Source organism: Streptomyces sp. LaBMicrA B280 (genome assembly GCF_049222185.1).
Taxonomy (GTDB): Bacteria; Actinomycetota; Actinomycetes; order Streptomycetales; family Streptomycetaceae; genus Streptomyces; species Streptomyces murinus.
The window spans coordinates 54,808-167,164 of sequence record NZ_JBMJCT010000012.1; the positions used below are offsets into that span (position 1 = coordinate 54,808).

107 protein-coding genes, 1 pseudogene and 1 riboswitch (2 of these 109 running past the window's edge) are annotated in these 112,357 nt (G+C 71.3%); of the genes and pseudogenes, 71 read left to right on the forward strand and 37 right to left on the reverse strand.

Translation table 11 applies throughout. The features are described from left to right. Positions 1 to 115 carry the 5' portion of a hypothetical protein gene (locus tag ACLF5H_RS13085; protein ID WP_421676337.1) on the reverse strand. 50 nt of this gene lie to the left of the window's left edge, so only the first 115 of its 165 coding nucleotides appear in the window; the start codon lies at positions 113 to 115; its stop codon lies beyond the left edge, outside the window. 85 nt (positions 116 to 200) lie between these two features. On the opposite strand from ACLF5H_RS13085, the gene ACLF5H_RS13090 reads away from it, so the two are divergent. Then, a complete protein-coding gene (locus ACLF5H_RS13090; RefSeq protein WP_421676338.1) occupies positions 201 to 428 on the forward strand; it encodes a hypothetical protein in 228 nt (75 codons plus the stop codon). Positions 429 to 572: 144 nt separating this feature from the next. On the opposite strand, the pseudogene ACLF5H_RS13095 reads toward ACLF5H_RS13090, so the two are convergent. The 3 genes and pseudogenes from ACLF5H_RS13095 to ACLF5H_RS13105 all read right to left on the reverse strand — a co-directional run. Then, positions 573 to 1,391 (reverse strand): annotated as a pseudogene (locus tag ACLF5H_RS13095) (DUF2637 domain-containing protein); the annotation flags it as partial. Between the two features lie 119 nt (positions 1,392 to 1,510). Next, positions 1,511 to 2,374, reverse strand: a complete 864-nt coding sequence (locus tag ACLF5H_RS13100; protein ID WP_421676234.1) for a DUF3558 domain-containing protein — start codon at positions 2,372 to 2,374, stop codon at positions 1,511 to 1,513. Positions 2,375 to 2,500: 126 nt separating this feature from the next. Then, positions 2,501 to 3,334, reverse strand: a complete 834-nt coding sequence (locus ACLF5H_RS13105; RefSeq protein WP_421676235.1) for a DUF3558 domain-containing protein — start codon at positions 3,332 to 3,334, stop codon at positions 2,501 to 2,503. Between the two features lie 242 nt (positions 3,335 to 3,576). Between ACLF5H_RS13105 and ACLF5H_RS13110 the strand changes: the two genes are divergently transcribed. From ACLF5H_RS13110 to ACLF5H_RS13120, 3 genes are all read left to right on the forward strand, one after another. Beyond that, positions 3,577 to 4,770, forward strand: coding sequence for an RtcB family protein (locus tag ACLF5H_RS13110; RefSeq protein WP_421676236.1), 1,194 nt, complete (start codon positions 3,577 to 3,579; stop codon positions 4,768 to 4,770). 114 nt (positions 4,771 to 4,884) lie between these two features. Further along, the gene (locus ACLF5H_RS13115; RefSeq protein ID WP_421676237.1) at positions 4,885 to 5,175 is read left to right on the forward strand and encodes a hypothetical protein; all 291 of its coding nucleotides are present in this window, start codon (positions 4,885 to 4,887) and stop codon (positions 5,173 to 5,175) included. After that, positions 5,163 to 5,477 carry a hypothetical protein gene (locus ACLF5H_RS13120; RefSeq protein WP_421676238.1) on the forward strand — a complete coding sequence of 105 codons (315 nt, stop codon included), beginning with the start codon at positions 5,163 to 5,165 and terminating at the stop codon, positions 5,475 to 5,477. Before ACLF5H_RS13115 ends, ACLF5H_RS13120 begins: the two co-directional genes overlap by 13 nt. Positions 5,478 to 5,487: 10 nt before the next feature. Here ACLF5H_RS13120 and ACLF5H_RS13125 read toward each other — a convergent pair whose 3' ends face one another. From ACLF5H_RS13125 to ACLF5H_RS13135, 3 genes are read right to left on the reverse strand one after another with little or no spacing between them, the layout of a single operon-like run. Then, positions 5,488 to 5,667: a hypothetical protein gene (locus ACLF5H_RS13125; RefSeq protein ID WP_421676239.1), complete on the reverse strand. Its 180-nt coding sequence runs from the start codon at positions 5,665 to 5,667 to the stop codon at positions 5,488 to 5,490. Next, entirely contained in the window at positions 5,667 to 6,443 is a 777-nt protein-coding gene (locus ACLF5H_RS13130; protein ID WP_421676240.1) for an SDR family NAD(P)-dependent oxidoreductase, read from the reverse strand. The genes ACLF5H_RS13125 and ACLF5H_RS13130 overlap by 1 nt, the downstream gene beginning before the upstream one ends. A gap of 48 nt (positions 6,444 to 6,491) precedes the next feature. Next, the gene (locus ACLF5H_RS13135; protein WP_086805900.1) at positions 6,492 to 6,830 is read right to left on the reverse strand and encodes a YnfA family protein; all 339 of its coding nucleotides are present in this window, start codon (positions 6,828 to 6,830) and stop codon (positions 6,492 to 6,494) included. A gap of 98 nt (positions 6,831 to 6,928) precedes the next feature. Between ACLF5H_RS13135 and ACLF5H_RS13140 the strand changes: the two genes are divergently transcribed. From ACLF5H_RS13140 to ACLF5H_RS13155, 4 genes are all read left to right on the forward strand, one after another. Then, complete coding sequence (locus ACLF5H_RS13140) at positions 6,929 to 8,083, forward strand: LLM class flavin-dependent oxidoreductase (protein WP_421676241.1); 1,155 nt, start codon at positions 6,929 to 6,931, stop codon at positions 8,081 to 8,083. Further along, positions 8,080 to 8,655, forward strand: a complete 576-nt coding sequence (locus tag ACLF5H_RS13145) for an FMN reductase (protein WP_421676242.1) — start codon at positions 8,080 to 8,082, stop codon at positions 8,653 to 8,655. Before ACLF5H_RS13140 ends, ACLF5H_RS13145 begins: the two co-directional genes overlap by 4 nt. Before the next feature lie 159 nt (positions 8,656 to 8,814). Beyond that, positions 8,815 to 9,531 (forward strand): response regulator transcription factor, encoded by a 717-nt coding sequence (locus ACLF5H_RS13150; RefSeq protein WP_421676331.1) that lies wholly within the window; start codon positions 8,815 to 8,817, stop codon positions 9,529 to 9,531. 18 nt (positions 9,532 to 9,549) lie between these two features. After that, positions 9,550 to 10,944, forward strand: coding sequence for a HAMP domain-containing sensor histidine kinase (locus tag ACLF5H_RS13155; protein ID WP_421676332.1), 1,395 nt, complete (start codon positions 9,550 to 9,552; stop codon positions 10,942 to 10,944). Positions 10,945 to 11,013: 69 nt separating this feature from the next. On the opposite strand, the gene ACLF5H_RS13160 is transcribed toward ACLF5H_RS13155, so the two are convergent. Beyond that, positions 11,014 to 11,184, reverse strand: a complete 171-nt coding sequence (locus tag ACLF5H_RS13160) for a hypothetical protein (protein WP_421676243.1) — start codon at positions 11,182 to 11,184, stop codon at positions 11,014 to 11,016. 181 nt (positions 11,185 to 11,365) lie between these two features. Here ACLF5H_RS13160 and ACLF5H_RS13165 point away from each other — a divergent pair, with 181 nt between their 5' ends. After that, entirely contained in the window at positions 11,366 to 15,841 is a 4,476-nt protein-coding gene (locus ACLF5H_RS13165) for an HD domain-containing protein (RefSeq protein WP_421676244.1), read from the forward strand. On the opposite strand, the gene ACLF5H_RS13170 is transcribed toward ACLF5H_RS13165, so the two are convergent. Beyond that, entirely contained in the window at positions 15,801 to 17,627 is a 1,827-nt protein-coding gene (locus ACLF5H_RS13170) for a phosphatidylglycerol lysyltransferase domain-containing protein (protein ID WP_421676245.1), read from the reverse strand. The two genes, ACLF5H_RS13165 and ACLF5H_RS13170, sit on opposite strands and share 41 nt — an antisense overlap. A gap of 113 nt (positions 17,628 to 17,740) precedes the next feature. Beyond that, a complete protein-coding gene (locus ACLF5H_RS13175; RefSeq protein WP_421676246.1) occupies positions 17,741 to 18,016 on the reverse strand; it encodes a hypothetical protein in 276 nt (91 codons plus the stop codon). Between the two features lie 98 nt (positions 18,017 to 18,114). Between ACLF5H_RS13175 and ACLF5H_RS13180 the strand changes: the two genes are divergently transcribed. Then, the gene (locus ACLF5H_RS13180) at positions 18,115 to 18,945 is read left to right on the forward strand and encodes a M55 family metallopeptidase (RefSeq protein ID WP_421676247.1); all 831 of its coding nucleotides are present in this window, start codon (positions 18,115 to 18,117) and stop codon (positions 18,943 to 18,945) included. A 582-nt stretch (positions 18,946 to 19,527) separates the two neighbouring features. Continuing rightward, positions 19,528 to 20,205, forward strand: coding sequence for a GAP family protein (locus ACLF5H_RS13185; protein WP_421676248.1), 678 nt, complete (start codon positions 19,528 to 19,530; stop codon positions 20,203 to 20,205). 59 nt (positions 20,206 to 20,264) lie between these two features. Here the strand turns inward: ACLF5H_RS13185 and ACLF5H_RS13190 are convergent, their stop codons facing one another. Continuing rightward, complete coding sequence (locus tag ACLF5H_RS13190) at positions 20,265 to 21,356, reverse strand: serine/threonine-protein kinase (RefSeq protein ID WP_421676249.1); 1,092 nt, start codon at positions 21,354 to 21,356, stop codon at positions 20,265 to 20,267. A gap of 256 nt (positions 21,357 to 21,612) precedes the next feature. Then, on the reverse strand, positions 21,613 to 22,050 hold the full coding sequence (locus tag ACLF5H_RS13195) for a hypothetical protein (RefSeq protein ID WP_046417215.1): 438 nt from the start codon (positions 22,048 to 22,050) through the stop codon (positions 21,613 to 21,615). 1,116 nt (positions 22,051 to 23,166) lie between these two features. On the opposite strand from ACLF5H_RS13195, the gene hemL reads away from it, so the two are divergent. The 8 genes from hemL (at position 23,167) to ACLF5H_RS13235 (ending at position 31,321) form a co-directional block, all read left to right on the forward strand. Next, positions 23,167 to 24,483, forward strand: coding sequence for a glutamate-1-semialdehyde 2,1-aminomutase (gene hemL / locus ACLF5H_RS13200; protein ID WP_421676250.1), 1,317 nt, complete (start codon positions 23,167 to 23,169; stop codon positions 24,481 to 24,483). A 53-nt stretch (positions 24,484 to 24,536) separates the two neighbouring features. Further along, positions 24,537 to 25,190, forward strand: a complete 654-nt coding sequence (locus ACLF5H_RS13205; RefSeq protein ID WP_421676333.1) for a histidine phosphatase family protein — start codon at positions 24,537 to 24,539, stop codon at positions 25,188 to 25,190. Between the two features lie 137 nt (positions 25,191 to 25,327). Then, positions 25,328 to 26,578, forward strand: coding sequence for a hypothetical protein (locus ACLF5H_RS13210; RefSeq protein ID WP_421676251.1), 1,251 nt, complete (start codon positions 25,328 to 25,330; stop codon positions 26,576 to 26,578). A gap of 128 nt (positions 26,579 to 26,706) precedes the next feature. Beyond that, the gene (locus ACLF5H_RS13215; RefSeq protein WP_421676252.1) at positions 26,707 to 27,297 is read left to right on the forward strand and encodes a TlpA family protein disulfide reductase; all 591 of its coding nucleotides are present in this window, start codon (positions 26,707 to 26,709) and stop codon (positions 27,295 to 27,297) included. A 1-nt stretch (position 27,298) separates the two neighbouring features. Continuing rightward, positions 27,299 to 28,069: a cytochrome c biogenesis CcdA family protein gene (locus ACLF5H_RS13220; protein ID WP_374193146.1), complete on the forward strand. Its 771-nt coding sequence runs from the start codon at positions 27,299 to 27,301 to the stop codon at positions 28,067 to 28,069. 3 nt (positions 28,070 to 28,072) lie between these two features. After that, positions 28,073 to 29,785 carry a cytochrome c biogenesis protein ResB gene (gene resB / locus ACLF5H_RS13225; protein WP_421676253.1) on the forward strand — a complete coding sequence of 571 codons (1,713 nt, stop codon included), beginning with the start codon at positions 28,073 to 28,075 and terminating at the stop codon, positions 29,783 to 29,785. Then, a complete protein-coding gene (gene ccsB, locus ACLF5H_RS13230) occupies positions 29,782 to 30,879 on the forward strand; it encodes a c-type cytochrome biogenesis protein CcsB (protein WP_421676254.1) in 1,098 nt (365 codons plus the stop codon). Before resB ends, ccsB begins: the two co-directional genes overlap by 4 nt. A gap of 25 nt (positions 30,880 to 30,904) precedes the next feature. Then, on the forward strand, positions 30,905 to 31,321 hold the full coding sequence (locus ACLF5H_RS13235; RefSeq protein ID WP_421676255.1) for a hypothetical protein: 417 nt from the start codon (positions 30,905 to 30,907) through the stop codon (positions 31,319 to 31,321). Positions 31,322 to 31,342: 21 nt separating this feature from the next. Here ACLF5H_RS13235 and ACLF5H_RS13240 read toward each other — a convergent pair whose 3' ends face one another. From ACLF5H_RS13240 to ACLF5H_RS13270, 7 genes are all read right to left on the reverse strand, one after another. Continuing rightward, positions 31,343 to 32,905 (reverse strand): hypothetical protein, encoded by a 1,563-nt coding sequence (locus tag ACLF5H_RS13240; RefSeq protein ID WP_421676256.1) that lies wholly within the window; start codon positions 32,903 to 32,905, stop codon positions 31,343 to 31,345. Positions 32,906 to 32,916: 11 nt separating this feature from the next. Beyond that, positions 32,917 to 35,001 (reverse strand): hypothetical protein, encoded by a 2,085-nt coding sequence (locus ACLF5H_RS13245; RefSeq protein WP_421676257.1) that lies wholly within the window; start codon positions 34,999 to 35,001, stop codon positions 32,917 to 32,919. A 105-nt stretch (positions 35,002 to 35,106) separates the two neighbouring features. Further along, on the reverse strand, positions 35,107 to 36,513 hold the full coding sequence (locus ACLF5H_RS13250; protein WP_421676258.1) for a condensation domain-containing protein: 1,407 nt from the start codon (positions 36,511 to 36,513) through the stop codon (positions 35,107 to 35,109). A 187-nt stretch (positions 36,514 to 36,700) separates the two neighbouring features. After that, positions 36,701 to 37,051: a hypothetical protein gene (locus ACLF5H_RS13255; RefSeq protein ID WP_086812658.1), complete on the reverse strand. Its 351-nt coding sequence runs from the start codon at positions 37,049 to 37,051 to the stop codon at positions 36,701 to 36,703. Beyond that, on the reverse strand, positions 37,048 to 37,632 hold the full coding sequence (locus ACLF5H_RS13260; protein ID WP_421676259.1) for a DUF6232 family protein: 585 nt from the start codon (positions 37,630 to 37,632) through the stop codon (positions 37,048 to 37,050). Before ACLF5H_RS13260 ends, ACLF5H_RS13255 begins: the two co-directional genes overlap by 4 nt. Positions 37,633 to 37,905: 273 nt before the next feature. Beyond that, entirely contained in the window at positions 37,906 to 38,457 is a 552-nt protein-coding gene (locus ACLF5H_RS13265; protein WP_421676260.1) for a hypothetical protein, read from the reverse strand. A gap of 30 nt (positions 38,458 to 38,487) precedes the next feature. After that, complete coding sequence (locus tag ACLF5H_RS13270) at positions 38,488 to 40,128, reverse strand: FG-GAP-like repeat-containing protein (protein ID WP_421676261.1); 1,641 nt, start codon at positions 40,126 to 40,128, stop codon at positions 38,488 to 38,490. A 519-nt stretch (positions 40,129 to 40,647) separates the two neighbouring features. Between ACLF5H_RS13270 and ACLF5H_RS13275 the strand changes: the two genes are divergently transcribed. The 10 genes from ACLF5H_RS13275 (at position 40,648) to ACLF5H_RS13320 (ending at position 48,933) form a co-directional block, all read left to right on the forward strand. Beyond that, complete coding sequence (locus ACLF5H_RS13275) at positions 40,648 to 42,099, forward strand: menaquinone biosynthesis decarboxylase (RefSeq protein ID WP_085566022.1); 1,452 nt, start codon at positions 40,648 to 40,650, stop codon at positions 42,097 to 42,099. An 11-nt stretch (positions 42,100 to 42,110) separates the two neighbouring features. Further along, on the forward strand, positions 42,111 to 43,022 hold the full coding sequence (mqnP, locus tag ACLF5H_RS13280) for a menaquinone biosynthesis prenyltransferase MqnP (protein ID WP_421676334.1): 912 nt from the start codon (positions 42,111 to 42,113) through the stop codon (positions 43,020 to 43,022). 96 nt (positions 43,023 to 43,118) lie between these two features. Then, entirely contained in the window at positions 43,119 to 43,769 is a 651-nt protein-coding gene (locus ACLF5H_RS13285; RefSeq protein WP_421676262.1) for a UbiX family flavin prenyltransferase, read from the forward strand. A gap of 76 nt (positions 43,770 to 43,845) precedes the next feature. Then, on the forward strand, positions 43,846 to 44,301 hold the full coding sequence (locus ACLF5H_RS13290) for an Lrp/AsnC family transcriptional regulator (RefSeq protein WP_037658649.1): 456 nt from the start codon (positions 43,846 to 43,848) through the stop codon (positions 44,299 to 44,301). Between the two features lie 38 nt (positions 44,302 to 44,339). Continuing rightward, complete coding sequence (gene mqnE / locus ACLF5H_RS13295) at positions 44,340 to 45,503, forward strand: aminofutalosine synthase MqnE (RefSeq protein WP_421676263.1); 1,164 nt, start codon at positions 44,340 to 44,342, stop codon at positions 45,501 to 45,503. Between the two features lie 475 nt (positions 45,504 to 45,978). Further along, a complete protein-coding gene (locus tag ACLF5H_RS13300; protein WP_421676264.1) occupies positions 45,979 to 46,560 on the forward strand; it encodes a hypothetical protein in 582 nt (193 codons plus the stop codon). A gap of 32 nt (positions 46,561 to 46,592) precedes the next feature. Then, positions 46,593 to 47,237, forward strand: coding sequence for a UdgX family uracil-DNA binding protein (locus tag ACLF5H_RS13305; protein ID WP_421676265.1), 645 nt, complete (start codon positions 46,593 to 46,595; stop codon positions 47,235 to 47,237). 16 nt (positions 47,238 to 47,253) lie between these two features. Next, positions 47,254 to 47,778 (forward strand): GNAT family N-acetyltransferase, encoded by a 525-nt coding sequence (locus ACLF5H_RS13310; RefSeq protein ID WP_421676266.1) that lies wholly within the window; start codon positions 47,254 to 47,256, stop codon positions 47,776 to 47,778. Between the two features lie 92 nt (positions 47,779 to 47,870). Further along, a complete protein-coding gene (locus tag ACLF5H_RS13315) occupies positions 47,871 to 48,170 on the forward strand; it encodes a DUF4229 domain-containing protein (protein WP_421676267.1) in 300 nt (99 codons plus the stop codon). 103 nt (positions 48,171 to 48,273) lie between these two features. After that, on the forward strand, positions 48,274 to 48,933 hold the full coding sequence (locus ACLF5H_RS13320) for a TetR/AcrR family transcriptional regulator (RefSeq protein WP_421676268.1): 660 nt from the start codon (positions 48,274 to 48,276) through the stop codon (positions 48,931 to 48,933). Here the strand turns inward: ACLF5H_RS13320 and lgt are convergent. Then, positions 48,927 to 49,778, reverse strand: coding sequence for a prolipoprotein diacylglyceryl transferase (gene lgt / locus ACLF5H_RS13325; protein WP_421676269.1), 852 nt, complete (start codon positions 49,776 to 49,778; stop codon positions 48,927 to 48,929). The two genes, ACLF5H_RS13320 and lgt, sit on opposite strands and share 7 nt — an antisense overlap. A gap of 41 nt (positions 49,779 to 49,819) precedes the next feature. After that, on the reverse strand, positions 49,820 to 50,671 hold the full coding sequence (locus ACLF5H_RS13330; RefSeq protein WP_421676270.1) for a MaoC family dehydratase: 852 nt from the start codon (positions 50,669 to 50,671) through the stop codon (positions 49,820 to 49,822). A 297-nt stretch (positions 50,672 to 50,968) separates the two neighbouring features. Between ACLF5H_RS13330 and ACLF5H_RS13335 the strand changes: the two genes are divergently transcribed. Next, positions 50,969 to 52,891, forward strand: a complete 1,923-nt coding sequence (locus tag ACLF5H_RS13335; protein ID WP_421676271.1) for an AMP-dependent synthetase/ligase — start codon at positions 50,969 to 50,971, stop codon at positions 52,889 to 52,891. Positions 52,892 to 53,100: 209 nt separating this feature from the next. After that, a complete protein-coding gene (locus tag ACLF5H_RS13340) occupies positions 53,101 to 53,862 on the forward strand; it encodes a G1 family glutamic endopeptidase (protein ID WP_421676272.1) in 762 nt (253 codons plus the stop codon). 131 nt (positions 53,863 to 53,993) lie between these two features. Here the strand turns inward: ACLF5H_RS13340 and ACLF5H_RS13345 are convergent, their stop codons facing one another. The 3 genes from ACLF5H_RS13345 to ACLF5H_RS13355 form a co-directional block, all read right to left on the reverse strand. Next, the gene (locus tag ACLF5H_RS13345; RefSeq protein WP_421676273.1) at positions 53,994 to 54,311 is read right to left on the reverse strand and encodes a hypothetical protein; all 318 of its coding nucleotides are present in this window, start codon (positions 54,309 to 54,311) and stop codon (positions 53,994 to 53,996) included. Further along, positions 54,308 to 54,715, reverse strand: coding sequence for a hypothetical protein (locus ACLF5H_RS13350; RefSeq protein ID WP_421676274.1), 408 nt, complete (start codon positions 54,713 to 54,715; stop codon positions 54,308 to 54,310). The genes ACLF5H_RS13345 and ACLF5H_RS13350 overlap by 4 nt, the downstream gene beginning before the upstream one ends. A gap of 82 nt (positions 54,716 to 54,797) precedes the next feature. Further along, positions 54,798 to 56,111 (reverse strand): helix-turn-helix transcriptional regulator, encoded by a 1,314-nt coding sequence (locus tag ACLF5H_RS13355; protein WP_421676275.1) that lies wholly within the window; start codon positions 56,109 to 56,111, stop codon positions 54,798 to 54,800. 155 nt (positions 56,112 to 56,266) lie between these two features. Between ACLF5H_RS13355 and ACLF5H_RS13360 the strand changes: the two genes are divergently transcribed. The 3 genes from ACLF5H_RS13360 to ACLF5H_RS13370 are packed head-to-tail and all read left to right on the forward strand — an operon-like array spanning position 56,267 to position 58,943. Then, positions 56,267 to 57,259, forward strand: coding sequence for a Gfo/Idh/MocA family protein (locus tag ACLF5H_RS13360; protein ID WP_421676276.1), 993 nt, complete (start codon positions 56,267 to 56,269; stop codon positions 57,257 to 57,259). After that, positions 57,256 to 58,512: a DegT/DnrJ/EryC1/StrS family aminotransferase gene (locus ACLF5H_RS13365; RefSeq protein ID WP_421676277.1), complete on the forward strand. Its 1,257-nt coding sequence runs from the start codon at positions 57,256 to 57,258 to the stop codon at positions 58,510 to 58,512. Before ACLF5H_RS13360 ends, ACLF5H_RS13365 begins: the two co-directional genes overlap by 4 nt. Continuing rightward, entirely contained in the window at positions 58,509 to 58,943 is a 435-nt protein-coding gene (locus tag ACLF5H_RS13370) for an NUDIX domain-containing protein (protein WP_421676278.1), read from the forward strand. The genes ACLF5H_RS13365 and ACLF5H_RS13370 overlap by 4 nt, the downstream gene beginning before the upstream one ends. Positions 58,944 to 59,046: 103 nt before the next feature. Here the strand turns inward: ACLF5H_RS13370 and ACLF5H_RS13375 are convergent, their stop codons facing one another. Continuing rightward, positions 59,047 to 59,349 carry a DUF6879 family protein gene (locus ACLF5H_RS13375; RefSeq protein WP_421676279.1) on the reverse strand — a complete coding sequence of 101 codons (303 nt, stop codon included), beginning with the start codon at positions 59,347 to 59,349 and terminating at the stop codon, positions 59,047 to 59,049. Positions 59,350 to 59,504: 155 nt separating this feature from the next. Here ACLF5H_RS13375 and ACLF5H_RS13380 point away from each other — a divergent pair, with 155 nt between their 5' ends. Beyond that, positions 59,505 to 59,759, forward strand: a complete 255-nt coding sequence (locus ACLF5H_RS13380; protein WP_421676280.1) for an NUDIX domain-containing protein — start codon at positions 59,505 to 59,507, stop codon at positions 59,757 to 59,759. Positions 59,760 to 59,847: 88 nt separating this feature from the next. Continuing rightward, positions 59,848 to 61,110 (forward strand): hypothetical protein, encoded by a 1,263-nt coding sequence (locus tag ACLF5H_RS13385; protein ID WP_421676281.1) that lies wholly within the window; start codon positions 59,848 to 59,850, stop codon positions 61,108 to 61,110. A 206-nt stretch (positions 61,111 to 61,316) separates the two neighbouring features. Here ACLF5H_RS13385 and ACLF5H_RS13390 read toward each other — a convergent pair whose 3' ends face one another. After that, a complete protein-coding gene (locus tag ACLF5H_RS13390; protein WP_421676282.1) occupies positions 61,317 to 61,739 on the reverse strand; it encodes an ATP-binding protein in 423 nt (140 codons plus the stop codon). 177 nt (positions 61,740 to 61,916) lie between these two features. Between ACLF5H_RS13390 and ACLF5H_RS13395 the strand changes: the two genes are divergently transcribed. From ACLF5H_RS13395 to ACLF5H_RS13420, 6 genes are all read left to right on the forward strand, one after another. Continuing rightward, positions 61,917 to 62,711, forward strand: a complete 795-nt coding sequence (locus ACLF5H_RS13395; protein ID WP_421676283.1) for a helix-turn-helix domain-containing protein — start codon at positions 61,917 to 61,919, stop codon at positions 62,709 to 62,711. Further along, the gene (locus ACLF5H_RS13400) at positions 62,708 to 62,959 is read left to right on the forward strand and encodes a DUF397 domain-containing protein (protein WP_421676284.1); all 252 of its coding nucleotides are present in this window, start codon (positions 62,708 to 62,710) and stop codon (positions 62,957 to 62,959) included. The genes ACLF5H_RS13395 and ACLF5H_RS13400 overlap by 4 nt, the downstream gene beginning before the upstream one ends. Next, positions 62,956 to 63,204, forward strand: a complete 249-nt coding sequence (locus ACLF5H_RS13405) for a DUF397 domain-containing protein (RefSeq protein WP_421676285.1) — start codon at positions 62,956 to 62,958, stop codon at positions 63,202 to 63,204. The genes ACLF5H_RS13400 and ACLF5H_RS13405 overlap by 4 nt, the downstream gene beginning before the upstream one ends. A gap of 152 nt (positions 63,205 to 63,356) precedes the next feature. Beyond that, on the forward strand, positions 63,357 to 64,160 hold the full coding sequence (locus ACLF5H_RS13410; protein WP_421676286.1) for a hypothetical protein: 804 nt from the start codon (positions 63,357 to 63,359) through the stop codon (positions 64,158 to 64,160). A gap of 115 nt (positions 64,161 to 64,275) precedes the next feature. After that, positions 64,276 to 65,070, forward strand: a complete 795-nt coding sequence (locus ACLF5H_RS13415) for an AfsR/SARP family transcriptional regulator (RefSeq protein WP_421676287.1) — start codon at positions 64,276 to 64,278, stop codon at positions 65,068 to 65,070. A gap of 141 nt (positions 65,071 to 65,211) precedes the next feature. Next, positions 65,212 to 68,262 carry an AfsR/SARP family transcriptional regulator gene (locus tag ACLF5H_RS13420; RefSeq protein WP_421676288.1) on the forward strand — a complete coding sequence of 1,017 codons (3,051 nt, stop codon included), beginning with the start codon at positions 65,212 to 65,214 and terminating at the stop codon, positions 68,260 to 68,262. Positions 68,263 to 70,186: 1,924 nt separating this feature from the next. Here the strand turns inward: ACLF5H_RS13420 and ACLF5H_RS13425 are convergent. The 3 genes from ACLF5H_RS13425 to ACLF5H_RS13435 all read right to left on the reverse strand — a co-directional run bounded on the left by ACLF5H_RS13425 (position 70,187) and on the right by ACLF5H_RS13435 (position 71,586). Further along, a complete protein-coding gene (locus tag ACLF5H_RS13425; protein ID WP_421676289.1) occupies positions 70,187 to 70,366 on the reverse strand; it encodes a hypothetical protein in 180 nt (59 codons plus the stop codon). Positions 70,367 to 70,538: 172 nt separating this feature from the next. Continuing rightward, complete coding sequence (locus ACLF5H_RS13430; protein ID WP_421676290.1) at positions 70,539 to 71,207, reverse strand: class I SAM-dependent methyltransferase; 669 nt, start codon at positions 71,205 to 71,207, stop codon at positions 70,539 to 70,541. 175 nt (positions 71,208 to 71,382) lie between these two features. After that, the gene (locus tag ACLF5H_RS13435) at positions 71,383 to 71,586 is read right to left on the reverse strand and encodes a cold-shock protein (protein ID WP_003992177.1); all 204 of its coding nucleotides are present in this window, start codon (positions 71,584 to 71,586) and stop codon (positions 71,383 to 71,385) included. Positions 71,587 to 71,873: 287 nt separating this feature from the next. Between ACLF5H_RS13435 and ACLF5H_RS13440 the strand changes: the two genes are divergently transcribed. The 7 genes from ACLF5H_RS13440 to ACLF5H_RS13470 all read left to right on the forward strand — a co-directional run bounded on the left by ACLF5H_RS13440 (position 71,874) and on the right by ACLF5H_RS13470 (position 78,483). Next, a complete protein-coding gene (locus ACLF5H_RS13440) occupies positions 71,874 to 72,722 on the forward strand; it encodes a menaquinone biosynthetic enzyme MqnA/MqnD family protein (protein WP_421676291.1) in 849 nt (282 codons plus the stop codon). Between the two features lie 42 nt (positions 72,723 to 72,764). After that, entirely contained in the window at positions 72,765 to 74,474 is a 1,710-nt protein-coding gene (locus ACLF5H_RS13445) for a serine/threonine-protein kinase (RefSeq protein ID WP_421676292.1), read from the forward strand. A gap of 87 nt (positions 74,475 to 74,561) precedes the next feature. Continuing rightward, positions 74,562 to 75,065 carry a nuclear transport factor 2 family protein gene (locus ACLF5H_RS13450; protein WP_421676293.1) on the forward strand — a complete coding sequence of 168 codons (504 nt, stop codon included), beginning with the start codon at positions 74,562 to 74,564 and terminating at the stop codon, positions 75,063 to 75,065. Then, the gene (locus ACLF5H_RS13455; protein ID WP_421676294.1) at positions 75,062 to 75,784 is read left to right on the forward strand and encodes a prepilin peptidase; all 723 of its coding nucleotides are present in this window, start codon (positions 75,062 to 75,064) and stop codon (positions 75,782 to 75,784) included. Before ACLF5H_RS13450 ends, ACLF5H_RS13455 begins: the two co-directional genes overlap by 4 nt. A 42-nt stretch (positions 75,785 to 75,826) precedes the next feature. Then, positions 75,827 to 77,026 carry a cyclic dehypoxanthinyl futalosine synthase gene (mqnC, locus tag ACLF5H_RS13460; protein ID WP_421676295.1) on the forward strand — a complete coding sequence of 400 codons (1,200 nt, stop codon included), beginning with the start codon at positions 75,827 to 75,829 and terminating at the stop codon, positions 77,024 to 77,026. Between the two features lie 7 nt (positions 77,027 to 77,033). After that, positions 77,034 to 77,636, forward strand: coding sequence for a hypothetical protein (locus tag ACLF5H_RS13465; protein WP_421676296.1), 603 nt, complete (start codon positions 77,034 to 77,036; stop codon positions 77,634 to 77,636). A 154-nt stretch (positions 77,637 to 77,790) separates the two neighbouring features. Next, positions 77,791 to 78,483, forward strand: coding sequence for a demethylmenaquinone methyltransferase (locus tag ACLF5H_RS13470; protein WP_421676297.1), 693 nt, complete (start codon positions 77,791 to 77,793; stop codon positions 78,481 to 78,483). A gap of 33 nt (positions 78,484 to 78,516) precedes the next feature. Here the strand turns inward: ACLF5H_RS13470 and ACLF5H_RS13475 are convergent, their stop codons facing one another. Both ACLF5H_RS13475 and ACLF5H_RS13480 read right to left on the reverse strand, forming a co-directional pair. Further along, the gene (locus ACLF5H_RS13475) at positions 78,517 to 78,819 is read right to left on the reverse strand and encodes a PASTA domain-containing protein (protein ID WP_421676298.1); all 303 of its coding nucleotides are present in this window, start codon (positions 78,817 to 78,819) and stop codon (positions 78,517 to 78,519) included. Positions 78,820 to 78,934: 115 nt separating this feature from the next. Further along, a complete protein-coding gene (locus ACLF5H_RS13480) occupies positions 78,935 to 79,465 on the reverse strand; it encodes a GNAT family N-acetyltransferase (protein WP_421676299.1) in 531 nt (176 codons plus the stop codon). 97 nt (positions 79,466 to 79,562) lie between these two features. Between ACLF5H_RS13480 and ACLF5H_RS13485 the strand changes: the two genes are divergently transcribed. Further along, positions 79,563 to 80,846, forward strand: coding sequence for a geranylgeranyl reductase family protein (locus ACLF5H_RS13485; protein ID WP_421676300.1), 1,284 nt, complete (start codon positions 79,563 to 79,565; stop codon positions 80,844 to 80,846). Here ACLF5H_RS13485 and def read toward each other — a convergent pair whose 3' ends face one another. Together def and ACLF5H_RS13495 are read right to left on the reverse strand one after the other, a co-directional pair. Then, positions 80,847 to 81,470, reverse strand: a complete 624-nt coding sequence (gene def, locus ACLF5H_RS13490; RefSeq protein WP_421676301.1) for a peptide deformylase — start codon at positions 81,468 to 81,470, stop codon at positions 80,847 to 80,849. Positions 81,471 to 81,622: 152 nt separating this feature from the next. Continuing rightward, positions 81,623 to 82,459, reverse strand: a complete 837-nt coding sequence (locus ACLF5H_RS13495; protein WP_421676302.1) for a C40 family peptidase — start codon at positions 82,457 to 82,459, stop codon at positions 81,623 to 81,625. 668 nt (positions 82,460 to 83,127) lie between these two features. Between ACLF5H_RS13495 and ACLF5H_RS13500 the strand changes: the two genes are divergently transcribed. Genes ACLF5H_RS13500 through nuoN form a run of 14 tightly spaced genes read left to right on the forward strand, consistent with a single transcriptional unit; the run spans position 83,128 to position 99,174 of the window. Next, positions 83,128 to 83,487: an NADH-quinone oxidoreductase subunit A gene (locus tag ACLF5H_RS13500; RefSeq protein WP_030494815.1), complete on the forward strand. Its 360-nt coding sequence runs from the start codon at positions 83,128 to 83,130 to the stop codon at positions 83,485 to 83,487. Positions 83,488 to 83,502: 15 nt separating this feature from the next. After that, on the forward strand, positions 83,503 to 84,057 hold the full coding sequence (locus ACLF5H_RS13505) for a NuoB/complex I 20 kDa subunit family protein (protein WP_009190037.1): 555 nt from the start codon (positions 83,503 to 83,505) through the stop codon (positions 84,055 to 84,057). Continuing rightward, complete coding sequence (locus ACLF5H_RS13510) at positions 84,054 to 84,812, forward strand: NADH-quinone oxidoreductase subunit C (RefSeq protein ID WP_421676303.1); 759 nt, start codon at positions 84,054 to 84,056, stop codon at positions 84,810 to 84,812. The genes ACLF5H_RS13505 and ACLF5H_RS13510 overlap by 4 nt, the downstream gene beginning before the upstream one ends. Then, positions 84,809 to 86,131: an NADH-quinone oxidoreductase subunit D gene (locus ACLF5H_RS13515; RefSeq protein ID WP_421676304.1), complete on the forward strand. Its 1,323-nt coding sequence runs from the start codon at positions 84,809 to 84,811 to the stop codon at positions 86,129 to 86,131. Before ACLF5H_RS13510 ends, ACLF5H_RS13515 begins: the two co-directional genes overlap by 4 nt. Further along, a complete protein-coding gene (gene nuoE, locus ACLF5H_RS13520) occupies positions 86,128 to 86,994 on the forward strand; it encodes an NADH-quinone oxidoreductase subunit NuoE (protein ID WP_421676305.1) in 867 nt (288 codons plus the stop codon). Before ACLF5H_RS13515 ends, nuoE begins: the two co-directional genes overlap by 4 nt. Beyond that, complete coding sequence (gene nuoF, locus ACLF5H_RS13525; RefSeq protein WP_421676306.1) at positions 86,991 to 88,340, forward strand: NADH-quinone oxidoreductase subunit NuoF; 1,350 nt, start codon at positions 86,991 to 86,993, stop codon at positions 88,338 to 88,340. The genes nuoE and nuoF overlap by 4 nt, the downstream gene beginning before the upstream one ends. Then, the gene (locus tag ACLF5H_RS13530) at positions 88,337 to 90,883 is read left to right on the forward strand and encodes an NADH-quinone oxidoreductase subunit G (RefSeq protein WP_421676307.1); all 2,547 of its coding nucleotides are present in this window, start codon (positions 88,337 to 88,339) and stop codon (positions 90,881 to 90,883) included. Before nuoF ends, ACLF5H_RS13530 begins: the two co-directional genes overlap by 4 nt. After that, entirely contained in the window at positions 90,880 to 92,256 is a 1,377-nt protein-coding gene (gene nuoH, locus ACLF5H_RS13535) for an NADH-quinone oxidoreductase subunit NuoH (RefSeq protein ID WP_421676308.1), read from the forward strand. The genes ACLF5H_RS13530 and nuoH overlap by 4 nt, the downstream gene beginning before the upstream one ends. Then, positions 92,249 to 92,905: an NADH-quinone oxidoreductase subunit NuoI gene (nuoI, locus tag ACLF5H_RS13540; protein WP_421676309.1), complete on the forward strand. Its 657-nt coding sequence runs from the start codon at positions 92,249 to 92,251 to the stop codon at positions 92,903 to 92,905. Before nuoH ends, nuoI begins: the two co-directional genes overlap by 8 nt. Beyond that, entirely contained in the window at positions 92,902 to 93,744 is an 843-nt protein-coding gene (locus ACLF5H_RS13545) for an NADH-quinone oxidoreductase subunit J (RefSeq protein ID WP_421676310.1), read from the forward strand. The genes nuoI and ACLF5H_RS13545 overlap by 4 nt, the downstream gene beginning before the upstream one ends. Then, entirely contained in the window at positions 93,741 to 94,040 is a 300-nt protein-coding gene (gene nuoK / locus ACLF5H_RS13550) for an NADH-quinone oxidoreductase subunit NuoK (protein ID WP_421676311.1), read from the forward strand. The genes ACLF5H_RS13545 and nuoK overlap by 4 nt, the downstream gene beginning before the upstream one ends. A gap of 15 nt (positions 94,041 to 94,055) precedes the next feature. Beyond that, the gene (gene nuoL / locus ACLF5H_RS13555) at positions 94,056 to 95,951 is read left to right on the forward strand and encodes an NADH-quinone oxidoreductase subunit L (protein WP_421676312.1); all 1,896 of its coding nucleotides are present in this window, start codon (positions 94,056 to 94,058) and stop codon (positions 95,949 to 95,951) included. Between the two features lie 5 nt (positions 95,952 to 95,956). After that, positions 95,957 to 97,528, forward strand: coding sequence for an NADH-quinone oxidoreductase subunit M (locus ACLF5H_RS13560; RefSeq protein WP_182776403.1), 1,572 nt, complete (start codon positions 95,957 to 95,959; stop codon positions 97,526 to 97,528). After that, positions 97,525 to 99,174 carry an NADH-quinone oxidoreductase subunit NuoN gene (gene nuoN, locus ACLF5H_RS13565; RefSeq protein ID WP_421676313.1) on the forward strand — a complete coding sequence of 550 codons (1,650 nt, stop codon included), beginning with the start codon at positions 97,525 to 97,527 and terminating at the stop codon, positions 99,172 to 99,174. Before ACLF5H_RS13560 ends, nuoN begins: the two co-directional genes overlap by 4 nt. A gap of 108 nt (positions 99,175 to 99,282) precedes the next feature. Here the strand turns inward: nuoN and ACLF5H_RS13570 are convergent, their stop codons facing one another. Beyond that, a complete protein-coding gene (locus tag ACLF5H_RS13570) occupies positions 99,283 to 99,828 on the reverse strand; it encodes a hypothetical protein (RefSeq protein ID WP_421676314.1) in 546 nt (181 codons plus the stop codon). Positions 99,829 to 100,108: 280 nt separating this feature from the next. On the opposite strand from ACLF5H_RS13570, the gene recQ reads away from it, so the two are divergent. After that, a complete protein-coding gene (gene recQ / locus ACLF5H_RS13575; RefSeq protein WP_421676315.1) occupies positions 100,109 to 102,124 on the forward strand; it encodes a DNA helicase RecQ in 2,016 nt (671 codons plus the stop codon). Between the two features lie 39 nt (positions 102,125 to 102,163). Here recQ and ACLF5H_RS13580 read toward each other — a convergent pair whose 3' ends face one another. Both ACLF5H_RS13580 and fahA read right to left on the reverse strand, forming a co-directional pair. Further along, on the reverse strand, positions 102,164 to 103,102 hold the full coding sequence (locus ACLF5H_RS13580) for a M56 family metallopeptidase (RefSeq protein ID WP_421676316.1): 939 nt from the start codon (positions 103,100 to 103,102) through the stop codon (positions 102,164 to 102,166). A gap of 176 nt (positions 103,103 to 103,278) precedes the next feature. After that, positions 103,279 to 104,499: a fumarylacetoacetase gene (gene fahA / locus ACLF5H_RS13585; protein WP_421676317.1), complete on the reverse strand. Its 1,221-nt coding sequence runs from the start codon at positions 104,497 to 104,499 to the stop codon at positions 103,279 to 103,281. 238 nt (positions 104,500 to 104,737) lie between these two features. Here fahA and ACLF5H_RS13590 point away from each other — a divergent pair, with 238 nt between their 5' ends. The 3 genes from ACLF5H_RS13590 to ACLF5H_RS13600 all read left to right on the forward strand — a co-directional run bounded on the left by ACLF5H_RS13590 (position 104,738) and on the right by ACLF5H_RS13600 (position 108,215). Continuing rightward, positions 104,738 to 106,000, forward strand: a complete 1,263-nt coding sequence (locus tag ACLF5H_RS13590) for an ATP-grasp domain-containing protein (RefSeq protein WP_421676318.1) — start codon at positions 104,738 to 104,740, stop codon at positions 105,998 to 106,000. Between the two features lie 33 nt (positions 106,001 to 106,033). After that, the gene (locus tag ACLF5H_RS13595; protein WP_421676319.1) at positions 106,034 to 107,245 is read left to right on the forward strand and encodes an NAD(P)-binding domain-containing protein; all 1,212 of its coding nucleotides are present in this window, start codon (positions 106,034 to 106,036) and stop codon (positions 107,243 to 107,245) included. 157 nt (positions 107,246 to 107,402) lie between these two features. Continuing rightward, positions 107,403 to 108,215 carry an HAD family hydrolase gene (locus ACLF5H_RS13600; protein ID WP_421676320.1) on the forward strand — a complete coding sequence of 271 codons (813 nt, stop codon included), beginning with the start codon at positions 107,403 to 107,405 and terminating at the stop codon, positions 108,213 to 108,215. 45 nt (positions 108,216 to 108,260) lie between these two features. On the opposite strand, the gene ACLF5H_RS13605 is transcribed toward ACLF5H_RS13600, so the two are convergent. Next, positions 108,261 to 108,746: a transglycosylase SLT domain-containing protein gene (locus ACLF5H_RS13605; protein ID WP_421676321.1), complete on the reverse strand. Its 486-nt coding sequence runs from the start codon at positions 108,744 to 108,746 to the stop codon at positions 108,261 to 108,263. Positions 108,747 to 108,749: 3 nt separating this feature from the next. Then, positions 108,750 to 108,967: riboswitch (cyclic di-AMP (ydaO/yuaA leader) on the reverse strand. A gap of 532 nt (positions 108,968 to 109,499) precedes the next feature. Here ACLF5H_RS13605 and ACLF5H_RS13610 point away from each other — a divergent pair. The 3 genes from ACLF5H_RS13610 to ACLF5H_RS13620 form a co-directional block, all read left to right on the forward strand. Then, positions 109,500 to 110,510: a polyprenyl synthetase family protein gene (locus ACLF5H_RS13610; protein ID WP_421676322.1), complete on the forward strand. Its 1,011-nt coding sequence runs from the start codon at positions 109,500 to 109,502 to the stop codon at positions 110,508 to 110,510. A gap of 293 nt (positions 110,511 to 110,803) precedes the next feature. Beyond that, positions 110,804 to 112,045 (forward strand): LolA family protein, encoded by a 1,242-nt coding sequence (locus tag ACLF5H_RS13615; protein WP_421676323.1) that lies wholly within the window; start codon positions 110,804 to 110,806, stop codon positions 112,043 to 112,045. Between the two features lie 106 nt (positions 112,046 to 112,151). Beyond that, positions 112,152 to 112,357, forward strand: the 5' end (the start) of a protein-coding gene (locus ACLF5H_RS13620) for an ABC transporter ATP-binding protein (RefSeq protein ID WP_421676324.1). It continues 751 nt past the right edge of the window; only the first 206 of its 957 coding nucleotides appear in the window; the start codon lies at positions 112,152 to 112,154; the stop codon falls past the right edge of the window.

Sequence of the window (112,357 nt, forward strand, 5' to 3'; positions counted from 1 at the left end):
GGGCGGCGAGGGACTTCAGCTCGGCGGGGCTGAGCTGGGTGCCGTACGTCGCCTGGATGTTCTCGCCCAGGATGTGGGCGGTGGGGTAACTGCCGTCTATCGACTGCCGGAACACCTGGTAGAAGGCGTCCTCGTCCGGTTCGGTGCCGGGGATGCCGCCGCCCTCGCCCAGTTCCCGGGTGCGGGTGGGGCCGACCGGGATGGGGAAGCTGCCGGTCTCCTCGGGGGAGGGCTGCTGGAACCGCTCCGGGGGCTGGCCCTCGTACCAGTCCTCGTACTGCTCCTCCGGGTCGTACTGGGGGTCCGGCGGCGGCTCGAAGGAGGGGTCGTACCCGCCGTGGTACTCGACCTCCCGCGGCGACTGGAACCAGGGGCTCTGCTCGTCCTGCGGGGGGTTCTGGGGGGTCTGGGCGACCTGGGGGTGCTGAGGGGCCTGGGGGTGCTGGGCGGGGTGGGGTGCGGGCGCGGGTGCTTGTACGGGGGCGGTGGCGCCCGGGGCGGGGGTGGGGGCCTGCGCGACGGGGGCCGTGGCGGCGGTCGCGACCGGAGCGGCGCGCGACCGGAGCGGCGGCCGGGGCGGTGGCGGTGGCCGGGTCCGCAGGAGTGGCGGTGGCGGTGGCGGTGGCAGGCGCCGCGGTGCCCGGGTCCGTGCCCGCCGCCGGTATCGCGTCCGCTCCCGCGGTGAGTTCGGGCGTCGCCGAGAGGGTCACCGGCGGCAGCAGCACCGGCTCGATGCCCGCCGCCAGCAGGCCCGAGGGTGCCGTCTTCGCGAGCGGGACGCCGTAGCGCGCCAGGCGCAGCGGCATCAGGGACTCCACCGGGGCCTTGCGGCGCCAGGCGCGGCCGAAGCGGGAGCGCAGCCGGGCCTGGTAGACGAGGCGCTCCTGCTCCAGCTTGATGACCTGCTCGTAGGAGCGCAGCTCCCAGAGCTTCATCCGGCGCCACAGCAGGAACGTGGGCAGCGGGGAGAGCAGCCAGCGGGTGAGCCGGACGCCCTCCATGTGCTTGTCGGCCGTGATGTCCGCGATCCGGCCGACGGCGTGCCGGGCCGCCTCGACGGCGACGACGAACAGGATCGGGATCACCGCGTGCATGCCGACGCCGAGCGGATCGGGCCAGGCGGTCGCGCCGTTGAAGGCGATCGTCGCCGCCGTCAGCAGCCAGGCGGTCTGGCGCAGCAGCGGGAAGGGGATGCGGATCCAGGTCAGCAGCAGATCCAGGGACAGCAGGACGCAGATACCCGCGTCGATGCCGACCGGGAACACATAGGCGAAGTTCCCGAAGCCCTTCTTCAGGGCCAGCTCACGGACGGCCGCGTAGGAACCGGCGAAGCCGATCCCCGCGATGATCAGGGCGCCGCCCACGACCATGCCGATGAGTATCCGGTGCATCCGAGTCAGCTGCGGTGGCGCGGCCACTCGTACTCCCCTCCCGTTGCCTGTTGTTGCGCGCAACAGGGTGGCACATGTGTGCGGCGCACATGGTGCCGGTCGGGCGTAAGCCCGTTCGATCAGCTCTTCTTGGAGCCCGCGGAGGCCGAGGCGCTGCCGGAGGGCTTCGCGGACGAACCGGAGGTCGAACCGGAGGAGGAACCGCCGGATCCGGAGCCGCTGTTGGCCGAGGAGACCGAGGCCACCGCCTCCTTGAGGGCCTTCGCCGCGGACTTGGCGAGGTCGTCGGGGTCGGGGGTCTTGTCGCCCGCGAGACCCGCGCCGTTGTAGTCGAGGGTGACCACGACGTTCTCGACCCGCGCCACCAGGGTCTCCTGCTTGAAGAGGCCCTCCTTCTTGCTCAGGTCGTAGCGCACGGACGTCGCCTCGTCGCCGGTGCCGGACACCGGGGCGACCTTGGCGTTCTTGGCGCCGCCCACCGACTGGGCGTCCTTGACCTGGTTGGTGAAGTACGTGTGGGCCTGGGCGTCGCCCGAGCCGCGGGCGGTGTCGGAGTCGAAGCGCAGCAGGGAGACGTTCAGCCAGCGGAACTGGGAGCCCTTGACGCCGTTGTTGCTCAGGCTGCTCCAGGAGCAGGAGGCACGGGAGGACGGTTCGTCCGAACTGCCCTTCTTGCCCGAGGAGTCGGCCTTCGGCACCATGTCGCCCAGGGTCTTCTTCGACAGGGCCTTGCAGGCGTCCGGCAGCGTCTTGTACGCCGCAGGTGCCACCGTCGGGGAGGAGCTGGCGGACGGTGACGCGCTGCCGCTCGCCGGCGTGGAGGCGCTCGTGCCGTCGCTCTTGGGCTTGGAATCGCCGGAGTCCGAGGAGCAGGCCGCGGTGATCAGTACCGCGGGGACCGCCGCCGCGCAGACAAGGGCACGGCGCAGCCGCCCCTTTCGCTGTTCCAGCCGGTCACGGTCGTCTCGCTTGGCTCGCTGCATGGTTCCTTCACTCATGACGCTCGGTGTTCGTGCGGGTTCCTGCGGGGCCACCGTACGCGGTGAAGGAGCTGTGCGGTTTCCGTTCGGGGCCTTTGCGGGCGGGGGCGCGAGGGGCCGGGAAGTGGATCAGCTGCCCAGCGCGTCGTCCAGCTTGGCGGCCAGATTCCGGGCTCTGTCCTGCATTTCCTTGCTGTCGGGCGCGGCGCCCGCGGCCATCGGCTGCTCCTCGTACTGGATGGTGACGACGACATTGGACGTGCGGAACACCACAGTCACCGTCCGCTGTGCGGCCGCCCCGCCGGACGAGCCGAGCTTGTCGTCCAGATACGCCTCGTCGCCGAGGTCGGAGAGGGTACGCGGCTGGAGTTCGGGGGCCGTGGCGCCCGAGGGGGAGTTCGAGGCGGCGGGGGCCGAGGGGGTGCCGCTCGGGGAGCCGCCGGGCGACGGGGAGCCCGAGGGAGAGGCACCGGCGCTGTCACTCCCCGTGCTCGCCGAGGGGGTGTCGTTCGGCACGGGGAGATCGGCGGCCGTCTCCTTCTGCTCGAACAGCTCCCGCGCCTGGTCGTCGTCGCTGACCGTGTTGTCGTACGACACCACGCGCTCCATGTCGACCGAGAGGCGGTCGGTGGAGTCGGCGGACGGGACCTTCCAGCGGCAGCCGACCTTGCGGTCGGTGTCGTAGGTCAGCTCGGCCTCGCCCTGGTACGCCTTGTCCCGCTGATCGGGGTCGGCGATCTGCTTGATGCCGGGCAGCAGCGCGTCGAGGGTGCCGTGGCTCACCGCGCCGCAGGGCTCGGGGAGGGTGCGGTAGCGGCCGGGCTGGGCCGCGACGGTGGCGGTCCCGGCGTCGCCCGGGTTGGCGTCGTCCGCCGCGCCGCCGCCGCCCGAGCCGCCGGAGCAGCCCGCGAGCAGCGCCGCGAGCAGGGCGGCGGTGCCGGTTACGTACGCCTTCCGCTGCACGGGCGGGCTCCTTCCGACGGCTGCGCTCCCGATGGACGCGCGCGATGGTCGCCTCAGTGTCCCCGCTGGTTATTCGCTTGCCGCGGCGGGGGCTGGCCTGGAGACAATGTGTATCGCACGCACCGCCGTGGATGCCGGTCCGCAGTCCTCTTTCGACGCGCTTGGTGCTGCTTTTCCTTTTTGATGCTTTTAAGCACTTTGTTGTCGTTTCTTGTTGTCGAGTCCGGGGGGACGAAGAAGTCATGTCGTACGTGGAGATGCCGGGCGCGCGGACGCCGATCCGGATGTGGGCGGACCCGGCGACGGTCGAGGAGGGCGCCCTGCGCCAGCTCCAGAACGTCGCGACGCTGCCGTGGATCAAGGGCCTCGCCGTGATGCCGGACGTGCACTACGGCAAGGGCGCCACCGTCGGCTCGGTGATCGCGATGCGCGGCGCGGTGTGCCCGGCCGCGGTCGGGGTGGACATCGGCTGCGGGATGTCCGCGGTGAAGACCTCGCTGACCGCGAATGATCTGCCGGGCGACCTGTCCCGGCTGCGCTCGAAGATCGAGCAGGCGATCCCGGTGGGCCGCGGCATGCATGACGACCCGATCGCGCCGGGCGGCTTCCACGGCCTGGCGACCAGCGGCTGGGACGAGTTCTGGGGCCGGTTCGACGGCGTCGCCGAGGCGGTCCACTTCCGCCAGGGGCGGGCCACCAAGCAGATGGGCACGCTCGGCAGCGGCAACCACTTCGTGGAGGTCTGCACCGACACCACCGGCGCCGTCTGGCTGATGCTCCACTCCGGCTCCCGCAACATCGGCAAGGAGCTGGCCGAGCACCACATCGGCGTGGCCCAGAAGCTCCCGCACAACCAGGGCCTGGTCGACCGCGACCTCGCGGTCTTCGTCGCGGACACCCCGCAGATGGCGGCGTACCGCAATGACCTGTTCTGGGCGCAGGAGTACGCCAAGTACAACCGCACCCTGATGATGGCGCTCCTGAAGGACGTCGTCCGCAAGGAGTTCAAGAAGGCCAGGCCGCTCTTCGAACCGGAGATCTCCTGCCACCACAACTACGTGGCGGAGGAGCGGTACGACGGGATGGACCTGCTCGTCACCCGCAAGGGAGCGATCCGGGCCGGCTCCGGCGACCTCGGCATCATCCCGGGCTCCATGGGCACGGGCTCGTACATCGTCAAGGGCCTCGGCAACGACAGCTCCTTCAACTCCGCCTCGCACGGCGCGGGCCGGCGCATGAGCCGCAACGCGGCCAAGCGGCGCTACACCGCCCAGGACCTGGAGGAGCAGACGCGGGGCGTGGAGTGCCGTAAGGACTCCGGTGTGGTGGACGAGATCCCGGGCGCCTACAAGTCCATCGACCAGGTCATCGACCAGCAGCGGGACCTGGTGGCGGTCGTCGCGAAGCTCAAGCAGGTCGTCTGCGTGAAGGGCTGAGCCCGCGAGCGCTCGCCGGGGGCCGGAACCGTACCGGCCCCCGGCGCTGTCCTCAGAATGCGGGTGCCGGCCGTGCGGCGGCCGCGTGGGGAACTCTCCGGGGAGGGACGGCCGATGAACCGAGGGCGCAGAAGCGGGGCGATCCGGGCCTCGGGTCTGGTGGTGATCGTGGCGGCCCTGCTCGTGGGCTGCTCGCAGAAGTACGACGACCAGCGCGGCAAGGGCGACGCGCCCGTGCGGGGGAAGGCGGGGGACAACACGCCCGCCGAGGTCTACAACATGCCCGACGGCTTCGGGAACCTGGCCACCAAATGCGTGGGGCACGGGTTTCGCGCGTATGTGACGACCAACGCGAGCGGGCCGTCGAACGTGCAGATCGTGGAGGACAAGGCGTGCGCCGGCTGAGCGCGTCCCTCGCCGTGGCGGGGGTCTGCGCCGCGCTGCTGCTCAGCGGCTGCTCCCGGCAGCACTACGAGGAGCGCGGCAAGGCGGACGCCCCGGTGGCGGGCCGCGCGGGCGAGGACTCGCCCGCCGAGGTCTACAACTTCCCCGACGGGTTCGGGAACCTCGCCACCAAGTGCGTCGGCGCGGGCAAACGGGCCTACGCCACCACCAAGTTCGTCCAGCAGAAGGACGACGACGACGTCGAGATCGTCCCGGCGAACGCGGTGATCGTGGACGACCCGGCCTGCCGGGCGCCCCGCTGACGGGGTGCGCCTACTGGCCGTGCCGCACGGCGTAGATCATGACGAACGCCACGAGGTGGATGCCGAAGAGGAAGTAGGCGAGGTAGTACCAGACCTTGCGCTCGTCCTTCTTCTCCCGGTCGAGGCGGCGTTTGTCGAGCTCCTCGTCGGAGGTGAGCGGCGAGGGGGTCCCGGCGGTGTCTTCGGCCATCACAGCTCCCGGTGGACCTTCGTATTGGACGCCTGGGCGCGCGGGCGGACGACCAGGAGGTCGATGTTGACGTGGCTGGGCCGGGTCACCGCCCAGGTGATGGTCTCCGCCACGTCGTCCGCGGTCAGCGGCTCGGCCACGCCCGCGTAGACCTTCGCGGCCTTCTCCTCGTCGCCGCCGAAGCGGTTCAGCGCGAACCCCTCGGTCCTGACCATGCCGGGCGCGATCTCCACGACGCGCACCGGGCTGCCGACGATCTCCAGGCGGAGGGTCTCGGCGAGCACATGGGCGCCGTGCTTGGCGGCGACGTAGCCCGCGCCGCCCTCGTAGGTCGCGTGTCCCGCGGTGGAGGAGACCACGACCACGACGCCGTCGCCGCTCGCCTCCAGCTTGGGCAGCAGGGCCTGGGTGAGGTTCAGGGTGCCGATGACGTTCGTCTCGTACATCGTGCGCCAGTCGGCCGGGTCGCCGGTGGCCACCGGGTCGGCGCCGAGCGCGCCGCCCGCATTGTTCACCAGGACGCCGATGGTCTGGAAGGCCGTCGCGAACTCGTCCACGGCCGCGCGGTCCGTCACGTCCAGCGGGTACGCCGTCGCCGCGTGACCGGCCGCGTTGATCTCCTCCGCCAGGGCCTCGATACGGTCCTTGCGGCGGGCGGTGAGCACCACGCGGTACCCGGCGGCGGCGAGCTGCCGGGCCGTCGAGGCGCCGATGCCGCCGCTCGCACCGGTGACGACGGCGATGCGGGAGGCGGCGGACGGGGCGGACGTGGCCATGAGCTGCTCCTCAGGTGTTCGGTCGGCTCCGTCCAATGTAGGCGAGGCTCAGCCGCCGTTCCTCGGGGCCCACATGATCAGCGCCATTCCGCCGAGGCAGACGAGCGCCCCGGCGATGTCCCAGCGGTCCGGCCGGTAACCGTCCGCGACCACGCCCCACAGGATCGACCCGGCCACGAAGATCCCGCCGTACGCCGCGAGGATGCGCCCGAAGTGCGCGTCCGGCTGGAAGGTCGCGACGAACCCGTACGCCCCGAGCGCGATCACCCCGCCGGCCGCCCACAGCCACCCCCGGTGCTCCCGCACCCCCTGCCAGACCAGCCAGGCCCCACCGATCTCGAAGATCGCGGCGACGACGAAGAGGGCGGCGGAACGGAGGATCGGCATGGGGGCAGCTTGGCACGGCGGGGCCCGGAATAACCCGGCGAGGGGGACTGTTGGGCGAGGTGTAGTTGAATGGTAAACCAATTGGAGGGTGAGCGGCCATGCAGTTCGGGATCTTCACGGTCGGTGATGTGACGACGGACCCCACCACGGGGCGTACGCCGACCGAGCGCGAGCGGATCAAGGCCATGGTCGCCATCGCGCTGAAGGCCGAGGAGGTCGGCCTGGACGTCTTCGCGACCGGGGAGCACCACAACCCGCCGTTCGTGCCGTCGTCCCCCACCACGATGCTCGGCTACATCGCCGCGCGGACCGAGAACCTGATCCTCTCCACGTCCACCACGCTGATCACCACCAACGACCCGGTGAAGATCGCGGAGGACTTCGCGATGCTCCAGCACCTGGCCGACGGCCGCGTCGACCTGATGACGGGCCGCGGCAACACCGGCCCGGTCTATCCCTGGTTCGGCAAGGACATCCGCCGGGGCATCGACCTCGCCATCGAGAACTACGCCCTGCTGCGCCGCCTGTGGCACGAGGACGTCGTCGACTGGGAGGGCAAGTTCCGCACCCCGCTCCAGGGCTTCACCGCCACCCCGCGACCCCTGGACGGCGTGGCGCCGTTCGTCTGGCACGGCTCCATCCGCTCCCCGGAGATCGCCGAGCAGGCCGCCTACTACGGCGACGGCTTCTTCCACAACAACATCTTCTGGCCGGCCGAACACACCAAGCGGATGGTCGACCTGTACCGGGCGCGCTACGCCCACTACGGGCACGGCACCCCCGAGCAGGCGATCGTCGGCCTCGGCGGCCAGGCGTTCATGCGGAGGAACTCGCAGGACGCGGTGCGCGAGTTCCGGCCGTACTTCGACAACGCCCCGGTGTACGGCCACGGTCCCTCGCTGGAGGACTTCACCGAGCAGACCCCGCTGACCGTGGGCTCCCCGCAGCAGGTCATCGAGCGGACCCTGGCCTTCCGCGAGACCGTCGGCGACTACCAGCGCCAGCTGTTCCTGATGGACCACGCCGGGCTGCCGCTGAAGACCGTCCTGGAGCAGCTGGACCTGCTGGGCGAGGAGGTCGTACCGGTGCTCCGCGAGGAGTTCGCGAAGGGGCGCCCGGCGGACGTGCCGGACGCGCCGACGCACGGGTCGCTGCTGGCCGCGAAGGAAGAGAACGAGAAGCAGAAGGAGCAGCAGAAGCACGAGAAGCAGCAGACACAGGAGAAGCACGAGAAGCAGGAGAGTGCCGTATGAAGCTCGTCGTCGTATCGGCGGGACTGAGCGTCCCCTCGTCCACCCGGCTGCTGGCCGACCGGCTCGCCGCCGCGGTGGCGGACCGGACGCCCGTGGACACCGAGGTGATCGAGCTGCGCGACCTCGCTGTCGAGATCGCGCACCAGTTCACCAGCGGCTTCCCGGGCAAGGCGCTCGCCGCCGCGCAGGACGCGGTGACGGGGGCGGACGGGCTGATCGTCGTCACACCGGTGTTCAGCGCGTCGTACAGCGGGCTGTTCAAGTCGTTCTTCGACGTCCTCGACAAGGACGCGCTGACCGGCAAGCCGGTGCTGATCGCCGCGACCGGGGGCACCGCACGGCACTCCCTGGTCCTCGATCACGCCCTGCGCCCTCTCTTCTCCTACCTGCGGGCCGTCGTCGTGCCGACCGGCGTCTACGCCGCCTCGGAGGACTGGGGCGCGGAGGGCCTGCCGGAGCGGATCGAACGCGCGGCACAGGAACTGGCCGCGCTGCTGCCGAAGACGGAGCGGCGGGAGCAGCGGGCAGTGGTGCCCTTCGCCGAGCAGCTGGCGGCACTGCGCGCGACCTAGAGGCCCCGGCTTCGCCACCCCGTTCGGTGAGAAGACGGTAGGCGACCGGCGGCGGTTGCCCGTGTGACGGTGAGAGCGCGGTAAAAAGGGTGATCGTAGGCCCAACCTCCCCCGCCGAACCCCCGGAGGCCTTGGCAGACTGGTTCCGTGCCCCAGACTGTGCTCCTCGCCGAAGACGACCGCGCCATCCGCCACGCCCTCGAACGTGCCCTGACCCTGGAAGGGTACGAGGTGACGGCGGTGGCCGACGGCGTCGAGGCGCTCGCACAGGCCCACAAGACACCGCCGGACGTCCTCCTGCTCGACGTGATGATGCCGGGCATCGACGGCCTCCAGGTCTGCCGCGTGCTGCGCGCCGAGGGCGACAGCACCCCGATCCTCATGCTCACCGCCCTGGTGGAGACCGCCGACCGGATCGCGGGGCTGGACGCCGGCGCCGACGACTACGTGGTCAAGCCCTTCGACGTCGAGGAGGTCTTCGCCCGGCTGCGCGCCCTGCTGCGCCGCACCAGCCCGGCCCCCGCGGGCCCGGCGGTCGGCGACGGCGGCGGCCGGGGCGAGCCCCAGCTCTCCGACCGGCAGGTCGAGGCCGCCGGCATCCGCATGGACCTCCAGGCCCGCCGGGCCTGGCGCGGCAAGCGGGAGCTGGAGCTGACCCGCACCGAGTTCGAGCTGCTCGAACTGCTGGTGCGCAACGCCGGTATCGTGCTCGACCACTCCACGATCTACGACCGCATCTGGGGCTACGACTTCGGCCCCGGATCCAAGAACCTCGCCGTCTACGTCGGCTATCTGCGCCGCAAGCTGGACGAGCCCGGCGCCCCGCAGCTGATCCACACGGTGCGGGGCGTGGGTTACGTGCTGCGGGAGGACTGAGTGCGCCGCCTGCGCCGGATGCTCGCTCGGCGCCGGCCCAAGCTGGTCTCCCTGCGCACCACCTTCGCCATCTCCTTCGCCGCCGTCACCGCGGCCGTCGCGATCCTCGTCGGCATCGTGTCCTACGGCTCCGCCGCCCGGCTGGTCCGCGTCGACCAGCAGTCGGTGTTCAGCCAGGTCGTGCAGGACGTACGGGACGAGGTACGGCAGCACAAGATGGAGCCCGACGACTTCTCCTCCTCCCGGCCGGGACACGATCTGGTGCGGCCCGCCCGTACCGATGTGCAGGTGCTCGGCGCGCGGGGCGAGATCGTCGACCACGGCGACCCGTCGCTGCCCGTCACCTCCCACGACAGGTCGATGGCGCTCGCGCGGACGGCCGGCAAGGCGGTCGAGCACAAGGACGTCCAGGTCGGCGACGACCTCTACCGCATCGCCACCGTCTCGCTCGGCGACGGGCGGGGCGCGGTGCAGGTGGCGCAGGAGTTCAGCGACACCGAGGACCTGCTGCGCACGCTCCAGCAGCGGACGCTGATCCTGATGGCGGCCGTGGTGGTGGCGGCGGGGCTGTTCGGCTGGTGGCTGGCCCGCCGGATCACCCGGCGCCTGGTGGTGCTCACCAGCGCCGCCGAGGACGTCGCCCGCACCCGGCGCCTCGGCATCGAGGTCCCGGTGGCCGGACTCGACGAGGTGGGGCGGCTCGGGCGGGCCTTCGACCGGATGCTGGGGCGGCTCGCGCAGTCGGAGGAGGACCAGCGGCGGCTGGTCCAGGACGCGGGCCACGAGCTGCGGACGCCGCTCACCTCGCTGCGCACGAACATCTCCCTGCTGCGCCGCATCGACGAGCTGCCCCCGGACACCCGGGACGACCTGGTCGCCGACCTCACCCAGGAGGCGCGCGAACTCACCGACCTGGTCAATGAGTTGGTGGACCTCGCCGCCGGGCAGTCGGACACCGAGCCACCGCAGCGGGTGGACCTCGCCGACATCGCGGAGGACGTGGTGGGGCTGGCGTCGCGGCGTACCGGACGGCAGATCGCGCTGCGCGTCAGCGGCGACACGACGACCGACGGGCGGCCGGGGATGCTCCAGCGGGCCATGTCCAACCTGGTCGAGAACGCGGCCAAGTTCGACCGCGCGGGCCGGGCGCCGATCGAGGTCCACGTCATGGGCCCGGCCCGACCGGGAACCGTCCGCGTCGAGGTCCTGGACCGGGGGCCCGGCATCGCCGAGGGCGACCTGATCCGCATCTTCGACCGCTTCTACCGGGCCGCCGACGCGCGCTCCCTGCCGGGCTCGGGGCTCGGCCTCTCCATCGTCCGGGAGGTGGCGATGGCCCACGGCGGAGCGCCGTTCGCGTATCGCCGGGAGGGCGGGGGCGCGGTGATCGGATTCACGGTGGGCGGGGGGTAGGGGCGGTCCGGCCGCCTCGGCGGGGCCGTACTCAAGAATCCGGTCCTCCCGCACAGCCGCCCCCTCGACTCACCGCCTCCCCCGCAGCGCCCTCACCACCTCCGCCACGGCCCCCAGGATCCGTGCCCGGTCCTTGGAGTCAGTGTCGGTGAGGGCGCAGCGCACGATCAGGACGGCGGCGGCGGTGAGGATCAGCAGGGTGCAGAGGGCGGAGGCGGCGGTGAGGAGGAGCGTGTCCATCGCGGGGTCCTTTCGGGGCCGGTCGGTGGCGACGCGGTCGAGGTTGCCCGCCCGGCTTCGCCCAGGGGCGGCCGGATTGCCGCTTGGCCGGGCCGGGCCGCAGGTCAGCCGGTAATCTGCGACTTCCCGAGTCGTACGAGTCGTACGGTTCGCGGGAGTTGGGCGCGGGAGGGGCGGCGCGATGACGGGGCGCAAGCGGTACGAGGACGAGGTGCGGCTGCTGTTCCGGGCGGCCGGATCGCCCAGCGAGACGCGACTCGCCCGCGAGATCAAGAAGTGGACCAAGGCCGAGGTCTCCGTCGCGACGCTCCAGAACTGGTGCGAGTGCAAGGGCGTTCCTCGTCGTACCGACAAACTCGCCGCCTTCTGGCGCACGTTGGGCATCCTGGCGCGGGAACGGGACCCGCGAGCGCGCGTCCTCCCGTCCGAGGAGTGGAACCTGCTGCTGAAGGAGGCCCGGAGGCGACGGGACGAGAAGCCGTGCTCGGGCGGGGGCTGCGACACGTCGGACGCCAGCGAACTACCGGGGCTCTGGCGGCAGCTGGCGCAGGGTTCGGAGGCCTGGTCGCTCGTCGCCCCCGCGGCCGCCGAACGGGCCGACGCCCTCAGGGCCCAGGCCGCCGACATCGCGCACGGACTCGCCGAACTCCACGACAGCAGCAGGGGGTTGCTTGACCGGGACCCTTGGTACGACCCCGACGTCGCCCGGCGCACCGTCCGCTGGACCGATCTGCGGCTGGCCGGCATCCGGGACCGCCTCGGGACCCCGTCGCTGTCGGCCGCCGAGGCCGCGCTGATCGCCCTGCTCCCCTTCCTGTACCAGACGCGCCATGCCCAGACCGCCGCGGAACTGTCCGCCGTGGACCCGGCGAACCTGGAGGAGCGGGCGGAGCGGGCCGGGGACGATCCGGCGCGCGCCGCGTTCGACGCCGTGCTGGTCACCCATGAGCGCCTGGTCAGGGCCGCGATCCAGGGCGCCGTCCTGCCGGACCGCGGCGACGGCCGCGCCGAGGTCGGCTGGTGGCTGTTCCACCAGTGGGTCAGACCGCTGGCCGCGCAGCCGGACCGCCTCACGGACGTGCTCGACGACCTCGGCACGGTGGGAACCGGCCTCGGCACGGTGGGAACCGGCCTCGGCGCGGTGGGGGCCGACCTCGCGACCGTACTCGAACACCCCTGCCTGCCCTGGCTGTTGTCCTGCGCCCACCTCGGTCCGCGCGAACTTTTCCGCGCACCGCACGACGCGTCGCCGTACCTCGACTTCGGCGGCCATGACGCCCAACGGGTCCGTACCCTCCTCGTCGGCCCGCTCTTCGCGATCGGCCACGCCATGGCGATCGAGGTCACGGACCTGCCGTCGACCGTCGTCCACCATGTGGGCATCCCCGAACCCCTCGTCCCCGCGCAGCTGCTGGCGCGGATCAACAGGGCGGAGTGGCAGCCGGCCGGGGACACCCTCGCCCTGGACGCGCCCGTGGACCATCCCGCCGCCGTCGCCGCGCTGACGGAGCACGCCCGGCACGTGGACGCCCTGCTGCGCGAGGCCCGCCGGGCCCTGCCCACCGAGGAGATCGGCGCGCTGCCGGTGTACGCGCACGCCGACCGGGTGCGCGAGGTGGACGAGCGGACGGGCCGGCCCCGGCAGGCGGGCGAGGTGATCCGGTTCCGGCTGGACGAGGAGCGGATCCAGGAACTCCTGATGGGCGAGAACCTGTACCGCGACCGGGCCCTCGCCATCCGCGAGCTGTACCAGAACGCCCTGGACGCCTGCCGATACGGCCGCGCCTACCAGTACCGGCGCGACGGCCGGGACACCTTCCAGGGCCGGATCACCTTCCGCCAGGGCTACGACCCCGTCGAGACGCGCCACTTCCTCGAATGCCAGGACGAGGGCATCGGCATGGACGAGACCGTGCTCGCCGAGGTGTTCTCCCGGGCCGGTGTCCGGTTCGGCGACCATCCGCGCTCCCGGGACTGGGCGGACGGCGGCGGGCTCGCCGTACGGCCGAACAGCAGGTTCGGCATCGGGGTGCTCAGCTACTTCATGCTCGCGGACGAGATCCGGGTCACCACCTGCCCGATGGACACCCGGGAGGGCCCCCAGGAGCAGCTGACCGTCCTGATCACCGGCCCCGGGCACTACTTCCGGGTGCGCCGCACCGGGCGGTGGGGTCCGGTCGGCACCACGGTCCGGCTCTACCTCAGGGACGGCAAGGACGCGCCGTCCTGCGTACGGGAGTTGCGCAGACTGCTGGGTGTCACGGAGTTCCCGGTCACCGTCGAAGGGGAGGGCGGCCAGGAGTCCGCCGCCTGGGAGCCGGGTGTGCTCAACCCCCGGGAGTCGGCCGCGGGCCGGTACGACGGCTTCGTCGCCCACGGGCGCACGGTCTCCTGGCCGCAGGGCGCCGCGCGCGCCGACGGACAGGTGATCTGGTGCGAGCACGGGGGCGGGATCCTCGCTGACGGCATCTTCATCGAGTCTCGGGTACGGCGAGGGGTGCTGACCGACTGGGCGTTGCGCGGTGTCGTGGTGAATCTGACGGGCGCGAGCAGGCCGCGCGCGCTGTCCGTGGACCGCTCGGAGATCCTCGACCCCGATGTGGACCAGGAAGTGGAGAGGCTGATCAGAGCTGCCCTGCCGACGCTGCTCGCCGCCGATCCGCCACTGCTGAGCGTCCGGTGGCTGACCGAGGTGGCCCAGCAAAGCCCGCGCCTCGGGGACCTCGTGGCCGAGGAGTCGGGGAAGGCGGGCGTGGAACTCGATCTCCGCGGGCATCCCGCGAAGGTGGCGACGGCCGGGTTCTTCGCGCCCGACACGATCTGGGTGCACAGCACGCATCGGGACCGGGACTGGGAAGATCAGGAACTGGCGGCCCCGCGGCGGCCGGACGACGCCACGCTGCTGTGGCGGCTGCTCGCCCATGCGCCCAACGCCGATCTGGCCGCTCTGGCCTGCCTCGTCCCTGAGCTTTCCCGGGTCCGGGGAGTGCTGCCCGCGCGACCGTCGGACGTGTTGCTGCGGTCCGAGGGCGGCCTGGCCTCGGAGTTCCGGTCATGGATCGACCCGGCGGCCGGCGAGGAGCCCGTACGCCCGGGACATGTGCTGTCGGTGGCCCGGACCTGCGGCACGTCGTACGAGGAGGCATTGGGCCGGATGGAGCGGCTCGGCCTGCCCGTTCCCGCACGGCCCCTCGGCCCGGTCGCCGTCGATGCCCCCATGACCGCGCTGGTGGATCGTGAACTGCGCGGCATGAGCATGATCACCGGCCCCGATGCCGATCACTGGTTGCCCCTGGCGGATCCGGTGTCGCCGGGGCACTTCGCCAAGGCGTATCTGATGCTGAACATCCGGGTCCAGGAAGCTATGGAACGGATGCGGGTGCTGGGCTTCCGGGTCCCCGAGCGGGGCCTGCCGACCGGGGCGCCCGACCACTGGGTGGTGCGTCTGCTCAGCCGGTTCCTGAACGGCGGCGATCCGTGGCTCCCGGCGACCGAGCCGGTCAGGGCGGGGCACCTGCTGTGGGCGATGCGTGCGCTGGGCCGCCCCTTCGGCGAGATCGTGGCGACCTTGACGGACTACGGCCTGAGTCCCGCCCCGGGCCGCCTCGACGAGCGCTCGGCGCGGGAGCTGCTGCGGCTCGGCGGCGAGTGGGGCTGGGACGACCAGTTGGTGCGGCTTCTGGACATGGCGGAGCCCGTGCATCCGAGCCTCCTCCTGCACGCGTCCCTGCACGGCGGCGAGCCGCTGTCCGGCGTCGTGTGCCGGTTGCGGGAACTGGGATTTACGGTCGGCGCCCTGCCCGAGCGCGTCGAGGACACGGATCACGCGCTGCTGCTCGGGCGCGGCGTGGCCGACCGCGTCATCGACACGGAGGTACCCCTGCGGAAGCTGGTGGAGCGGGCCGAGGCGAGCGGGCTCTCACCGGCGGCGGCCGCCGCCCGCCTGCACGCCTATGGGCTGCGCTCCCGGCATACGATGCTTCCCGACCGCCTGGACCCGGACGACAGGAACATCTTCGAGTGGGTCCACCGGTTCCTGCCGATCGGCGGGAACGACCTGACCACCTGCACGGTGCCCATGGTGGAGGCCGTCAGAGCGGCCAAGCAGCTCCGGCTGTCCGCACGGGCGGTCCTCGACTGCTTCCGGCGCTACGGCGTGCGGGTGGACTGGGCGACAGTGCCGGGGGGCCCGGGACATTACGACCTGGACCTGTTCCAACTGAGGCGGCACGGCCGCCCTCTCGACCTGGGCGGGCCGGTGCCGCTGTTCCATCTCGTCAACTTGTGCGCCGAGTTGTTCCTGCCGCCGGAGACGGTGGTGAGTCGGCTGGCCGAGTTCGGTCTTCAAGCGGACGCGCGGGCGATGGACGAACTCGACGAGACGGACCTGAAGTTGTGCCGGGACGACTTCGGGCCGAACGAGATCGGCCTGCCCCTGGACCTGGAGCACCCGGTGACGGACTTCCTGGACATCGCCTGCTACGCGGGGCTTCCCTTGCCCGAGTTGCTGCCCCGCCTCACCCGCCTCGGCGTCGACCTCACCCTGGTCGCCGAGGCGGTCCGGGCGGCGCTGCCCCGGGTGCCCGGTCTTGTCATGGCACCCGGGGGCGAACCGGCTACGACTGCTGCGACCGCTCCCCGATCACCGGCAACGTGAGGAACCCCTCCGCCCGCGCGCTCGCCAGGCCGATCCGCGGGATGTCGCTGGACTTGGCGAAGAGCAGGAACCGCGGCTCCCACACCGGGCGGTACTTGGCGTTCGCGCGGTAGAGGGACTCGATCTGCCACCAGCGGGAGAAGAAGGTGAGGACCGAACGCCACAGCCGCAGCACCGGGCCCGCGCCGAGCCGCGCGCCGCGTTCGAAGACCGAGCGGAACATGGCGAAGTTCAGCGAGACCCGCTGCACTCCCAAGTCCCCCGCGCGCAGCAGCAGTTCGACGACCATGTACTCCATCAGGCCGTTCTCGCAGTCGCGGTCGCGGCGCATCAGGTCCAGGGAGAGGCCGTGCTCGCCCCAGGGCACGAAGCTGAGCAGGGCGCGCGGCTGGTCGTCGCCGTCGCGGCACTCCAGCATCACGCAGCGGCCGTCCCCGGGGTCGCCGAGGCGGCCCAGAGCCATGGAGAAGCCGCGCTCGGTGGCGCCGTCGCGCCAGTGGTCGGCGCGGTCGATGAGATGGGCCATCTCCTCGGCCGGGATGTCCTCGTGGCGCCGGATGCGCACGGTGTAACCGGCCCGCTTGACCCGGTTGTGGGCCTGGCGGACCACCCGCATCGGGCGTCCTTCGAGGGTGAAGTCGGCGATGTCCACGATCGCTTCGTCACCGAGTTCGAGGGCGTCCAGGCCGTGCCGCGCGTAGACGGTGCCGGCCTCCTCGCTCGCGCCCATGACCGCGGGGATCCACGCGTGCCTGCGGGCCTCGGCGAGCCAGGCGTCGATGGCGCCGGGCCACGCCTCGGGGTCGCCGATCGGGTCACCGGAGGCGAGGGAGACGGCGCCGACCACGCGATAGGTGATCGCGGCCTTGCCGCTGGGGGAGAAGACGGCGGCCTTGTCGCGGCGCAGCGCGAAGTAGCCGAGGGAGTCGCGGGCGCCGTGCCTGTCGAGCAGGGCGCGCAGCCGCTCCTCGTCGGCGGCGGTGAGCAGTTGCTTGCCGCGCGGGGAGCGGAAGCAGGCGTAGAGGACGAGGCAGAAGGCCGCGGCGAGCAGGGCGTTGACCGTGATGTCGGTCCAACGGGGCGCGTGCACATGGTCGATGCGGTCGGCGAACACGCCGACGCTGATGCCGCGCAGGTAGGTGTAGACGATCTCGTCGGTGAGATTGGCGCCGGGCAGCTTGTTGGTGGCGTGCACCAGCAGGGTGCCGAGGCCGCCGGTGGCCAGCAGTCCGCCCGCGCCGACCGCCAGCGCCAGCTTGGGGTTGGAGGGGTCGCCGACGGCGTTGAACTCGCGCCTGCCGATCAGCAGGGCGGCCACGAAGAGGCCGGTCAGACCGGCGGAGACCCAGTTGAAGACGTGGTCGGCGTACCGGTCCTGGGTGATGAGCCCGATGACGTACACCGCGAGGAGCGGCCCGGCGAGCGCGATGTTGGTCAGCCAGGCGGCACGCTTACGGCGCCGCATCACCAGCATCAGGAAGATCGCGAGCGCGGCCGAGACGAGGCCGCCGGTGGCCAGGTACGGCGTGAAGAACGCGCCGACATGGTGATGCGGATGCTCCTGGTTGAAGAGCTTGCTGGTGTTGTGCTCGTGGACCTCCTGGCGGAACGGCAGGGAGAGGACCGCGAGGACGTTGAGCACGGCGATCAGCCGCAGGTACCACACCGTGGCCGAGGCCGCGCCGGCGCGCAGCCGGGGGCCGGGCGTGAGCGGCGGGAACGCGCGGCGCGGGGCACGCTCGGCGGGGGCGTGCGGGGAGGGGACGGTCGACTGCGGAGCGGGCATGGTGACTGGTCACCTTGGGGAAGGGGGACGGGGCCTACGGACGCGACCCTACAGCTTGTAGGGAAAAATGCGCCGGTCTGTCTATCGGGACAGGAGCGTACCGGGCCCGCTTCTTACCCGGTCCTTTCCGAGCCGCGCCGGGCGGAGGTCAGCAGCCAGGCCAAGTTGCCCACCGCGGCCCCGGCGGCCACCGCCGCGACGATCACCCCGCCGGTGGCGAGGCCGTCGCTGAACAGGTGCGGGCGCCGGTCGAGGCTGTGCAGCCCGAAGCCGCACAGTTCGTACACCCCCACGGCGGCGACGAAGAGGCTGACGACGAGTACGGCGAGGGTCGGCGCGAGACTGCGCGCGCAGACCTCACCGCTGGTCGCCGTCTCCGTGTCCTGCATGGATCCCCCGTTGGCGTGGTGGAACAGGTGTATGAACGGCCTTGCGGTCCCGGCCGATTGGGAACCTACAATACGTAGGGTCCAGTAGGGTCGACGCCATGCGTGTGTACGTGAGTGCGGACATGGAGGGCATCACCGGCCTCGTCGACGCCGACGACGTCCAGCCGGGCGGCCGGGACTACGAGCGGGGCCGCTCCATGATGGCGGAGGACGTGAACGCGGCGGTGCGCGGCGCGCTGGCGGCCGGCGCCCACGAGGTCCTCGTGAACGACGCCCACGGCCCGATGCGCAATCTGCGCCCCGACGACCTGCACCCCCGTGCCCGCCTGGTGCGCGGCAAGCCCAAGCAGATGATCATGCTGGAGGGGCTGACGGGGGAGTACGACGCGATGGTCTGTGTCGGCTATCACGCCCGCGCCGGCGCCCCGGGCGTGCTCAGCCACAGCTTCATGGGCCACGAGATAGAGGACATCTGGCTGGACGGCCGCCCGACCGGCGAGATCGGCCTCGCCCATGCCACGGCGGCCGCCCTGGGCGTGCCGGTGGCGGCCCTCACGGGTGATGACGCGGCGTGCGCCGAGATGACGCAGTGGGACCCGTCGGTGGCCGCGGTCCCGGTGAAGTACGCCCATGACCGCTTCGCCGCCGAGCTGCGCCCGGCGGTGGAGGCCCGTACGGCGATCGAGGCCGCGGTGGCGGCCGCCCTCACCCCGCCCCCGCCACGCCCGGCCCCCTCGGCGGCCGAGGCGACCCTCACCGTCCGCTGGCAGTCCACCACCGTCCCCGCGACCCTCCTCGGCCTCCCCGGGATCACGGCGGAGAACAGCCGGACCATCCGCGCGACCGGTGAACTGCCCTCGCTGTACCGCCAGTTCGGGGTGTGGATGCGGGTCGCGGCGTCGCTGACGGGACAGGCGCCGTACTGCTGAGCCGGACCGTCCACGCGTCCGGGACGCCGTCGGCAGCCGTCTCCCGTCCGGGCCGGGCCGGGCCCCCGGTCCAGGATCTGTGTGGTGGGGTGCGACGGCCGCCTCGGTCGGCCAGACCGCGCAGCAGGACGGCCGGCCCGCCGAAGAACTCCCGTGCCGGGTGCACACGTTGGCGCTGCGGCCCGTGGCGGCCAGGAGCGGGAAGTCGTCGGGTGAGGCCCGAGACGGCGGCCGTGCCCGCGCCGGAGAGGACGCCCAGGGGCGAGCACGCCTACGAGCAGTGGTCGGTGGACGAGGTGCCGGCGCGGGTGGGGGCGGCGGGGGCCTTGAGGAGCGGCTTCAGGGGGTCCTAGGGGTCCCCAGGGGGCTAAGTCGGCGATCGCGGCGGGGCGGTGCCGAGGGGCGGGAGCGTGGTCGCCTGGGCCGGTGGGCGCTCCCGAGGACAGATGCGGTCCGGCGCAGGACGATGGAAGTCCGACGTGCCGAGTACGGCGCCCAGCCGGCCCTCCCGGGGCCGCCGCCGCGCGGTCGCCGCTGTGGCCCCGCTCGCATGCCCGCCCCGACCCCCGGACGGAGGCAACCATGGGCAAAGTCCTCGGTGACGTGCTGGGATTCGCGGCCGCCGTCGCGGTCAGCCCGCTCCCGATCATCGCGGTCATCCTGATCCTCGCCACGCCTCGGGGACGTCTCAACGGCGTCCTGTTCACCGTCGGCTGGATCCTCGGGCTCGCGGTCCTCGGCGCGGTGATGCTGGCGGTCGCCTCTCCCTCCGGCGCCTCCGCCCACCAGCAGCCGGCCACCTGGGTGGGAGCCCTCAAGCTCGCCCTGGGCCTGTTCCTCGTGCTCTTCGGCGCCCGGCAGTGGCACCGGCGCCCCCGGGATCCCTCGGGGGCCCGGCTGCCGAAGTGGATGGAATCGATCGACCGCCTCGCGCCGGCCAAGATCTTCGCCCTCGGACTGGCCCTGGCCGCGCTCAACGCCAAGAACGCCCCGCTGACCATCGCCGCGGGCGCCACGATCGGCTCCGCCGGGCTGCCGGTCGGACAGCAGATCGCGGTGCTGGCGATCTTCGTCGTCCTCGCCACCCTCGGCCTGCTGGCCCCGCTGGGCGTCTTCCTCCTCGGCGGCGAGCGGGCCAGGACGACCCTCGGCAACTGGAAGGACTGGGCGGCTCAGCACAACGTCGCCGTGATGGCCGTCCTGTTCTTCGTCCTTGGCCTGAAACTCCTCGGCGACGGCATTGCCGTCCTCGCCTCCTGACGGCGTCGTGCCCCCGTGCCCCCGTGCCCCCGTGCCCCCGTGACCCGTGCCCCGGGCGCTCAGCTCGGCGAGAACCAGGCCATGCCGGCCAGCAGCGCCAGTACGAAGAGGCCGGTGCCGCCCAGCACGGCCAGCAGCCGGGAACGGCGCAGCAGCGGCAGGCGCGGGCGGCGGTTCGTGGCCCGGTGCACGCTCGTCTGCCACTCGGTGTCGCCCACCGGGGCGTGCGCGCCGACGGCGCGGGCCGGGGGAGCGGCGCACGCTGCCCAACCTCTGCTCGCGGCGGCGCGGCGGGCGGGGGCGGCGGCGTGGCGGGTGGACCTCGGGGCGGGGGCGAGCGGCTGCTTCGAGCGGCCGTGGCCCTGGTGCGCGACCGGCATCGGCTCCGGGGCACCGCGCCAGGACCCGCGCCCGAACCAGTCCGCGACCTCGTCGGCGGTGGGCCGGCTCTCGGGCTCCTTGGCCAGCAGGCCGAGCAGATAGTTCTCGAAGGCGGGGGAGAGGTCGGTGCGCAGCTGCCGGGGCGGTACCGGCGTGGCGTCGAGGTGCTGATGCAGCACCGCGAGCGGGCTGTCGGCCTGGAACGGCGGCCGCCCGGTGAGGAGTTGGTAGAGCACGCAGCCCAGGGAGTACACGTCGGACGCCGGTCCCGCGGTACGGCCCAGGGCCCGCTCGGGCGCGAGGTAGAGGCTGGTGCCGACGATCTGACCGGTCGCGGTGAGCGCGGAGTTGGGGTCGTCGAAGAAGCGGGCGATGCCGAAGTCGCCTATTTTCAGGGTGTCGTCGGCGGACAGCAGCAGATTGGCCGGTTTGATGTCCCGGTGCACGATGCCCTGCCGGTGCGCGAGGGCCAGCCCGACGGCGGCCTGCGCGGCGATCTGGGCCACCCGCTCGGCGGACAGCGGCCCGGAGGCGCTGAGCAGCCCGTCGAGGCTGCCCCCGTCGACCAGCTCCATCACCAGGAACAGCCGGCCCTCGAACTCCCCGAAGTCCAGGACGCCGACGACGTTCGGATGACTGAGGCGCCCCGCGGTCTGCGCCTCCAGCCGGAACCGCGAGGACGCGGTGGGGTCGGAGTCGTGGGGGAGCAGGAGTTTCACGGCAACCGGTCTGCCGAGCGTCTCGTCGAAGGCCCGCCAGACCTCCCCCATCGCGCCCCGCCCGATGGTGTCCCGCAGCCTGTATCGGCCCGCTATAAGCACTTGTTCTTCATCCTCATGCCCAAAGACGTCTGGATCGCCGCAGGCCGTGACTCACCGCGGGAGCGGATCAGTTGGGAGGGTGCCGCAGCGGCCCAAGCGTATCGGCCCCGCGGGCGCTCAGGACGCGTTCAGGTGCCCGATGGCACGGCCGCTGCCCATGATCACCGAGACATCCGACACCCTGGCGTCCGGAAACCCACCCCGCTCACGGCCACACCAGGCAATACGCCTGATGCCCCGCCTCATGCAGCCGGTGGCTGAAGTCCTGCCACTCGTGCAGCAGTCGGTACACGTTGAACGCGTCCCGGGGGCCGCCCCGGTCCGGGACGGTCGACCAGATGAAGGCCGCGGCGCCGACGGCTTCCTCGCCGATGCCGCGCAGGGGGTCGACGACGGTCATCGGGAGTTTGACGACGGCGTAGTCGGGGTGCAGGACGACCAGTTCGAGAGGCGGGACCTTGTGCAGGGGGATGCCCTCGATGCCGGTCAGGACCATCGCGGCCATCGTCTCCGGCTTGATCTTGGTGAACATGCCGTTCATGCCCAGCTCGTCGCCGCCGAGTTCCTCCGGGCGCATCGAGATGGGGACGCGGGCCGCGGTCGCGCCGTCCGGTGCGCCGAAGTACTTGTAGGTCACCCCCACCCGGCCACCACTCCCGCCGCCCGTCCCGAGGGACCCGACACGATCCGTCCGGGGGGTACGCCGACGACCGCCCGCACGGCCGGGCCCCCGCTCCGACGGAGGATCCGAGGGGAGGTCGCGGGGAAAGTCCGACGAGCCGCCCAGGCCCGTGTTCCGGGGGAGGTCCGACGGGCCACCCAGGCCCGTGTTTCGGGGCAGGCCCCGGGGCGCGTCCCGCGGAAGATCCCGAGGGAGGTCCCGCGGAAGGTCCCGGGGGACATCGCGCGACAGGTCACGTGGCAAGTCCGACGACGCGTCCGAGTTCCGCGCGGGATCCGCCGACCGCTCCCCCCGCGGAGTCCCCGGGTTCCCCGGATTCCCCCGGAGGTCACGCGGAGCCTCTCGCGGAACGTCCACGGGCCGTTCTCCCCGAGCATCCTTCGGGAAGTCCACCGGCCGCTCGCCCCGAAAGTCCCCCGGCCGCTCGCCCCGCAGGTCACGCGGAGCCTCTCGCGGGAAGTCCACCGGCCGTTCACCCCGGGCGTCTCTCGGAAAGTCCACCGGCCGCTCGCCCCGGCCGTCCCTCGGGAAGTCCGTCGGGCGGTCGCCCCGGAGGTCTCGCGGGAAGTCCTTCGCCCTGTCGGCGGTCCGCTCCGTCTGCTGGTCGTGCAGGCGTTCGCTTGGCCGGTCGTACCGTTCGGGCTCACCCGGTGCACCCTGTGTTCTACGTGCTTCGGTCGTTTCCTCCGCTTCGCGCCGGTGCCTTCCCCGCCGGGCACGTCGAGGACCGAGGTCATCGGTCCCCTCGCCCAGTCCGCCACCGCGATGCATATCTCCACCCGACTGCTTTTCTAGGACGCGTGGCCCCCGCCGCGCAACCCGATCATCGTGTCAGTGACCTCCCCCACGGCCGCCCGCCGAAACGTGCGGTGGAACAACAGTCCACGGGGATCCGCCCGGTCCCTGATCCTTCCGTGCCCAGGAGCTGTGTGTCACGTCTCAGTCTCGCAGATGGCGGGCCGGAGCGGCGCGGAACTGCGGGCGGGCCGCCGCCTCGTCCGGCGGGCGGCCTACCCTGAGGAGGTCACCCCGCAACCGGAGTCTGAGAAGCCGGAGAAGCCGCACGTCATGAGTGCCATGAGCGAAACGCCCTATCCCTACGACGCGCCCGCCTCCCAGGCGCTCTTCGACCGCGCCTCCGTCGTCACGCCGGGGGGCGTGAACTCCCCGGTGCGCGCCTTCGGCGCCGTCGGCGGCACGCCCCGCTTCATGGTGTCCGGGCGCGGTCCCTACCTCACCGACGCCGACGGCCGGGAGTACGTCGACCTGGTCTGCTCCTGGGGTCCGATGATCCTCGGGCACGCGCACCCCGAGGTCCTCGCCGCCGTCCAGGACGCCGTCGCCCGCGGTACGAGCTTCGGCACGCCCGGCGAGGGCGAGGTGGTGCTCGCCGAGGAGATCGTCGCCCGGGTCGAGCCCGTCGAGCAGGTCCGGCTGGTCAGCAGCGGGACCGAGGCGACCATGAGCGCCATCCGGCTCGCCCGCGGGTTCACCGGGCGGTCCAAGGTGATCAAGTTCGCCGGCTGCTACCACGGGCACGTCGACGCGCTGCTCGCCTCCGCGGGCAGCGGCGTGGCCACGTTCGCGCTGCCGGACACCCCCGGTGTCACCGGTGCCCAGGCGGGCGACACGATCGTGCTGCCGTACAACGATCTGGAGGCCGTGCAGGAGGCGTTCCACCGCCACCCCGGCGAGATCGCCTGTGTGATCACCGAGGCATCGCCCGGCAACATGGGCGTCGTGCCGCCGGACCCCGGGTTCAACCAGGGCCTCAAGGACGCCTGCCGCGAGAACGGCGCCCTGTACATCTCCGACGAGGTCATGACCGGCTTCCGCACCAGCCGCGCCGGCTGGTACGGCGTCGACGGGGTCAGGCCCGACCTGATGACCTTCGGCAAGGTGATGGGCGGCGGGTTCCCGGCCGCCGCGTTCGGCGGGCGCGCCGATGTGATGGCGTACCTCGCGCCCGCGGGTCCCGTCTACCAGGCCGGCACCCTCTCCGGGAACCCGGTCGCCACCGCCGCCGGCATCGCCCAGCTGCGGCTGCTCGACGAGGCGGCGTACGACACCGTCAACGGCGTCTCCGCGCAGCTGCGCTCCCTCGTCAGCGAGGCGCTGAGCAAGGAGGGCGTGGCCCACCGGGTGCAGAACGCCAGCAACATGTTCACGGTGTTCTTCACCGACCGGCAGGTGCGCGACTACGAGGACGCCAAGCGGCAGGAGCTGTTCCGCTTCACCGCGTTCTTCCACTCGATGCTGTCGGCCGGTGTCTACCTGCCGCCGTCGGCCTTCGAGTCCTGGTTCGTGTCCACGGCCCACGACGAGCGGGCCCTTCAGAAGATCGCCGACGCCCTTCCGGCGGCGGCCCGTGCGGCTGCGGAGGCCACCGCGTGACCATCGGAAACAGTGTGAGCACCGGCGACAAGGACGTCACGGTCGTCCATCTCATGCGGCACGGCGAGGTGGAGAACCCGGACGGCGTGCTGTACGGGCGGCTGCCCGGCTACCACCTCTCCGAGCTGGGCCGGAAGATGGCCGACCGGGTCGCGGAGCACCTCGCCCCGCGCGACATCACCTATGTCTGCGCCTCCCCGCTGGAGCGGGCGCAGGAGACCGCCACCCCGATCGCCAAGGCGCAGGGCCTCGACCTGGCCACCGACGCGCGGCTGATCGAGGCCGAGAACATCTTCCAGGGCAAGACCTTCGGCGTCGGCGACGGCGCGCTGCAGCGGCCGGGGAACTGGAAGCACCTGGTCAACCCGTTCCGGCCGTCCTGGGGCGAGCCGTACGTGGACCAGGTCGTACGGATGATGGGCGCGCTGGACGCGGCCAAGGACCGGGCGCGCGGCCATGAGGCGGTGCTGGTCAGCCATCAGCTGCCGGTGTGGATCGTCCGGTCGTACGTGGAGCGGCGGCGGCTGTGGCACGACCCGCGCAAGCGGCAGTGCACCCTCGCGTCGCTGACGTCCTTCACCTATCTCGGCGACAAGATCGTGTCGGTCGGCTACAGCGAGCCCGCCATCGATCTGGTCCCGGCGCATCTGCGGGCCGGGGCCCAGCCGCAGAAGGGCGGCGGGCAGGGGAAGGCGTTCGGCGCCTGACGGCCCGTTAAATGGCGCTTAGGCTACTTTTGCCGGAACTATTGCGAAAAACATATTAATTGAAGGAACCTCCCCGATCGTCGCGCCCTCTGTCTGGGTGACCACCATCACCACGCGCGACGAATCGGGGATCCTTCATGCGTACCGTCTCCCGGAACCTCTCCCGCCGGGGAATGCTCGGCCTCGGCGCGGGCGCCGCGGCCGCCGCCACCCTGTCCGGCTGCGGCGGCCTCAAGTCCTCGGACGGCGGCGGGCACGCGGACGGTTCCCGCCAGGTGCAGGGCGGCAAGGACCGGCCGGCCAAGCTGATCGGCGACGGCTCCACCTCCTTCACCGGCAAGCAGCCCGGCCACTCGAAGAAGCCCGAGCCGCTGGAGCCGGGCCAGACCCCGCCGCAGTTCGTCGTCTTCTCCTGGGACGGCGCGGGCGAGGTCGGCAACGGCCTCTTCCCGCGCTTCCTGGACCTCGCCAAGCAGCACGAAGCGCACATGACCTTCTTCCTCTCGGGCCTCTACCTGCTGCCCGAGTCGAAGAAGCGGATGTACGAGCCCCCGAACAACGCGCGCGGCGCCTCCGACATCGGCTACCTCACCGACGAGCACATCAAGGCCACCCTCACCAACGTCAACCGGGCGTGGCTGGAGGGCCATGAGATAGGCACCCACTTCAACGGGCACTTCTGCGGTGAGACGCACGGCTCGGTGAAGTGGTGGACGCCACAGCAGTGGAAGAGCGAGATCGACCAGGCGAAGTCCTTCGTCAAGGAGTGGAAGACCAACACCGGCTGGCACGACCTGCCCGCGCTCCCCTTCGACTACGACAAGGAGCTGGCCGGCGGCCGCACCCCCTGCCTGCTGGGCCAGGACAACCTGCTGCCCACCGCCCGCGAGCTGGGCTGGCGCTACGACGCCTCGTCCCCGGGCGGCCGCCAGGTCTGGCCGGTCAAGCGCCAGGGCGTCTGGGACTACCCGCTCCAGGCCGTGCCGTTCCCCGGGCACAGCTTCGAGGTGCTGTCCATGGACTACAACATGCTCGCCAACCAGTCCGTGAACTCCACCAAGGCGCCCGCCTACAACTACCCGGGCTGGCGCAAGCAGTCCGCGGCGGCGTACATCGCCGGCTTCCAGCGGGCGTACGAGACGAACCGCGCGCCGTTCTTCATCGGCAACCACTTCGAGCAGTGGAACGGCGGGATCTACATGGACTCCGTCGAGGAGGCGTTCAAGCACATCGCGGCCCAGCGGGACAAGGGCGCCGACGTCCGGATGGTCTCCTTCAAGGAGTTCACGGACTGGATCGACGTCCAGAAGCCCGAGGTCCTCGACAAGCTGCGCACGCTGGACGTCGGGCACCAGCCCACGGGTGGCTGGAAGACGTTCCTCGCCTGAGTTCCGCGAGGGCGCGGGTCCGACCTCCCGCGCCCGGAATGTCCCGTGTAAATAGCTCCTGAAATGCGGTTTTCCGCCCCGCAGGGGGGTGCGCGAGAACCCCGGGAACGACATGCGAAACTTTTCACATGAGTACCCGTAGCCGCGCCGTCCTGCTCGGCGCTGTGGCCGTCACCGCGGCCCTGTCCCTGTCCGCGTGCGGCAAGGGCGGCACCTCGGGCGGCGGCGGCAACACCAACTTCGTCACCGGCAACAACGGCATCGACACCGTGCCGGTGAGTGAGCGCACCGCGGCCCCGGACCTGTCCGGAAAGACGATCGACGGCAAGTCGGTGGACGTGGCCGATTACCAGGGCCAGGTCGTCGTCATCAACGTCTGGGGCTCGTGGTGCAGCCCGTGCCGCGAAGAGGCCCAGTACTTCGCCAAGGTGTCGAAGGCGTACGAGGGCAAGGGCGTGCGGTTCGTCGGGATCAACACCCGCGACACCAGCACGACCCCCGCGGTCGAGTTCGAGAAGGCGCACGGGATCACCTACCCGAGCCTGTACGACCCCACGGGCAAGCTCATGCTGCGCTTCAAGAAGGGCACCCTGAACCCCCAGCTGATCCCCTCCACGCTCATCATCGACCGGCACGGGAAGGTCGCCGCGCGCGCCCTGGAGGCGCTGGACGACACCACGCTGCTGAAGATGCTCAAGCCGGTCGTCGCGGAGAAGTGACGTGAGCGCGACTCTGACCCTGGCCATGGTGGGCCAGAACCAGACGGTGATGCACGGCGCCCTGCTGGTCGCGCTGCCCGTCGCCCTGTTCGGCGGGCTCATCTCGTTCTTCTCGCCGTGCGTGCTCCCGCTGGTCCCGGGCTACCTCTCCTACGTCACCGGCGTGGCCGGCACCGACCTCGCGGAGGCCAAGCGGGGCCGGATGGTCGCCGGTGCCTCGCTGTTCGTGCTCGGCTTCAGCGCGGTGTTCGTCTCCGGCGGCGCGCTCTTCGGTTTCTTCGGCTCGACCCTCCAGGACTACAAGGGCCCGCTGTCCAAGGTGCTCGGCGTGCTCATGATCCTGCTGGGCGTCTTCTTCATGGGCCTGATGCCCTGGTTCACCCAGCGCGAGTTCCGCTTCCACCGGCGTCCGACCACCGGACTGGTGAGCGCGCCGGTCATAGGCGCACTCTTCGGCATCGGCTGGACCCCCTGCCTCGGACCCACGCTCTCCTCGGTGAGCTTCCTGTCCGTGCACGAGTCGAGCGCCGGGCGCGGAGCGCTGCTGATGGTCGTCTACTGCCTGGGCCTCGGCATCCCCTTCGTGCTCACCGCGCTGGCCTTCCGCAAGGCCCTCGGCGCCTTCGGCTGGGTCAAACGCCACTATGTGTGGGTGATGCGCATCGGCGGCACGATGATGATCGTGACCGGTGTGCTGCTGCTGACCGGCGCCTGGGACAGCCTGGTGCAGCAGATGCAGACCTGGTCCAACGGCTTCACTGTGGGGATCTGATCGATGAGCAAGACCGAAACCGACAAAAGCCAGGACCAGGAGGAGCTCGGCGCCGCCGGGTCCCAGCTGTCCACCGCCCCGCGCGAGGAGCCGCTCACCGGCGTGCCCGCCTTCGGGGTGATCGGCTGGATCCGCTGGTTCTGGCGGCAGCTGACCTCCATGCGGGTCGCGCTGCTGCTGCTCCTGATGCTGTCGCTGGCCGCGATCCCCGGCTCGCTGATCCCGCAGTCCGGCGCCGACATCAACAAGGTCGCGGACTTCCAGTCGGCGCACAAGACGCTCGCGCCGATCTACGACAAGCTCGGGCTCTTCCACGTCTACAGCTCGGTGTGGTTCTCCGCGATCTACATCCTGCTGTTCATCTCCCTCATCGGCTGCATCGTGCCGCGCGCCTGGCAGTTCATCGGGCAGCTGCGCGGCCGGCCCCCGGGCGCGCCCAAGCGGCTGACCCGGCTGCCCGCGTACACGACCTGGCGTACGACGGCGGAGCCCGAGGAGGTCCGCGAGGCCGCGCTCAAGCTGCTCAAGCGGCGCCGCTTCCGCGCCCACGCCGAGGGTGACGCGGTCACCGCCGAGAAGGGCTATCTGCGCGAACTGGGCAACCTGGTCTTCCACATCGCCCTGATCGTGCTCCTGGTCTCCTTCGCCTGGGGCCAGATGTACAAGTCGGACGGCACCAAGCTGATGGTGGAGGGCGACGGCTTCTCCAACGCGCTGCCGATGTACGACGACATGAAGTCGGGCAGCCTGTTCCGCAGCGACGACCTGGTGCCGTTCAGCTTCGACCTGAAGAAGTTCACCGGCACCTACGAGGCCAGCGGCCCCAACCGCGGCACGCCCCGCACCTTCCAGGCGACGATCGACTACAGCGTGGGCGCGTACGGCAAGCGCAAGAACACCACGATCAAGGTCAACGAGCCGCTGCACATCGGCGACTCCAAGGTCTACCTCGTCAGCCACGGCTACGCCCCGGTCGTCACCGTCCGCGACGGCAAGGGCAAGGTCGTCTACCAGGACGCCGTGCCGCTGCTGCCGCTCGACGGCAATGTCACCTCCAACGGCGTCGTCAAGGTGATGGACGGCTACAAGGACCCGCGGGGCAAGAGCGAGCAGCTCGGCTTCCAGGCGTTCTTCGTGCCGACCTTCGACCCGAAGTCCGGCACGATGATGTCGCAGTTCCCGGCGCTGCTGAACCCGCTGCTCGCGGTCAACGCCTACCACGGCGACCTGGGCGTGGACGCGGGCATCCCGCAGAGCGTGTACCAGCTCGACACCAGCCACATGAAGGCGTTCAAGGACGGCAAGGGCCAGCTGCTGAAGAAGCTGCTCAAGCCCGGTGACACCATGTCGCTGCCGAACGGCGCCGGTTCCATCACGTTCGAGAAGGACGTGAAGCAGTGGGCCGGCTTCGAGATCGTCCAGGAGCCGGGCAGCATCTGGGCCCTGACCGGCGCGCTCGCCGCGATCTTCGGTCTGGCCGCGTCCCTGTTCATCCAGCGCCGCCGGGTGTGGGTGCGGGCGGTGCGCGGTGCCGACGGTGTGACCGTCGTCGAGATGGCCGGGCTCGGCCGCAGCGAGTCCGCCAAGCTGCCGGAGGAGCTGGGCGATCTCGCCGGGATCCTCTACGACAAGGCGCCGGGGGCACCCGACCCGGACGACGCCCCCGCAACCTCCCCCGACCCTCACGTCGTACCTGCCGAAGGGGCTGAGAAGTGACTCTCGCCGCCGCAACAGAGCTGGCCACAGCGACCAACGAGCATCTGGCGAACATGAGCAACACGCTCATCTACTCCGCGATGACCGTGTACACGCTGGCCTTCCTCGCCTACATCGCCGAGTGGATCTTCGGCAGCCGCAGCAAGGTGGCCCGCACGGCCAACGCGCTCACCGACGGGGGCAAGCAGCAGGCGGGCCCCGCCGTCACCGTCAAGAAGGCCGGCGGCACCGCCGTACTGGAGCGCCCGCAGGTCGTGGTGCGCGCGGCGGCCGGTGCCCGGGACGTGCCGGACGGGCCCGGCGCGCACGGCGGTGACGTCCAGGGCGACATGTACGGGCGGATCGCGGTCTCCCTGACCGTGCTGGCCTTCGTGGTGCAGCTCGCCGGTGTGATCGCCCGCGCGGCCTCGGTGGGGCGGGCGCCCTGGGGCAACATGTACGAGTTCAGCATCACGTTCACCACGGTGGCCGTGGGCCTGTACCTGGTGCTGCTGGCGCTGAAGAAGAACGTGCGCTGGCTGGGCCTGTTCCTGACCACCACGGTGCTGCTGCTGCTCGGCCTCGCCGTGACCGTGCTCTACACGGCCAGTGACCAGCTGGTCCCGGCCCTGCACTCGTACTGGCTGTACATCCACGTCTCCACCGCGATCTTCTGCGGCGCGGTGTTCTACGTCGGCGCGGTCGCCACCATCCTGTACCTGTTCAAGGACTCGTACGAGAACAAGCTGGAGTCCGGGATCAAGCCGGGCTCCTTCGCCACCTCGGTGCTGGAGCGGCTGCCCGCCTCGGCCTCCCTGGACAAGTTCGCCTACCGGGTCAACGCGGCCGTCTTCCCGCTGTGGACGTTCACGATCATCGCGGGCGCGATCTGGGCGGGCGACGCCTGGGGCCGCTACTGGAACTGGGACCCGAAGGAGACCTGGTCGTTCATCACCTGGGTCGCCTACGCCTGCTACCTGCACGCGCGCGCCACGGCCGGCTGGAAGGGCCGCAAGGCCGCCTACCTGGCGATGATCGCGTTCGCCTGCTGGCTGTTCAACTTCTACGGCGTGAACATCTTCGTCACCGGCAAGCACTCCTACGCGGGCGTGTGAGCGAAGGCTCGCCCACACTGGAGTCATGAGCGGTTCCATCGCACAGGGCACCAGTCAGACCCACGGGAACACGCACATACTCCATTTCCTGGTGCGGCTCCCGAGGCCCATGGAAGACGTCTGGACGGCGGTGGCCACCCCCGAGGGGATCGGGGCGTGGTGCACCGCCGTCGGCGTTCTCGAACCCCGGCTGGACGGCGCGGTCGCCCTGCGCGGCCTGGGCTCGGGCCGGGTCACCGCCTGGGACGTGGACCGGGTCGCCGAGTACACCCTCGACGAGGGCGGCGGCGGACGGCTGCGGTTCCATCTGGAGCGGGACGGCACGGCGGAGTGCGTGCTGCGCTTCACCCATGAGTTCCAGGGCGAGGGGCCCTCGGACACGGACTGGCGCCATAGATTCGAACAACTGATCGCAAGGCTGGGTCCGGCGTCCGGGTCGTAGCCCGAGTCGGCCCGGGCGCCCTCACGCGGGCGGCAGGCAGTCCTTCCCCGGTGGCTTGCCCTCCGGCCAGGCCAGCTGGACGAACTGCGAGTCGCCCTCCGGGGTCAGCCGCACGATCGGTACGGCCTTGTCGTACGGGTTGCCGTGCTCGTCCAGGCAGATCCAGCCGCTCGCCCCGGCCACCTTCAGCGAGCCCTTGACCTGCGGCCACTGGAGGCCGACGTCCGCGAGGGTCGGGATGCTCCGGCCCTCCGGCACGGCCTCGCGGATGCCGTGCACCGCGAGCTGGAGCGCGTCGTAGCCGATGATCAGCTGGCCGTCGTCCAGGGCGACCGGTCCGATCGGGCCGGCCGGTTTGTGCTCGGCGGTCTTCAGCAGCCGCTGGAGGGTCTGGTAGTCCGCCGTGGAACCGCCCGTCTTCGGGGGGTTCTTCAGCCAGGCGTCCGGATGGGCCAGCGAGGTGAAGAGCACGGTGAGGTTGTGCCGCAGGGCGTCGCGGTTCAGCTCCTTCTCATAGGTGAGGTAGGAGGCCTCGTCGCCGGTGAGGACCTGGAAGGAGCGGTCCATGCAGCCGCGGTCGCCCAGCGCGTTGACGAACTGCCGCAACTGGGTGTGCCGGCCCGCGAACAGGATCGTGTGGGTGTCCCGGGGGGTGTCGCACACGATGTTGGTGATCTGCCGGAAGGTGTTGGCGGTGGTGCCCTCCTGGCTGCGGTCGGCGGGCGGGGTGAACGGCTGCTCCAGGACCGGCTGGTACGGCGAGCCGTTCATCAGCGTGCTGAACGACTGCTTCAGCGAGTTCGTGTACGGGTCGCCCGGCTTGTCGTAGACCAGCATGGCCTTGTTCTCGTTGGCCCGGTTCGCCTTGGCCTTGGTGTAGGAGGCGAGGGCGCGGGCCTCGTCGGTGTTGGTCGGCGCCACCCGGGCGAGCCCGGGGTAGGGGTCGGACTTCTTGCCGCGCTGCCCGTTGGCCAGCTCGTCGGCGGTGATGGAGGAGCCGATCACCGGGATGCCGAGCCTGGTCAGCGCCGCCACGGCCGCCTGGTTGGGATCGGTGCTCTGCCCTATCCCGGCCACCGCCCGCAGCCGGTCCGCGCTCCGGGTCATCCCGTCCAGCTGGTCCACCGTCGGCCGCCAGCTGTCCTTGCCCGTACCCGAGTTGGCGAGCAGCAGGCGGATCTGCGGGGACTGCCCGTTGGCATCGTGGTTGGCCGAGTACTGGGCGAGATAGGCGCCTTGCAGCTGATGCTCTATGTCGTTCAGATTGGTCGTCGAGGTGGAGGTGAACGGCAGCATCAGCGCCACCGTGACGTAACTCCCGCTCTTCAGGCCCTTGTTCTCCCGCCCGATCGCCTCCACCACCTGGTGGAAGCGGGGCTGGCCGAAGTCGTACACCCCGGTCGCCACGCCCACGCACTCGTCACTGCCCGCGGGCCGCGACACCCCCGGCGCGCACCGCCGGTCGTCGTGCATCAGGGTGCGCACCCCGAAGACCCCGCCCGCGACCAGGGCCGCCACCAGCAGCAGGGACAGATACCGGCGCAGCGGGATCTCCCACACATGCTCGCGTACCCAGGTCCCCATGCCCCCCGCCATCAGGCCTCCCCGCGACCGTCGTCCTCAGGATCCGCCGGGCCCTCGATCGGGCGCCCGGCCAGCGCGGCCGCCGGCCAGTCCCGGGAGGCCCGCCACAGCAGCGCGCCCGCCGCGGGGCGCAGATTGGACAGTTGCTCCAGCTCGAAGCGGAGCCGGTCGCACACCTTGGGGTCCGGCAGCACCAGCGGATCCGTCAGCTCCCACAGCGCGTGCAGCAACCGCCGTACCCGCAGATGCAGTACGGCGTCCACGCCCTGAGGCAGCGGATAGCCCGCGTCCGTCACGCCGAGCGCCACCGCGCCCCGCCGGTCGCCGCGCCCGCCGAAGTCGCGGCCCTCGGCGTCATGCGCGTGGAAGTAGGGCGCGGACGCGATGAAGCGCAGGGTGCGCAGCCACACCCGGGTGTCGGCGTCGGCGAAGTCGTCCCGTAATCGCGCGACCGCCGACTCGGCGTCCCCGAGGGCGAGTTCGTGGTAGAGCCGGTACGGCGCCCGCTCCGGCTCCGCGTAGTGCTCGATCAGCGTCTCGTGCGCGCGCCGCCACGACGCGTGGCCCTCGTCGCGCAGATGCAGCCGCAGCAGCAGCAGCGTCCGCACGAACGGGTCGCCGACGAACTGCCCCGGTACGACGGGCAGTCCCTCCTCGGCGAGCCGCGTCTGCAGGGCCCGTACGTCGGCGGGTCCGAAGGTGTCCGGCAGCAGTGCCGAGGCCAGGGCGCACGCCGAGTCATGGTCGTGGGCGGCGGCCAGCACGGTCAGCTCCTCCAGGTACGCGGCCGGCACCAGCCGGTCCAGCAGCGCCTGGTGGACGGGTGAGCCCGGCTGGTCCTCGGCCGGGCGGAACTCCGCGGTGAGCAGCTCGCCCAGCGAGGTCACCTCGGGCAGATGCTGCGCGGCCGACTCGGCGAGCAGCACCACGCCCAGCGGGTTGCCGCCGGTCAACCGGTGCGCGGCGGCCGGGAGATGGGAGGGCACGGCGGTGTCCGCGCACAGCGCGCCGACGATGTGCAGGGTGTCGTCCGCGCTCAGCGGCGGCAGCGCGATGAGCAGCGCCCGCGAGGAGGGGGCCGCGTCCGGGGTCCAGCCGGTGCGCCGGGCGACCTCGGCCAGCTGCCGCCGTACGGCGTTGGGCAGTTCGGCCCGGCCCTCGCCGCGCCGGGCGGCCACGAACACCACCCGGTCGCCGGTGCCCTCCGCGCGATCGCGCAGCACGGCCGCGGTCAGCTCCGGGCCCGGGGTCGTCTGCGCGTTGTCGAGCAGCACCAGGGGCCGGCCCAGGCGCTGCATCCTCGCCATGAACCCGGTGTACGCCTCGCCGAGGTCGGCCAGCAGCGCCCGCGCCAGGTACCGCTCCGCGTGCTCGCGCGAGCCGTCGCCGTCCCGGAAGTGCTGGGACAAGAGGATCAGCCCGCGCTGGGCGTTGCCGCCCGCGTTCGGGTACGACCGGTACCACTCCGACGCCTTCTGGTGCTTGTGGCCGGTGAACCCCTCGGCGACGGACTCCAGGGTGGCCTCGATGGCGCCCGAGACCAGCGGGCCCGCGCCGGTCGCGGCCGCGACCACCTTCGCCGCGACCTTGCCCGCCCATCTGCCCGCGAACGCGCCGATCCGCGGGCCCCGCTCGTTCAGCAGCAGGATCCGCTCGACCTCCCGGCGGATCCGCTCCGCCTCGGCGTCGCCCCAGCCGCCCGCGGCCACCGCGACCAGGCCCGACATCAGCCGCGGGAAGGTGATCCGCCCGGCGCCGGTCACCGGCTCGGCCAGCTGCTCGGCGATCACCAGCAGCGCCTGGGCCGACGGCGACCAGGAGTCGGCAGGGCGGCCCGCGGGCGGCCCGGCGAACTGCGTGGCCGAACAGTCGATCAGCGCGACCGGGGTGTGCCCCCGGTAGGCCTCCCGGAGCGCGTCGAGCACCGCGCTCTTGCCCAGCCCCCGGGCGCCGGTGAGCACCACGAAGGGCGGCTCGTCCGGGTGCTCCAGAGGATGGGCGCGATGGCGTCCGGGGACCAGGCCCACCAGGCGCGGCGCGAGTCCGGCCGGATCGGCGTCGAAGAGCGCCCCCCGCCCGTGCAACCGTGTGCGCACAGCATCGCCCCCCTCAACAACAGTGTAGAAAGGGGTAGTTGCTCCGTGCCAGGGCCAGTGGTGCCCGTTTGGATAACGATGTGTGCTCATGGCACCGCGGTGCGCTCATGACACCGCGGACAGGCTGCCGTGGCCCGCCGTGGCGATGTGGTCCCGCAGCCGCTCCACGTACAGCCGCATGTTCTTCGCGGCGACGTCGGTGTCCGGGTAGCGGCTGGCCAGCCACAGCCCCTCGTGCTGCCGGTTCACCCAGACGCACACCTGGTCGCCGTACGACACCCGCAGCAGCGCGTGCGCCCGCATGTCCGTCCACCGGTCGGCGCCGGGCACCGCCCGGGTGTCGACGTACGAGACGATCGAGTACAGGTCGGGCGAGGTGGGCCGGAAGTCCGCGCCGAGCAGCGCGAGCACCCGGGCCAGCGGCATCCGGGCCAGCTTGCGGGCCGCGCCCAGCTCCGCCCGCACCGCCCGCAGGACGTCCGGGAAGCCGCGGGTGCCGGTCAGCGGCACCTCGATGGGGGCGCCGCCCACGTACCAGCCCACCGAGTCGGTCCAGCGCGCGCGGACCCGGGTGTGGAACGGCACGACCGTCCGGTACACCGACTGCCCGCCCAGCTCCCGCACGGCGAGCGCGGTCGCCGCCAGCACGCCGACCAGGCTTCCGCCGTAGGGGCGGCAGTACGCCTCGAACGCGGCCGCCGCCTCCGCGTCCGCGAGCGGCTCGCACAGCATCGCCTGCGGGGGCAGCGGCTCGCCGGGGGTGAGGCCGAGGTCCACCGGGAAGGTCGGCAGGGTGCCGCCGCCGCGCCGGATGAACTCCCGCCAGCGGGCCACGATGTCGTCGCCGCCGTCCAGCCGGTCCGCGTCGGCCCGCTCGATCTCGCAGAAGTCGACGTAACTGGCCGCGGGGGCGGGGTGGTCGGCGGGGTGCCCGGCCGCGAGCGCGTCGTACAGCTCGTGCACCTCGGCGGCGATCCGGGTCAGCGAGTAGGCGTCCACATTGCTGTGGTCGAAGGCCATGTAGACGCTGGTGGAGTCGGGGCGTACGACGGCGGTGTAGATCAGGTTCGGCCAGCGCAGGGCGTCGGCGACGGTGTCGAAGCGGTCCTGGAGATGCGCGGTGAGCCGCTCCGCGTCCTCGAACTCCCCGGCGTCCTCGCGGTGCAGGGACACGTCGGCCGGGTCGAGGGTGAACCGGCGCAGCTCCTCGCCCGCCCAGCGGAACCCGCTGCGCAGCGTCTCGTGCCGCAACGTCCAGGAGCGCAGCGCCTCTTGGAGCACGTCGAGGTCGACCCGGCCCGGCAGGTCGAAGGCGGTGCCGAGCCAGGTCGGCACGAACAGCCCCTCCTCCCGTACGCACTTGGCGGTCCGGATGTGCGACTCCTGGATGTAGGCCGGCGGCCGGGAGTCCTCCGGCAACCGCGTCGCCGCCGCCACGGTGGCCGGGCTCAGCGTCCACTCGACGAGCCGTCCCGGCCGTACCCCGCAGCGCTGGATGTCAGTGATTCGCACGCGTCTCCCATCGAAGAAGGGGCCCTGCTGAATAGGGCCCCCCTCCAAGGCAATGCCGTGGGAGGCGGCGGAGACATGCCCGCCGCCGCCATTTCAACGGAACGGGTGGCAGGCCGAACGGGGGACTGATTAACCGACAGTGACCATGCGGGGGTGGGCCGGGGTCCGGCCAGGGTTCGACCGGGGATCAGCCGTTGATCATCCCGATGATCGCCCGCACCGCCTCCGCCACCGGCTGTCCGACCGTGCCGACGGTCGCCGCGATCCCGGCGATGGCCATCAGCGCCCGGTGCCGCTCCGGCGCGGGTACGGCGGCGTCGGCGGTCGCGGCCGGCACGGACTCGTCGAGCAGCGCCGCGCTGGGCTCCGGCACCTGCGCCCGCAACTCGGCCACCAGCCGCCGAAGTTCCGCGAGGGCCGCGGCCAGCGCCGGGTCCTGCGCGGTCGGCGCGCCGCCCTGGTTCTTGACGATGCCGATATTGCCGGTGCCGCCGTGCATGTTCACGTTGTCGCCGTAGAAGTAGCTGTCACCGCTCATGAGCTGATCCCCGTGTTTCCGCTGCCGCCGTACATGTTGACGTTGTCCCCGAAGTAGTAGTTCTTCGGCGAGACCGTGAGGCTCTGCACCGTCACCCGGAACTCGGTGTCCGGATGCTCGATGGCGTACGAGAGCTGCTCCACCAGCTGGTCCAGATAGCGCGGGTCCGGGCTGGTGACCAGCGCGGTGGACGCGCCCGAGGTCTCCACCGCGAGGACGAACTGCGGGCTCGCGGTCAGGACACCGATCATGTCGACCAGGAAGAAGATCTCGGCGCCGATGGCGAGGAGCCAGACGAAGACGACGTAACCGGCCGCGCCCGACTGCCCGTCCGAGCCGCCCAGCGCCAGCGCGGGCAGGCTGGGCAGCATCACGAGCATCGCGATGGCGATGGTCCCGGCGCTGTACCGCAGGAACCGCAGCACCGCCTCCTTGCGCCTGGGCCGCAGCACGAAGGAGTACACACGGGCGATGTTGGCCAGCGGATACACCGCCCGCCCGATCCACAGGATCCGCTTGCTGACCCGCAGCTCGAGCATCCTCGGCACCGGGTGCGGCGAGGGCGCGGGAACATCCGGCATGGGCGGCACGGCGGCGGATGGGGCGGGCGGCGTGGTCGGCGGGGCGGATGGCGCGGGTGGTGCGGGTGGCAGGTCCTGGGCGGGGCGCTCCGGCCCTGTGCCGTACTGCATCTGTCGTCCCCCAGAGGTCGGGCAGAACTGACTGCTCGGTGACGCCCATTAACCCGACCCGCGCGCGGCGCTCGCAAGTGGTTAACAACGGCGAGAACCGCGCGCCGAGCACGATCCGGCCCGGCGCGGAACCCGCTCCGGTGGTCCCCGGTGCTCGCGGGGTCAGGCGTTCCCGGTCCTCCGGGTCCTCCGGCGGCGCACGGCGACGCAGCCGGCGGCGGCGAGCACCAGCGCGCCCCCGCCGACCGCGGCGACGGTGCCGACGTGACTGGAGGAACCGGCCGCCCGCGCGCAGTACCGGTCGTGGTCGTCCGCGACCGTGATGGTCAGACGGCCCCGGTCGCCGATCGCCGCGGAGTCCTTGTGCGGCCCGGCGACGTCGACCGGGTAGCGTCCCGGCGCGGTGTCGCAGCCGATGGTGCCCCGGCCCTTCCCGAAGCTGTTCTTCTGCATCTCCATGGTCACGTCCTCGGTGAACGCCGGGGATCTCACGGTGAATCCGCCATCGCCGTCCGCGGCCAGGGAGGTCAGGTCGACGTCGGACGTGACGACGACGGGCGCGCCCTGCTGGAGGGCGCCGCCCGCGTCGCTGTCACTGCCGCCCCCGCGGACGCTGACGCTCAGGCCCGGGCCCTCGGCCGCCGAGGCGGCGTGCGTGCCCGTGAGCCCGATGACGGTCGCGGTGAGCACGGTCGCCGCAGTACGCAGGTACATCGCGGGTACCTCGCCTTCCTGAGAGGGGGTTCAGCCGGCCTTGGGCGGTACGAGCATGTGTTCACGGCCGAGGGTGGTGGAGGTGTCGGCGTAGAGGGTGGTCTCACCGTCCGACCAGCGCACCAGCAGGTCGTCGGGCTCGCCCTGGGTGTAGGCGCCCGCGGTCATCACGGAGGCGTGCGTCCACAACGTGTTGGAGGACAGCATCCGCACTTCCGTTCCCACACCGGAGGGGCTCGCGTCGCGGTAGAGCGAGAGTTCGCCGTCCGACCAGCGCACCACCACGTCCCAATGGGCGCCGCCGGTGAAGTTGCCCGCGGTGAGGATCGTGGCGTGCTCCCAGGTGGCGTTGGGATCCTTGAGCTTGTGCTCGTGGAGGAGGCCGCGGCCGTCCACGTCGGTGTAGAGGGAGAGTTCCCCGTCGACCCAGCGGACCATGAGGTCGTCGGTCCACTTGTTGTCGCTGTAGCGCCCGGCCGTGATCTGGGTGGCGTTCCGCCAGGTGTCATTGGGCTTCTGGAGCTGCGTCTCCTTGGCGAATCCGCCCTTGCCGTCACCGGTGTAGAGGGTGACCTCGCCGTCCACCCAGACCACGAGCAGATCGGAGGAGTCGCTGCCGTTGAAGTCGCCTCCGGCGATCACCTTGGCGTTCTTCCAGGTGTCGGACTTCGTGATCCTCTTCTCGCCGGAGAATCCGCCCTTGCCGTCGCCGCTGTAGAGGGTGACCTCGCCGTCCACCCAGACGACGATCATGTCGGTCCTGCCGTCACCGTCGTAGTCACCGGACGCCATCTTCTTGGCGTTGGTCCACAGGCCGCCGCCGGTGGGGTACATGCTGTAGCCGCGCGGGTATGTCCGCGGTTCGGTGTCGTTCTTCGCGGCGGAGTAGATCTCCAGGGCGCGCTGGTCGTAGGTGACGGCGAAGGAGACGCGGTCGCTGTTGTTCTCCAGACCGCCGCCGTAGTAGCCGCCGAGGTTGCCGATCACGGTGCCGCTGCCGGTGGTGGTGTTCAGGCCGGTGATCCAGGGACTTCCGGAGGTGCCTCCGTAGAAGCCGCCGCACTCCATGCGCAGCTGCCGGTAGCCGGGAAGCTGCCGGGTTGTGACATCCGGGCAGATGATCGGCCGGTTCTCCGGGTTGTGGCTTCCCGGGTAGCCGACCACGGTCACGGTCCGGCCGTAGTCGCCGTTCACCTGGCCGAGTTCGAGAGCGGCACCGACAGCTTTTTGCAGGCTCTTGTCACCGCTGTTGGGGCCGACCCGGGCGAAGGCGTAATCCAGGTCGGAGTAGGCGTCACGGGTGGGGTCGTCGCCCACCTTGTACCAGCGGGAGTCGCGGATCCACTTCTGCACCGGGAACCGGCCGTAGGGAGCGGGGTCGGCCGCCGCGCCGTCGTAGCGGGGCACGAACATGCCTTTGGTGCCGCCCGAGCAGTGCGCGGCGGTCAGGATGACGTTGCCCTGCGGGCTGTCGATGACACTGGCCGAGCAGAAACGCCCCTCCAGCCGATCGGTCGCGGGGTTCTTCACGTAGTGGAAGAAGGTGCCGACGGTGGGAACGCCGCCGAAGTAGTGGCCGTCCTTGGCGGCTGCCGCGGCCGACACCCGTGCGGCGGGCTTTCCGCCGGCGGGCGCCTCGGGGCGGGGCGAGTCCGGTGTGGCCGCGGCCATCCGCTCGGACGTCCAGAATTTCTCGGCCGCTTCACTTGTCCACGGGCCGTCTTCGGCGGCGTCGTCATCGTCGGCGGAGGGCGCGAGCGTGGACGGTGCGGAGGATATGGGCGTCGCCGGGGGAGCGGTGTCGGCGGCGGCGTGCGGGGCGGTCGCCAGGACCAGCGCGCCGGCTGAAAGGAATAACTTATGTATGCGGGTTATGCGCATCGACTTACGTGCTCGCCCTTTCGGTAAGTGCCGAATGATTCCAACGGCTCTCATGTCGCCCTGTGTTGGTCTTCATGATCTTTACATGACGCATTGATTGCGTATAGGGAACATAAAGAGAGGTAGGTCACGGAACCGAGGGGTCTTGTCGCGCATCGCGGAAGGCCGTCCGTGAACTCCCCGCGGAACGGGCCGCCCCCTCGCCGCCCGCCGTTCTTCAAGATCCGGTACGGGATCCGACACCCCGTCCGGCCGGTGACCCGGGCCCGGTGACGGGAGCCCGGTGGGGCGTGGCAGATACTGGGGGGCATGGCTTATGACGATCTTCGCTCCCTGCTGCGGGCCCTGGAGCGCGAGGGAGACCTCAAGCGCATCAAGGCCGAGGTCGACCCCTACCTGGAAATCGGGGAGATCGTCGACCGGGTGCAGAAGTCCGGCGGCCCCGCGCTGCTCTTCGAGAACGTCAAGGGCTCGGCGATGCCGCTGGCCATGAACGTCTTCGGTACCGACCGCCGCCTGCTGAAGGCGCTCGGCCTGAAGTCGTACGGCGACATCTCCGACAAGATCGGCGGACTGCTGCGCCCCGAGCTGCCGCACGGCTTCGTCGGCGTGCGCGAGGCGTTCGGCAAGCTGGGCGCGATGGCCCATGTGCCGCCGAGGAAGATCAAGGAAGCGCCGGTCCAGGAAGTCGTCCTGCACGGCGACGACGTCGACCTCGACCGGCTCCCCGCGCTGTTCACCTGGCCCGAGGACGGCGGCTCCTTCTTCAACCTGGGTCTGACCCACACCAAGGACCCCGAGAGCGGCGTGCGCAACCTCGGGCTGTACCGCCTCCAGCGCCATGACAAGCGCACCATCGGCATGCACTGGCAGATCCACAAGGACAGCCGCAACCACTACCAGGTGGCCGCCCGCCGGGGCGAGCGGCTGCCCGTCGCCATCGCCTTCGGCTGCCCCCCGGCCGTCACCTACGCCTCCACCGCGCCGCTGCCCGGCGACATCGACGAGTACCTGTTCGCCGGGTTCCTCGCGGGCAAGCGGATCGAGATGGTCGACTGCAAGACCGTGCCGCTCCAGGTCCCGGCCAACGCCGAGGTCGTCCTGGAGGGCTGGCTGGAGCCCGGCGAGATGCTGCCCGAGGGCCCGTTCGGCGACCACACCGGCTTCTACACCCCGCAGGAGCCGTTCCCCGCGCTGAAGATCGACTGCGTGACGATGCGCAGGCGGCCGCTGCTCCAGTCGATCGTGGTCGGCCGCCCGCCCACCGAGGACGGCCCGCTCGGCCGTGCCACGGAACGCTTCTTCCTGCCGCTGCTGAAGATCATCGTCCCGGACATCGTGGACTACCACCTGCCCGAGGCCGGCGGCTTCCACAACTGCGCGATCGTCTCGATCGACAAGAAGTACCCGAAGCACGCGCAGAAGGTCATGCACGCCGTCTGGGGGGCGCACATGATGTCCCTCACCAAGCTGATCGTGGTCGTGGACGCCGACTGCGATGTCCACGATCTGCACGAGGTCGCCTGGCGCGCCCTCGGCAACACCGACTACGCCCGTGACCTCACGGTCGTCGAAGGCCCCGTCGACCATCTCGACCACGCCTCCTACCAGCAGTTCTGGGGCGGCAAGGCCGGGATCGACGCCACCCGGAAATGGCCGGAGGAGGGCTACACGCGCGACGGCGGGTGGCCGGAGATGGTCCTGTCGGACCCGGATACGGCCGAACGGGTGACTCGGCGCTGGAAGGAATACGGACTGTGAGCAGCGAAGCCATGATCGAGGGCGGGGGCGCGAAGGACGGTCCCCGCCGCCGCGGGGGTGTTCCGGCCTTCCTGCGGCTGGTGATGATCGAACACTCGGTCTTCGCGCTCCCCTTCGCCTACATCGCCTCCCTGACGGCGATGTACACGCTGGACAAGAACATCCACTGGGCCCGGCTGCTGCTGGTCACGATCTGCATGGTCGGCCTGCGCACCTTCGCGATGGCCGTGAACCGGATCATCGACCGGGAGATCGACGCCCGTAACCCGCGCACCGCGCACCGCGAGCTGGTGACCGGCGCGATGTCGGTGCGGCACGCCTGGACCGGCGCGTTCGTCGCCCTGGTGGTCTTCCTGGGCGCCGCCGCGCTCCTGAACCCGCTGTGCCTGGCCCTCGCGCCCATCGCGGTGATCCCGATGGTGGTCTACCCCTACGGGAAGCGGTTCACGAACTTCCCGCAGGCCATCCTGGGTATCGCCCAGGCCATGGGCCCCATCGGCGGCTGGCTCGCGATCACCGGCAGCTGGTCCTGGGACGCGGTGATCCTCGGCCTCGCCGTCGGCATCTGGATCGGCGGCTTCGACCTGATCTACGCCTGCCAGGACGTGGAGACCGACCGGGCCATCGGCGTGAAGTCGGTCCCGGCCCGTTTCGGCATCCCGGCCGCGATCTGGGGCGCCCGCGCCTGCCATACGATCACCACCGCGCTGTTCGTCTGGTACGCCCTCGCCACCCACGCCGGTGCCTTCTTCTGGCTCGGCCTGGTCGTCGTGGCCGGCGCGTTCCTCTACGAGCACCGGATCGTGCGCCCGCACGACCTGTCCCGGCTCAACCGGGCGTTCTTCAGCGTCAACGGATTCATCGGCATCGCCCTTTTCGTGTGTGCTCTGCTGGACCTGCTGGTCCGGGGCCTGACCGTCTGAACCCGGGGCGCACGCCCGCGTCTTGCCCCCACCCGGCCTGAGCCCGGGTGGGCACGCCGGTACGCTCAAGGTGTGAACGCAGGAGAAACGCGGCGCGTGCCTTGGATCGTGGGGGTGTCCGGTGCTTCCGGAACGCCGTATGCGGCTGCCGTGCTGCGGGCGCTGCTGGCGGCGGGCGAGGCCGTCGACCTGGTGGTCAGCCGGGCCTCCCGGCTGACCCTGCTGGACGAGACGGGGATCTCGTTCCGGGACGCCCATTGGCAGGAGGACCTGCGGGAATGGCTGGCCCGCGGGGCCGACGGAAAGCCCGGGACCTTCGCGGCGGACGTCAGCGGAGTGCGGTACTGGAACGCGGGCGATCTCGCGGCGGGCCCCTCCTCGGGGTCGTACCCGGCCAAGGGCATGCTCATCGTGCCGGCCTCCACGGCCTGTGTGGCGGGGGTCGCGCTGGGCCTGTCCAAGGACCTGCTCCAGCGCACGGCGAGCGTCACCCTGAAGGAACGCCGCACGCTCGTCGTCGCCGTCCGGGAGACCCCGCTGAACGGCCAGACCCTGCGGCATCTCGTCGCCCTGGACGACGCCGGCGCCTCGGTCGTCCCCGCCTCGCCCGCCTTCTACGCGGGCGCCACGCACATCCAGGATCTGGTGGACTTCGTCGCCGGGCGGGTGCTGGACGCGGCGGGCGTCGAGCACGGGCTGTACCGGCGCTGGCGGGGCGAACTGGGCGGTGGCGCGGACCAGCCGTGACCGGCGGTCGGCCGTGACCGGGCAGGTGCTTTACCTTTCATCACTCCGGAACTCTTCAGCGGAAGGCTTCGATCGCATGGACGCGGTGGACAGGCAGCTCATCCAGGCCCTCAGGGAGAACGGCCGGGCCTCCTACGCGGAGCTGGGGCGCCTTGTCGGACTGTCGGGACCCAGCGTCACCGACCGCATCAACCGGCTGGAGGCGGCCGGTGTCATCACCGGTTACCGCGCGACGGTCGACTCGGCCTCCCTCGGTCTCGGCGTCACCGCCCTGATCGGCATCTCGCTCTCCGACGCGGCCGACCACGAGGACGTGGCGCAGCGGCTGCGGGACCTCAAGGAGATCGAGGACTGCTGGTTCATCGCCGGTGACGACTCCTTCATGCTGAAGGCGCGCGCGGCCGACGTGGACGGCCTGGAGCGGATCATCCGCAGACTCAGCGGGACCAAGGGCGTCTCGCGGACCCGTACCACCATCGTGCTGTCCACGAAGTGGGAGAACCGGGTCGGGGAGCTGCCCGAAGAGGTCTAGGGATACCGTAGGCCGAGCTGTCGTAGAAAGGTGTTGGCATGGACGTCGGGCTCAAGCGCGCGCTGGAGGAGAAGGTCCGCTCCGGTGAGCGGCTGACCCGCGAGGACGGCATCGCGCTGTACGAGTCGGACGACCTGGCCTGGCTCGGTGGTCTGGCGCACGAGGTGCGGACGCGCAAGAACGGCGACGTCGTGCACTTCAACGTCAACCGGCACCTGAACATGACGAACGTGTGCACGGCCTCCTGCGCGTACTGCTCCTTCCAGCGCAAGCCGGGGGAGAAGGACGCGTACACGATGCGCATCGAGGAGGCCGTCAAGCTCGCCAAGGCGATGGAGACGGAGAACCTCACCGAGCTGCACATCGTCAACGGGCTGCACCCGAGCCTGCCGTGGCGCTACTACCCGAGGTCGCTGCGCGAGCTGAAGGCGGCGCTGCCGAACGTCTCCCTCAAGGCGTTCACGGCGACGGAGATCCACCACTTCGAGACGATCTCCGGTCTCACGGCGTCCGAGATCCTGGACGAGCTGATCGACGCGGGCCTGGAGTCGCTGACCGGTGGCGGCGCGGAGATCTTCGACTGGGAGGTCCGCCAGCACATCGTGGACCACCGGACGCACTGGGAGGACTGGTCCCGGATCCACCGCCTCGCGCACGAGAAGGGCCTGAAGACCCCGGCCACGATGCTGTACGGCCATATCGAGGAGCCGCGGCACCGGGTCGACCACGTGCTGCGCCTGCGCGAGTTGCAGGACGAGACGGGCGGCTTCCAGGTCTTCATCCCGCTGCGCTACCAGCACGACTTCGTGGACATGAAGGACGGCAAGGTCCGCAACAAGCTCCAGGCGCGGACCACGATGGCGACCGGCGCCGAGGCCCTGAAGACCTTCGCGGTCTCCCGGCTGCTGTTCGACAACGTCCCGCATGTGAAGGTCTTCTGGGTCATGCACGGCGTCCAGACGGCGCAGCTGGCCCTTCAGCACGGCGCGGACGACATGGACGGCTCGGTCGTCGAGTACAAGATCACTCACGACGCGGACAACTACGGCACGCCGAACAAGCTGACCCGCGAGGACCTCCTGGACCTCATCCGCGACGCCGGTTTCCGCCCCGTGGAGCGCAACACGCGCTACGAGATCATCCGCGAGTACGACGCGGCGGACCCGGCGCGCAGGGACTCTCCCCAGCCGATGCGCCTCTGACGCCCTTCTGTCCCACCCGCCCACCCGTCTCGGTCTGCTGACGGGTGGGCGCACGCACGTACCAACGGGGGGCTGCCGGGCGCCCGGTCACTTCTCGACCGGGGCGAGTGCTCCCGCTCAGGGGCGTGGGGAACTGCGCGATCGACCACGGTCTGCCCGCACCCGGGCCGATGCGCGCGGGCGGGCCGATGCGCGCGGGCGGTCGGTGACTTTTCGGCCGGGCCGGGGCGAGTGGTCCTCCCAGGGACGCGGGGAACTACGCGCCCGGCCGCACCAGACTCGCACCCGACCCGGACCCGACCCGCGCGCGATCACTCCACCCCGCGCTCGTGTCGGAGCGGGTTCCGAAGGGCGCGGCGTGGGGACGCGGAACGTTCCCGTCCCCCCGCCAACCGGGCGGACGCGGCGGCATGGCGCGAAGGTCCGAAGGGGGCGTGGCCGGAGACTGGGGGCCCGGAGCCAGGCAGGAGAGAGCATGGACGACCGCAGCTCCCCGGGCACCCGGGGTTCCGTGACCGCCGCCGCGGACCGGGGAGCCGGCAACCGGGCCGGGGTGCTGGGCACCGCACTCGCCGGAGTGCTCGCGTTCGCGCTCTCCGCCGGCTCGTGGCAGTGGTTCTCCACCTACATCGGCATCACCCTGCTCACGGTGGTCCTCGCCTTCACCAGCCCCCCGGCCCCCATGCCGGGCACGCGGTCCGGCTACGCGCGGAGCCTGGCGGTCCAGTCGCTGGTCATCGGCCTGTGCGTGGCCCTCGCGCTGGCCCCCGCCCTGCAGCGCTGGCCCTGGCTCCTGCCGATGCCGGGCACCCGTACCGAGTGCGCCCACCTGGGCGACTACGCGGCGCTCCAGGCCGAGGCGGCCCTGGGTGATCTGGGCGGCCGAGGCGGCGCCGCGCTGTCGTACGCGCGGCAGGACCAGAGCCGGCACGCCGTCGACGACTGCCTCTCCGCCACGACGACGCTCTGGCTGCCGCTGTACGCGCTGGGGGCCGCCCTCCTGACGGCGCTCGGCATCTGGTGGGTGACCAGGCGGACGGCCACCGGGACCCGGTGAGCCGCCCCCTGCCCCCGGGGTACTCGGCAAACATGCCCCCGACCCCCGAGGACGCCTACACCGCCGCCCCCTTCGTCCCCGCCCGCGGTGGGCTCGGCGCCCTGCGCGCGGCGGCGGCCGACTGCCGTGGCTGTCCCCTGCACGCCCCCGCGACGCAGACCGTCTTCGGCGAGGGGGACAGGGACGCCCGGGTGATGCTCGTGGGGGAGCAGCCCGGTGATCAGGAGGACCGGCAGGGCAGGCCCTTCGTGGGGCCCGCGGGACATCTGCTGCGCAAGGCGCTGGAGGAGGCCGGACTGGATCCGGCGCAGGCGTACGTCACCAACGCGGTCAAGCACTTCAAGTTCGCGCGGTCGGAGCCGGGCAAGCGCAGGATCCACCGTGCCCCCACCCTGCGGGAGATGTCGGCCTGCGCGCCCTGGCTGGCGCGGGAACTGGCTCTCGTCGAGCCCGAGTTGATCGTGATCCTCGGTGCCACCGCGGGCAAGGCGCTGCTCGGCTCCTCCTTCCGGGTCGGCCGGGTGCGCGGCACCGTCATCGAGCAGGACCTCCACGGCCGCCCCGAACGCCTGCTCCCCACCGTGCACCCCTCGTCCGTGCTCCGCGCCGAGGACCGCGACGCCGCCTACCAGGGCTTTCTCGCCGATCTGAAAATCGCCGCACGCACCCTCGGGTAATAGATACGATGCGCCGGTGACCCTTACTTTTACCCTGGAACCCCCCATCACCCCCGCCCTGCGCGACGACCTCCTCGACCTCTGGACGGACGTGTCGAACGCGGGCGGCGCCGTCGGTTTCGTCCCGCCGGTCCACCGCGAGGAGATACGGCCCGAGCTGGTACGCCACTTCGTGCACATGGCGGAGGGCCGCACCCGGCTCCTCGTCGGCCGGGACGGGCGGGGTACGACCGCCGCCGCCGCGTTCCTCACCGGGAACCCGCAGCATCTGAACGCCCACTGGCTGTCGCTGTACTCCGTGATGGTCCACCCCCGCCACCAGGGCAAGGGCTACGGCCGCGACCTGCTCGCCGCCGCCGAGGACGCGGCCCGCGCGACGCCCGGCATCGAGGCCATCCGCCTGTCCTGCCGCGGCGGCCACGGCCTGGAGCGCTTCTACGGCTCCTGCGGCTACAAGGAGGTCGGCCGCGTCCCCGGCGCCGTCCGCGTCGCCCCGGACGACGACCGCGACGAGATCTTCATGCTGCTGTCCCTCGGCTGACCGCCTCGCCCCCGCAGACCCCGCTGCATGATCGCCCACGAGGCATGCTTCACTGGAGATGACCCCTTTTGGAATCGGACGAGTGGATTGAGATGCTCCGCTACACGCTGAAGCGCCTCGGTATCTTCGTGGGCTGCCTCTTGGTCGTCTGGGGAGCCGTCTACTCCGGCATCTTCCCGCGCGGCTTCGGCAACTCCAACGGTCTGTGGATCGCCCTGCTCGCGCTGGTCGTCTCGGCGCCGATCAGCTGGGTCGTGCTGCGCAAGGAGCGGGACCGGGCCTCGATGCACGTGGTCGGCCGGGTCGACCGCATGAAGGCGAACCTGGAGGCGAACCGCAGCCAGGAGGACATCGCCGACGACAGCGCGCGGGCGCAGAGCCAGCCGTCGTAGGCGACCCCCCTCACCCGTAGCCGTACCCGGCACCGGCCACCGGGGATGAACAAGATCGTCAAAGGCCGGGTGGCGGCCCCGGTGTCCCTCTAGTCTTGCCCTCATGGGTGGCGGCAGGACCAGACGGATGCCGAGGGCGGAGCGCGAGCGGCAGATGCTCGACGCCGCCGTGGAGATCATCGCCCGGCACGGATACACGGCCGCGTCGATGGACGAGATAGCCGAACTGGCGGGCGTCTCCAAGCCGTTGGTCTATCTCTACCTCAACTCCAAGGACGACCTCTTCACCGCGTGCATCCGCCGCGAGGCCGCCGCCCTGACCGAGGCCGTGCGGGCGGCGGTGCGTCCCGCCCTTCCCGCCGACCGCCAGCTCTGGGACGGTGTGCAGGCGTTCTTCACCTACACCGCCGAGCACCCCGACGGCTGGACCGTCCTCCATCTCCAGGCCCGCACCCACGGCCCCCGGTTCGCCGCCGAGGCCGACGCCCTGCGCGCGGAGATGATCGCCTTCGTCACCCGTCTGATCGCGGCCGCCGCCCAGGAGTCCCCGCACTCCCGTGATCTGCCCGCCCGGGAGATCGAGGGCCTCGCCGTGGCCCTGGTCGGCGCCGCCGAATCCCTGGCCGACCGGACCAACACCACCCCCGCCGCCCAGGCCGCCGCCACGCTGATGGACTTCGCCTGGTCCGGCCTCGGCAATCTGATGTCCGGCAACCGCTGGGCGCCGCCGGGGACGGCATCCCCGGCCGCCGTCCGTCAGTGACGGGCCTCGCCCGCCGATCCGGCGGCCGGTGCGGGAGCGGGCGCGGTCTTCGGGGGGTGCGGGGGGCGGCGTTGCAGCAGCACGAACCACACCGCGCCCGCCAGCGCCACCGCCGCCGCGATGTAGAAGTTGAGACGCAGGCCCAGGAAGTACTGGGAGTAGTCGACGCGCAGCGACTCCTCGAAGACGCGGAACGCGGAGTACCCGGCGACGTAGAGGGGGAACAGGCCGCCCGCGCGGATCCGGCCGCTACGGCCCAGGCGGATCAGGAGGGCCGCCAGGAGGAGGTTCCAGATCAGTTCGTAGAGGAAGGTGGGGTGGAAGGTGGCGTTGTGGAGGTATCCCGCGGGGCGGTACGCGGGGTCGATCTCCAGGCCCCAGGGCAGGCTGGTCGGGCCGCCGAACAGCTCCTGGTTGAAGTAGTTGCCGATACGGCCGACGGCCTGCGCGATCAGCAGGCAGGGGGCCAGCGCGTCCATCATCCCGGCGACCGAGGCGCCCGCCCGCCGCAGCCGCCACACGCAGACCACCGTGGCCAGGGCGACCCCGCCCCAGATCCCCAGCCCGCCGTCCCACACCGCCAGCGGACCCCACCAGTGCGGCGGGATGTCCTTCGGCGTGGTCAGGTCGAAGTAGATCCGGCCGCCCAGGATGCCGAACGGCACCCCCCACATCGCGACCTCGTCCACCAGCTCCGGGTCCCCGCCCGCGGCCTGCCAGCGGCGCCGGCCCAGGTAGACGGCGAGGGCGATGCCCACGACGTACATCAGGCCGTAGAAGTGGATGTACAGGGGCCCCAGGTGGAAACCGTTCACCGAGGGGGAGGGAATGGCGGCTAGCAGCATGGGACGAGGGTACGTGGGCCCGCTCTTACCGGGCCCGGCCCTCAGGCGTCCCGCGCCCCCGCGCCCACCCGCCCCGACAGATGCACCCGGCCGTCCCCGCCCCGCAGCTCGAACCGGCCGTCCTCCGGCGCCGCGCCGTACCGCACCACCCCCGGCAGCGGCACCGGCGCCCGGAACTCCACCCGTACCGCGTCGACGTCCCCGTACTCCGCGAGGCACCGCGCCGCCGTCCACATGCCGTGCGCGATCGCGCGGGGGAAGCCGAAGAGGCGGGCGGTGAGGCGGGTGAGGTGGATGGGGTTGCGGTCGCCCGAGGCGGCGGCGTAGGCGCGGCCCAGATCGCCGGGCACGTCCCAGGAGGCGAGGGGCGGGAGAGGGGCCGACGGCTCCGGGGGAGGGGCGGGCGTGCTCCCGTCCGGCGTCCGGTGCCGGGACAGATATGTGCTGCGGGACTCCCACACCGGCTCCCCGGCCAGCCGCGCCCGCGTCACCACCGTCGCTTCCGTACCGCGCCGGTGCGGGGCCAGCCCCGAGACGTACACGGTGAGTTCGTACGACCCCGACACGGGCAGCGGCGCGTGCCGGACGAGGTCGACCGAGGTATGCACCAGCCCCAGCAGCGGGAGCGGGAAGTCCCGGGCGCCGAGCAGGCGCATCGCCAGCGGGAAGGCGAGGACATGGGGGTAGGGGAGCGGGAGGTGGCCCAAGGGGGCGGGGAAGGCGCACAGGCGGGCGTACCTCGCCAGCCGGTCCGGGTCCGCGCGCACCCCCGGCAGCACCAGCCGGGTGTCCGGGTACGACGCCCCGGCCGACGGCCGCTTTCCCGGCGAGCGCAGCGCACCGGCCGCCAACACCGGCCCCAGCGCGGGTGACTTGGTGAGGACGGTCGACATCAAACCCTCCGAAGACGGGAACAAATGCGTTACCGAGCGGTAAAGTTACCGCAGGTAAGTCCAGGTCGGCCAGTGCCGGAAGTCCGCCGGAAGCCGCGACCGCCCCGCACCACCCCGCCCCCGGACCAACTCCGGACCACCCCCGGACCGTCCCCGGACCGTCCCCGGAACCGCACAAAGCCCCCACAACGGGCCCGTACGATCACTCGCCTGACCGGCGGTAACACCTCACCCCAGCTCGTTCGCCGCGCGCCCGGCCGCCGGTGAACGCCTCGCCGCACGCCCGAGGAGCCGCTCGTGTCCCCCCACCCCAACTCCCCTGTCTCCGCCGTGGATTACGACGGCCTGCCGCTCCTCGTCGCGCCCCACACCCGGCGCCTGGACGGAGTCGTGCGCGAGGCCGTCGTACCGCCCTTCGCGCCGCCGGTGACCCATGGCTCGCTGGCCGACCTGCCGTTCGACAACGCGGTCGCGGACCCGGACGCGGTGGTGCTCAGCCGCAAGCTCGGAAACGGACACTGGAAGGACATCACGGCCGCGCGGTTCGCCGAGGAGGTGCTCGCGGTGGCGAAGGGGCTGATCGCGGAGGGGCTGGCGCCCGGGGACCGGATAGCGATCATGGCCCGTACGACGTACGAGTGGACGCTGCTCGACTTCGCCGCCTGGGCCGCCGGGCTCGTCACCGTCCCCGTCTACCCCACCTCCTCCCTCTTCCAGACCCGCTGGATCCTGCATGACTCCGGCGCCGTCGCCCTGGTGACCGAGACCGGTGCCCAGGCCGCCGCGCTCGGGCCCGAGCTGCAACACCTGCCGGAACTGCGGCACTTGTGGGTCATGGAGAAGGGGCATGTGGAGCGGCTCGCCGACGCGGGGGCGCCGGTGCCGGAGGGCGAGGTCGGGGTGCGGCGCGGCATGCTCGGGCCCGCCACCCTCGCCACCCTCGTCTACACCTCCGGCACCACCGGCCGACCCAAGGGCTGCGCCCTCTCGCACGGCAACTTCTTCGCCGAGGTGGACAACGCGATCGAACTGCTGCACCCCGTCTTCAAGCAGCACGACAGCGACCCGTCCGTCCTGCTCTTCCTCCCCCTCTCCCATGTGTTCGGGCGGATGGTCGCCATCGCCTGCGTCCGCGCCCGCGTCCGCCTCGGGCACGCGCCCAGCCTCAAGGCCGAGGACCTGCTGCCGGACCTCGCCGCCTTCCGGCCCACCGCCCTGCTGACCATCCCCTACATGCTGGAGAAGATCTTCAACTCGGCCCGCGCACAGGCCGAGTCGGGCGGCCGGGGCGCCGTCTTCGACCGCGCCGCCGCCGTCGCCCGGCGCTACGGCGAGGCGGTCCAGGCGAGCCAGTCCGGCACCGGCGACGGACCCGGCCGGGTCCTGCGCACCCAGCGCGGCTTCTACGACCCCCTCGTCTACCGCCGTATCCGCGCGGCGATGGGCGGCCGGGTCAGACACGTCATCTGCGGCGGATCCCCGCTCGGGCGCCGCCTGGCCGCGTTCTACGCCGGTGCGGGCATCGGGATCTACGAGGGGTACGGCCTCACGGAGACCACCGGCGCGAGCACCGTCACGCCCCCGCTCAAACCCCGTCTGGGCACCGTGGGCTGGCCGCTGCCCGGCACCCGGGTGCGGATCGCCGCCGACGGCGAGATCCTGATCTCCGGCGAGCATGTGCTGCGCGGCTACTGGGACCCGGGGGCCGGTGGTGTCGTGCCCGTCACCCGCGAAGGATGGCTGCACACAGGCGACTTGGGCGAGCTGGACGACGACGGCTATCTCACCATCACCGGCCGCAAGAAGGAACTCCTCATCACCTCCGGCGGCAAGTCCGTGGCCCCCGCACCGCTGGAGAACTGGCTGCGCCAACACCCCCTGATCTCGCAGGTGATGCTGGTCGGCGACGACCGTCCGTACGTGGCGGCCCTGCTCACCCTCGACGCCGAGGGCGTCGTCCACTGGCGGCAGATGAACGGGAAGCACCCCGTGCCGCCCGAACTCGTCGCCGACGACCCGGACTTGCGGGCCCTGCTCCAGCGCGCCGTGGACGACACCAACCGCCTCGTCTCCCGGCCCGAGTCCATCCGCCGCTTCACCGTCCTGCCGTACGACTTCACCGAGGAGGCCGGTCATCTCACGCCCTCCATGAAGCTGCGGCGCGCGCGGATCCTCGCGGACTTCGGCCGGAAGGTGGAGGGGCTGTACGACGGGGTGTGAGCGGCCGCCGGGCCCGCGCGGGCCGGGCGGTATCTCCTTCAACACTCCTTTTGTAGAAGGTACTTGGCAGGACCTTTGCTGTGAAAACCCGGATGCCGGGTGACAACGGGACGCACGTTGACTGCACACTGACAACCACGGGCGCACGTCTCCCCCCACTGGTGGCCGCCAGTTACGTCTGCACCGCGAGTCCCGCGAGAAGGAGCAGCATGTCTGCCACGATCCGCCTCACCGCAGCCACAGCCGTCGCCGCCGCCGTCCTGTCGGCACTGGCGACCTCCCCCGCGGCCGCCGTCGCCGCGCCCGCGCTGCGCATGACCCCGGTCAGCGGCCACATCAGCAGTCACCACCTGGTCGGTGGCATCAGGAACAGCACCAGCTCCAACTGGGCCGGTTACGCCGCGACCGGTACGACGTTCACCAGCGTCTCCGCGAGCTGGGTGCAGCCGGCGGTCAGCTGCTCCAGCTCGACCACGTACTCGTCGTTCTGGATCGGCATCGACGGCGACGGCAGCAACTCCGTGGAGCAGACGGGCACCGAGGCGGACTGCTCCAGCGGCCGGGCGGTCTACTCGTCCTGGTACGAGATGTACCCGGCGTACCCGGTGAACTACAGCAACGCGGTGAGCGCGGGTGACCACTTCACCTCCACGATCACCCGCAGCGGCACCTCGTACACGCTCACCCTCACGGACACCACCAAGGGCTGGACGAAGACCACCAAGAAGACCCAGAGCGGTCTGTCCAACGCGTCCGCCGAGGTCATAGCCGAGGCGCCGTCCAGCTCCACCGGCGTGCTGCCGCTGTCGAACTTCGGCACCGCGAACTTCACCAACGCCACCGCCAACGGCCAGGCCATCGGCAACTACTCGCCCGACAAGATCAACATGGCCTCGGGCAGCACCACCAAGGCGACGACCTCCGCGCTGAGCGGCGGCGAGAACTTCTCGGTCGCCTTCAACCACAGCTGAGCCACGGCTCCTACTCCGACGGCACGGCTTCCGTTACGACGGCACGGCCCCGGGCACGCTACGGCGTCCCGGGGCCGTGCCGGTCCGTGTGCGGTGCTTCGCCAGGAATGACGGACAAGTACGAGAGAATGTCAGTAGTCGGTGAGATCCACGATCACATCGCAGTGCGGATCGCCGTCGGACGGCTGGTGCAGGTGCTCGTTCGCCAGGAACGCAGGAGACACCAGCGCACCGGTCAGACCGGGTCCCGTCTTGCTGACCAGCACGTCGACACCGTAGGTGCGGTCTCGCTCGGGGGAGCGGAAGTACAGGCGGATACGGTCGTCACCCGTGATGACCGCTCCGATGAACAGAGGCTTCCACGACACATGTGTGGAGGTGAAGGAGTCGGTCAGTTCACGCAGGCGCTCGATGGCCGCTTTCTCGGCGCCTGATTCAGAAGAGTTCACAGTTCGGCCCATGCTGGACACTTGTCCCCCGGCTGATTGTGGCAGTACGCGGTGATGACCCCGATCTTCTGACCTCGGCCGGCATCATAGTGGCCATCCGCAGTCTTCCTTGTGTACTGCACGACCACGGTGAACTTCACCTGCCGTGGCCTGGGGACACCTGTTTCGAACTCGACGCCGTCGTACTCCAAGTGGCCGTGATGGTCGTTCCGGTCTACGCGACCGCGCAGAGCCGCGTAGCGGGTGGCGCACTTCTTGATGTCGTGTCGGCCGGTGAAGTGCTGCCAGCCCAGCGCGGAGTTGCCGTAGCGGGCGACGATGTGTCTGCCCTCCGGGTCGTTCACCTGGCACTTGACCCGCTTGTCCCAGGATGCCCCCGCAAACATCGAGCGCGGGCGGTGCATCACGACTCCGCGAGTCGCCGTCTCCCCCTGCCGAGGTGATTGTGCTCGATCGCATGCCCGTAGCCTCCCCGCCGCCTTTCACTCAACTCGCCCTGAGCCGTGCCAGGAACTCCGGAACCCCTTCGACCCGGCGGTACGGCTCGAAGGCGGGCGCGAGTTCACGCACCAGGGTGACGCAGCGGGGAGCGCCGATGCGGGTGGCCAGGTCGAGCGATTCCCCGGTGACGGCGAGGGCCTGCTCGATGTCGTTTGCCTCCAGACATCCCCTGGCCTGGTAGGTCAGGAAGATTCCCCGGGTCTTGTCGCGGGCGCGGGGCAGCAGGGCGATGCCCTCGGCGATCCGGGCGCGGGCCTCGGCGGTGCGGCCGAGGTCGAGCAGGCACTGCCCGGAGTCGACGGCGAGGTCGGCCGGGCTCATCCACGCGCACCAGCTCGGCGCGGGGTCGGCCGCCCCGGCCGCGAGGGCGGACTCGGCCGCCGACAGATCGCGGTGGCAGTCGGCACGCTCACCCAGGGCGGCATGGGCCCGGGCCCGGCGCAGGAACAGCAGCGACCGGGCGGTGGGGTGCCGGGTGCCGGACAGGGCGTGGCCGAGCTGGTCGACGGAGACCTTCGGCTCGCCCAGCCAGTTCGACTGGTAGGCGAAGTCCGAGAGCACCCCGGCCCCGTGGTCGCGGTCCCCGGCGGCGTGCGCGGACTGGAGGGCGGCTCCCCAGAGCTTGCCGGCCGCCCAGTGCCGGCCCTGGTCGAAGCGGTACCAGCCGCAGGTGGTGGCCAGATTCGCCGCGAGCAGATGAAGCCGGCGGCCGGTGTCCTCGTCGTAGCGCCCGCCCTCGATCAGCTCGGTCGTGGTGGCGAGGTGCGCGTCCAGCAGCCGGACGGTGTGCTGCCGCTGTTCGGTGGGCAGGGCCGTCAGCCGCCCGCTGGTCTCCTCCAGCCAGTCCACGAGTTCCGCGTCCACGCGCTTGCCGCCAAGCGCCGAGGACAGGCGTTCGGGTTCGACGGTGGCCCACTGGGCGGCGAGTCCGGCCAGGGAGATCGCGCTGTAGGTCATGAAGGTGCGGCGGTCCATGAGGGCCCTCTGTGCATCGTGGAGTGCTTGGACGGTGTAGGCGGACTTCAGTGGCAGCGGCTCGTCGCGCCCGGGAAGCCAGTACGGCCAGTCGTACGCCGCCGTCTCCGCGAGCGGGACGCCGAAGACCTCGGCGATCAGGAGCTGGGAGTCGTGGTTCGGCGTCTTGCGCCCGTTCTCCCATCGGCTGACGGCCGCCTTGTCGGCACCGGAGCGCAGACCGTGACCGCGGGCGGTCTTGTCGAGAAGGGCGGCGAGGCCGCTCTGGGACAGGCCGCGCAGTTCACGCGCGTACGCGAGGGGGTGCCGGATCGGGTCGTCCACGGGTCAATCCCATCATCGACGGTGACGGGGAGCCTACCGTCAGCGACGACGGGACGACCCCGGGACAACGGGCAATTCCTTTTCGAATCAATCGAGTTGGGCTGTACTCGGCACACGCCGAAGAACTTCCTCCACGAAACGGAAGGAGTCTGCCCATGAAGCGACGCGCAGCGGTCATCGGTCTCGGTCACCAGGCCATCGAAGACCATTTGCCCGGCCTGCTCGGCTCTGGCCGGGCTGAACTCGTCGCCATCTGCGACAACGATCCAGGCATCCTGCACGACCGCGAAAGCCGGTTCCGGGTAGCCGCGTTCACCCGGGCCGACGATCTGCTGGACGCCGTACGGCCGGATTTCGTCATCGTCGCGGTCCCGCACCACGCCGGCCGCGCGGTGATCGAGGACTGCGCCCGTCGGGGTGTGCACGTGATGAAGGAAAAGCCGTTCGCCACCTCGCTCACCGAGGCCCGCGAACTCGCCGAGATCTGCCAGGAAGGCCGAGTGGAGCTGATGGTGACCCTCCAACGTCGGTTCGACCCGATCTACACCAGCGTGCTGGGCCTGCTCGATCAGATCGGCACCCCGTTCCTGATCGACGGCCGGTACACCTTCCACACTGACAACCCCGGCGCCGGATGGCGCGGCGATGTCGGACAGGCCGGGGGCGGCTGCATCATCGACATGGGCTACCACCTGATCGATCTGCTTCTGTGGTACTTCGGTCTGCCCAGCCGAATCCTGGCCGAGTTCTCCGCGACCGCCGTGCCCGAGGTCGGGTACGACGCCGAGGACACCGCCGTCATCCAGCTCGGCTACGACCACGACCTGTACGGCTCGCTGCTGCTCTCACGCTGGGCTGCGCCGAAGTCCGAACGGCTGCACGTCGTCGGCACCCGCGGTGCGGTGCTGTTGACGAAGGGGCGGGCACAGCGCCTCGACCTGGCCGGTGCGCTCGTGGAGGAGCTGACCCGTTCGCACGCTCCGACGAGTGCCGCGACCGCGCAGATCGACTATTTCTGCCGGGTCCTGGACGGCGTCCGCCCCAACGTCTTCGGCCCTGCACAGCACCTCGCACACGCCGCCTTCATCGCCTCCTGCTACGAGTCCAAAACGGCAGGGCGCTACATCGACCCGAAGGAGATGCTGTGACCTCCACCCTCGCCCTGCTCGGCGGCGAACCCATGGTCATCGCGGCCGGTCCGCACTTCACGTGGCCGCCGATCGACGACACCACGAGGGCCAGGATCGTCGCCCAGCTGGATGCGGCGGTCTCGATCCCCGGGCGGTCCGGCATCGTCGCGGAACTGGAGGAGGGCCTCAAGGCGTACTTCGGCGTACGGCACGCCGTCACCACCAGCTCCGGCACTGCCGCCCTGCACGCCGCCTACGCCGCCGCCGAGATCGGCGCCGGAGACGAGGTGATCGTGCCTGCCTGGACCTTCCACGCCACCGCCTCCCCGCTGTTCCATCTCCGCGCGGTGCCGGTGCTGTGCGAGACCGGCCCGAACGGCAATATCGACCCCGCGAGGGTGGAGGAACTCATCACTCCGCGTACCCGGGCGCTGATGGTCACCCACCTGTGGGGTCGTCCCGCCGGCATGGCCCGTCTCGCCGCCATTGCCGATGCGCATGGCCTGATGCTGCTTGAGGACGGCTCGCACGCTCACGGCGCCGGGATCCACGGCCGCAAGGTCGGCACGTTCGGCCTGGCCTCGGCGTTCTCGCTCAACGGTCCCAAGCCGCTGTCCGGTGGGGAGGGCGGGTTCGTGCTGACGGACGACGACGACACGTACTACCGGGTGCTGACGTTCGCCCACTACAACAAGCGGTGCAGGGCAGAGATCCCGGAGGATCATCCGCTCACCCGGTACGCGGTCACCGGCTCCGGCCTCAAACTTCGCATCCACCCCCTCGCCGCGGCCCTGGCCACCGACCAGCTCGCCCGCCTCGACGGCTACCTCGCCGGTCGGGCTGAGATCGCCCGCTATCTCAGCGAGCACCTGACCCGGATTCCCGGCCTGGAGGTCACAGAGACACCCGAAGGAGTGGTGCCGTCCTGGTACGCCTTGACCGTCACCTATCGGCCCGACGAACTCGGCGGCCTGTCCCTCGAACGATTCCACCAGGCCCTGACCGCCGAGGGTGCGACCGAGTTCGACCGGCCCGGATCCACCGGTCCGCTGCACGAACTGCCGCTCTACCAGCACCCCGACCCGCTGTTCCCCTGGCACCCGGACCACCACCGCCGATACCCGCCCGGGTCCTTCCCCGTCGCCGAGCATGCCTACCGTCACACGATCAAGCTCCCGGTCTGGCACCGTGAGCAGGATCTCGCGCTGGCCGAGCTGTACGTGCGCGCGGCCCGCAAGGTGAGTGACCACCACAAGGAGCTGCTGTCATGACCGATATCTCTCCCGATTTCCTGGCCGGGCTGGTCGGGGACGCGCGTGCGGGCGGTGTCAACGGGTTCGTGGTCGGTGCGGTCGTCGCCGATGCCGGCCGGGTGCTGTTGCTTCGGCGCAGGCCGGACGACTTCCTGGGGGGCCTGTGGGAGATCCCGTCCGGCAAGGTTGAGGAGGGCGAGACCCTCCTGGAGGCCCTGCACCGGGAGACCGTGGAGGAGACCGGCCTGGCCGTCCGCCAGGTGGACGGCTACGTCGGCCACTTCGATTACGTCGGCAGCGGCGGCGGCACCACCCGGCAGTTCAATTTCGCCGTTACCGTCGAGCGGACCGGACCCGTCGTCCTGACCGAGCACGACGCCCATCGATGGGCCCAGCCCACCGATCTTCCCCCGGTCAGCGAGGCGGTCCGCGGCCTGATCAACTACTGAACGCCGCTGGCGCTTTATGCGCACGGCCACGTCCTTGCCGCCCAGCCCGGCTTGTAGTCCTCGTGCGGGGTGCCCCGTTCCCACACCGTCTCGAAGGCCGTGTTCACGAGATCCAGCACAGCCGGCTCCGTGTTCCATTCCCGGTCCACCACGTCCCCGTGTAGTCGGTCACCGGCTCGGAGACGACGCGGGCGCGGCGCATCACGACCCCGCGAGCCGCCGTCTCACCCACGAGGTCCCGCCAGGATCCCCACCAGCCAGGCAAGTTGGCGGGATCACCGGCATAGCGGTGCCCCGCTCGCCAGCGGGCGAACTCGGGGCCGTCCGGGGTGTACAGGTCCCGCATCTCCAGGTGCACGGCGGAGCGCCGTGCCTGTGCCAGTCCTTTGCGGACGGGGTACTTCACCGTTGCCGCCCTCCGGTCGCGGAGCGTAACTAGGCTGGTGTCGTCCAGGCGTTTCAAGGGCCGCACGGCGAATGGGGCTGCCAGTATGACCGCAACCTCCACCGACTTCCTGGCCAATCTGGTCGGGGACGCGCGCGGACTGTGTCACCGGATTCGTGGTCGGCGCTGTCGTCAGCGACGTCGGCCGGGTCCTGTTGCTTCGGCGCAGGGCGGGTGACTTCCTGGGTGACCTGTGGGAGTTGCCCTCAGGCAAGGTCGAGGAGGGGGAGACGGCTCCTGGAGGCCCGTGCCGGGAGGCTGCGGAGGAGACCGGACCCGTCGTCCTGACCGAGCACGATGCCCCTCGGCGGGCCCTGCCCGGCGACCTGCCTCCGGTCAGCGACGCGGTCCGCGAGCTGATCAGCCGCTGATCGCGCGGTTCGAGAACTCATTGCTCAGTCGGGTCTCACCTACGAAGCACTGGCGAAAGCTGTTCGCCAGGTCGCAGCCGAGTGCGGCGTGACGTTGGGCACCAACAAGGGCATGATCCGGCACTGGCTCAACGGGGTCGTGCCGCAGGGGACGACCCCGCGGTTCCTCGCCGTGGCACTGTCCCGGCGGGTCGGGCGCCTGCTCACGCCAGCCGATCTCGGACTGCCGACCCCGGACGCGGCAGCGGATGACACCATGGGGCTGTCCCTTGAGGCAGACCCGATCGATGTCCTGCTGCCGATGTGGAGGGCCGAATTGGACCGGCGTACCTTCCTCACCGCCTCCGCCTACTCGGCGGCCGCCGCGGCCCTGCCCCTCGACCACGTACAGGAGATCGCGGACCGCACCACGGCCGCGCGCACCGGCCACGTCGTCGGCATGGCCGAAGTACGTGCCGTGAGGGACATGATCAGGATGTTCTCCGAGATGGACGAACGCCACGGTGGTCAGCACGGCCGCTCCGCCCTCGTCCAGTACCTACGTGACGATGTCGCCCCCCTGTGCCGCGCACGCTTCCGCGACGCGGAGATGCGCCGGCACATGCTCTCCGCCGCCAGCCGGGGCGTGCACCTCCTGGGCTGGAAGTCGTACGACGCCGGGCAACAAGGGCTCGCCCAGCGGTACTACCTCCAGTCCTACGCGCTCGCCGTCGAGTCCGGCATCACCGGACACGACGGCTTCATCATGCGGACCATGGCCATGCAGGGCCTCAAGCTCCACCGTCCCGAGCACTGTCAGGGCCTCGCCGAGACCGGACTCGACCGAGCCAAGGGCAAGGTCGACAACGCGACCGAAGCCCTCTTCCGCGTCGTCCACGCACACACGCTCGCCAAGGGCGGTCGGCGACGCGCCGCACTGGTCGAGGCCGACCGGGCACGCGAACTCCTCACCGCTGATCAGGGTGACGAGACGCCGTTCTGGGCACTCGCCTGGGGGCCGCCCGCCGCCTCCGTCTACTCCCGCACCGCCAAGGTCTACGAAACGCTCGGGGACTACCGTGCGGCAGCCGACCAATACGCCCGAGCGGCAACGGCCCGCCCCGCCACAACCTACGCGCGCATCGTCTCCCTCGACCTCGTCGCCGGTGCGGAGATGCAGCTGAAGCGCGGCAGGATCGAGGAGGCGTGCCAGACCTGGCACCGGGCCATCGACCACATGGACGGCGTGCAGTCCGTCCGCACCCGCAAAGCCGTCAAGAACATGCGCAAAGACCTTTCCCGATTCCGTGCCCGCGGGGTGCGCTGCGCGGCGGAACTCGACGAGCGTGCGATCGACTTCCTCAGGCCCTAGGAGTACCGGTTCCCGGCCGAGGCGGGGCTGCGGACCAAAGCCTCTCACCGGGCACCCGAACGACCGCCAGGCAGAGAAGCAGAAGCGTGCGCGCCGGCTTTGGGACAGCTCCACGAGTTCGCGCCTCAAGCGCGGCGCCCACCCGGGGAGTTGCCGCACAGAACAGTGCTCCAGGTGCCGCACTCGCCGTGCGGCACCACGGGCGGCTACGCCAGCGGGATCTCCGCCCAGACCGTCTTGCCGACGACGCGCTCGCGCACGCCCCAGGTCCGGGACAGGGCGTCCACGACGATCAGACCCCGGCCGTGTTCGTCCTCGAAGGCGGCGCGGAGCATCTGCAGATGCCGTTCGCCCCGGGTGTCGCTCACCTCGATGCGCAGCGTGTCCTCCTCCGGCAGCAGCGTCAGCCGCAGTTCGAAGTCACGGCCCGGTACGCGACCGTGGGTGACGGCGTTGGTCGCCAGCTCGGAGGCGAGGAGCTGGGCGGTGTTGTTCAGCGGCCCGTCGTAGGGGTAACCCCAGGTGTCCAGTGAGGTTCCGGTGAGCCGTCGGGCCAGTCGGGCGCCGCGTGGGGTGGCGCTGAGCCGTTGGGTCAACTCTTTCAGGGGGGTGGAGATTTCCAGATTCACAACACCGAGCGTGGCCGGTTCTCCCTACGCTGACCAGGAGAAGCCCGGCGACTCTGCGTAGTCGTACGGGTACGAGTCGACGCGTGTACGGAGAGAGCGGAGGACGGAGTGGTAGACGAACAAGAGCGGCGGCCGGACACTCCTGGGCAGGAGAACGGGGCGGCAGGTGTCTTCGCCATGGTGGGCAAACAGTTGAAGCTGTTGCGGGAACGGGCAGGGTTCAGTCAGGCGGAGTTCGGCCTGCTGGTCCGCTACGGCCCGGACCACATCTCGGCCATGGAGCGGGGGGTGCGGACCCCGCGGCCGGACTTCCTCGTCAAGGCGGACCCCATCCTCAAAGCCGACGGGATGCTGATCGCGGTCATCCCCGACGTGGAGGACGCGATGCGGAGGGCGCGGACTCGTCACCCCGACTGGTACCGGGACCATGCCGCGACTGAGGCGGAAGCGGAGGAGCTGCACCACTACAGCAACCACGTTGTGCACGGGCTGTTGCAGACCGAGGCACACGCGCGGGTTGTATTCGCCAAGCGGCGACCGTTTCTCAACGAGGAGACCATCGAGAAACGAGTGGCCGACCGCATCTCGCGTCAGCAGGTCTTCGAGCGCTGGCCCGCGCCCATCGTCAGCTACATCCTCGAAGAGGTGGTGCTCGACCGGCCGATCGGCGGGCGGAGGGTCCATGCCGATCAGCTGCGCCACCTATTGGCCCTGGGGGATAGGCAGAACATCGAGATCCAGGTGATGCCGACCAAAGTGGAGGAACATCCCAACCTGGGCAGCGCGTTCAACCTTCTGGTACCGAAAGGACATGAGCAGGTGGCGTACCTGGAGGCACAAGGTCATCCACAGTTGATCACCGCTCGGGAAGAGGTCCGGAAGATCGCCGACCGCTATGGGATCATGCGCGCGATGGCGCTAACTCCCAAGCAATCCCGCGCCCTGATCGCGGAGAAAGTGGACAAGCTATGAGCACCGAGAGCCTGGCCTGGTTCAAGTCCAGCTACAGCGACGGTGAAGGCGGCGACTGCGTCGAACTCTCCTACGCCTGGCGCAAGTCGAGCTTCAGCGGTGGCGCGGGCGGCGACTGCGTCGAGGTGGCCGAGCACCCCACCGCCATCCACATCCGCGACTCCAAGCGCCCCACCGCCCCCCACCTCACCGTCCGTCCCACCACCTGGGCCGCCTTCCTCGACGCGGAGAAGACGGAGAGGGCATGAGCACCGAGAACCGGACATGGTTCAAGTCCAGCCACAGCGGCGGCGCGGGCGGCGAGTGCGTCGAACTCTCCTACGCCTGGCGCAAGTCGAGCTACAGCAGTGGTGAGGGCGGTGAATGCGTCGAGGTCGCCGAACACCCCACCGCCATCCACATCCGCGACTCGAAACTTCCCGCCGCTCACCTCACTGTTCGCCCCTCCACCTGGGCATCCTTCTTGCAAGTTGCCCAAGTACACGCGAGGTGAGCGATTGACGGGTCGGCGAGGGGATGGGACCGGTACCGTACGGGGCGTTCTGTCCGCAACCAAATGCCGGGGAACCGTCCGGGACCGGATCGGTAACGCCCGCTCATAGCCTGCCTTTCCACCCTCGCCGACTTCGTCATCCGAGCAGAGGTATGAAAGAAGACAACGACGTCAGCCGGATCTTCGTGCTGAACCCGGATCCACGCCTCCTCAGGGAGGCACACCGGGCCGGTGTACAAGTGCGGGCGGCCTGGGCCGACACGCACGACGAGTCCGCGCTGCGGCCCCTCCTGAAGGAGGCCGCGGCGGCCGGGCTGTTCGTCAACCCCGCACGCTCGCTGCGGCTGCTCGCGGACCCGGACGCCGTACAGCGCCTCGTCCGGGACAACCGGCTGTCGCCGGACGCCGGGGCGGTCTCCGGCGCGCCCCGGCTGACCGTGGAGACACTGAGCGTGCACGGCATGCACCAGACCGTGGGGATCACGGCCCGGATGCCGTACGGCCTGCTCACCCCGGCCCCGTTGACGGAGGACACCGCGGCGGAGGTACGGGCCGTGGTGACCGCGCTCCTCGACCTGACCGGGTACCAGTACGGGCCCGCCCACACCGGGGTCACCCTGACCCGGCAGGGCCCGGTGATCACCGGCTGCCGGGCGGGGCTCGGGGACGATCCGGTCCCCGAACTCCTCAGAGTGGCCGGGGGATTCGACCTGGCCGCCGGGGCCGTACGGGTACTGGCCGGAAAGCTCGTGGAGGTCGTCCGGCCGGAACGATTCGCCGCCGCGGCCGAATCGAGCCGGCCACCGGGTCCTGGGCAGCCGATCCCGGGTGTCCGGTTCGTGCCGCCGCAGGGCGGCCGCTGCCCCGGGCACTTCGTGGTGCACGCCGACTCACCGGCGGCCGCCGCCCAGCGGGTGACCTCGCTGGGCGAACTGGTCGCGGGCGAGGCGAGCTGATCCGGAGCCGCCGGGACCGGATCGGTAACGAAACGGTACGAGGGCGCCTCACTGTTGATACGTCGCCGGAAGAAGGACGACGACGCCAGCGACGTCAACAGGAGGCGGAGCCAGGATGCTGAAGTTCTCGATCCTCGGGGCACTACAGGTCCGTACCGTGTCCGGCCCGGCGGAGATCAGCGGCGACCTCCAGCGCACCCTCGTACAGACGCTGCTGGTCAGCGAGGGGCAGCCGGTCTCCGGGGAGAGCCTGGTCGAGGAGATGTGGGGCGAGGCCGTACCCGACAACCAGGCCAACGCCCTCCAGGCGCATGTGAGCAGGCTCCGGCGGAAGTTGAAGGCCCTGGAACCGGGGCGTCCGGTATCTCGGGTGACGATTCATCCCTCCGGTTACCGGCTGACCGTGGACGAGGGCGAGATGGACGCCGCCGAGTTCGTACGGACCGTACGGGAGGCGGAGACGGCGTCCCCGTACGACGCGGAGGGCACCGCCCGGATGCTGGGGCAGGCGCTCGCGCTGTGGCGGGGGCCGGTGTTCGGCGGGTTCCCCGGCGGGACCCTGTGCCAGCTCGCCGGCGCCCGGTACGAGGAGTACCGGATGCGGGCCATGGAGCTGCGATTCGACGCGGAACTGCGGCTGGGACAGCATGCGGCGGTGCTCGCGGAACTGGCCGAGGCGCACACCCACTACCCGCTGCGCGAACGGTTCTGCGAGCAGCTGATGATCGCCCTGTACTGCTCGGGGCGGCAGGCGGACGCGCTCGACGTGTTCCGCCGGATGCGCCGTCAGCTCGACGAGGAACTCGGCATCCAGCCCTCGCCCGCGCTGCGCCGGGTGGAGAGCGCGATCCTGCGGCACGATCCCGCGCTCGTCAGGGATGCGCGTTCGACCCTCCTCCAGATCGCCTGAGGTGGTTAGCCTGTTCGCCAGGACCGAGGAAGACCCCAGGTAGCCGGAATCACCTCCTCCGTGTTGCTCGTTCGGGTACAACCTAGGGTGGTCCCGAACATCTCGGGCCGGGCGGCGCGGCGGGGCGGAGGGGACGGGTTCGTGGAATCGGCGGCATCCGGTCGTCCTGTCGTGCGCTTCAACATCCTCGGCTCGCTCGAAGGCTGGTGCGGGGAGCGCCGGTTGAGGCTGGGCAGTCCGACCCAGGAACGGGTGCTGGTCACCCTGCTGCTCGAACCCGGCCGCATGGTGCCGATGGCCCGGCTGATCGCGGCGGCCTGGGACGACGAGCCGCCCCAGACCGCGAGTCACCAGATCCGCAAGTGCGTCGCGGCCCTGCGGACCCATATCCCGGACGGCGCCGCCCTGATCGTCACCGATGGCGCCGGGTACCGCGCCGTGCTGGGTGAAAACCAGCTGGATCTCTACGAGTTCACCGAGCGGTCACGACAGGCCAGGCAGGCGGTGGCGGCCGGACGGCCCGAGGAGGCCGTCGGACATCTGCGTTTCTGCCTGGAGCTGTGGCGGGGCCCGGTGATGGCGGGCGCCGGGGGATCGGTGATCAGCGGGGCCTCGGCGGCACTCGAAGAGCGTCACATGGCGGTCGCCGAGCAGTACTTCGAACTCCAGCTGGAGCTGGGCCAGTCCGCCGAACTGGTCGGGCCGCTGCGCGAGTTGGTCACCGCGCACCCGCTGCGGGAGACCCTGCGCGGCCGGCTGATGCTGGCGCTGTACCGGGCCGGGCGGCAGGCCGAGGCGCTGGAGGAGTTCGGGCGGGTGCGCGACCTGCTGGTGGAGGAGCTGGGCATCGACCCGGGCGCCGAACTCACCCGGCTCTACGAGGCGATCCTGCGCGACAGCCCCGAAGTGGCCGCCCGGGTACCGCAGTCGGTGGCCGACCGCGCCGCTCTGCTGGTGCCCGTGCCCTACGCCACCCAGACCTCCGGCACCGAGCCCGCGCCCTGCACGCTGCCCTACGACCTGCCGGACTTCACCGGCCGGGACGAGGAGCTGGCCCGGCTGGTCACCGTGGGCTGCGCGCCCGCCACCGGCGGCACCCGGATCGTCGGCGTGGACGGCATGGGCGGCAGCGGCAAGACCGCGCTCGCGGTGCACGCGGCGCATCTGCTGGCCCCCGAGTATCCCGACGGGCAGCTCTTCGTGGACCTGCGCGGCTTCAGCCCCGGCGAGAAGGCCCAGGAACCCGGCGCCGTACTGCACTCCTTACTGCACACCCTGGGCATACCGGACGATCGAATACCGGACGATCTGGAGCGTCGTACCACGTTCTGGCGAACCGTTTCCGCCCAGCGGAAGCTGCTCCTCCTGCTCGACAACGCCGCCGACGCCGCCCAGGTGCGGCCGCTGCTGCCGGCCTCCGAGGACTGCCTCGCCATCGTCACCAGCCGGGTGCGGATGCTCGACCTCGACGGCTCGGAGTGGCTGTCGCTGGGGCTCCTGTCGCCCGGTGACAGCACCACCCTGCTGACCCGGATGCTGGGCTTCGAGCGCACCGCCGCCGAGCCCCGGGCCGTGGACCGGCTGGCCCGGCTGTGCGGGGGGCTGCCGCTCGCCCTGCGGATCACCACCGCGCGGCTGCGCAACCGGCCCCGCTGGACCGTGCAGTACCTGGTGGACCGGCTCGCCGACGAGACCCGGCGGCTGCGCGAGCTGAGCGCCGGGGAGCGCAGCGTGGAGGCCACGCTGCGGCTGTCGTACCAGGCCATGGACGAGGACCAGCGGGCCGCCTTCCGGCTGCTCGGGCTGCACCCCGGCAGCGCCATCGACGTGCCCTCCGCCGCGGCGCTGCTCGGCACCGACGGGCATGACGCGGAGGACCTCCTGGAGTGCCTCCTGGACGCGCATCTGCTGGAGCAGCACGAGGCGGGTCTGTACGGCTTCCACGATCTGGTGCGCACCTACGCGCTCAGCGTGCGCGAGGTGGAGGACGACGAGGAGTCCGCCGTCGAGCGGCTCGTGGCGTACTACATCCAGAGCACGGACCGGGCCTGCGAGACCCTCTTCCCGGGCCGCAACCGCTACGGCGAGGCCCCGGCCGAGAGCGATCCCGCGCTGCCCCGGCTGGACGACGGCGAGCAGGCGCTGCGCTGGTTCGACCGGGAGTACGAGGCGCTGCTCGCGGTGGTCGCGCAGGCCGGCACGCAGGGGCTGCACCGCCCGGCCGCGCTGCTCGCCCGCAATCTGCTCTTCTACCTCGATCTGCGGGGCCGGTACGAGGAGTTCCGGATCGTCGGCCGGATCGGGGTGGCCGCGTGCCGCCAGCTGAACGACGACGCGCTGCTCGGGATCAGCCTGTGCAATCTGGCCGTGGCGCACTGGTGGCTCGGCGACTTCCAGGACGGCATCACCACCGCGCAGGAGGGGCTGGAGCTGTCCCGGGGCAGCGATCCGCGCTCCGAGGCGATCTGCCTGGACGTGCTCGGGCTGCTGCACGGCTCCCTCGGCAACTTCGGGGAGGCGCGCGTGTATCTGGACCAAGGCATCGCGCTGCACCGGGAGTTGGGTCTGTCGCGGATGGAGGCGCAGGCGCTGGTCAATCTCGCCACCGTGCAGATCTGGACCGGGCACTACGCGGAGGGCGCGCGCAACGCGGCCCGCGCGACCGAGCTGAACCGGCGGCTGGGGGAGCGCAACAACGAGATCCACTCGCTGACCTTCCTCGCCCTCGCGCATCTCGGCACCGGGGAGGACGAGCGGGCGCGGGCCTGTCTCGCGCAGGCGCTGGAGCTGTGCGACGAGTCCCGCAAGCCGGCCAATGTGGCGGTCGTCCTGGCCCATTGGGCGCGGGTCTGCCAGCGGCTCGGTGATCTGCGCTCGGCCGCGGAGCACGCCGAGCGGGCGCTCGATCTGGTCTCGGCGGAGGGCACGGCGCTGCGGCAGGCGACGGTGTCCAACGTGGTCGGCCTGGTCCACCTGCGCAGCGGCGCCCCCGAGCGGGCCATGGAACTCCACGGCCAGGCCCACGAACTGGCGTCCCGCCACGGCTACCGCATCGAGATCGCCCACGCCCTGCACGGAATGGCGGAGGCCGCGCAGGCCCTGGACGACGAGAAGACAGCCAACCACCACCACACGGAGGCCCGGGCCCTGTACGACGCCATGGGCGTGACGGAGGCGGGCCGCCGACTGTAGTGCCGGTGGCCTGCGGCCCGCTGTGGCCGTGACCGGCGACCTGCGGCTCCGGCCGTCCGTCCTGCGGCTCCGGGCGTCGCTTCGTGCCTCCCGCCGTCCGCCCTGCGCCTCCCGACGCCCACCTTGCGATCTCTGGCTCCCTGTCCCCGGGCCGCGGCTTCCGGTCTCGGCTCCCGGCTCCGATCCGCGGTCTCTGGTTCCCTGTCTCCGGGCTGCGGCTTCCGGTCTCGGCTCCCGGCTCCGATCCGCGGTCCCTGATTCCCGGTCTCCGGCTTCCGGCCCCTGACCTTCGGCTTCGGGCTTTCGGCCCCCGGTTTCCGGCCTGCGGCTTCCGGTCCCGACTTCCTGCTCCCGGCCTCCGGCCGGCCCCTGGGCCCCGGCCTTCGGCTCCCGGCTTCCGACCTGCCCCTGGGCCCCGGCCTTCGGCTCCCGACCTGCCGGTTCCCAGTCCCCGGTTCCCAGTTCCCAGTCCCCGGTTCCCAGTTCCCAGCTCCGGGCCTGCGGCTCCCTTCCCCCGGTCTGCGGCCTGCGTCCTCGGCCCGTGGTCCGCAGCCCCGACTCCCGGCCTGCGGCTTCCGGCCCCCGGGTCTCCGGCTCCCGGTCCCGGGTCTTCTGCTTCCGGTGGCCGGTGGCCGGTGGCCGGTGGCCGGTGGCCGGTGGCCGGTCTGTGGTCCCCGGTCCCCGACTCCCGGTCTCCGACCGGTGGTTCCCGGTCTGTGGCCTCCGGTTCCGGGCCTCCGGCTTCCGGCCCCGGCCCCGGTCTTCGGCTCCCGGTCCCGGGTCTTCTGCTTCCAGTCGCCGGTCGCCGGTCGCCGGTCTGCGGCCCGTGGTCCGTGGTCCGCAGTCCCCGACTCCCGGTCGCCGACCGGTGGTTCCTGGCCTGCGGCCTCCAGTCCAGGGCCTCCGGCCTCCGGCCCCCGGGCTCCGGGTCTGCGGCTCCCGGTCCTGGGTCTTCTGCGTCCGGTCGCCGGTCCGCAGTCCACGGCTCCCGGTCCCGGGTCTTTTGCTTCCGGTGGCCGGTCGCCGGTCGCCGGTCGCCGGTCTGCGGCCTGTGGTCCCCGGTCCCCGACTCCCGGTCGCCGAACGGTGGTTCCCGGTCTGTGGCCTCCGGTTCCGGGCCTCCGGCTTCCGGCCCCGGCCCCGGTCTCCGGCTCCCGGTCCCGGGTCTTCTGCTTCCAGTCGCCAGTCGCCAGTCGCCAGTCGCCAGTCGCCAGTCGCCAGTCGCCAGTCGCCGGTCGCCGGTCGCTGGTCTGAGGCCCGTGGTCCGCAGTCCCCGACTCCCGGTCGCCGACCGGTGGTTCCTGGCCTGCGGCCCCCGGTCCCGGGCCTCCGGCTTCCGGCCCCCGGGCTCCGGGTCTGCGGCTCCCGGTCCTGGGTCTTCTGCTTCCGGTCGCCGGTCGCCGGTCGCCGGTCGCCGGTCGCCGGTCGCCGGTCGCCGGTCGCCGGTCGCCGGTCTGCGGCCCGTGGTCCGTGGTCCGCAGTCCCCGACTCCCGGTCTCCGATCGGTGGTTCCTGGCCTGCGGCCTCCAGTCCCGGGCCTCCGGCCTCCGGCCCCCGGGCTCCGGGTCTCCGGCTCCCGGTCCCGGGTCTTCTGCTTCCGGTCGCCGGTCCGCAGCCTGCGTCCCCGGTCTGTGGTCCGCGGTCCACGGCTCCCGGCCCTGAGTCTCCGGTCTCCGGCCCCCTCCCCGGCCCCGGTCCCCTCTCCGGCCCCGGTCTCTGGCCCCGGCCCCGGTTCGTACGGCCTCGGCCCCGGTTCGTGCGGCGCCGGTCTCCGGTTCGTTCGGCGCCGGTCGGTGTTGAGTTCGGGTGGATACGCCAACGGCACCGGTGGGTGCGGGGACCGGCCGGTGCCGTTGGGGTGGTCGCGTGGGGGGAAGCGGGGAGTGGGGGGCCGCTGCGGCCGTGCGCTGTTCCGTCGACGGGATCAGGAGCGGACGAAGCCCGGACCGTGGTCGTCGGAGGCCTGGACGGAGTGGTTGTCGCCCTGCACCACGGCCTGGTGCAGCCCGTTGCCGGGCAGCGCGGCGGCGATGCCCAGGGCGAGGACGCCCGCGCCCGCCAGGGCCGCCAGAGCCGTCTTCGTACGCAGTGCGATGGAACGCATGTGCAACCCCTTGTGAGAGACGGACCGGGTTCCGGTCGCCGGGCTCTCCCGGCGCCACGACCGATATTTGGGGGAAGCGGTCCCAGTGCCGTCCCCGCTGGTTACCGGGGCCGGGGAGGACGTCGGGACCCTTACTCGGCTGCGCAGGTCAGAACGGGTGTCGGGGCGGGTGTCAGACGGGTTTGACGACGCCGAGGAAGGCTTGTGCGACCCGCGCGACACCCTCGCCGAGCGTGTCGTCGGGCTCGCGGACGGTACGGAAAGCGAGCGTGAACCCCGCCCCCGCGAGCAGCCCGGCCACGTCCTCGGGGCGCCGCCGCCGGAAGTCCAGCGTGACCGGATGCCCCCAGGGGTTCGCCAGCCTGCGCGGCTCCGTGCCGGTCTGGAACGCCAGCAGCAGCCGCCCGCCGGGGGCCAGGACGCGGTACAGCTCGGCGAACAGCTCCGGGAGCCGCTCGTCGGGGGTGTGGATGGAGGAGTACCAGGAGACGGCGCCGGCGAGACCCCCGTCGGGCAGCGGGAGGTCCAGCATGGAGCCCTGCTCGAACCGCAGCCCGGGATGCTCACGGCGGGCCACGGCGAGCATCGCGGCGGAGAGGTCGAGACCGAAGGCGTCCACGCCCAGCGCGGCGAGGTGCCCGGTGACCGCGCCGGGACCGCAGCCGAGGTCCGCGACGGCCGCTCCGGGGCCCACCTGCTCCGCGAACGCGGCGAGCAGGGCGCGCTCCAGCGGCTTGTCGGCGAGGGGATTCGCGAAGTGCTCCGCGTAGTCCTCGGCGACGGTGTCGTAGAAGTCGCGGGTGGCGGTCAGGAAGTCCGGGGAGTCCTGAGTTTTGGTCATGCCCCGAAACGTAGTAGTTCGTGAACGAATCGCGAACCGCGGAAGAAATAGTTCCGTATACGGACCGTTCGCTCCGTCCGCCACGGACCGTCCGCGGAAAAGGCAGGAGCCCCGTTGCCGAAGACGGCGCGGGGCTCCTTGGGTACTGCTCTCAGGTTCTGCGATCAGGCAGTGATCAGACGGGGGTGACGTTCTCCGCCTGCGGACCCTTCGGGCCCTGCGTCACGTCGAAGGACACCTGCTGGTTCTCCTCGAGGGAGCGGAAGCCGCTGGCGTTGATCGCGGAGTAGTGAACGAAGACGTCGGGGCCGCCGCCCTCCTGGGCGATGAAGCCAAAGCCCTTTTCGGCGTTGAACCACTTAACGGTTCCGGTAGCCATAAGCCCTCCTTGGGCCCAAAAGGGTTGCCCTGCTCCAGAACCTGCCGGTGCGAAAACGTGCTGCACCACTGCATTCGTCTGAAAACGACGAGAGCCCGCGGTCACATGCTCCGCAGGCTCTGTACTGCAAGGGAAACCAAACTGCAACTTGCGGCGAGCCTAGCATGCAGGCAGCCGAAAGCAATAGAGGGCAAGATCACTTCACCCGGATGTTTGAAAGCCGGTAACCCGTTTGACGGTGGGGCCGGTCCGAGCACCGTACCAGCCGAGGGCTAGAGTCCCGCGATGTGGACATTTCTCGCACCCGGCCGCGCGTCGGCCACATCCAGTTCCTGAACTGCCTGCCCCTGTACTGGGGGCTCGCGAGAACCGGCACCCTCCTCGACTTCCAGCTGACCAAGGACACGCCGGAGAAGCTCAGCGAGCGGTTGATCCAGGGGGAGCTCGACGTCGCCCCGGTCACCCTGGTCGAGTACCTGAAGAACTCGGACGACCTGGTCGCCTTCCCGGACATCGCCGTGGGCTGCGACGGCCCCGTGATGTCCTGCGTGATCGTCTCCCAGGTCCCGCTGGAGCAGCTGGACGGCGCGAAGGTCGCCCTCGGCTCCACCTCCCGCACCTCCGTCCGCCTCGCACAGCTCCTGCTCGCCGAGCGGTACGGCGTCCAGCCCGAGTACTACACGTGTCCGCCCGACCTCGGCCTGATGATGCGGGAGGCCGACGCCGCCGTACTGATCGGCGACGCGGCCCTGCGCGCCAACCTGCACGACGGCCCGCGCTACGGCCTCGACGTGCACGACCTGGGCACGCTGTGGAAGGAGTGGACGGGACTGCCGTTCGTCTTCGCGGTGTGGGCGGCCCGGCGGGACTACCTGGAGCGCGAGCCGCTCATCACCCACCAGGTGCACCAGGCGTTCCTGGAGTCCAAGAAGATCTCCCTGGAGGAGGTCGACAAGGTCGCCGAACAGGCCGCCCACTGGGAGGCGTTCGACGCGGAGACCCTCGCCAAGTACTTCACCACCCTGGACTTCAGCTTCGGCGACGCCCAGCTCGCCGCGGTCGCCGAGTTCGCCCGCCGGGTCGGCCCCACGACCGGCTTCCCGGCCGACGTGAAGGTGGAACTGCTCCGGCCGTAATCACTAGGCTGCGGTCGGGTCTACGGGGGAGAGGTGGAGGCCGTGCAGCCGCTCGCTGGGGACGAACCGGCGGCCGTCGGGCCGTACCGGCTGCTGGGACGGCTCGGGTCCGGCGGGATGGGACGGGTCTACCTCGGGCGCAGCGCCGGGGGCCGCACGGTCGCCGTCAAGATCGTGCACCCGCGGCTCGCGCTGGACGAGGAGTTCCGGGCCAGGTTCCGCCGCGAGGTGGCGGCCGCGCGCCGGGTCGGCGGCGCCTGGACCGCGCCGGTGCTCGACGCGGACCCGGACGCGCCGGTGCCCTGGGTCGCCACGGCCTATGCGGCGGGCCCCTCCCTCGCCGCCGCCGTCACCGACGCGGGCCCGCTGCCCGAGCACACGGTACGAGCCCTCGCCGCGGGCCTCGCGGAGGCGCTGGCCGCGGTCCACGCCCTGGGCCTGGTGCACCGGGACGTGAAGCCGTCCAACGTGCTGCTGACCCTGGACGGCCCGCTGCTGATCGACTTCGGCATCGCCCGCGCCACCGACGGCACGGCGTCCCTCACGGCCACCGGCGCGTCGGTCGGCTCGCCCGGCTACATGGCCCCGGAACAGATCCTGGGCGCCGACGTCCTGGGGGCGGCGGACGTCTTCTCGCTCGGCGCGGTGCTGACGTACGCGGCCACCGGACAGGCCCCCTTCCCGGGCGACTCCTCGGCGGCGCTGCTGTACAAGGTGGTGCACGAGGAGCCCGAACTGGGACCGCTCGCCGGTGAGTTGCGGTCCGTCGCCGAGGACTGCCTCACGAAGGACCCGTCGGCCCGCCCCACCCCGGCGGAGGTCGGCCGCCGCCTGGCCCCCGAGGGCGCGGCCCGTCTGATGTCCGGGGGCTGGCTGCCGGGCCCGCTGGTCGAACAGGTCAGCCGGAGCGCGGTGCGGCTGCTCGACCTGGACACGGGGGAACCGGTCCGGTCGGGGCCGGTGGCTTTCGACGGGTTGTCGGTGGGCGGGACGGGGATGGGGGCGGGAGCGGGCGAGTTCGGTCCGGCACCGGTGATGGGCCACGGGTTCCCCGCGCCCCCGGCCTACGCCCCCGCGACTCCCGGCGCCCCGACCACCGTCCCCGCCCCCCGGGACGGGGACGCGGGACGGCCCGGGAAGCTCTCGGTGAGCATGGCGGCCAGTGCCTCCCCGGGCGGGGACGGCGGGCGGCGGATCAGCTGCACCGTGGCGCTCGCGGTCGCCGGGGCGCTCGCCCTCGGGACCGTCGGGGTCGGCGCGCTGCTGCGCCCGTGGTCCGGCGGCGAGATCGGAAGAGCGGCGTGTGGGGGCCCGCACCCCTCGTCCGGCGCCCCGACGACGGGCGGCCCCGCCCCCGGCGACGGCGACCCCGCGCCCACCGCGAGCCCCACCACCGGCGGCGCGATCCCGGCCCGCTACCTCGGCACCTGGGAGGGCGAGGCCACCGGTCTCGGCGGCACCCTGCCCATGGGCACCTTCCGGCTCACCGTCCACCAGGCCCGCGTGGGCGAGTCCCTGGGACAGCTGCGGCAGACCGATCAGATCGGCGCCGTCTGCACCGACCTGCTCACCCTGAAGAAGGCCACCGGCACCCGGCTCCTCGCCACCTCGGTGGGCGCGAAGGACAACCACCCCGGCTGCGACCCGGCCCCCCACCAGATCGAACTGACCCCGGTCGGCGACGACTTGAAGTACACCTCGGACAGCGAGCCGGAGGGCCACCCGGTGGCCGAGCTGACGAAGACCGGCTGACCGGCCTGACCGGCCTGACCAGCTGACCGACCTGACCGGCCTGACCAGCCTTGACCTCAAGCACGCTTGAGGGAGGAGTCTTCCGTCATGGACACCGAAGAGCTGCGGCGCCAGGTGCGCGCCCTGACCGACCGCGCCGAGATCACCGACCTGATGGACCGCTATCTGCGCTCCCTGGACGAGGGGGTCTTCGACGAGGAGTGGGCCCGCGCGTTCCACACCGAGGACGTCATCGCGGAGATGCCCATCGGCACCGTCCACGGGCGCCCCGCCCTGCTGGCCCATGTCCGCCGGGGCATGGCCCTGTTCGACCGGACCGTGCACCTGGGCACCAACGCCGTCATCGAGGTCGACGGCGACCGGGCCACCGTCCGCGGCGCCCAGTTGAACACCCATGTCCTCGCGGACGGCTCGGGCGGCGTCTTCCTCTCCGCCGGGCATGCCGACACCGAACTGGTCCGGACGGCCGACGGCTGGCGCATCTCCGCCTCGGCCCTGCGCGTGGTGTGGACCCAGGGCCCGCCGCCACGACTGCCGGACGACTTCACCCCCGCCCCGACGGCCCGGCACCGGGCGGGACGCGCCGGATGAGCGAGGCGCCGCTGTGGGCCGCCGCCGCGTTCTGGGGCGCGGCGGCGGGGGCCGTACTGCCCAGGGCCGCCTTCCGGTTCGCCGTACCGGACGACGGGCCCTGGCGCGAACGGTGCGCGGAGGGGCACGCGCTCCGCGGCTGGCTCGGCCGCACCGCGTGCCCCGGCTGCCCGGCCCCCGCCGGTCTCCTCCTGCCCGTCCTCACCGCCCTGGTCTGCGCCGCCCTCGCCGCCGCGACCGGCCCCCGGCCCGAGCTGTTCGCCTGGCTGCCGCTCGCCCCGGTGGGGGTGCTGCTGTGCGCGGTCGACGTCCGGGTGCGGCGGCTGCCCGACGTGCTGACCCTGCCGTTCGCCGCCGCCGCCCTCGCGCTGCTGGGGCTCGCCGCGCTGCTGCCCGGACACGCCGGGCACTGGCCCACCGCGCTGTACGGGGCGCTCGCGCTCGGCGCCGGATACACCGTGCTGCACCTGCTGAACCCGGGCGGAATGGGCCTCGGGGACGCCAAGTCGGCCCTCGGCGCGGGGGCCGTGCTCGGGTGGTACGGCTGGCCGACGGTGCTGCTCGGCACGTTCACCGCGGTCCTGGCCGGGGCCCTGTACGGCTATGCCCTCGTCGTCGTACGGAGAGCCGCGCGGAAGACGGGCGTCCCGTTCGGCCCGTTCCTGCTGGGCGGTGCCCTCGTCGGGGTGCTGATCGGCGCGTATACGGCGCTGTCGTAGGCTGGTCCGGTCCGTCCATCCCCTTATGAAAGGGACGCCCCGGTGACCGAGAAGGCCGACCTCCAGTCCGTCCTCGACCGTGCCGCCGCCGGTGGGCGGATCACCCCGGAAGAGGCCGTCGCCCTCTACCGTGACGCCCCGCTGCACGCGCTGGGCGCGGCCGCCGACGCGGTGCGCCGCCGTCAGTACGCCGGTATCGAGCACATCGCGACGTACATCATCGAGCGCAACATCAACTACACGAACGTGTGTGTCACGGCCTGCCGGTTCTGCGCCTTCTACGCGGCCCCCAAGGACACGGCCAAGGGCTGGACCCGCGACCTCGACGACATCCTGCGCCGCTGCGCGGAGACCGTCGAGCTGGGCGGCACCCAGATCATGTTCCAGGGCGGCCACCACCCGGACTACGGCGTCGAGTACTACGAGAAGCACTTCAAGGCCATCAAGGACGCCTTCCCCCAGCTGGTGATCCACTCGCTGGGCGCGTCCGAGGTCGAGCACATGGCCCGGATCAGCGGGGTGTCGGTCGAGGAGGCCGTCACCCGGATCCACGAGGCCGGTCTCGACTCCTTCGCGGGCGCGGGCGCGGAGCTGCTGCCCGAGCGGCCGCGCAAGGCCATCGCCCCGCTCAAGGAGAGCGGTGAGCGCTGGCTGGAGATCATGGAGACCGCGCACAACCTGGGTGTGGAGTCCACCTCCACCATGCTGATGGGCACCGGCGAGACCAACGCCGAGCGCATCGAGCACCTGCGGATGATCCGTGACGTGCAGGACCGCACGGGCGGCTTCCGCGCGTTCATCCCGTACACGTACCAGCCCGAGAACAACCACCTCAAGGGCCGTACGCAGGCGACGCTCTTCGAGTACCTGCGGATGATCGCCATCGCCCGGCTGTTCCTCGACAACGTCCGGCACATCCAGGGCTCCTGGCTCACCACGGGCAAGGAGGTCGGCCAGCTGTCCCTGCACTACGGCGCGGACGACCTCGGCTCGATCATGCTGGAGGAGAACGTGGTCTCCTCGGCCGGTGCCAAGCACCGCTCCAACCGGCTGGAGATCATCGACCTCATCCGCAAGGCGGGCCGGGTGCCGGCGCAGCGCGCGACGACGTACGAGCACCTGGTCGTGCACGAGGACCCGGCGAACGACCCGGTCGACGACCGCGTGGTCTCGCACATCTCCTCCACGGCGATCGAGGGCGGCACCGCGCATCCCGAGCTGAAGCTGCTCGACGCCAACTGAGCGCGCCGTGCTGACGATTCACGCCGACTCCAGGGGATACGCGCTCGCCGTCGAGGGCGAACGGGTCGTGGGCACGGGGGAGTTGGGGGGACTGGCCGACGGGTATCCGCGGGCGCGGATGCGCCGGTGGCCGGGGATCCTCACGCCCGGGTTCGTCAACCTCCACGGCCCGGAGCTGCTGGAGGAGGCGTACCACCCGGACCCCCGGGAGGCCGATGAGCTGGGCACCGAGCCGCTGTCCGGCGACGCGCTGGCCCGGCTCGCACCGGACGACGTCCGGTGGGGCGGGAGCGCGCGGCGCGGGGTGCAGCGGATGCTGGCGCACGGGACGGTGGCGGTGGCGGGCGCGCCGTCCCGTCCGGCGGTGCTGGACGCGGTACGGCGCACCGGGCTCGACCTGCTGCCCCGCCCCGGCCGCCCCGGCGGGGTGCCGTCCCTTGACCCCCTCGCGAGCGGGCTCCCACCGGAGGTGCCGGCGCCTCGGGAACGGGGTTCCGTGGCGTGCTTCGCCGTGTTCGACGTCGCGGACGAGGCGGAACTGGCGGAGCGGGGCGCGTCGACGTGCGTGGCGACGGTCATCAGGGGCCGGCTGCTGTATCGCCGCCGGTGACGCGTCGTTTCGGCCGTCGAGCGTCTGCGGGCGGTATACGGCTGATCGCGCCCACGCGGCGGAGCCGCATATCGACACAGCCCCGCGCCCCCTATGGGGCGCCGCACACCCCACCCGAAGCCGTCCGGCGGGACCTTGCTGCGACAATGGCCGAGTGACCCGCGCATCCCTGGACAAGCAGCCGCACGAAGTCGCCTCGATGTTCGACAACGTGGCGGAACGGTACGACCTGACCAATGACGTGCTGTCCCTGGGACAGGACCGCCGCTGGCGCAAGGAAGTCGCGCAGGCCGTCGACGCCCGGCCCGCGCAGAAGATCCTGGACCTCGCCGCCGGTACCGCCACCTCCTCCCTGCCCTTCGCCCGCACCGGCGCCTACGTCGTGCCCTGCGACTTCTCGCTCGGCATGCTCCAGGTCGGCAAGAAGCGCCACACCTGGCTGCCGTTCACCGCGGGCGACGCGACGAGGCTGCCGTTCAAGGACGACACCTTCGACGCCGTGACCATCTCCTTCGGCCTGCGCAACGTGCAGGACTTCGACGCCGCGCTGCGCGAGATGTACCGCGTCACCAGGCCCGGCGGACGCGTCGTGATCTGCGAGTTCTCGCACCCGACCTGGACGCCCTTCCGGACCGTCTACACCGAGTACCTGATGCGCGCCCTGCCCCCGGTCGCCCGCGCGGTGTCCTCGAACCCGGACGCCTACGTCTACCTCGCCGAGTCCATCCGCGCCTGGCCGAACCAGCCCGGTCTGGCCGAACGGCTCCGCAAGGCCGGCTGGTCCAGGGTCGCCTGGCGCAATCTCACCGGTGGCGTCGTCGCGCTGCACCGCGGCTTCAAGGACTGAGCCGCCGCACGGCCCGCGCACCCTTACCGGGCCCTACCGCCCGATCATCTCGAACGCGTCCCCCGGTTCCCCCAGTTCGCGCTGGAGTCCGCCCGTCGGCGGCCGGGGGACGCGGGGTTCGCGGACGCCTCCGCCGCCCTCGCCCTCCGCGAAGTCGAACCACACGTACACCGTCGAGTCCGCCGGCACCTCCGTCCCGGGCGGCGGGTACTGGCGCACCACGTAGTCCACGACCGCCCGGTGGAAGTCCGGGCGGTCCGGCGCGGTCAGGAGCAGCCCCCGGGCCCGTGCGGTCTCGCGCGCGTCCACGGCCATCAGACCGACCAGCCGTGGCACACGCGGTTCGGGTGTTCTGGATGTTATGTGCACAGATGTCACCCCCAGCGGTACTGGAAGGGTAACCCCGGCACCTTCCGGCCGGAAGAAGCCGGTGTCTTACTGTGACAGATGGCTACCCTGCGTCACCGACAGGTGAGTTGAGGTCCAGGCGGAAGCAGAGCGCGTCCTCGGCCGGCGTCGGATGCGGGTACGTCTCCGCGGCCCGCATGCCGAGGCGCCGGGTCACCGCGAGGGACCGCTCATTGCCCGGCCGTACCATCGCCACCACCTCCGGCACGCCCGCCTCCCGTACCCGGCGCAGGGTCTCGCGCGCGGCGGCGGTGGCGTACCCCTTGCCCCAGTGCGCCCGCCCGAGCCGCCAGCCGATCTCTATCGCGCCCGCCGGACCCCACGTCGGCAGCCAGGGCTGGGCGCCGGTGAAGCCGATGACCTCGTCGGAGTCGTCCAGGACCGTCCAGAGGCAGAAGCCCCGTTCCGCGTCGTGCCGCCGCTGGCGCGCGGTGAGTTCCTCGTACACGGACAGCGGGGCGGGCTTGCCGCCGTGGAACTCCATCACCTCGGGATCGGCGAACACCCGGTGCCAGGCCAGGGCGTCCTCATGGGTGGGAACGCGCAGCCGCGGTGCGGGGAGAGGTCGGTTCACAGGGCAGCCCTTCAGCCGGGTGATCTATTCCGCTGAATAGACTGCCCATGTCCAGTGCCCGTCGGCACGCAGATTTCGAACTTGGGGAGATCCCGCCGTGACCGAGCCCCTCTCCGACCACTCCGCCGATGTGATCGTCGTCGGCGCGGGCCCAGCCGGCTCCGCGACCGCGTACCACCTGGCCAAGGCCGGTCTCGACGTACTCCTCCTGGAGAAGACGGAGTTCCCGCGCGAGAAGGTGTGCGGTGACGGCCTCACGCCCCGCGCGGTCAAGCAGCTCGTCGCCATGGGCATCGACATCTCCGAGGAGGCCGGCTGGCTGCGCAACAAGGGTCTGCGCATCATCGGCGGCGGCTCCCGCCTCCAGCTGGACTGGCCGGACCTCGCCGCATTCCCGAACTACGGACTCGTGCGCAAGCGCGACGACTTCGACGAGATCCTGGCCCGGAACGCGCAGAAGGCGGGCGCGCGGCTGTACGAGCGCTGCAATGTCTCCGGGCCGATCGTGGACGAGCGCACCGGCCGCATCACCGGGGTGACGGCCAAGGTCGGCGAGGAGAAGCGCGAGGTCAGCTATCGCGCGCCGCTCGTCGTCGCGGCCGACGGCAACTCCACCCGGCTGTCCCTCGCGATGGGCCTGCACCGCCGCGAGGACCGTCCGATGGGCGTCGCGGTGCGCACGTACTTCACCTCGCCCCGCCATGACGACGACTACCTGGAGTCCTGGCTGGAGCTGTGGGACCGGCGCGGCTCCCAGGAGCGGCTGCTGCCCGGCTACGGCTGGATCTTCGGCATGGGCGACGGCACCTCCAACGTCGGCCTCGGCGTCCTCAACACCTCCGCCGCCTTCAAGGAGCTGGACTGGCGCGAGATCCTCAAGGCGTGGTGCGCGTCCATGCCCAAGGACTGGGGTTACACCCCCGAGAACATGACCGGGCCGATCCGCGGCGCCGCGCTGCCGATGGCCTTCAACCGGCAGCCGCACTACACCAAGGGCCTGCTGCTGGTCGGCGACGCCGGCGGCCTGGTGAACCCCTTCAACGGCGAGGGCATCGCCTACGCCATGGAGTCCGGCCAGATCGCCGCCGACGTCATCGTCCAGGCGCACGCGCGGGCGACGCCGGCCCAGCGGGAGATCGCCCTCCAGCGCTACCCGCGCGTCCTCAAGGACACCTACGGCGGCTACTACAACCTCGGCCGCGCCTTCGTGAAGCTCATCGGCAATCCCAAGGTCATGCAGATCGCCGCCCAGCGCGGCCTGACCCACCCGGTCCTGATGAAGTTCACCCTGAAACTCCTCGCCAACCTGACCGATCCCACGGGCGGCGACGCGATGGACCGGATCATCAACGGCCTGACGAAGGTGACCCCGAAGGCGTGATCAGACGCTGAGCGCGGCCTCTTGGGCGGACCGGCGGGCGTAAACCTCCTCCCGCCGGTCTCCCATCTGCCGCAGCGCGTCCTTTTTCTCCCGCTTGGTCAACCGGTCGAGATAGATGTACCCGTTGGTGTGATCCGTCTCGTGCGCGAGGCAGCGGGCGAAGTAGCCCGTGCCCTCGACCTCCAGCGGGTTGCCGTCCCGGTCCAGACCGCGCACCAGCGCCCGGTCCGGCCGGGGTACGGCCATCACCGCGCCCGGCACCGACAGGCAGCCCTCGCCCTCGTCCAGCAGCCGTCGCCCGCTCAGGGGTGATTCCAGCACCGGGTTGACGATGTGTCCGACATGCCGGTTTCCGTCGTCATCGGGGCAGTCGTACACGAACAGGCGCAGCTCGACCCCGACCTGATTCGCCGCGAGCCCGGCGCCCTCGGCGACGTACATCGTGCGGAACATGTCGTCGATGAGCGCCGCGAGATCGGGCCCGAACTCCGTGACGTCCCGGCACGGCTTGTGCAGCACCGCCTCGCCGACCTCGGTGATCCGGCGCACCGCGCCGCGCCCGGCCTCGGGGGCGTACCGGGGGAACTCGGCGACAGGGGCGCCCTGTACGAACACGCGTGGCATCGCGTCTTCTCCTTCACTCGTGGACGAAACCGCCGTACGGCGGTCCGGCCCGAGCATGCCAGGGAACGCCGCAGGGCCGCTGCCCCCGAGCGGCTGCGGCCCTGCGTGAGGTGCGAAACGCCCCTCAAGTATGCGAAACGGTACGGGATACCTCAGAGCACCCGCACGGCACCCGTCGGCTGGTCGTACGACAGCGGGTGCTCGGAGACACCGGAGGACGGGTTCTGCGCGCCGACGAACATGCCGTCACCCACGTACACCGCGACGTGGTACGCGCTGCCCGCGCTGCCCCAGTACAGGATGTCGCCCGGCTGGAGGTCGCTCAGCGAGACCTGGGTGCCGGCGGTCGACTGGTCCTGGGAGACGCGCGGCAGGCTCACGCCGACCTGCTTGAAGGCGGTCTGCACCAGGCCCGAGCAGTCGTAGGCGGAGGGGCCGGTGGCGCCGGAGACGTACGCCTTGCCCAGCTGCGACTTGACGAAGCTGATGACGGCGGCGGCGGAACCGGTGGCCGTGGAGGAGCCGGTGCTGGTGCCCGTGCCCGTGCTGGTGCCGGTGGAGCCGGAGGTGTCGTCGGCCGTGAGGGCGATCCGGGTCGTGCTGCGCGAGGCGCGCTCGGCGGCGTCCTTGCGGGCGGCCTCCTCGGCCTTCTTCTTGGCCTCGGCGGCCTTCTGCTTGGCGTCGGCGAGGTCCGCCTTGGCCTGCTTCGCGGCCTTCGCGGCGGCGGCGTCGCGCTCGGCCTGGAGCTGGTAGTTCGCCGCGGCCTGCTGGGTGGCGTCCGCGGACTGGGCGGCCTGCGTGGCCAGGTCGGCCGTCAGGGTGGGCAGTTCGAGGGTCTGCGTCACCGGCTCGGCCGCGTTGGCCGAACCGGCGGCCCCGGCGACTGCCAGGGTGCTGAGGACGCCACCGGCAACTCCGGCCCGCATCGCGAGGGACGACGCGCTGCGGCGGGGCTTCCGGTGGCTGCGTATGTGAGCGGTGTGGGACATGGGAACAACCGGTATCAGGGGCTCCTCCATATCTTCAAGAAACGTGTGCTGCGCCACAGTTGCACGATCGAGACCTCAAACCCCGGGCGTGTCGCCCTTTATTGACGCCGTAACGGACATTGCGGACGCCCGTGATCAAGCCCTTGATCACGGTCTTTGATCATTACGTCCGAATTGCCCCGCGCCTACCACCGGTTGATGTGGTTGGCCAAGCCCGGTTCCTGAGAGGCCGCTGTGTCTGTGACCGAGGTCACGGAACGCTCGCCGGGGGGCCGGCGTCCCGCGCGTGGGGGAGTTCGTGAACACATGCACACGCCGACGTGTGTGCGAGATCCACTATCAAGATCGAGTGCCCAGCGCCAATTTGCATGCAGGCGAACTCTCTTGATATTGAGACGACCTCTTTGGCCTGCGATGACAGGCGAAATTGTCACTTCTGGTGATCAACTGAACGCTTCGTGTATGAAGATCAGCCATCATCCGACTTCATGATCCTTCGTCAGGTGGTGGAGATCACAAAGCTTGTGGAATACCCCGTGTCGCAGATCACAGATCGGCGGGCATAGGATGCGAGGCAGTTGGGCTTGTGACCTGCTTCACATGTTCTCGATCTTCATCGGCCCAGCGAACCGCCAGCAGTCAGTGCCGACTGAGAGGAGCGAGGAGCGGTGAACGCCTATGCGCCCATCCTCGTACTGGGAGCCCTCGGGGCAGGCTTTGCGATCTTCTCCGTGGTCATGGCCACGCTGATCGGTCCGAAGCGGTACAACCGCGCCAAGCTCGAAGCCTACGAGTGCGGCATCGAGCCGACCCCCACGCCGGCCGGCGGCGGGCGCTTCCCCATCAAGTACTACCTGACGGCGATGCTCTTCATCGTCTTCGACATCGAGATCGTCTTCCTCTACCCCTGGGCCGTCACCTTCGACGCCCTGGGGCTTTTCGGGCTCGTGGAGATGTTGCTCTTCGTGCTCACCGTCTTCGTCGCGTACGCGTACGTATGGCGGCGCGGCGGCCTGGAATGGGACTGAGGGGCCATATAAGACATGGGACTCGAAGAAAAGCTGCCGAGCGGCTTCCTGCTGACCACCGTGGAACAGGCCGCGGGCTGGGTGCGCAAGGCATCCGTCTTCCCGGCCACCTTCGGCCTGGCCTGCTGTGCCATCGAGATGATGACCACCGGCGCCGGCCGCTATGACCTGGCGCGCTTCGGCATGGAGGTGTTCCGCGGCTCACCGCGCCAGGCGGACCTGATGATCGTGGCCGGCCGGGTCAGCCAGAAGATGGCGCCGGTCCTGCGGCAGGTCTACGACCAGATGCCCAACCCCAAGTGGGTGATCTCCATGGGCGTCTGCGCCTCCTCGGGCGGCATGTTCAACAACTACGCGATCGTCCAGGGCGTCGACCACATCGTCCCGGTCGACATCTATCTGCCCGGCTGCCCGCCCCGCCCCGAGATGCTGATGGACGCGATCCTCAAGCTCCACCAGAAGATCCAGTCCACCAAGCTCGGGGTGAACGCGGAGGAAGCGGCCCGCGAGGCGGAGGAGGCGGCGCTCAAGGCCCTGCCCACCATCGAGATGAAGGGGCTGCTGCGGTGAGCGACGCGAACGGCACCCACGGCGGCGGGACGAACGGGGTGAACCCCGAGAAGGACCTCTCCGCCTCCAACCTCCCCGGTCAGCGCGGCCAGGGCGGCGAGGAGATCCGCGTCCAGCGCGGCATGTTCGGCGCCAGTAACGGCGGCGACACCTCCGGCTACGGGGGCCTGGTCCGCTCGGTCCGGCTGCCCGGACCGGCGAGCCGGCCCTACGGCGGCTGGTTCGACGAGGTCGCCGACGAGCTGGAGGGCGCCCTGGAGGAACAGGGCCTGCTGCCGGACAACGCCATCGAGAAGACGATCGTCGACCGCGGCGAACTCACCTTCCACATCGAGCGCGAGCACCTGCCGCGCGTCGCCCGCACCCTGCGCGACGACCCCGCCCTGCGCTTCGAGCTGTGCACCGGCGTCAGCGGCGTGCACTACCCGGGCGACAAGGGCCGCGAGCTGCACGCCGTCTACCACCTGCGCTCGATCACCCACAACCGGCTGATCCGCCTGGAGGTCAGCGCCCCGGACGCCGACCCGCGCATCCCGTCCCTGGTGCCCGTCTACCCCACCAACGACTGGCACGAGCGCGAGACGTACGACTTCTTCGGCATCGTCTTCGACGGCCACCCGGCCCTGACGCGGATCATGATGCCGGACGACTGGCAGGGCCACCCGCAGCGCAAGGACTACCCGCTCGGCGGCATCCCCGTCGAGTACAAGGGCGCCCAGATCCCGGCTCCGGACCAGCGGAGGTCGTACTCATGAGCACTGAGTCCGCATCGGCACGCGAAACCACCGAGGGCGCCGTCTACACGGTCACCGGTGGCGACTGGGACGAGGTCGTCCAGTCCGCGGCCCGCTCCGACGACGAGCGCATCGTCGTCAACATGGGTCCCCAGCACCCCTCCACCCACGGGGTGCTCCGGCTGATCCTGGAGATCGACGGCGAGACGGTCACCGAGGCCCGCTGCGGCATCGGCTATCTGCACACCGGCATCGAGAAGAACCTCGAATTCCGCACCTGGACGCAGGGCACCACCTTCGTCACGCGCATGGATTACCTGACGTCCTTCTTCAACGAGACCGGCTACTGCCTCGCCGTCGAGAAGCTCCTCGGCATCGAGGACGACATCACCGACCGCGCCAAGATCATCCGGGTGCTCCTGATGGAGCTGAACCGGATGTCCTCCCACCTGGTGTGCATCGCCACCGGCGGCATGGAACTGGGCGCGACCACGATCATGATCTACGGCTTCCGCGATCGTGAAATGATTCTCGACCTCTATGAACTGATCACCGGCCTGCGGATGAACCACGCGTACATCCGCCCCGGCGGACTCGCCCAGGACCTGCCGCCCGGCGCGGTCGACCAGATCCGCGAGTTCGTCAAGAAGATGCGCCGAAACATCCCGGAGTACGACAAGCTCGCCACCGGGAACCCCATCTTCAAGGCCCGCATGGGCGACATCGGCTATCTCGACCTGGCCGGCTGCATGGCCCTCGGCGCGACCGGCCCGATCCTGCGCGCCACCGGCCTGCCGCACGACCTGCGCAAGAGCCAGCCGTACTGCGACTACGAGACGTACGACTTCGAGGTCCCCACCGCCGACAGCTGCGACGCCTACGGCCGCTTCCTGATCCGCCTGGAGGAGATGCGCCAGTCGCTCGGGATCATCGAGCAGTGCCTGGACCGGCTGGCGCCCGGCCCGGTCATGGTCGCCGACAAGAAGATCGCCTGGCCCGCCCAGCTGGCCCTCGGCCCGGACGGACTCGGCAACTCCCTCGACCACATCAAGAAGATCATGGGCACCTCCATGGAGGCCCTGATCCACCACTTCAAGCTGGTCACCGAGGGCTTCCGGGTCCCGCCGGGCCAGGCGTACGCGGCCGTCGAGTCCCCCAAGGGCGAGCTCGGTGTGCACGCGGTCTCCGACGGCGGCACCCGCCCCTACCGGGTCCACTTCCGCGACCCGTCCTTCACCAATCTTCAGGCCATGGCGGCGATGTGCGAGGGCGGCCAGGTCGCCGACGTGATCGTCGCCGTCGCGTCCATCGACCCCGTGATGGGAGGCGTCGACCGGTGACCACCTCTTCTGCGGAGCACGGCGTCAGCCTGGGCATGCCCGAGCCGCCCGCGCCCGCCTACCCGGACGACGTACGGGAACGTCTCGCGGCGGACGCGCGCGAGATCGTGGCGCGCTACCCGGACTCCCGCTCCGCCCTGCTGCCGCTGCTCCACCTCGTGCAGTCCGAGGAGGGCCATGTCACGCGCACCGGAATGCGGTTCTGCGCGGAGACGCTCGGCCTGACCACCGCCGAGGTCACCGCGGTGGCCACCTTCTACACCATGTACCGGCGGCGGCCCTCCGGCGACTACCAGGTCGGGGTGTGCACCAACACCCTGTGCGCGGTGATGGGCGGCGACGCGATCTTCGAGTCCCTCCAGGAACACCTGGGCGTGGGCAACGGGGAGACCACCGACGACGGCAAGGTCACCCTGGAGCACATCGAGTGCAACGCGGCCTGCGACTTCGCGCCGGTCGTGATGGTCAACTGGGAGTTCTTCGACAACCAGACACCCGGCAGCGCCCGGGACCTGGTGGACGACCTGCGCGCCGGACGCGAGGTGCGGCCCACCCGCGGCGCGCGGATGTGCACCTTCAAGGAGACCGCGCGGATCCTGGCCGGCTTCCCGGACGAGCGGCCCGGAGCCGTCGAGGAGGGCGGCAGCGCCGGACCCGCCTCGCTGGTCGGCCTGCGCCTGGCCAAGGGCGAGTCCGCGTCCGCGCGCGTGGTCCATCCGCGCGGCGGCCCGCAGGACCCGCCGCGGGAGCCGGTGCACGAGCCGTCCCCGGCCGAGCACCCCAGCTCCCATGACGCGCCGCAGGAGACCTCGGCCTCCGATCCCGCGCACCCGGCAGGGCCTACCGCCGAGGAGGGGGAGTGATGACCGTGGCAGCCGAACTGAAGGACTCCAGCCCCGAGAAGCTGCTGGCACCCGTGCTGTCGGCCTTCTGGGACGAGGACCGCTCCTGGTCCCTGGACGTCTACCGGCGGCACGAAGGGTACGAGGGGCTGCGCAAGGCGCTCGCCATGCCGCCCGACGACCTGATCGCCTACGTCAAGGAATCCGGGCTGCGCGGCCGCGGCGGCGCGGGCTTCCCGACCGGGATGAAGTGGCAGTTCATCCCGCAGGGCGACGGCAAGCCGCACTATCTCGTCGTCAACGCCGACGAGTCGGAGCCGGGCACCTGCAAGGACATCCCGCTCCTGTACGCGAATCCGCACAGCCTCATCGAGGGCATCGTGATCGCGTGCTACGCCATCCGGTCCTCGCATGCCTTCATCTACCTCCGGGGTGAAGTGGTCCCGGTCCTGCGGCGGTTGCACGAGGCCGTGCGCGAGGCCTACGCGGCCGGTTACCTCGGCGAGGACATCCTCGGCAGCGGTCTGCGCCTCGACCTCACCGTGCACGCCGGGGCCGGGGCGTACATCTGCGGCGAGGAGACCGCGCTGCTCGACTCGCTCGAAGGCCGCCGCGGCCAGCCGCGGCTGCGTCCCCCCTTCCCCGCCGTCGAGGGGCTGTACGCCTGCCCCACTGTGGTGAACAACGTCGAGTCCATCGCCTCGGTTCCCGCGATCCTGAAGAACGGGAAAGAGTGGTTCAGGGCGATGGGCAGCGAGAAGTCCCCGGGCTTCACGCTCTACTCGCTCAGCGGGCATGTCACGAGCCCCGGCCAGTACGAGGCGCCGCTCGGCATCACCCTGCGCCAGCTCCTGGAGATGAGCGGCGGGATGCGCGCGGGCCACCGGCTGAAGTTCTGGACGCCGGGCGGCTCCTCCACCCCGATGTTCACCGCCGAACACCTCGACGTACCGCTCGACTACGAGGGCGTCGGCGCCGCCGGTTCCATGCTCGGCACCAAGGCCCTCCAGTGCTTCGACGAGACCACCTGCGTGGTCCGCGCCGTCACCCGCTGGACCGAGTTCTACGCCCATGAGTCCTGCGGCAAGTGCACACCCTGCCGCGAAGGGACGTACTGGCTGGTGCAGTTGCTGCGGGACATCGAGGCGGGCAAGGGCGCCAAGGGCGACCTGGACAAGCTCGCGGACATCGCCGACAACATCAACGGCAAGTCCTTCTGCGCCCTCGGCGACGGCGCGGCCTCCCCGATCTTCTCCTCCCTGAAGTACTTCCGCGAGGAGTACGAGCAGCACATCACGGGCCGGGGCTGCCCCTTCGACCCGGCCAAGTCGACGGCCTGGGCGGACCGCCCGGAGGTGAACGCATGACCGTGACCACCAACGCCCCCGCGGGCGGCGGGGAGGCGGCCCGCCCGCCGGAAGACCTCGTCTCGCTGACGATCGACGGCATCGGGATCAGCGTGCCCAAGGGCACCCTGGTCATCCGGGCCGCCGAACAGCTCGGCATCGAGATCCCCCGCTTCTGCGACCACCCGCTGCTCGACCCGGCCGGTGCCTGCCGGCAATGCATCGTGGAGGTGGAGGGCCAGCGCAAGCCGATGGCCTCCTGCACCATCACCTGCACCGACGGCATGGTGGTGCGCACCCAGCTGACCTCCCCGGTCGCCGAGAAGGCCCAGCACGGTGTGATGGAGCTGCTGCTCATCAACCACCCGCTGGACTGCCCGGTCTGCGACAAGGGCGGCGAGTGCCCGCTGCAGAACCAGGCCATGTCGCACGGCAACGCCGAGTCCCGCTTCGAGGGCCGCAAGCGCACCTACGAGAAGCCGGTCCCGATCTCCAGCCAGGTGCTGCTGGACCGCGAGCGCTGTGTGCTGTGCGCGCGCTGCACCCGGTTCTCCAACCAGATCGCGGGCGACCCGATGATCGAGCTGATCGAGCGGGGCGCGCTCCAGCAGGTCGGCACCGGCGAGGGCGACCCGTTCGAGTCGTACTTCTCCGGGAACACCATCCAGATCTGCCCCGTGGGAGCGCTCACCTCGGCGGCGTACCGCTTCCGCTCCCGCCCCTTCGACCTGGTCTCCTCGCCCTCGGTGTGCGAGCACTGCGCGGGCGGCTGCGCCACCCGCACCGACCACCGGCGCGGCAAGGTCATGCGGCGGCTCGCGGCCAACGACCCCGAGGTCAACGAGGAGTGGATCTGCGACAAGGGGCGCTTCGGCTTCCGCTACGCCCAGCTCAAGGACCGCCTCGACACCCCGCTGGTGCGCGGCGCCGACGGCGTCCTGGAGCCCGCGTCCTGGCCGGAGGCGCTGGAGGCCGCCGCCCGCGGTCTGACCGCCGCCCGCTCCCGGGCCGCCGTCCTGACCGGCGGCCGGCTGACCGTCGAGGACGCCTACGCGTACAGCAAGTTCGCGCGGGTCGCCCTGGACACCAACGACATCGATTTCCGCGCGCGGGCGCACAGCGCCGAGGAGGCGGGCTTCCTCGCCGCCGCGGTCGCGGGCCGCGGCCGTGACCTGGCGGGTACGGGGGTCACGTACGACGCGCTGGAGCAGGCGCCCGCCGTGCTCCTCGTCGGATTCGAGGCGGAGGAGGAGGCCCCCGGCGTCTTCCTGCGGCTGCGCAAGGCGTGGCGCAGGCACAAGCAGCTGGTGTTCGCGCTGGCCACGCACGCCACCCGGGGCCTGCAGAAGGCGGGCGGCACCCTGCTTCCGGCCGCGCCCGGCACCGAGACCGAGTGGCTGGACGCGCTCGCGAGCGGCGTCGGCCTGGAGGCCCCAGGCACCCGGGCCGCCGAGGCGCTGCGCGGCGAGGGCGCCGTCATCGTCGTGGGGGAGCGGCTGGCCTCGGTCGCCGGTGGATTCACCGCCGCCGTACGGGCCGCGACCGCGACCGGCGCCCGGCTGGTGTGGATCCCGCGCCGGGCCGGGGAGCGCGGCGCCCTGGAGGTCGGCGCGCTGCCCGCGCTGCTGCCGGGCGGCGCCCTGGAGGTCGGCGCGCTGCCCGCGCTGCTGCCGGGCGGCCGCCCCGCGACCGACCCGCGCGCCCGTGCCGAGGTGGCCGGCGCCTGGGGCCTGTCCGAACTGCCGCTGGGCTACGGCCGGGACACCGAGCGGATCATCGAGGCCGCCGCGGACGGCGGGCTTGCGGCCCTGGTGGTCGCGGGCGTCGAGGTCGCCGACCTGCCCGACCCGGCCCGCGCCCGCGAGGCGCTGGACCAGGTCGGCTTCCTGGTCTCGCTGGAGCTGCGGCCCAGCGAGGTCACCGAACGCGCCGATGTCGTCCTGCCGGTCGCCGCGGTCGCCGAGAAGGCGGGATCCTTCCTCAACTGGGAGGGCAGGGTGCGCTCCTTCGAGGCCGCGCTCAAGCCGGAGCAGATGACCCGTCGGCTGGCCCCGACCGACGCCCGGGTGCTGCACATGCTGGCCGACGCCATGGACGCCCACCTGGGGCTGCCGGACCTGCGCACCATCCGCGCGGAGATCGACCGGCTCGGCTCCTGGGACGGGCCGTACACCACCGAGCCCCGGGAGGCCGCGGGCGCCGTACCGCGCCCGGCCGCCGGGGAGGCCGTGCTCGCGGGCCACCGGCTGCTGCTCGACCAGGGCCTGCTCCAGGAGGGCGACGAGGCGCTGGCCGGTACCCGGCGCGCCGCCCGGGCCCGTCTCTCGGCCGCCACGGCCGCCGAGGCGGGGGTCGCGGACGGCGGGTTCCTCGCCGTCACCGGGCCCGCCGGAACCGTCGAACTCCCGCTCCAGATCGGTGAGATGCCCGACCGGGTGGTCTGGCTCCCGCTGAACTCCGTCGGCGGCGGCGTCGCCTCCGACACCGGGGCACAGCCCGGCAACCTCGTCCGCATCGGCCCGGCGGCCCCCGCCGGGGCGGCCCCCAAGGAGGTGGAGGCATGAGCCCGTACCTCGCCGCTGAAGACCTCTCGATGTTCGGCCGCGACCCCTGGTGGCTGGTCGTCGTCAAGGCGGTCTTCTGCTTCGCCTTCCTGATGGTGACCGTGCTGTTCTCCATCGTCTGGGAGCGCAAGGTCGTCGCCTGGATGCAGCTGCGCATCGGACCCAACCGGCACGGCCCCTGGGGCATGCTCCAGTCGCTCGCCGACGGTGTGAAACTGATGCTCAAGGAGGACCTGATCGTCCGCCGCGCGGACAAGGTGGTCTACGTCCTCGCGCCGATCGTGGCGGCCATCCCGGCCTTCATGGCGATCGCGGTGATCCCGTTCGGCCCCGCCGACCACGAGATCTCCATCTTCGGCACCCGTACGACGATGCAGCTCACCGACCTGCCGATCGCGATGCTCTACATCCTCGCGGTCGCCTCGGTCGGCATCTACGGCATCGTCCTCGCGGGCTGGAGCTCCGGCTCCACCTATCCGCTGCTCGGCGGTCTGCGCTCCTGCGCGCAGATGATCTCCTACGAGATCGCCATGGGCGCCGCGTTCGCCTCGGTGTTCCTCTACTCGGGCTCCATGTCGACGTCGACGATCGTGGCCCAGCAGCACGACCGCTGGTACATCCTGCTGCTGCCGGTCTCCTTCCTCCTCTACATCGTCACCATGGTCGGCGAGACCAACCGCGCCCCCTTCGACATGCCGGAGTCCGAGGGCGACCTGGTGGGCGGCTTCAACACCGAGTACTCGTCCATCAAGTTCGCGATGTTCATGCTCGCCGAGTACGTGAACATGGTGACGGTCTCCGCCGTCTCCACCACCCTCTTCCTCGGCGGCTGGCGGGCCCCCTGGCCGATCAGCACCTTCTGGGCGGGCGCCAACCACGGCTGGTGGCCGATGCTCTGGTTCGTCATCAAGGTGCAGCTGCTGCTGTTCTTCTTCATCTGGCTGCGCGGCACCCTGCCCCGGGTCCGCTACGACCAGCTGATGAAGCTCGGCTGGAAGGTCCTGATCCCGGTCTCGGTGACCTGGCTGATGCTCGTCGCGTCCGTACGGGCGCTGCGCAACGAGCACTACGGCTTCGCCGACATCGCCCTCTACGTGGGCGGCGGGGTGCTCGCCCTGCTGCTGATCTCCTTCGTCGTCGACATCTTCCGCGAGAAGGCGCAGGCGGTCGAGCAAGCGGCCGCGGACCGGGCCGGGTTCGATCCGCTGGCGGGCGGGTTCCCGGTGCCGCCGCTGCCCGGACAGGAGCTGCCGCCGGTGCCCAGGCGCCGCTCGCGGCGGGAGCGGGAGCTGATTGTCAGTGGCGGGCCCGACACTGTGAGTGACGGATCGTCAGAGGGATCTTCGGATGGAAAGGAGGCGTCCGATGGCTGAGGAACCCAAGGAGACCAAGCCCGGTTTCCAGAACCCCGTGGCCGGCTTCGGCGTGACCTTCAAGGCCATGTTCAAGAAGCGGCTCACCGAGCAGTACCCGGAGCAGAAGAAGACCACCGCTCCCCGCTTCCACGGACGGCACCAGCTCAACCGCCATCCGGACGGCCTGGAGAAGTGCGTCGGCTGCGAGCTGTGCGCCTGGGCCTGCCCCGCCGACGCCATCTATGTGGAGGGCGCCGACAACACCGACGAGGAACGCTACTCGCCGGGCGAGCGCTACGGCCGCGTCTACCAGATCAACTACGCCCGCTGCATCCTGTGCGGACTGTGCATCGAGGCGTGCCCGACGCGCGCGCTGACGATGACCAATGAGTTCGAACTGGCCGACTCCAGCCGCGCGAACCTCATCTACACCAAGGAACAGCTGCTGGCCGGTCTCGACGAGGGCATGGTCGAGGCGCCGCACTCCATCTTCCCGGGCACCACCGAGGAGGACTACTACCGGGGCCTGGTCACCGAGGCCGCGCCCGGCACGGTCCGCCAGGTCGCCGTCTCCAAGGGCGAGGACGAAAAGGACGCCGAGGGCGCCGGGGCCTCCGGCGCGGACAAGGCGGCGGACCAGGCGGCGGACCAGGAGGTGGACGCATGAGCGCGCAGCTCGCGGCCTATACGACCTCCACCGGCGAGGCCTTCCAGTTCTGGGTCCTCGGCACCGTCGCGGTGATCGGCGCCCTGTGCACCGTCTTCATGAGGAAGGCCGTGCACAGCGCCCTCAGCCTCGCCGGGACCATGATCGTCCTGGCGGTGTTCTACCTCGCCAACGGCGCCTACTTCCTGGGCGTCGTCCAGATCGTCGTCTACACCGGCGCGATCATGATGCTGTTCCTGTTCGTGGTGATGCTCGTCGGCGTCACCGCCGCGGACTCGCTGAAGGAGACCATCAAGGGCCAGCGCTGGCTGGCCCTGCTGTGCGGGGTCGGCTTCGGCGTGCTGCTGCTCGCCGGGATCGCCAACGCCTCCCTGAAGGACTTCGCGGGCACCGGCCAGGCGAACGCAGGCGGCAATGTGGAGGGCCTCGCCGCCCTCATCTTCACCAAGTACGTCTTCGCCTTCGAGATCACCGGCGCCCTGCTGATCACGGCCGCCGTCGGCGCCATGGTGCTCACCCACCGCGAGCGCACCGAGCGCGCCAAGACCCAGCGCGAGCTGGCCGAACAGCGCGTCCGCGAGGGCAAGCACCTGCCGCCGCTGCCCGCCCCTGGCGTCTACGCCCGGCACAACGCGGTGGACATCGCCGGTCTGCTCCCCGACGGCACCCCCTCCGAGCTGACCGTGAGCAAGACGCTGCGTGAACGCGGCCAGATCCGGGACGTGTCCACGGAGGCCATCAACGATCTGCGGGCGCTGGAACAGCGTTCCACGGAGCGCCTGGAGCGGACGCCGATCGAACCGGAGACGTTCAAGCGGCCCGAGGAGGCGTCGAAGTGACCCCGGTCAACTATCTGTATCTCGCGGCCCTGTTGTTCACGATCGGCGCCACCGGCGTACTGATCCGGCGCAACGCCATCGTGGTCTTCATGTGCGTCGAGCTGATGCTGAACGCCTGCAATCTCGCGTTCGTCACCTTCTCCCGGCTGCACGGCAACCTCGACGGCCAGGTCATCGCCTTCTTCACGATGGTCGTCGCCGCCGCGGAGGTCGTGGTGGGCCTCGCGATCATCGTGTCGCTGTTCCGTACCCGCCACTCGGCCTCGGTCGACGACGCCAGCCTGATGAAGCTGTAAGGGGTCGGGAGAATCGTGGAGAAACTGATCGCGCTGCTCATCGCGGCGCCCCTGCTCGGAGCGGCCGTCCTCCTGGTCGGCGGCCGGCGCCTGGACCGCGTCGGCCACTGGCTCGGCACCCTGCTGTCGACCGCGTCCTTCGTCATCGGCCTGCTCCTCTTCGCCGACCTGCTCGGCAAGAACGCCGAACACCGCACGCTGATCCAGCACCTGTGGACCTGGATCCCGGTCGAGGGCTTCCAGGCGGACGTCACCTTCCGCCTCGACCAGCTGTCGATGACCTTCGTCCTGCTGATCACCGGCGTCGGCTCGCTGATCCATCTGTACTCGGTCGGGTACATGGCGCACGACGAGCGCCGCCGCCGCTTCTTCGGCTATCTGAACCTGTTCCTCGCGGCCATGCTGCTGCTCGTCCTCGCCGACAACTACCTTCTGCTGTACGTCGGCTGGGAGGGCGTCGGTCTCGCCTCGTACCTGCTGATCGGCTTCTGGCAGCACAAGCCCAGCGCCGCCACGGCCGCCAAGAAGGCGTTCCTGGTCAACCGCGTCGGCGACATGGGCCTGTCGATCGCGATCATGCTGATGTTCACCACCTTCGGCTCCTTCGCCTTCGGCCCGGTCTTCGGCCATGTCGACGGCGCCTCCCAGGGCAAGCTCACCGCGATCGGCCTGATGCTGCTGCTGGCCGCGTGCGGCAAGTCCGCCCAGGTGCCGCTCCAGTCCTGGCTCGGTGACGCGATGGAGGGCCCGACCCCGGTCTCGGCCCTGATCCACGCGGCGACCATGGTGACCGCGGGCGTCTATCTGATCGTCCGCTCGGCGGCCGTCTTCAACGCGGCGCCGGACGCCCAGCTGGTCGTCACCGTGGTGGGCACGGTCACGCTGCTCTTCGGTGCGATCGTCGGTTGCGCCAAGGACGACATCAAGAAGGCGCTGGCCGGCTCGACCATGTCGCAGATCGGCTACATGGTGCTCGCCGCGGGCCTCGGCCCCATCGGCTACGTCTTCGCGATCATGCACCTGGTGACCCACGGCTTCTTCAAGGCCGGGCTGTTCCTCGGCGCGGGCTCCGTGATGCACGGCATGAACGACGAGGTCGACATGCGCAAGTTCGGTGGCCTGCGGAAGTACATGCCGGTCACCTTCATCACCTTCGGCCTCGGCTACCTCGCCATCATCGGCTTCCCGGGCCTGTCCGGCTTCTTCTCCAAGGACAAGATCATCGAGGCGGCCTTCGCCAAGGGCGGCACCGAGGGCTGGATCCTCGGCGGCGCGGCCCTGGTGGGCGCGGCCATCACCGCGTTCTACATGACGCGCGTGATGCTGATGACGTTCTTCGGCGAGAAGCGCTGGCAGCCCGACGCCGAGGGCCATGAACCGCATCCGCACGAGTCCCCGGCCGTCATGACGATCCCGATGATCGTGCTGGCCGTCGGCTCGGTCCTCGGCGGTGCCTTCTTCAGCGTCGGGGACCGCTTCCTCAAGTGGCTGGAGCCGGTCACCGGCCACAGCGAGGGCCACTCCCCGGTCAGCGCCGGGGAGGTCACCATCGCCACGATGGTCTGCCTGGTCATCGGCGTGGGCATCGCCTGGGCGCAGTACGGCCGGAGGCCCGTCCCGGCCGTCGCCCCGCGCGGCTCGCTGCTCACCCGGGCGGCCCGCCGCGACCTCCTCCAGGACGACTTCAACCATGTGGTCCTGGTGCGCGGCGGCGAACACCTCACGCGCTCCCTGGTCTACCTCGACCACAGCCTGGTCGACGGGGTCGTCAACGGCACCGCGGCAGGCTTCGGCGGCCTGTCCGGGCGGCTGCGCCGGCTCCAGAACGGCTTCGCCCGCTCCTACGCGGTCTCGATGTTCGGCGGCGCGGCACTCCTGGTCGCCGCGACCCTGCTGATGAGGGCGGTCTGATACCGATGTCCTTTCCCCTGCTGACAGCGACGGCGGCGCTCCCCGCCCTGGGAGCCGTCGCCACGGCCGCCGTACCGGCCGCGCGGCGCACCGCCGCCAAGTGGCTGGCCCTGCTCGTCTCGCTCGGCACCCTCGCGCTGGCGATCACCGTCCTGGTCCGCTTCGATCCGGGCGGCGCCCGCTACCAGCTCACCGAATCCCATTCCTGGATCCGCGACTTCGGGGTCCGCTACGAGCTGGGCGTGGACGGCATCGGGGTGGCGCTGATCGCGCTGACCGCCGTACTGATCCCGTTCATCATCCTGGCGGGCTGGCACGACGCCGACCCGCTGGAGACCGGCAGCCGCCGCTGGCGCCCCACCCAGGGCTTCTTCGCGCTGATCCTGGCGGTCGAGGCGATGGTCCTCATCTCCTTCGAGGCCACCGACGTCTTCCTCTTCTACATCTTCTTCGAAGCCATGCTGATCCCGATGTACTTCCTCATCGGCGGCTTCGGGGACCGCGCCCACGCCCAGGGCGAGGAGGCGGCCGCCACCCAGCGCTCGTACGCGGCGGTGAAGTTCCTCCTCTACAACCTGGTCGGCGGACTGATCATGCTGGCCGCGGTGATCGGCCTCTATGTGGTCGCCGGGAACTTCTCCCTCCAGCAGATCGCCGAGGCGCGCGCCAACGGCTCGCTGCACATGGCGACGAGCACCGAGCGCTGGCTGTTCCTCGGTTTCTTCTTCGCCTTCGCGGTGAAGGCGCCGCTGTGGCCGCTGCACACCTGGCTGCCCAACGCCATGCAGGAGTCCACCGCCCCGGTCGCCGTCCTCATCACGGCGGTGGTCGACAAGGTGGGCACCTTCGCGATGCTCCGCTTCTGCCTCGGGCTGTTCCCGGAGGCCAGCAGGTGGGCCACGCCGGTGATCCTCGTCCTGGCGCTGATCAGCATCGTCTACGGCGCGCTGCTCGCGGTCGGCCAGCGGGACATCAAGCGCCTGGTGGCGTACGCGTCGATCTCCCACTTCGGCTTCATCATCATGGGCATCTTCGCGATGACCAGCCAGGGCCAGTCCGGCGCCACCCTCTACATGGTCAACCACGGCATCTCCACGGCCGCGTTGATGCTGGTCGCCGGGTTCCTGATCTCCCGGCGCGGCTCGCGGCTCATCGCCGACTACGGCGGGGTGCAGAAGGTCGCCCCGGTGCTCGCCGGCACCTTCCTGATCGGCGGCCTGGCCACCCTGTCGCTGCCCGGCCTCGCGCCGTTCGTGAGCGAATTCCTCGTCCTGGTCGGCACGTTCACGCGCTATCCGGTGATCGGGATCATCGCCACCCTCGGCATCGTGCTCGCCGCGCTCTACACCCTGGTGCTCTACCAGCGCACCATGACGGGCCCGGTGAAGCCCGAGGTCTCCAAGATGCCCGATCTGCGGGTGCGTGAGGTCCTGGTCGTCGCCCCGCTGATCGTGCTGCTGATCTTCCTGGGCGTCTATCCGAAGCCCGTGACGAACATCGTCAATCCGGCGGTCAAGCACACCATGTCCGACGTCCAGAAGAAGGACCCCAAGCCCGAGGTGGAGGCGGCCAAGTGAGCACCCCAGCCGTCCACAGCCTGTGGACAACCGCGGCCGACCGCATCCCCCAGATCGGCGCGCCGAAGATCGAATACGGGCAATTGTCGCCCACGCTGATCCTCCTCGGCGCCGCGCTGGTCGGGGTGCTGGTCGAGGCGTTCGTGCCGCGCAGGTCCCGTTATTACGCGCAGGTGTTCGTGTCGGTCGTCGCCCTGTGCGCCGCGTTCGCCGCGGTCGTCGGGCTCGCCGCCGACGGGTACGGCACCACGAAGGCGCATGTCGCCGCCATGGGCGCCATCGCGGTCGACGGCCCCTCGCTGTTCCTCCAGGGCGTCATCGTGCTGGCCGGTCTGGTAGGCCTGTTCACCTTCGCCGAGCGCCGGCTCGACCCGGAAGCGCACGGCAACCGGGTGGACTCCTTCGCCGCACAGGCCGCCGCCGTGCCGGGCAGCGACACCGAGAAGGCCGCGGTCAGGGCCGGGTTCACCACCACCGAGGTCTTTCCGCTGCTGCTCTTCGCGGTCTCCGGCATGCTGGTCTTCACCTCGGCGAACGACCTGCTGACGCTCTTCGTCGCGCTGGAGGTCTTCTCCCTGCCGCTGTACCTGCTGTGCGCGCTGGCCCGCCGCAAGCGGCTGATGTCGCAGGAGGCCGCGGTCAAGTACTTCCTGCTGGGCGCGTTCGCCTCCGCGTTCACCCTGTTCGGCATCGCGCTGCTGTACGGCTACGCGGGCTCGGTGTCGTACGCGCGCATCGCCCAGGTCGTGGACGGCTCGGTCACCGATGTGAACCCGGCGCTGGCCGACACGATGGGCAATGACGCGCTGCTGCTCATCGGCGCGGCCCTGCTGGTGATGGGCCTGCTGTTCAAGGTGGGCGCGGTGCCGTTCCACATGTGGACGCCCGACGTCTACCAGGGCGCGCCCACCCCGGTGACCGGCTTCATGGCGGCGGCGACCAAGGTGGCCGCGTTCGGCGCGCTGCTGCGGCTGCTGTACGTGGTGCTGCCGGGGATGCGCTGGGACTGGCGGCCGGTGATGTGGGCGGTGGCGATCATCACCATGCTGGGCGGCGCGATCGTGGCGATCACCCAGACCGACATCAAGCGGCTGCTGGCGTACTCGTCCATCGCGCACGCCGGATTCATCCTCGCGGGTGTCATCGCGACCTCGAAGAACGGCGTGTCGTCGGTCCTGTTCTATCTGGCCGGCTACTCGTTCGTGACGATCGGCGCCTTCGCGGTGGTCACGCTGGTGCGGGACGCGGGCGGCGAGGCGACCCATCTGTCCAAGTGGGCCGGACTCGGCCGGCGTTCCCCGCTGGTGGCGGCGGTCTTCGCGGTGTTCCTGCTGGCCTTCGCCGGTATCCCGCTGACCTCCGGCTTCGCGGGGAAGTTCGCCGTGTTCAAGGCGGCGGCGGCCGGGGGCGCGGCCCCGCTGGTCGTCATCGGTGTGATCTCCTCGGCGATCGCGGCCTTCTTCTACATCCGGGTGATCGTGCTGATGTTCTTCAGCGAGCCCAAGCCGGAGGGGCCGACGGTGGCGGTGCCGTCGCCGCTGACGATGCTGGCGATCGGGCTCGGCGTGGCGGTCACGCTGGTGCTGGGTGTGGCGCCGCAGTACTTCCTGAACCTGGCGAACCAGGCGAGTGTGTTCGTGCGCTGAGCGCGCTCACCGCGCCCGCGCGCGAGGGAAGGCCCCGGTTCCGGAGACGGAACCGGGGCCTTCGCGCTGCCGTGGAGCGTGCTGCCATGGCGTCTGCTGCCGTACGGCTCAGCCCGGGGCGCCCGGGTAAGGGCACTTCACATCGGGGTTCCACTCGTAGAACAGGCCGCTGGGGTTGTTCTTGTAGAGCCAGGCGTGCAGCGAGTAGTGGGTCGGGATGGTCGAGTTGTGGTGCGCGGTGACCGGGCCCTCGAACTTCCGGCCGAACAGCGTGGGCCGCGCGGTGTTCTTGCCCGCCTTCACGATCCACTCCACCCCGGTGAGCCTGCGGCCGCCCTTGCCGTCGTCCTCGTAGAGCAGGGCGGCGGGCCTGGCCGGGTCGAGGGAGCCGTAGTACGCGGGGTTGATGTAGTGGTACCCCATGGCGCCCATGCTGTCGTTCATGTCCATGGTGCAGGGGTTGGGCCGGTATCCGGCGGCCACGGCGAGCGGCACGGACCGGTACTTCGCGGTGGCCGACACCGTCGTCGCGAGCTGCTTCCAGGTGGCGGGATCGACCGGCCCCCGGTCGGCCCGGGCGGGGGAGGCCGTGAGGCCGAGGGCGATGGTGGAGGCGACGAGGGCGAGGACGGGTCTGGTCAGGTGAGCGGGCATCGTGCGGGGCTCCTTGCTCCTGGGGGAGGAGACGGGGTCGCACCGAGAAGGATGGTCCGGGGCGGGGTCCGGGGGCCATCGGGGGCGGCCATTCGGGTGACGGTAGTGTTACGTAAAGTGACGGTTGAGTGTCCGGGTGGCGCCCGGGGCCTGACTTGCTCGCACATTTGTTCGCCACCTGTGGATAACTCCGGGGCTGTCGGTGCGGACCCCTATCGTTGAGGCAGTGGTGGGCAGCGGGCGCACGACGGCACACGGGGGACCGACGGGGGACAGGACAATGGATGCGACGGGCGGGATCAGCGAGATGCCAGTGGTGACCGAGGGACCCGGCGCGGACGCGAGCGAGGCGCTGACCACGCTGCACCGGGTCTTCGGGTACGACGCCTTCCGGGGCGAGCAGGAAGCGATCGTCGAGCATGTGGTGGCGGGCGGCGACGCCCTGGTCCTCATGCCGACCGGCGGCGGCAAGTCGCTGTGCTACCAGATCCCGGCCCTGGTCAGACCCGGCACCGGCGTGGTGGTCTCGCCGCTGATCGCGCTCATGCAGGACCAGGTGGACGCGCTGCGCGCCCTCGGTGTGCGGGCCGGGTTCATGAACTCCACCCAGGACTTCGACGAGCGGCGCACGGTCGAGGCCGAGTTCCTGGCCGGTGAGCTGGACCTGCTCTATCTGGCGCCGGAGCGGCTGCGCCTGGACAGCACCCTGGACCTGCTCTCCCGCGGCAAGATCTCCGTCTTCGCGATCGACGAGGCGCACTGCGTGGCCCAGTGGGGCCACGACTTCCGGCCCGACTACCTCTCGCTGAGCCTGCTCGGCGAGCGCTGGCCGGACGTGCCGCGGATCGCCCTGACGGCCACCGCGACCCGGGCCACCCACCAGGAGATCACCCAGCGGCTGAACCTGCCGGCGGCCCGCCACTTCGTCGCCAGCTTCGACCGGCCCAACATCCAGTACCGGATCGTGCCCAAGGCCGATCCGCGCAAGCAGCTGCTCGCCTTCCTGCGCGAGGAGCACCCGGGCGACGCGGGCATCGTGTACTGCCTCTCGCGCAACTCGGTGGAGCGGACCGCGGAGTTCCTGAGCGCCAACGGCGTCGAGGCGGTGCCGTACCACGCGGGCCTGGACGCGGGCACCCGCGCGGCCCACCAGTCCCGGTTCCTGCGTGAGGACGGCCTGGTGGTGGTGGCGACCATCGCCTTCGGCATGGGCATCGACAAGCCCGATGTGCGCTTCGTGGCCCACCTGGACCTGCCCAAGTCCATCGAGGGCTACTACCAGGAGACCGGCCGCGCGGGCCGTGACGGACTGCCGTCCACGGCCTGGATGGCGTACGGGCTCAATGACGTGGTGCAGCAGCGCAAGCTGATCCAGTCCGGCGAGGGCGACGAGGCGTTCCGCCGCCGGGCCGCCTCCCATCTGGACGCGATGCTCGCGCTGTGCGAGACCGCCGGATGCCGCCGCGGCCGGCTGCTCGCCTACTTCGGCCAGGAGCCCGGCGCCGCGGCCTGCGGCAACTGCGACACCTGCCTGACCCCGCCGGAGACCTGGGACGGCACGGTCGCGGCCCAGAAGGTGCTGTCCACGGTGGTGCGGTTGCAGCGCGAGCGCGGCCAGAAGTTCGGCGCCCTTCAGATCGTGGACATCCTGCTCGGCAAGCGCACCGCCAAGGTGATCCAGTTCGACCATGACCAGCTGTCCGTCTTCGGCATCGGTGAGGACCTCGCCGAGGGCGAGTGGCGCGGCGCCATCCGCCAGTTGCTGGCCCAGGGGCTGCTCGCGGTCGAGGGGGAGTACGGCACGCTGGTGCTCACCGAGGAGAGCGGCACCGTGCTGCGCGGCGAGCGGGAGGTGCCGCTGCGCAAGGAGCCGAAGAAGCCGGCCGTCTCCCGCTCGGCTTCCGGCTCCGGTTCCGGCCGGGGCGGCGGCAAGGCCAAGGCCGCCGTCGCCGAGCTGCCCGAGCAGCTCCAGCCCGCCTTCGAGGCGCTGCGGGTGTGGCGCACCGGGCAGGCCAAGGAGCAGGGCGTACCGCCGTACATCATCTTCAACGACGCCACCCTGCGCGCGATCGTCTCCAGCATGCCGGGCTCCCTGCGGGACCTGGCCGGTATCAGCGGAGTCGGCGAGAAGAAGCTGGCGACGTACGGCGAGGAGGTGCTCGCCGTGCTGGCCTCCCTGACCGGATCGGCCCCGGCCGCCGCCCCCGCCGCCACCGAGCCGCCCGCGCCGGGCGAGGCCCCGGAGGACGACTGGCCGGGCCCGGAGGACGAGCCGGAGCCGGACGACTGGATATAGCCGGGCCGGAAGGGCGCCGCCCGTTCCGGGACGGGCGGCTCAGGACAGTGCCTTCAGGCCCGGTGCGAAGGTGATCAGCAGCGGGAGGAGCGGTACCAGCGCGGCGACCGTCGTGGTCAGGGCGCGCTGGCGGCGCAGCAGCCGCGGGGGCGGTTCCAGCAGGCGGTCCACCCGCTCGCCCAGCAGCCGGCGGCTGGAGGCACAGGACAGAACGCCCCGGTGCTGGTTCAGCTCGATCAGCGCGAGCGCGGTGGTCAGATGGCCGCAGCGCCGGGAGGCGGTGTCGTCGGCGGCCAGTTCCACCAGGCGGTGCGTCTGGTCGCGGAAGTGGGCGAAGAGCGGCACCCGGGGAAAGCCCGTGGCCAGCGCGGTGGACAGGTGCAGCAGCCAGTCGTGGTGGGCGCGGGCGTGGCCGCGCTCATGGGTGAGGACGGCGTCCAGCTGGTGGCCGGTCAGCCGGTGCAGCGCACCGGTGGTGACCACCAGCTGCGGGGGGTGCCCCGGCATCCACCAGGCGTCCGGGTACTCGTCCTCCAGCACCAGCATCGGGCCCCGCGCCATCGGCAGTCCGGCGGGCAGATCGGGGGCGCGTTCGCGCAGCTGGGCGCGGGCCTGGCCGCGGCTGCGGCGGGCCTCGACCAGTTCCCGGCCGAGCATCGCCGTGGTCCAGGCGGCACCACCGGCCAGCAGGACGGTGAGGACGGCGGCCCACACCGGCGCGGCGGAGAGGTCGTAGGCGGCGGTGACGGCGGGCGGCGCGGGGGCGAACACATGGTCGCGCACGGTGTGGAAGACCGCCGCGGTGCCCAGGGTCAGCGCGGCCAGGCAGCACAGCAGGACGGTGGCGACCAGGCACTGCCACACCCACAGCGCGACCACGGGTTCCCGCTCGGGCCAGTCGGCCCGGGTCAGCGCGCGCGGTGCCGGCCCGGCCGCCGTCAGGGCGACGACGGTGAGCAGGAGCAGGCAGACGGTCATGCCGGGGCTCCGGTTCCTGGTCGGAGAGGGGTTCGCGGACGGGTGGCGCGAAGGGGGCGGCGCGGGTGGCCGCCGCGGGTGGTGCGTGCTGCCGCCAGTATGACGAAGAGGGGCGCCGCGAGTCAGGTACCGGGAGCGATCCGTTCGCCCCGGCCCGCCCCGCGGCGCCCACCGGATCAGGCCGAGGGCACGACCCGGCCGGTCACCTCGCCGAGGCCCACCCGGATCCCGTCGGGTCCGGGCGCCCAGGCCGTCAGGGTCACCACGTCGCCGTCCTCCAGGAAGGCGCGCTTGCCGTCGGGGAGTTCGAGGGGGTTGCGGCCGTTCCAGGTCAGCTCCAGCAGGGAGCCGCGCTGGCGCTCCTCGGCTCCGCTGACGGTGCCGGAGCCGTACAGGTCGCCGGTGCGCAGGGAGGCGCCGTTGACGGTCATCTGGGCGAGCTGCTGGGCGGCGGTCCAGTACATGGCGGAGAAGGGCGGCTCGGAGATCACCTCGCCGTTGAGGGCCACGGAGATCCGCAGGTCGTAGCCGCCGGGCTCGATGCCGGGCGCCGCGTCGTCCAGGTAGGGCAGCAGCGGGTGGGTGCGCTCGGGCGGCGCCACCCGGGCGTGCTCCAGGGCGTCCAGCGGGGTGATCCAGGCCGACACGGAGGTCGAGAAGGACTTGCCGAGGAACGGGCCGAGGGGCACGTACTCCCAGGCCTGGATGTCGCGCGCGGACCAGTCGTTGAGCAGGAACAGCCCGAAGACGTGCTCGCGGAAGTCGCCGAGCGCGACCGGGGTCCCCAGCTCGCTCGGCACGCCCACCACGAAGCCGACCTCGGCCTCGATGTCCAGCCGGATCGAGGGGCCGAACACCGGCGCCGGGTCGGCGGGACCCTTGCGCTGCCCCGAGGGCCGTACGACATCCGTGCCCGAGACCACGACGGTGCCGGAGCGGCCGTGGTAACCGATCGGCAGATGCTTCCAGTTGGGGGTGAGGGAGTCCGCGGCGTCCGGGCGGAAGACCTTGCCGACGTTACGGGCGTGGTGCTCCGAGGCGTAGAAGTCGACGTAGTCCGCGACCTCGAAGGGCAGGTGCAGGGACACCTCGGACAGCGGGTGGAACAGGGGCGCGAGCGTCTCGCGGTACGCGGGGTCGGTGACCCAGGAGGTGACCGCGGAGCGCACCTCGGTCCAGGTGGCGCGCCCGGCCGCCAGCAGCGGGTTGAGGACGGGGCGGGCGAGCAGCGCTTGGTGCGGCGAGCCGAGGGCCGCGGCCGCGGCGCCCGCGTCGAGGACCTGGTCCCCGAGCCGGACGCCCACCCTGCGCTCCGAGCTGCCGGCGGGCGAGAACACGCCAAGGGGAAGGTTGTGCGGGCCGAAGGGGTCGCCCTCGGGGACGTCGAAGGGGGGCATCGGGGTACTGCCTCGCTCTCATCCAGGCCATGCGTGGCGATGCGTTGCACGTGATCGAGCCACACGTTACGGCCGGGACAGCGGTCTTGGGCAGTGGCTGGGGGGTTGCCCCCGTAGTGCCTCAAGAGTTCGCAATGTCCGAAAGACCCTTGTCGGAGGCGGTAGTTCCGGCTTAGCGTCCTTCGGGGGAGACGGACGGGGTGGATCCGTTCCCCTGGGGGGACACGTGGGGGGACCCGTGGCCGAAGACACCGTCGGTGCGCCCGTGCAGGTCGACCGTGAGGTGCCGGGACTGATCGTCAAGTTCGGCGCCTACCCGCTGCACCACGGCGGGGTGGGCGCGATCCGCAGCCTGGGCAGGCTCGGCGTGCCCATGTACGCGATCACCGAGGACCCGTACACACCGGCGGCCGCCTCGCGCTATCTGCGCCGGGCGTTCGTCTGGCCGACGACCGGCGCGGAGGACCCCGGGCATCTGGTCGAGGGGCTGCTGCGGATCGGGCGCCGGATCGGCCGCCCGGCCGTGCTGATCCCGACCGACGAGGAGGCGGCGGTGCTGATCGCCGAGCACCGGGAGGAGCTGGCCGGACCCTTTCTCTGCCCGCCCGTGGACCCCGGGCTGCCGCGCCGGGTGGCCAGCAAGCAGGGACTGCACGAACTGTGCGAGGAACACGGGCACGGCCTCGCGAGCCCGGCGGCGGCCTTCCCCCGGTCGTACGAGGAGGTCGTGGCGTTCGCCGACACCGCGAGCTTCCCGGTGGTGGCCAAGAACCGGGAGGCGTTCCTGCGCCGCAGCCGGCCCGCCGTGGGCGGCACCACGCGGATCGCCACCCGCTCGGGCCTGCTCGCCCTGGCCCGAGCGTGGGGGCCGGACCCCGGGGTGATCCTCCAGGAGTACCTGCCGCGCGAGCAGGCCGAGGACTGGATCGTGCACGCCTGCTTCGACCGGGACGCGAACCCGCTCGCGCTGTTCACCGGGGTGAAGGTGCGGTCCTGGCCGCCGCACGCGGGCATGACCGCGCACGCGTACGTCGTCGACAATCCCGAACTCGCGGACCTGGCGGCACGCTTCGTGAAGCGGATCGGGTTCAGCGGGGTGGCCGACCTGGATCTGCGCTTCGACCGGCGCGACGGGCGGTACAAACTGCTGGACTTCAATCCCCGGATGGGCGCGCAGTTCCGGCTGTTCGAGAGCGCGGCGGGCGTGGACGTCGTACGGGCGCTGCACCTCGATCTGACCGGGCGGCCCGTGCCCCGGGCCGAGCAGCGGGCCGGGCGGCGCTACGTCGTGGAGAACATCGACCTGCCGGCCCTGGTCGCCTACCGCCGCGGCGGCTATACGACCCCGCACGCGCCGCGCCGGGCGAGCGGGACGGAGCTGGCCTGGTTCGCGGGGGACGATCCGCTGCCGTTCCTCACCATGCTCGCCCGCTTCGCGCGGCCGGGCGCGCGGCATCTGCGCCGGCTGTGGCGGGACCGCCGCCGCGGCACATCCAAGTAGGCCACGAGGAAACGCGTCCTGGGGAGGGACTTCGTGATCCGACCGGTTGCAGTCATCGGGGCGGGGCCGTTCGGCCTGTCCACCGCCGCCCATCTGCGGGCGCGCGGCCTGCCCGTACGGGTCTTCGGCGACCCCATGGTCAGCTGGCATGCCCATATGCCCGAGGGCATGCTGCTGAAATCGACCCCCGCCGCCTCCAGCCTCGACTGCCCGCAGCCCGGCCACACCCTCGCCGACTACTGCGCCGCGGCCGGGATCCGGCGGCTGGCCCGCGACGAGGACGTCATCCCGGTGGAGACCTTCATCGGGTACGGCGAGTGGTTCCAGCGGCGGCTCGTGCCGGGGCTGGAGCGGGTGCGGGTGGTCTCCGTGGAGCCGGCCGGGCGGGACGCGGGCCGGGGCTTCGAACTCAAGCTGGACTCGGGGGAGTCGTTCGTCGCGCGGGCGGTCGTGGTGGCCACCGGGCTGTCCGGTCTCGCCCATCTCCCGGCCGAGCTGCGGCGGGCGGCGGGCGGCGAGCCCGCTCCCGGGGGTCCCGTCTCGCACAGCTCCCAGCACCACGACCTCGCGCGGTTCGCCGGCAAGGAGCTGATCGTGGTCGGCGCCGGGCAGTCCGCGCTGGAGACGGCCGTGCTCGCGGCGGAGGCGGGGGCCCGGGTGCGGGTGGTGGCGCGGGGGCGCGGCCGGGTCGCGTTCGGGGCGCCGCCCTGGGAGCAGCCGAGGCTGCGTCCCGAGTCGCCGTTCGGGCGGGCCTGGTCGCTGTGGGCGTTCAGCTACTGCCCGCACCCCTACCGCTTCCTGCCCGAGCCCGCCCGGCACTTCCTGGTGCGCCGGGTGCTCGGCCCGCTCGGCGCCTGGTGGCTGCGGGAGCGGTTCGAGGGCGCCGTACAGGTGACGGAGGTCGAGCGGGTGCTGGGCGCGGCGGCGGCGGACGGCGGCCCGGAGCTGACCGTGCGCACGCACGGCGGCCGCGTCGAGCGGCTCACCGCCGACCATGTCGTCGCCGCGACCGGCTACCGCGTGGACATCGCCGCGATGGACTTCCTCGGGCCCACCCTGCGCACCCACCTCGCCACCAGCCGCGGCACCCCGCGCCTCGGCGCCGGCTACGTCTCCTCCGTCCCCGGCCTCTACTTCACCGGCCTGCCGGCCGCCTCCTCCTACGGCCCGGTGATGCGCTTCGTGTGCGGCACGGAATTCGCCTCCCCGAGACTGGCGGGACATCTGGCGGCGGCGCACGGCTGAACACCGCGCCCGCGGGTCCGGCAGCGGCCTTTGCCGCCCCATCACCGCTTGCCCCAAGCCCACTTGGCGGCACGTTCCGCACAAGTCCGAGGAAGGACACGGGAGTCGGGGCGGCACGCGGCGGCTGGTGGAGGGGGCGGGTCCGTATTCTCGGATCATGGTTGCCTCCCCCGCGTACGCACTGATCGCCACCGACCTGGACGGGACGCTGCTGCGCGGCGACGACACCGTCTCCGAGCGCTCGCTGGCCGCGCTCGCGCGGGCGGGGCGGGCGGGGGCCCGGCATCTGGTGGTCACCGGCCGCCCGGCCCCCAGAGTCCGCCCCCTGCTGACCGCCCTCGGCAGCACGGGCCTCGCGGTGTGCGGGCAGGGGGCGCAGGTCTACGACGCCGGGTCCGGCCGCATGCTGTGGTCGGTCCGGCTGGACCGGGAGCTGGCCGAGACCGCGCTCGGCAAGATCGAGGCCGAGGTGGGCCCGGTGTTCGCGGCCGTCGACCAGGACGGCACGGACGGGCTCACCCTGATCGAACCCGGATACCGGATGCCCCACCCGACGCTGCCCGCGGTCAAGGTGGCCCGGCGCGACGATCTGTGGGGCGCGCCGATCAGCAAGGTGCTGCTGCGCCACGCCACCCTGTCCGACGACGAGTTGGCGGCGGTGGCCCGCTCGGTGGTGGGCTCGCTGGCCACGGTCACCATGTCGGGGCCCGGGACCGTGGAGCTCCAGCCGTGCGGGGTGACCAAGGCGACCGGGCTCGCGCTGGCCGCCGAACGGCTCGGGGTCCCCGCGAAGGACGCCCTCGCCTTCGGCGACATGCCCAACGACATCCCGATGTTCCGCTGGGCGGCGCACGGCGTCGCGATGGCGAACGCCCACCCCGAGCTGAAGGCGGTCGCCGACGAGGTCACGACGTCGAACGAGGACGACGGCATCGCCGTCGTCCTCGAAAGGCTGTTCCCGGCCGGATGACCGGGAACAGCGGTGGTGCCGGGGGCCGCTACGGCCCGGCGTCGATCAGTAGGCGCCGTTGACGTTGTCGATCGAGCCGTACCGCGCCGCCGCGTAGTTGCAGGCGGCGGTGATGTTCGCGACCGGGTCGTAGATGTTGAACGACGTTCCGGCCACGTGGTACGCGTTGAAGGTCGGGTCGATCACCTGGAGCAGACCCTTGGACGGTATGCCCTTGGCCGCGTTGGAGTCCCACAGGTTGATGGCGTTCGGGTTGCCCGAGGACTCGCGGATGATGTTGCGGTGGATGCCGTTGTAGGAGCCCGGGATGTTCTTCTGGGCCATGATCGCGAGGGACTCGCGGATCCAGCCGTCGAGGTTGTTCGGGTACCCGGCGGGCGTGGTGGCGGCCGAGGTCGTACCGGTGGTGGCGGACGCGGTCGCCGCGCCCACGAGCGGCATGGCGAGCACGGCCGCGCCGGTGCCGGCGACGGCGATCAGGCGGACGAGACGGTTGGCGCGGGTGCGGCGCGGCTGAACGGCAGCAGACATGGGGACGTTCCTCTCCTACGCCTGCGAGGTGAGCTGTCGGGTTCGGGCGGGGAGGTGCCCGGTCGCGCCCCGTGAGAGGCGTGGCTTTACCCCAAGCCGTCCGGTGCGAACACGCGGTGCGGCGCGCTGTGTCACGCGCTGCGCCATGTGAGTCGTCCGGTTCGGCGACTTACCTGGGTCCCCCGCTCCTGCCGTACGAATGAGTTCGTCGATGGGTGTACGGGCGGCGGCAGGATTAGGCGTCCGCCCGATGGCTCGGGAACGTATGCGAGAGCACATGCCGGGAACAAGCGCTGAATTGTTATATCGAGGCATTTGGCCTTGATCATCAGCCTATGGGGTACTTGATCCTTTGCGAATGCCAACACTCAACTCGCTTACGGGGTGCGGCGGGAAGAGGTGTCGGCGGGTCACCGGCGGGAAGGCGGCCGGGTGACCCAATTCACGAAATGGCAAACTATGGAAAATCGGGCATGGGGGATTCGTCCCTCGGTGGGGCGGGGTCGATACTCCGCCCGTCCCGGGGTCGCGCCGAAGTTCCCGATTACCGGTTAAGGCAATAATTGTCCGTTGTCATCATCTGAGCAGGGGTATGCCGTTCATGACCCGATACCGCCCGAGCTGGACGGGTGGGCGCAGGGTGGGCGCTATCGGTGATCGAAACCGGACCGGATACGCTGACTTGAGTGAGGGCAGCGACCTATCGACAAACCGCGTAATCGCCAGCAGACACCAGCAGACAGGAGACCCCTCGTGACCGTCGTCGGGCCGTTCGAGCTGAGCGTGCGGGACCAGGCTCTCGAAGCCGATGTCCAGGCCGGATTGGCGGCTGTCGAGGAGGGCCTGCTAGAGGCCACGAAGAGCGAGGTCCCGTTCATCACGGGGGCCGCGCAGCACCTCCTGCGGGCCGGCGGGAAGCGCTTCAGGCCGCTGCTCGTGATGCTCGCGGCGCAGTTCGGCGACCCCTACGCGCCCGGAGTGGTGCCGTCCGCCGTGGTCGTGGAGCTGACCCATCTGGCCACGCTCTACCACGACGACGTCATGGACGAGGCCGCCGTACGCCGGGGCGTGGACAGCGCCAACACCCGCTGGGGCAACTCCGTCGCGGTCCTCACCGGCGACTTCCTCTTCGCCCGCGCCTCCCAGATCCTCGCCGATCTCGGCCCCGAGGCGGTCCGGGTCCAGGCCCTCGCGTTCGAACGCCTGGTCACCGGCCAGATCCTGGAGACCGCGGGACCCACCGACGGCCGCGACCCGGTCGAGCACTACCTCGACGTCCTCAGCGGCAAGACCGGCTCGCTGGTCGCGGTGTCCTGCCGGTTCGGCGCGATGATGTCCGGCGCCGACGAGACGGTCGTGGACGTGCTCACCCAGTACGGCGAGCGGCTCGGCGTGGCTTTCCAGCTCGCCGACGACTACCTGGACATCGCCTCCGACTCCCAGGAGTCCGGCAAGACCCCCGGCACCGATCTGCGCGAGGGCGTCCCGACCCTGCCCGTGCTGCGGCTGCGCGAGCGGGCCGCCCGGCTCGGTCTGCCCGAGGACCTCGCCCTGTGCGAGCTGCTGGACTCCGACCTCGGCGACGACGCCCGGCTCGCCGAGGCACTGGCCGCGCTGCGCGCCCACCCGGCCCTGGAGCAGGCCCGCCGGGACAGCGTGCGGTACGCGGAGGAGGCGCGCGCCGCGCTCGCCCCGCTGCGGGAGTGCGATGCCAAGGTGGCGCTGACCGGGCTGTGCGACGCGGTGGTGCACCGGGCCGGGTGACCGCCCGTGTCCGTGCCCCGGACAACCACCCGTTCGGCGTCCACCAGGTGGCCGTACCCCGGGTTCTCGTCGCATCCTGCCCTGAGGGACGCGTCCGAGCCCCTAGGGGTGCGCCCTACGTGTCATACCGCAGTCGTACGCCGAGTTGGCTCCGAGGGCTGACGCTTCCTCACCGCGGATTTGGTCGTATGGACACCACGGACATCACCACTCCTCACCGATTCGGGTGAGAATGGCGGCTCGGGTGGACCAGCGTGAGGGCAGCCGCCGCCGACGACGGAGGTAAGGCACACATGGCACCGTACGAATCCGACGACGCAGTGGGCGCCGCGCGGGACGAGGAGAGGCACTCGGGCCGCCGCAAGGCCGCTCGGTACGCCGTCCCGGTCGCGGTGGTCGGGGTGGCCGCGGCCACCATCGGGCTGGTCCCGGCGCTCGCCGACTCCGGCGACCCGGACCTGCCCAAGGTCACCGCCCAGCAGCTCATCAACAAGATCGCCAAGTCGGATGTGCAGCAACTGTCCGGCACCGTGAAGATCAGCACCGATCTGGGCCTGCCGGACCTCGGCGGCCTGGAGAGCGGCCTCGCCTCCGGCATGGCCCAGGGCTCCGGCGCGGGTTCCGGCTCCGCCGCCGACCCGAGCTCCCGGCTGACCGAACTGCTCTCCGGCACCCACACCCTGCGCGTCGCGGCCGACGGCCCGGACCGGCAGAAGCTCTCGCTCCTGGAGCAGGGCGCCGAGTACAGCGTCATCCACGACGGCAAGGACGTCTGGGGCTACGACAGCAAGAGCGACCAGGTCTCCCACGGCACCGCGCCCGCCGCGGGCAAGGACCGCACCGAACCCCCGGCCACGCCCAAGGACTTCGCCGAGCAGGCGCTGAAGGCGGTGGACGACACCACCTTGGTGACCGTCGACGGCACCGCCCAGGTCGCCGGGCGCGACGCCTACAAGCTGCAGATCAAGCCCCGCCAGTCCGGCACCACGGTCGGCGCGATCAACATCGCCGTGGACGCGAGGACCGGCATGCCGCTGAAGTTCACCCTGACCCCGAAGAGCGGCGGCGCCGCCGTGCTCGACGCGGGCTTCACCCAGGTCTCCTTCGCCCGGCCCGCCGCCTCCACGTTCGCCTTCACCCCGCCGAAGGGCGCGAAGGTCACCGAGCAGCAGGACGGCGCGCTGAAGGACGGCGCGGGCAAGGGCGCGGAGCGGCCCGGCCTCGGCAAGGGCCTGGAGGGCGGGGACGGCGCCAAGGGCCTCGAAGGCAAGGGCGCCCCCAAGGTGATCGGCAAGGGCTGGACCTCCATCGCCACCTTCGACTCCGGCGCCAAGGGCGGCCTGCCCACCGGCGACAAGGGCGGCGACCTCGGCGGCTTCCTCGGCTCGCTGGGCGACAAGGTCTCCGGAAAGTTCGGCAAGGGCACGGTCTTCTCCACCCGTCTGGTCAACGTCCTGATGACCGACGACGGCAAGGTCTACGCCGGTGCGGTCACCAAGGACGCGCTGGTGAAGGCGGCGGACGCGGGCAAGTAGGCCGCACCCGTCGAGGGGAGCCGACGGGAGTCGTCGGGAACCGGCGGAAGTCGTCGGAGACCGGCGGAAGTCGTCTGAGACCGGCGGGATTCGAGGGGGGAAGCCGATGGACCCGGTACGGCCCGGGGCGGCGGACGGCGTGATCGCCACCCGCGGCCTCACCAAGCGCTACCGGGGCGGGCAACTCGCCGTGGACGGTCTCGATCTGACCGTCCCGGCGGGCAGCGTCTTCGGCTTCCTCGGCCCGAACGGCTCCGGCAAGACCACCACCATCCGCATGCTGATGGGCCTGATCGAGCCGACCTCCGGCAC

Excerpts from the sequence above, each read along its gene's own strand:
- ACLF5H_RS13090 (WP_421676338.1), top strand. The coding sequence starts at position 201 with ATGGGGAAGCTGCCGGTCTCCTCGGGGGAGGGCTGCTGGAACCGCTCC.
- ACLF5H_RS13100 (WP_421676234.1), bottom strand. The coding sequence starts at position 2,374 with ATGCAGCGAGCCAAGCGAGACGACCGTGACCGGCTGGAACAGCGAAAG.
- ACLF5H_RS13110 (WP_421676236.1), top strand. The coding sequence starts at position 3,577 with ATGTCGTACGTGGAGATGCCGGGCGCGCGGACGCCGATCCGGATGTGG.
- ACLF5H_RS13115 (WP_421676237.1), top strand. The coding sequence starts at position 4,885 with ATGAACCGAGGGCGCAGAAGCGGGGCGATCCGGGCCTCGGGTCTGGTG.
- ACLF5H_RS13125 (WP_421676239.1), bottom strand. The coding sequence starts at position 5,667 with ATGGCCGAAGACACCGCCGGGACCCCCTCGCCGCTCACCTCCGACGAG.
- ACLF5H_RS13130 (WP_421676240.1), bottom strand. The coding sequence starts at position 6,443 with ATGGCCACGTCCGCCCCGTCCGCCGCCTCCCGCATCGCCGTCGTCACC.
- ACLF5H_RS13135 (WP_086805900.1), bottom strand. The coding sequence starts at position 6,830 with ATGCCGATCCTCCGTTCCGCCGCCCTCTTCGTCGTCGCCGCGATCTTC.
- ACLF5H_RS13140 (WP_421676241.1), top strand. The coding sequence starts at position 6,929 with ATGCAGTTCGGGATCTTCACGGTCGGTGATGTGACGACGGACCCCACC.
- ACLF5H_RS13145 (WP_421676242.1), top strand. The coding sequence starts at position 8,080 with ATGAAGCTCGTCGTCGTATCGGCGGGACTGAGCGTCCCCTCGTCCACC.
- ACLF5H_RS13155 (WP_421676332.1), top strand. The coding sequence starts at position 9,550 with ATGCTCGCTCGGCGCCGGCCCAAGCTGGTCTCCCTGCGCACCACCTTC.
- ACLF5H_RS13160 (WP_421676243.1), bottom strand. The coding sequence starts at position 11,184 with ATGGACACGCTCCTCCTCACCGCCGCCTCCGCCCTCTGCACCCTGCTG.
- ACLF5H_RS13165 (WP_421676244.1), top strand. The coding sequence starts at position 11,366 with ATGACGGGGCGCAAGCGGTACGAGGACGAGGTGCGGCTGCTGTTCCGG.
- ACLF5H_RS13170 (WP_421676245.1), bottom strand. The coding sequence starts at position 17,627 with ATGCCCGCTCCGCAGTCGACCGTCCCCTCCCCGCACGCCCCCGCCGAG.
- ACLF5H_RS13175 (WP_421676246.1), bottom strand. The coding sequence starts at position 18,016 with ATGCAGGACACGGAGACGGCGACCAGCGGTGAGGTCTGCGCGCGCAGT.
- ACLF5H_RS13180 (WP_421676247.1), top strand. The coding sequence starts at position 18,115 with ATGCGTGTGTACGTGAGTGCGGACATGGAGGGCATCACCGGCCTCGTC.
- ACLF5H_RS13185 (WP_421676248.1), top strand. The coding sequence starts at position 19,528 with ATGGGCAAAGTCCTCGGTGACGTGCTGGGATTCGCGGCCGCCGTCGCG.
- ACLF5H_RS13190 (WP_421676249.1), bottom strand. The coding sequence starts at position 21,356 with ATGGGGGAGGTCTGGCGGGCCTTCGACGAGACGCTCGGCAGACCGGTT.
- hemL (WP_421676250.1), top strand. The coding sequence starts at position 23,167 with ATGAGCGAAACGCCCTATCCCTACGACGCGCCCGCCTCCCAGGCGCTC.
- ACLF5H_RS13205 (WP_421676333.1), top strand. The coding sequence starts at position 24,537 with ATGCGGCACGGCGAGGTGGAGAACCCGGACGGCGTGCTGTACGGGCGG.
- ACLF5H_RS13210 (WP_421676251.1), top strand. The coding sequence starts at position 25,328 with ATGCGTACCGTCTCCCGGAACCTCTCCCGCCGGGGAATGCTCGGCCTC.
- ACLF5H_RS13215 (WP_421676252.1), top strand. The coding sequence starts at position 26,707 with ATGAGTACCCGTAGCCGCGCCGTCCTGCTCGGCGCTGTGGCCGTCACC.
- resB (WP_421676253.1), top strand. The coding sequence starts at position 28,073 with ATGAGCAAGACCGAAACCGACAAAAGCCAGGACCAGGAGGAGCTCGGC.
- ACLF5H_RS13235 (WP_421676255.1), top strand. The coding sequence starts at position 30,905 with ATGAGCGGTTCCATCGCACAGGGCACCAGTCAGACCCACGGGAACACG.
- ACLF5H_RS13240 (WP_421676256.1), bottom strand. The coding sequence starts at position 32,905 with ATGGGGACCTGGGTACGCGAGCATGTGTGGGAGATCCCGCTGCGCCGG.
- ACLF5H_RS13255 (WP_086812658.1), bottom strand. The coding sequence starts at position 37,051 with ATGAGCGGTGACAGCTACTTCTACGGCGACAACGTGAACATGCACGGC.
- ACLF5H_RS13260 (WP_421676259.1), bottom strand. The coding sequence starts at position 37,632 with ATGCCGGATGTTCCCGCGCCCTCGCCGCACCCGGTGCCGAGGATGCTC.
- ACLF5H_RS13265 (WP_421676260.1), bottom strand. The coding sequence starts at position 38,457 with ATGTACCTGCGTACTGCGGCGACCGTGCTCACCGCGACCGTCATCGGG.
- ACLF5H_RS13270 (WP_421676261.1), bottom strand. The coding sequence starts at position 40,128 with ATGGCCGCGGCCACACCGGACTCGCCCCGCCCCGAGGCGCCCGCCGGC.
- ACLF5H_RS13275 (WP_085566022.1), top strand. The coding sequence starts at position 40,648 with ATGGCTTATGACGATCTTCGCTCCCTGCTGCGGGCCCTGGAGCGCGAG.
- mqnP (WP_421676334.1), top strand. The coding sequence starts at position 42,111 with ATGATCGAGGGCGGGGGCGCGAAGGACGGTCCCCGCCGCCGCGGGGGT.
- ACLF5H_RS13290 (WP_037658649.1), top strand. The coding sequence starts at position 43,846 with ATGGACGCGGTGGACAGGCAGCTCATCCAGGCCCTCAGGGAGAACGGC.
- mqnE (WP_421676263.1), top strand. The coding sequence starts at position 44,340 with ATGGACGTCGGGCTCAAGCGCGCGCTGGAGGAGAAGGTCCGCTCCGGT.
- ACLF5H_RS13300 (WP_421676264.1), top strand. The coding sequence starts at position 45,979 with ATGGACGACCGCAGCTCCCCGGGCACCCGGGGTTCCGTGACCGCCGCC.
- ACLF5H_RS13305 (WP_421676265.1), top strand. The coding sequence starts at position 46,593 with ATGCCCCCGACCCCCGAGGACGCCTACACCGCCGCCCCCTTCGTCCCC.
- ACLF5H_RS13315 (WP_421676267.1), top strand. The coding sequence starts at position 47,871 with ATGCTCCGCTACACGCTGAAGCGCCTCGGTATCTTCGTGGGCTGCCTC.
- ACLF5H_RS13320 (WP_421676268.1), top strand. The coding sequence starts at position 48,274 with ATGGGTGGCGGCAGGACCAGACGGATGCCGAGGGCGGAGCGCGAGCGG.
- lgt (WP_421676269.1), bottom strand. The coding sequence starts at position 49,778 with ATGCTGCTAGCCGCCATTCCCTCCCCCTCGGTGAACGGTTTCCACCTG.
- ACLF5H_RS13330 (WP_421676270.1), bottom strand. The coding sequence starts at position 50,671 with ATGTCGACCGTCCTCACCAAGTCACCCGCGCTGGGGCCGGTGTTGGCG.
- ACLF5H_RS13340 (WP_421676272.1), top strand. The coding sequence starts at position 53,101 with ATGTCTGCCACGATCCGCCTCACCGCAGCCACAGCCGTCGCCGCCGCC.
- ACLF5H_RS13350 (WP_421676274.1), bottom strand. The coding sequence starts at position 54,715 with ATGCACCGCCCGCGCTCGATGTTTGCGGGGGCATCCTGGGACAAGCGG.
- ACLF5H_RS13360 (WP_421676276.1), top strand. The coding sequence starts at position 56,267 with ATGAAGCGACGCGCAGCGGTCATCGGTCTCGGTCACCAGGCCATCGAA.
- ACLF5H_RS13370 (WP_421676278.1), top strand. The coding sequence starts at position 58,509 with ATGACCGATATCTCTCCCGATTTCCTGGCCGGGCTGGTCGGGGACGCG.
- ACLF5H_RS13395 (WP_421676283.1), top strand. The coding sequence starts at position 61,917 with ATGGTGGGCAAACAGTTGAAGCTGTTGCGGGAACGGGCAGGGTTCAGT.
- ACLF5H_RS13400 (WP_421676284.1), top strand. The coding sequence starts at position 62,708 with ATGAGCACCGAGAGCCTGGCCTGGTTCAAGTCCAGCTACAGCGACGGT.
- ACLF5H_RS13405 (WP_421676285.1), top strand. The coding sequence starts at position 62,956 with ATGAGCACCGAGAACCGGACATGGTTCAAGTCCAGCCACAGCGGCGGC.
- ACLF5H_RS13410 (WP_421676286.1), top strand. The coding sequence starts at position 63,357 with ATGAAAGAAGACAACGACGTCAGCCGGATCTTCGTGCTGAACCCGGAT.
- ACLF5H_RS13415 (WP_421676287.1), top strand. The coding sequence starts at position 64,276 with ATGCTGAAGTTCTCGATCCTCGGGGCACTACAGGTCCGTACCGTGTCC.
- ACLF5H_RS13425 (WP_421676289.1), bottom strand. The coding sequence starts at position 70,366 with ATGCGTTCCATCGCACTGCGTACGAAGACGGCTCTGGCGGCCCTGGCG.
- ACLF5H_RS13430 (WP_421676290.1), bottom strand. The coding sequence starts at position 71,207 with ATGACCAAAACTCAGGACTCCCCGGACTTCCTGACCGCCACCCGCGAC.
- ACLF5H_RS13435 (WP_003992177.1), bottom strand. The coding sequence starts at position 71,586 with ATGGCTACCGGAACCGTTAAGTGGTTCAACGCCGAAAAGGGCTTTGGC.
- ACLF5H_RS13450 (WP_421676293.1), top strand. The coding sequence starts at position 74,562 with ATGGACACCGAAGAGCTGCGGCGCCAGGTGCGCGCCCTGACCGACCGC.
- ACLF5H_RS13455 (WP_421676294.1), top strand. The coding sequence starts at position 75,062 with ATGAGCGAGGCGCCGCTGTGGGCCGCCGCCGCGTTCTGGGGCGCGGCG.
- def (WP_421676301.1), bottom strand. The coding sequence starts at position 81,470 with ATGCCACGCGTGTTCGTACAGGGCGCCCCTGTCGCCGAGTTCCCCCGG.
- ACLF5H_RS13495 (WP_421676302.1), bottom strand. The coding sequence starts at position 82,459 with ATGTCCCACACCGCTCACATACGCAGCCACCGGAAGCCCCGCCGCAGC.
- ACLF5H_RS13505 (WP_009190037.1), top strand. The coding sequence starts at position 83,503 with ATGGGACTCGAAGAAAAGCTGCCGAGCGGCTTCCTGCTGACCACCGTG.
- ACLF5H_RS13515 (WP_421676304.1), top strand. The coding sequence starts at position 84,809 with ATGAGCACTGAGTCCGCATCGGCACGCGAAACCACCGAGGGCGCCGTC.
- ACLF5H_RS13530 (WP_421676307.1), top strand. The coding sequence starts at position 88,337 with ATGACCGTGACCACCAACGCCCCCGCGGGCGGCGGGGAGGCGGCCCGC.
- nuoH (WP_421676308.1), top strand. The coding sequence starts at position 90,880 with ATGAGCCCGTACCTCGCCGCTGAAGACCTCTCGATGTTCGGCCGCGAC.
- nuoI (WP_421676309.1), top strand. The coding sequence starts at position 92,249 with ATGGCTGAGGAACCCAAGGAGACCAAGCCCGGTTTCCAGAACCCCGTG.
- ACLF5H_RS13545 (WP_421676310.1), top strand. The coding sequence starts at position 92,902 with ATGAGCGCGCAGCTCGCGGCCTATACGACCTCCACCGGCGAGGCCTTC.
- ACLF5H_RS13560 (WP_182776403.1), top strand. The coding sequence starts at position 95,957 with ATGTCCTTTCCCCTGCTGACAGCGACGGCGGCGCTCCCCGCCCTGGGA.
- ACLF5H_RS13570 (WP_421676314.1), bottom strand. The coding sequence starts at position 99,828 with ATGCCCGCTCACCTGACCAGACCCGTCCTCGCCCTCGTCGCCTCCACC.
- recQ (WP_421676315.1), top strand. The coding sequence starts at position 100,109 with ATGGATGCGACGGGCGGGATCAGCGAGATGCCAGTGGTGACCGAGGGA.
- ACLF5H_RS13580 (WP_421676316.1), bottom strand. The coding sequence starts at position 103,102 with ATGACCGTCTGCCTGCTCCTGCTCACCGTCGTCGCCCTGACGGCGGCC.
- fahA (WP_421676317.1), bottom strand. The coding sequence starts at position 104,499 with ATGCCCCCCTTCGACGTCCCCGAGGGCGACCCCTTCGGCCCGCACAAC.
- ACLF5H_RS13600 (WP_421676320.1), top strand. The coding sequence starts at position 107,403 with ATGGTTGCCTCCCCCGCGTACGCACTGATCGCCACCGACCTGGACGGG.
- ACLF5H_RS13605 (WP_421676321.1), bottom strand. The coding sequence starts at position 108,746 with ATGTCTGCTGCCGTTCAGCCGCGCCGCACCCGCGCCAACCGTCTCGTC.
- ACLF5H_RS13615 (WP_421676323.1), top strand. The coding sequence starts at position 110,804 with ATGGCACCGTACGAATCCGACGACGCAGTGGGCGCCGCGCGGGACGAG.